106 protein-coding genes (2 of these 106 cut by a window edge) are annotated in these 115,343 nt (G+C 59.7%); 29 read left to right on the forward strand and 77 right to left on the reverse strand.

From position 1 onward, the window contains the following. The 5 genes from HB676_RS15300 to HB676_RS15320 all read left to right on the forward strand — a co-directional run. Nucleotides 1-89 carry the 3' end of a hypothetical protein gene (locus HB676_RS15300; RefSeq protein ID WP_213738663.1) on the forward strand. It extends 631 nt beyond the left edge of the window, so 89 of the gene's 720 nt are visible here — the last part of the coding sequence; its start codon lies off the left edge, out of view; the stop codon is at nucleotides 87-89. A 42-nt stretch (nucleotides 90-131) separates the two neighbouring features. Next, nucleotides 132-2,066, forward strand: a complete 1,935-nt coding sequence (locus HB676_RS15305; protein ID WP_213738664.1) for a GMC family oxidoreductase — start codon at nucleotides 132-134, stop codon at nucleotides 2,064-2,066. A gap of 84 nt (nucleotides 2,067-2,150) precedes the next feature. Continuing rightward, nucleotides 2,151-2,903: an HAD family acid phosphatase gene (locus HB676_RS15310; protein ID WP_213738665.1), complete on the forward strand. Its 753-nt coding sequence runs from the start codon at nucleotides 2,151-2,153 to the stop codon at nucleotides 2,901-2,903. A gap of 124 nt (nucleotides 2,904-3,027) precedes the next feature. Then, on the forward strand, nucleotides 3,028-3,288 hold the full coding sequence (locus HB676_RS15315) for a BrnT family toxin (RefSeq protein WP_213738666.1): 261 nt from the start codon (nucleotides 3,028-3,030) through the stop codon (nucleotides 3,286-3,288). Then, the gene (locus HB676_RS15320) at nucleotides 3,275-3,565 is read left to right on the forward strand and encodes a BrnA antitoxin family protein (protein ID WP_213738667.1); all 291 of its coding nucleotides are present in this window, start codon (nucleotides 3,275-3,277) and stop codon (nucleotides 3,563-3,565) included. The genes HB676_RS15315 and HB676_RS15320 overlap by 14 nt, the downstream gene beginning before the upstream one ends. A 27-nt stretch (nucleotides 3,566-3,592) precedes the next feature. On the opposite strand, the gene HB676_RS15325 is transcribed toward HB676_RS15320, so the two are convergent. The 5 genes from HB676_RS15325 to HB676_RS15345 are packed head-to-tail and all read right to left on the reverse strand — an operon-like array spanning nucleotide 3,593 to nucleotide 8,193. Further along, nucleotides 3,593-4,735, reverse strand: a complete 1,143-nt coding sequence (locus tag HB676_RS15325) for an ABC transporter substrate-binding protein (RefSeq protein ID WP_213738668.1) — start codon at nucleotides 4,733-4,735, stop codon at nucleotides 3,593-3,595. A 28-nt stretch (nucleotides 4,736-4,763) separates the two neighbouring features. Further along, nucleotides 4,764-5,516: an ABC transporter ATP-binding protein gene (locus HB676_RS15330; RefSeq protein ID WP_213738669.1), complete on the reverse strand. Its 753-nt coding sequence runs from the start codon at nucleotides 5,514-5,516 to the stop codon at nucleotides 4,764-4,766. Next, nucleotides 5,503-6,324 (reverse strand): ABC transporter ATP-binding protein, encoded by an 822-nt coding sequence (locus HB676_RS15335; RefSeq protein WP_249780262.1) that lies wholly within the window; start codon nucleotides 6,322-6,324, stop codon nucleotides 5,503-5,505. Before HB676_RS15335 ends, HB676_RS15330 begins: the two co-directional genes overlap by 14 nt. A gap of 2 nt (nucleotides 6,325-6,326) precedes the next feature. Next, a complete protein-coding gene (locus HB676_RS15340; RefSeq protein ID WP_213738670.1) occupies nucleotides 6,327-7,304 on the reverse strand; it encodes a branched-chain amino acid ABC transporter permease in 978 nt (325 codons plus the stop codon). A 4-nt stretch (nucleotides 7,305-7,308) separates the two neighbouring features. Continuing rightward, the gene (locus HB676_RS15345) at nucleotides 7,309-8,193 is read right to left on the reverse strand and encodes a branched-chain amino acid ABC transporter permease (RefSeq protein ID WP_213738671.1); all 885 of its coding nucleotides are present in this window, start codon (nucleotides 8,191-8,193) and stop codon (nucleotides 7,309-7,311) included. 314 nt (nucleotides 8,194-8,507) lie between these two features. Between HB676_RS15345 and HB676_RS15350 the strand changes: the two genes are divergently transcribed. Continuing rightward, on the forward strand, nucleotides 8,508-9,848 hold the full coding sequence (locus tag HB676_RS15350) for an NtaA/DmoA family FMN-dependent monooxygenase (protein WP_213738672.1): 1,341 nt from the start codon (nucleotides 8,508-8,510) through the stop codon (nucleotides 9,846-9,848). A 30-nt stretch (nucleotides 9,849-9,878) separates the two neighbouring features. Here HB676_RS15350 and HB676_RS15355 read toward each other — a convergent pair whose 3' ends face one another. Together HB676_RS15355 and HB676_RS15360 are read right to left on the reverse strand one after the other, a co-directional pair. Next, complete coding sequence (locus HB676_RS15355) at nucleotides 9,879-10,373, reverse strand: flavin reductase (RefSeq protein ID WP_213738673.1); 495 nt, start codon at nucleotides 10,371-10,373, stop codon at nucleotides 9,879-9,881. Further along, nucleotides 10,370-10,864, reverse strand: a complete 495-nt coding sequence (locus HB676_RS15360; protein WP_213738674.1) for a flavin reductase family protein — start codon at nucleotides 10,862-10,864, stop codon at nucleotides 10,370-10,372. The genes HB676_RS15355 and HB676_RS15360 overlap by 4 nt, the downstream gene beginning before the upstream one ends. Nucleotides 10,865-11,088: 224 nt before the next feature. On the opposite strand from HB676_RS15360, the gene HB676_RS15365 reads away from it, so the two are divergent. From HB676_RS15365 to HB676_RS15375, 3 genes are all read left to right on the forward strand, one after another. Beyond that, nucleotides 11,089-12,168, forward strand: coding sequence for a LacI family DNA-binding transcriptional regulator (locus tag HB676_RS15365; protein ID WP_213738675.1), 1,080 nt, complete (start codon nucleotides 11,089-11,091; stop codon nucleotides 12,166-12,168). A 274-nt stretch (nucleotides 12,169-12,442) separates the two neighbouring features. Next, nucleotides 12,443-13,069 carry a glutathione S-transferase gene (locus HB676_RS15370; RefSeq protein WP_213738676.1) on the forward strand — a complete coding sequence of 209 codons (627 nt, stop codon included), beginning with the start codon at nucleotides 12,443-12,445 and terminating at the stop codon, nucleotides 13,067-13,069. Nucleotides 13,070-13,131: 62 nt separating this feature from the next. Further along, nucleotides 13,132-15,183, forward strand: coding sequence for a pyridoxamine 5'-phosphate oxidase family protein (locus HB676_RS15375; protein WP_213738677.1), 2,052 nt, complete (start codon nucleotides 13,132-13,134; stop codon nucleotides 15,181-15,183). 13 nt (nucleotides 15,184-15,196) lie between these two features. Here the strand turns inward: HB676_RS15375 and HB676_RS15380 are convergent, their stop codons facing one another. Further along, nucleotides 15,197-17,536: a Tex-like N-terminal domain-containing protein gene (locus HB676_RS15380; RefSeq protein WP_213738678.1), complete on the reverse strand. Its 2,340-nt coding sequence runs from the start codon at nucleotides 17,534-17,536 to the stop codon at nucleotides 15,197-15,199. A gap of 228 nt (nucleotides 17,537-17,764) precedes the next feature. On the opposite strand from HB676_RS15380, the gene HB676_RS15385 reads away from it, so the two are divergent. Then, nucleotides 17,765-19,021 carry an Hsp70 family protein gene (locus HB676_RS15385; protein WP_213738679.1) on the forward strand — a complete coding sequence of 419 codons (1,257 nt, stop codon included), beginning with the start codon at nucleotides 17,765-17,767 and terminating at the stop codon, nucleotides 19,019-19,021. Between the two features lie 68 nt (nucleotides 19,022-19,089). On the opposite strand, the gene HB676_RS15390 is transcribed toward HB676_RS15385, so the two are convergent. Next, a complete protein-coding gene (locus tag HB676_RS15390) occupies nucleotides 19,090-20,325 on the reverse strand; it encodes an ABC transporter substrate-binding protein (RefSeq protein WP_213738680.1) in 1,236 nt (411 codons plus the stop codon). Between the two features lie 209 nt (nucleotides 20,326-20,534). On the opposite strand from HB676_RS15390, the gene HB676_RS15395 reads away from it, so the two are divergent. Continuing rightward, nucleotides 20,535-21,575, forward strand: coding sequence for a helix-turn-helix domain-containing protein (locus tag HB676_RS15395; protein WP_213738681.1), 1,041 nt, complete (start codon nucleotides 20,535-20,537; stop codon nucleotides 21,573-21,575). A gap of 15 nt (nucleotides 21,576-21,590) precedes the next feature. Here HB676_RS15395 and HB676_RS15400 read toward each other — a convergent pair whose 3' ends face one another. From HB676_RS15400 to HB676_RS15465, 14 genes are all read right to left on the reverse strand, one after another. After that, complete coding sequence (locus tag HB676_RS15400; RefSeq protein WP_213738682.1) at nucleotides 21,591-23,144, reverse strand: class I adenylate-forming enzyme family protein; 1,554 nt, start codon at nucleotides 23,142-23,144, stop codon at nucleotides 21,591-21,593. A gap of 18 nt (nucleotides 23,145-23,162) precedes the next feature. After that, nucleotides 23,163-23,912 (reverse strand): SDR family oxidoreductase, encoded by a 750-nt coding sequence (locus HB676_RS15405; protein ID WP_213738683.1) that lies wholly within the window; start codon nucleotides 23,910-23,912, stop codon nucleotides 23,163-23,165. Then, complete coding sequence (locus HB676_RS15410) at nucleotides 23,909-26,251, reverse strand: xanthine dehydrogenase family protein molybdopterin-binding subunit (RefSeq protein ID WP_249780263.1); 2,343 nt, start codon at nucleotides 26,249-26,251, stop codon at nucleotides 23,909-23,911. Before HB676_RS15410 ends, HB676_RS15405 begins: the two co-directional genes overlap by 4 nt. Nucleotides 26,252-26,300: 49 nt before the next feature. Beyond that, nucleotides 26,301-27,062 (reverse strand): N-acyl homoserine lactonase family protein, encoded by a 762-nt coding sequence (locus HB676_RS15415; RefSeq protein ID WP_213738685.1) that lies wholly within the window; start codon nucleotides 27,060-27,062, stop codon nucleotides 26,301-26,303. After that, nucleotides 27,059-27,538: a (2Fe-2S)-binding protein gene (locus tag HB676_RS15420; RefSeq protein ID WP_213738686.1), complete on the reverse strand. Its 480-nt coding sequence runs from the start codon at nucleotides 27,536-27,538 to the stop codon at nucleotides 27,059-27,061. Before HB676_RS15420 ends, HB676_RS15415 begins: the two co-directional genes overlap by 4 nt. Continuing rightward, the gene (locus HB676_RS15425) at nucleotides 27,535-28,410 is read right to left on the reverse strand and encodes a xanthine dehydrogenase family protein subunit M (RefSeq protein ID WP_213738687.1); all 876 of its coding nucleotides are present in this window, start codon (nucleotides 28,408-28,410) and stop codon (nucleotides 27,535-27,537) included. The genes HB676_RS15420 and HB676_RS15425 overlap by 4 nt, the downstream gene beginning before the upstream one ends. 55 nt (nucleotides 28,411-28,465) lie before the next feature. Further along, on the reverse strand, nucleotides 28,466-29,239 hold the full coding sequence (locus HB676_RS15430) for an enoyl-CoA hydratase-related protein (RefSeq protein ID WP_213738688.1): 774 nt from the start codon (nucleotides 29,237-29,239) through the stop codon (nucleotides 28,466-28,468). Between the two features lie 388 nt (nucleotides 29,240-29,627). Further along, complete coding sequence (locus HB676_RS15435) at nucleotides 29,628-30,875, reverse strand: hypothetical protein (protein WP_213738689.1); 1,248 nt, start codon at nucleotides 30,873-30,875, stop codon at nucleotides 29,628-29,630. 146 nt (nucleotides 30,876-31,021) lie between these two features. Next, a complete protein-coding gene (locus HB676_RS15440) occupies nucleotides 31,022-31,762 on the reverse strand; it encodes an ABC transporter ATP-binding protein (RefSeq protein WP_249780264.1) in 741 nt (246 codons plus the stop codon). After that, nucleotides 31,752-32,489: an ABC transporter ATP-binding protein gene (locus HB676_RS15445; protein WP_213738691.1), complete on the reverse strand. Its 738-nt coding sequence runs from the start codon at nucleotides 32,487-32,489 to the stop codon at nucleotides 31,752-31,754. The genes HB676_RS15440 and HB676_RS15445 overlap by 11 nt, the downstream gene beginning before the upstream one ends. Next, on the reverse strand, nucleotides 32,486-33,472 hold the full coding sequence (locus tag HB676_RS15450) for a branched-chain amino acid ABC transporter permease (protein WP_213738692.1): 987 nt from the start codon (nucleotides 33,470-33,472) through the stop codon (nucleotides 32,486-32,488). Before HB676_RS15450 ends, HB676_RS15445 begins: the two co-directional genes overlap by 4 nt. Beyond that, a complete protein-coding gene (locus HB676_RS15455; protein WP_213738693.1) occupies nucleotides 33,469-34,320 on the reverse strand; it encodes a branched-chain amino acid ABC transporter permease in 852 nt (283 codons plus the stop codon). The genes HB676_RS15450 and HB676_RS15455 overlap by 4 nt, the downstream gene beginning before the upstream one ends. Nucleotides 34,321-34,330: 10 nt before the next feature. Continuing rightward, nucleotides 34,331-35,527 carry an ABC transporter substrate-binding protein gene (locus tag HB676_RS15460; RefSeq protein WP_213738694.1) on the reverse strand — a complete coding sequence of 399 codons (1,197 nt, stop codon included), beginning with the start codon at nucleotides 35,525-35,527 and terminating at the stop codon, nucleotides 34,331-34,333. A 104-nt stretch (nucleotides 35,528-35,631) separates the two neighbouring features. Then, the gene (locus HB676_RS15465; RefSeq protein ID WP_213738695.1) at nucleotides 35,632-36,855 is read right to left on the reverse strand and encodes an FAD binding domain-containing protein; all 1,224 of its coding nucleotides are present in this window, start codon (nucleotides 36,853-36,855) and stop codon (nucleotides 35,632-35,634) included. A 286-nt stretch (nucleotides 36,856-37,141) separates the two neighbouring features. On the opposite strand from HB676_RS15465, the gene HB676_RS15470 reads away from it, so the two are divergent. Continuing rightward, nucleotides 37,142-37,867 (forward strand): TetR/AcrR family transcriptional regulator, encoded by a 726-nt coding sequence (locus tag HB676_RS15470; RefSeq protein ID WP_213738696.1) that lies wholly within the window; start codon nucleotides 37,142-37,144, stop codon nucleotides 37,865-37,867. A 3-nt stretch (nucleotides 37,868-37,870) separates the two neighbouring features. Beyond that, a complete protein-coding gene (locus HB676_RS15475; protein WP_346347343.1) occupies nucleotides 37,871-38,665 on the forward strand; it encodes a TetR/AcrR family transcriptional regulator in 795 nt (264 codons plus the stop codon). A gap of 68 nt (nucleotides 38,666-38,733) precedes the next feature. Here HB676_RS15475 and HB676_RS15480 read toward each other — a convergent pair whose 3' ends face one another. The 5 genes from HB676_RS15480 to HB676_RS15500 are packed head-to-tail and all read right to left on the reverse strand — an operon-like array spanning nucleotide 38,734 to nucleotide 44,035. Next, nucleotides 38,734-39,669, reverse strand: coding sequence for a substrate-binding domain-containing protein (locus tag HB676_RS15480; RefSeq protein ID WP_213738697.1), 936 nt, complete (start codon nucleotides 39,667-39,669; stop codon nucleotides 38,734-38,736). A gap of 28 nt (nucleotides 39,670-39,697) precedes the next feature. Further along, nucleotides 39,698-40,648, reverse strand: coding sequence for an ABC transporter permease (locus HB676_RS15485; protein ID WP_213738698.1), 951 nt, complete (start codon nucleotides 40,646-40,648; stop codon nucleotides 39,698-39,700). Next, entirely contained in the window at nucleotides 40,648-42,141 is a 1,494-nt protein-coding gene (locus tag HB676_RS15490) for a sugar ABC transporter ATP-binding protein (protein WP_213738699.1), read from the reverse strand. The genes HB676_RS15485 and HB676_RS15490 overlap by 1 nt, the downstream gene beginning before the upstream one ends. Continuing rightward, a complete protein-coding gene (locus tag HB676_RS15495; RefSeq protein ID WP_213738700.1) occupies nucleotides 42,102-42,941 on the reverse strand; it encodes an alpha/beta hydrolase in 840 nt (279 codons plus the stop codon). The genes HB676_RS15490 and HB676_RS15495 overlap by 40 nt, the downstream gene beginning before the upstream one ends. Nucleotides 42,942-42,955: 14 nt before the next feature. Beyond that, nucleotides 42,956-44,035 carry a hypothetical protein gene (locus tag HB676_RS15500; protein WP_213738701.1) on the reverse strand — a complete coding sequence of 360 codons (1,080 nt, stop codon included), beginning with the start codon at nucleotides 44,033-44,035 and terminating at the stop codon, nucleotides 42,956-42,958. A gap of 97 nt (nucleotides 44,036-44,132) precedes the next feature. Here HB676_RS15500 and HB676_RS15505 point away from each other — a divergent pair, with 97 nt between their 5' ends. Then, nucleotides 44,133-44,726, forward strand: a complete 594-nt coding sequence (locus HB676_RS15505; RefSeq protein WP_213738702.1) for a TetR/AcrR family transcriptional regulator — start codon at nucleotides 44,133-44,135, stop codon at nucleotides 44,724-44,726. Between the two features lie 27 nt (nucleotides 44,727-44,753). Here the strand turns inward: HB676_RS15505 and HB676_RS15510 are convergent, their stop codons facing one another. The 4 genes from HB676_RS15510 to HB676_RS15525 form a co-directional block, all read right to left on the reverse strand. Continuing rightward, nucleotides 44,754-45,476 carry a hypothetical protein gene (locus tag HB676_RS15510; RefSeq protein WP_213738703.1) on the reverse strand — a complete coding sequence of 241 codons (723 nt, stop codon included), beginning with the start codon at nucleotides 45,474-45,476 and terminating at the stop codon, nucleotides 44,754-44,756. 111 nt (nucleotides 45,477-45,587) lie between these two features. Further along, the gene (locus HB676_RS15515) at nucleotides 45,588-47,738 is read right to left on the reverse strand and encodes an alkaline phosphatase family protein (protein WP_213738704.1); all 2,151 of its coding nucleotides are present in this window, start codon (nucleotides 47,736-47,738) and stop codon (nucleotides 45,588-45,590) included. 596 nt (nucleotides 47,739-48,334) lie between these two features. Further along, a complete protein-coding gene (locus HB676_RS15520) occupies nucleotides 48,335-49,711 on the reverse strand; it encodes a cytochrome c peroxidase (protein WP_213738705.1) in 1,377 nt (458 codons plus the stop codon). Further along, entirely contained in the window at nucleotides 49,708-50,487 is a 780-nt protein-coding gene (locus HB676_RS15525; protein ID WP_213738706.1) for an EfeM/EfeO family lipoprotein, read from the reverse strand. Before HB676_RS15525 ends, HB676_RS15520 begins: the two co-directional genes overlap by 4 nt. Before the next feature lie 317 nt (nucleotides 50,488-50,804). Here HB676_RS15525 and HB676_RS15530 point away from each other — a divergent pair, with 317 nt between their 5' ends. Next, nucleotides 50,805-51,296, forward strand: coding sequence for an A24 family peptidase (locus HB676_RS15530; RefSeq protein ID WP_213738707.1), 492 nt, complete (start codon nucleotides 50,805-50,807; stop codon nucleotides 51,294-51,296). A 9-nt stretch (nucleotides 51,297-51,305) separates the two neighbouring features. Here the strand turns inward: HB676_RS15530 and HB676_RS15535 are convergent, their stop codons facing one another. The 10 genes from HB676_RS15535 to HB676_RS15580 are packed head-to-tail and all read right to left on the reverse strand — an operon-like array spanning nucleotide 51,306 to nucleotide 59,540. After that, nucleotides 51,306-51,941, reverse strand: a complete 636-nt coding sequence (locus HB676_RS15535; RefSeq protein WP_213738708.1) for a hypothetical protein — start codon at nucleotides 51,939-51,941, stop codon at nucleotides 51,306-51,308. Then, complete coding sequence (gene gspM, locus HB676_RS15540; protein ID WP_346347345.1) at nucleotides 51,938-52,501, reverse strand: type II secretion system protein GspM; 564 nt, start codon at nucleotides 52,499-52,501, stop codon at nucleotides 51,938-51,940. Before gspM ends, HB676_RS15535 begins: the two co-directional genes overlap by 4 nt. Continuing rightward, nucleotides 52,498-53,592: a PilN domain-containing protein gene (locus tag HB676_RS15545; protein ID WP_213738709.1), complete on the reverse strand. Its 1,095-nt coding sequence runs from the start codon at nucleotides 53,590-53,592 to the stop codon at nucleotides 52,498-52,500. Before HB676_RS15545 ends, gspM begins: the two co-directional genes overlap by 4 nt. Continuing rightward, nucleotides 53,592-54,509: a type II secretion system protein GspK gene (locus HB676_RS15550; RefSeq protein ID WP_213738710.1), complete on the reverse strand. Its 918-nt coding sequence runs from the start codon at nucleotides 54,507-54,509 to the stop codon at nucleotides 53,592-53,594. The genes HB676_RS15545 and HB676_RS15550 overlap by 1 nt, the downstream gene beginning before the upstream one ends. Continuing rightward, on the reverse strand, nucleotides 54,506-55,261 hold the full coding sequence (locus HB676_RS15555; RefSeq protein ID WP_249780265.1) for a prepilin-type N-terminal cleavage/methylation domain-containing protein: 756 nt from the start codon (nucleotides 55,259-55,261) through the stop codon (nucleotides 54,506-54,508). Before HB676_RS15555 ends, HB676_RS15550 begins: the two co-directional genes overlap by 4 nt. Further along, entirely contained in the window at nucleotides 55,258-55,659 is a 402-nt protein-coding gene (locus HB676_RS15560) for a prepilin-type N-terminal cleavage/methylation domain-containing protein (RefSeq protein ID WP_213738711.1), read from the reverse strand. The genes HB676_RS15555 and HB676_RS15560 overlap by 4 nt, the downstream gene beginning before the upstream one ends. Further along, entirely contained in the window at nucleotides 55,643-56,107 is a 465-nt protein-coding gene (locus HB676_RS15565) for a prepilin-type N-terminal cleavage/methylation domain-containing protein (protein ID WP_213738712.1), read from the reverse strand. Before HB676_RS15565 ends, HB676_RS15560 begins: the two co-directional genes overlap by 17 nt. Beyond that, complete coding sequence (gene gspG / locus HB676_RS15570) at nucleotides 56,100-56,609, reverse strand: type II secretion system major pseudopilin GspG (RefSeq protein ID WP_213738713.1); 510 nt, start codon at nucleotides 56,607-56,609, stop codon at nucleotides 56,100-56,102. Before gspG ends, HB676_RS15565 begins: the two co-directional genes overlap by 8 nt. A gap of 35 nt (nucleotides 56,610-56,644) precedes the next feature. Next, entirely contained in the window at nucleotides 56,645-57,856 is a 1,212-nt protein-coding gene (locus tag HB676_RS15575; RefSeq protein ID WP_213738714.1) for a type II secretion system F family protein, read from the reverse strand. A 4-nt stretch (nucleotides 57,857-57,860) separates the two neighbouring features. Beyond that, nucleotides 57,861-59,540, reverse strand: a complete 1,680-nt coding sequence (locus HB676_RS15580; protein ID WP_213738715.1) for a GspE/PulE family protein — start codon at nucleotides 59,538-59,540, stop codon at nucleotides 57,861-57,863. A 392-nt stretch (nucleotides 59,541-59,932) separates the two neighbouring features. Here HB676_RS15580 and gspD point away from each other — a divergent pair, with 392 nt between their 5' ends. Beyond that, nucleotides 59,933-62,248 carry a type II secretion system secretin GspD gene (gene gspD / locus HB676_RS15585; protein ID WP_249780280.1) on the forward strand — a complete coding sequence of 772 codons (2,316 nt, stop codon included), beginning with the start codon at nucleotides 59,933-59,935 and terminating at the stop codon, nucleotides 62,246-62,248. 85 nt (nucleotides 62,249-62,333) lie between these two features. Further along, a complete protein-coding gene (locus HB676_RS15590; RefSeq protein ID WP_346347346.1) occupies nucleotides 62,334-62,861 on the forward strand; it encodes a tetratricopeptide repeat protein in 528 nt (175 codons plus the stop codon). Nucleotides 62,862-63,039: 178 nt separating this feature from the next. Here the strand turns inward: HB676_RS15590 and HB676_RS15595 are convergent, their stop codons facing one another. The 8 genes from HB676_RS15595 to HB676_RS15630 form a co-directional block, all read right to left on the reverse strand. After that, the gene (locus tag HB676_RS15595; RefSeq protein WP_213738716.1) at nucleotides 63,040-64,365 is read right to left on the reverse strand and encodes a cytochrome c peroxidase; all 1,326 of its coding nucleotides are present in this window, start codon (nucleotides 64,363-64,365) and stop codon (nucleotides 63,040-63,042) included. 10 nt (nucleotides 64,366-64,375) lie between these two features. After that, the gene (locus HB676_RS15600) at nucleotides 64,376-66,106 is read right to left on the reverse strand and encodes an alkaline phosphatase family protein (protein ID WP_213738717.1); all 1,731 of its coding nucleotides are present in this window, start codon (nucleotides 66,104-66,106) and stop codon (nucleotides 64,376-64,378) included. Nucleotides 66,107-66,754: 648 nt separating this feature from the next. Then, nucleotides 66,755-67,711: a dihydrodipicolinate synthase family protein gene (locus HB676_RS15605; protein ID WP_213738718.1), complete on the reverse strand. Its 957-nt coding sequence runs from the start codon at nucleotides 67,709-67,711 to the stop codon at nucleotides 66,755-66,757. Between the two features lie 61 nt (nucleotides 67,712-67,772). Further along, nucleotides 67,773-69,131 carry an amidohydrolase family protein gene (locus tag HB676_RS15610; protein WP_213738719.1) on the reverse strand — a complete coding sequence of 453 codons (1,359 nt, stop codon included), beginning with the start codon at nucleotides 69,129-69,131 and terminating at the stop codon, nucleotides 67,773-67,775. Continuing rightward, the gene (locus HB676_RS15615) at nucleotides 69,128-70,003 is read right to left on the reverse strand and encodes a creatininase family protein (RefSeq protein WP_213738720.1); all 876 of its coding nucleotides are present in this window, start codon (nucleotides 70,001-70,003) and stop codon (nucleotides 69,128-69,130) included. The genes HB676_RS15610 and HB676_RS15615 overlap by 4 nt, the downstream gene beginning before the upstream one ends. Before the next feature lie 17 nt (nucleotides 70,004-70,020). Beyond that, nucleotides 70,021-70,983, reverse strand: coding sequence for a PDR/VanB family oxidoreductase (locus HB676_RS15620; RefSeq protein ID WP_213738721.1), 963 nt, complete (start codon nucleotides 70,981-70,983; stop codon nucleotides 70,021-70,023). Between the two features lie 48 nt (nucleotides 70,984-71,031). After that, nucleotides 71,032-72,357, reverse strand: coding sequence for a Rieske 2Fe-2S domain-containing protein (locus HB676_RS15625; RefSeq protein WP_213738722.1), 1,326 nt, complete (start codon nucleotides 72,355-72,357; stop codon nucleotides 71,032-71,034). A 315-nt stretch (nucleotides 72,358-72,672) separates the two neighbouring features. Continuing rightward, nucleotides 72,673-73,668 (reverse strand): ABC transporter substrate-binding protein, encoded by a 996-nt coding sequence (locus tag HB676_RS15630; protein WP_213738723.1) that lies wholly within the window; start codon nucleotides 73,666-73,668, stop codon nucleotides 72,673-72,675. A 157-nt stretch (nucleotides 73,669-73,825) separates the two neighbouring features. Between HB676_RS15630 and HB676_RS15635 the strand changes: the two genes are divergently transcribed. Next, entirely contained in the window at nucleotides 73,826-74,563 is a 738-nt protein-coding gene (locus HB676_RS15635; protein ID WP_213738724.1) for a GntR family transcriptional regulator, read from the forward strand. A 56-nt stretch (nucleotides 74,564-74,619) separates the two neighbouring features. Here HB676_RS15635 and HB676_RS15640 read toward each other — a convergent pair whose 3' ends face one another. From HB676_RS15640 to HB676_RS15675, 8 genes are all read right to left on the reverse strand, one after another. Further along, nucleotides 74,620-75,360 carry an ABC transporter permease gene (locus tag HB676_RS15640; protein ID WP_213738725.1) on the reverse strand — a complete coding sequence of 247 codons (741 nt, stop codon included), beginning with the start codon at nucleotides 75,358-75,360 and terminating at the stop codon, nucleotides 74,620-74,622. A gap of 68 nt (nucleotides 75,361-75,428) precedes the next feature. Further along, the gene (locus HB676_RS15645; protein WP_213738726.1) at nucleotides 75,429-76,232 is read right to left on the reverse strand and encodes an ATP-binding cassette domain-containing protein; all 804 of its coding nucleotides are present in this window, start codon (nucleotides 76,230-76,232) and stop codon (nucleotides 75,429-75,431) included. Between the two features lie 230 nt (nucleotides 76,233-76,462). Further along, nucleotides 76,463-77,446: a 2-oxoglutarate and iron-dependent oxygenase domain-containing protein gene (locus HB676_RS15650; RefSeq protein WP_213738727.1), complete on the reverse strand. Its 984-nt coding sequence runs from the start codon at nucleotides 77,444-77,446 to the stop codon at nucleotides 76,463-76,465. Nucleotides 77,447-77,713: 267 nt separating this feature from the next. Further along, nucleotides 77,714-78,721 (reverse strand): ABC transporter permease, encoded by a 1,008-nt coding sequence (locus HB676_RS15655; RefSeq protein WP_213738728.1) that lies wholly within the window; start codon nucleotides 78,719-78,721, stop codon nucleotides 77,714-77,716. Nucleotides 78,722-78,728: 7 nt separating this feature from the next. Next, nucleotides 78,729-79,637, reverse strand: coding sequence for an ABC transporter permease (locus tag HB676_RS15660; RefSeq protein ID WP_346347356.1), 909 nt, complete (start codon nucleotides 79,635-79,637; stop codon nucleotides 78,729-78,731). 50 nt (nucleotides 79,638-79,687) lie between these two features. Beyond that, a complete protein-coding gene (locus HB676_RS15665; protein WP_213738729.1) occupies nucleotides 79,688-81,247 on the reverse strand; it encodes a sugar ABC transporter ATP-binding protein in 1,560 nt (519 codons plus the stop codon). A gap of 111 nt (nucleotides 81,248-81,358) precedes the next feature. After that, nucleotides 81,359-82,585, reverse strand: a complete 1,227-nt coding sequence (locus HB676_RS15670; protein WP_213738730.1) for an ABC transporter substrate-binding protein — start codon at nucleotides 82,583-82,585, stop codon at nucleotides 81,359-81,361. Next, nucleotides 82,578-83,807 carry an acyl-CoA dehydrogenase family protein gene (locus tag HB676_RS15675; protein WP_213738731.1) on the reverse strand — a complete coding sequence of 410 codons (1,230 nt, stop codon included), beginning with the start codon at nucleotides 83,805-83,807 and terminating at the stop codon, nucleotides 82,578-82,580. Before HB676_RS15675 ends, HB676_RS15670 begins: the two co-directional genes overlap by 8 nt. Before the next feature lie 138 nt (nucleotides 83,808-83,945). On the opposite strand from HB676_RS15675, the gene HB676_RS15680 reads away from it, so the two are divergent. Both HB676_RS15680 and HB676_RS15685 read left to right on the forward strand, forming a co-directional pair. Further along, complete coding sequence (locus tag HB676_RS15680; protein WP_213738732.1) at nucleotides 83,946-84,560, forward strand: TetR/AcrR family transcriptional regulator; 615 nt, start codon at nucleotides 83,946-83,948, stop codon at nucleotides 84,558-84,560. Nucleotides 84,561-84,588: 28 nt separating this feature from the next. After that, complete coding sequence (locus HB676_RS15685; protein WP_213738733.1) at nucleotides 84,589-85,797, forward strand: acyl-CoA dehydrogenase family protein; 1,209 nt, start codon at nucleotides 84,589-84,591, stop codon at nucleotides 85,795-85,797. 1 nt (nucleotide 85,798) lies between these two features. Here HB676_RS15685 and HB676_RS15690 read toward each other — a convergent pair whose 3' ends face one another. The 12 genes from HB676_RS15690 to HB676_RS15745 all read right to left on the reverse strand — a co-directional run bounded on the left by HB676_RS15690 (nucleotide 85,799) and on the right by HB676_RS15745 (nucleotide 99,709). Then, complete coding sequence (locus tag HB676_RS15690; protein ID WP_213738734.1) at nucleotides 85,799-86,221, reverse strand: nuclear transport factor 2 family protein; 423 nt, start codon at nucleotides 86,219-86,221, stop codon at nucleotides 85,799-85,801. 71 nt (nucleotides 86,222-86,292) lie between these two features. Next, the gene (locus tag HB676_RS15695) at nucleotides 86,293-87,966 is read right to left on the reverse strand and encodes an asparaginase domain-containing protein (RefSeq protein ID WP_213738735.1); all 1,674 of its coding nucleotides are present in this window, start codon (nucleotides 87,964-87,966) and stop codon (nucleotides 86,293-86,295) included. A 157-nt stretch (nucleotides 87,967-88,123) separates the two neighbouring features. Continuing rightward, the gene (locus tag HB676_RS15700; RefSeq protein WP_213738736.1) at nucleotides 88,124-89,890 is read right to left on the reverse strand and encodes a CocE/NonD family hydrolase; all 1,767 of its coding nucleotides are present in this window, start codon (nucleotides 89,888-89,890) and stop codon (nucleotides 88,124-88,126) included. A gap of 65 nt (nucleotides 89,891-89,955) precedes the next feature. After that, the gene (locus HB676_RS15705; RefSeq protein WP_213738737.1) at nucleotides 89,956-90,660 is read right to left on the reverse strand and encodes an ABC transporter permease; all 705 of its coding nucleotides are present in this window, start codon (nucleotides 90,658-90,660) and stop codon (nucleotides 89,956-89,958) included. Between the two features lie 121 nt (nucleotides 90,661-90,781). After that, nucleotides 90,782-91,588: an ABC transporter ATP-binding protein gene (locus HB676_RS15710; RefSeq protein ID WP_213738738.1), complete on the reverse strand. Its 807-nt coding sequence runs from the start codon at nucleotides 91,586-91,588 to the stop codon at nucleotides 90,782-90,784. Nucleotides 91,589-91,751: 163 nt separating this feature from the next. Then, complete coding sequence (locus HB676_RS15715) at nucleotides 91,752-92,774, reverse strand: ABC transporter substrate-binding protein (protein WP_213738739.1); 1,023 nt, start codon at nucleotides 92,772-92,774, stop codon at nucleotides 91,752-91,754. A 202-nt stretch (nucleotides 92,775-92,976) separates the two neighbouring features. Further along, nucleotides 92,977-94,110, reverse strand: a complete 1,134-nt coding sequence (locus HB676_RS15720) for an NAD(P)/FAD-dependent oxidoreductase (RefSeq protein WP_213738740.1) — start codon at nucleotides 94,108-94,110, stop codon at nucleotides 92,977-92,979. A gap of 76 nt (nucleotides 94,111-94,186) precedes the next feature. Further along, on the reverse strand, nucleotides 94,187-95,020 hold the full coding sequence (locus HB676_RS15725; protein ID WP_213738741.1) for an alpha/beta hydrolase: 834 nt from the start codon (nucleotides 95,018-95,020) through the stop codon (nucleotides 94,187-94,189). A gap of 72 nt (nucleotides 95,021-95,092) precedes the next feature. Further along, the gene (locus HB676_RS15730; protein ID WP_213738742.1) at nucleotides 95,093-96,037 is read right to left on the reverse strand and encodes an ABC transporter permease; all 945 of its coding nucleotides are present in this window, start codon (nucleotides 96,035-96,037) and stop codon (nucleotides 95,093-95,095) included. Further along, complete coding sequence (locus HB676_RS15735) at nucleotides 96,034-97,083, reverse strand: ABC transporter permease (protein ID WP_213738743.1); 1,050 nt, start codon at nucleotides 97,081-97,083, stop codon at nucleotides 96,034-96,036. The genes HB676_RS15730 and HB676_RS15735 overlap by 4 nt, the downstream gene beginning before the upstream one ends. Further along, nucleotides 97,080-98,624 carry an ABC transporter ATP-binding protein gene (locus HB676_RS15740; RefSeq protein WP_213738921.1) on the reverse strand — a complete coding sequence of 515 codons (1,545 nt, stop codon included), beginning with the start codon at nucleotides 98,622-98,624 and terminating at the stop codon, nucleotides 97,080-97,082. The genes HB676_RS15735 and HB676_RS15740 overlap by 4 nt, the downstream gene beginning before the upstream one ends. A gap of 95 nt (nucleotides 98,625-98,719) precedes the next feature. Beyond that, complete coding sequence (locus HB676_RS15745; RefSeq protein WP_213738922.1) at nucleotides 98,720-99,709, reverse strand: BMP family ABC transporter substrate-binding protein; 990 nt, start codon at nucleotides 99,707-99,709, stop codon at nucleotides 98,720-98,722. Between the two features lie 374 nt (nucleotides 99,710-100,083). On the opposite strand from HB676_RS15745, the gene HB676_RS15750 reads away from it, so the two are divergent. From HB676_RS15750 to HB676_RS15775, 6 genes are all read left to right on the forward strand, one after another. Further along, nucleotides 100,084-101,427, forward strand: coding sequence for an NtaA/DmoA family FMN-dependent monooxygenase (locus HB676_RS15750; RefSeq protein ID WP_213738744.1), 1,344 nt, complete (start codon nucleotides 100,084-100,086; stop codon nucleotides 101,425-101,427). A 393-nt stretch (nucleotides 101,428-101,820) separates the two neighbouring features. After that, complete coding sequence (locus tag HB676_RS15755) at nucleotides 101,821-103,008, forward strand: amino acid ABC transporter substrate-binding protein (RefSeq protein ID WP_213738745.1); 1,188 nt, start codon at nucleotides 101,821-101,823, stop codon at nucleotides 103,006-103,008. 46 nt (nucleotides 103,009-103,054) lie between these two features. Then, a complete protein-coding gene (locus tag HB676_RS15760) occupies nucleotides 103,055-103,939 on the forward strand; it encodes a branched-chain amino acid ABC transporter permease (protein WP_213738746.1) in 885 nt (294 codons plus the stop codon). Between the two features lie 11 nt (nucleotides 103,940-103,950). Beyond that, a complete protein-coding gene (locus tag HB676_RS15765; protein WP_213738747.1) occupies nucleotides 103,951-104,850 on the forward strand; it encodes a branched-chain amino acid ABC transporter permease in 900 nt (299 codons plus the stop codon). Then, entirely contained in the window at nucleotides 104,847-105,581 is a 735-nt protein-coding gene (locus HB676_RS15770; protein WP_213738748.1) for an ABC transporter ATP-binding protein, read from the forward strand. Before HB676_RS15765 ends, HB676_RS15770 begins: the two co-directional genes overlap by 4 nt. Continuing rightward, a complete protein-coding gene (locus HB676_RS15775; RefSeq protein WP_213738749.1) occupies nucleotides 105,574-106,287 on the forward strand; it encodes an ABC transporter ATP-binding protein in 714 nt (237 codons plus the stop codon). Before HB676_RS15770 ends, HB676_RS15775 begins: the two co-directional genes overlap by 8 nt. A gap of 17 nt (nucleotides 106,288-106,304) precedes the next feature. Here HB676_RS15775 and HB676_RS15780 read toward each other — a convergent pair whose 3' ends face one another. After that, nucleotides 106,305-106,970: an isochorismatase family cysteine hydrolase gene (locus HB676_RS15780; protein ID WP_213738750.1), complete on the reverse strand. Its 666-nt coding sequence runs from the start codon at nucleotides 106,968-106,970 to the stop codon at nucleotides 106,305-106,307. A gap of 283 nt (nucleotides 106,971-107,253) precedes the next feature. Between HB676_RS15780 and HB676_RS15785 the strand changes: the two genes are divergently transcribed. Genes HB676_RS15785 through HB676_RS15795 form a run of 3 tightly spaced genes read left to right on the forward strand, consistent with a single transcriptional unit; the run spans nucleotide 107,254 to nucleotide 110,478 of the window. After that, a complete protein-coding gene (locus HB676_RS15785; RefSeq protein ID WP_213738751.1) occupies nucleotides 107,254-108,486 on the forward strand; it encodes an FAD-dependent monooxygenase in 1,233 nt (410 codons plus the stop codon). A 36-nt stretch (nucleotides 108,487-108,522) separates the two neighbouring features. Further along, nucleotides 108,523-109,320: an alpha/beta hydrolase gene (locus HB676_RS15790; RefSeq protein ID WP_213738752.1), complete on the forward strand. Its 798-nt coding sequence runs from the start codon at nucleotides 108,523-108,525 to the stop codon at nucleotides 109,318-109,320. A 24-nt stretch (nucleotides 109,321-109,344) separates the two neighbouring features. Then, nucleotides 109,345-110,478, forward strand: coding sequence for an NAD(P)/FAD-dependent oxidoreductase (locus tag HB676_RS15795; RefSeq protein WP_213738753.1), 1,134 nt, complete (start codon nucleotides 109,345-109,347; stop codon nucleotides 110,476-110,478). A 42-nt stretch (nucleotides 110,479-110,520) separates the two neighbouring features. Here the strand turns inward: HB676_RS15795 and HB676_RS15800 are convergent, their stop codons facing one another. The 6 genes from HB676_RS15800 to HB676_RS15825 form a co-directional block, all read right to left on the reverse strand. Beyond that, nucleotides 110,521-111,411 carry an amidohydrolase family protein gene (locus HB676_RS15800; RefSeq protein WP_213738754.1) on the reverse strand — a complete coding sequence of 297 codons (891 nt, stop codon included), beginning with the start codon at nucleotides 111,409-111,411 and terminating at the stop codon, nucleotides 110,521-110,523. Nucleotides 111,412-111,426: 15 nt separating this feature from the next. Next, entirely contained in the window at nucleotides 111,427-112,326 is a 900-nt protein-coding gene (locus HB676_RS15805) for an NAD(P)-dependent oxidoreductase (protein WP_346347347.1), read from the reverse strand. A gap of 61 nt (nucleotides 112,327-112,387) precedes the next feature. Further along, nucleotides 112,388-113,086 carry an ABC transporter ATP-binding protein gene (locus HB676_RS15810; RefSeq protein WP_213738756.1) on the reverse strand — a complete coding sequence of 233 codons (699 nt, stop codon included), beginning with the start codon at nucleotides 113,084-113,086 and terminating at the stop codon, nucleotides 112,388-112,390. Then, on the reverse strand, nucleotides 113,079-113,795 hold the full coding sequence (locus HB676_RS15815; RefSeq protein WP_213738757.1) for an ATP-binding cassette domain-containing protein: 717 nt from the start codon (nucleotides 113,793-113,795) through the stop codon (nucleotides 113,079-113,081). The genes HB676_RS15810 and HB676_RS15815 overlap by 8 nt, the downstream gene beginning before the upstream one ends. Next, the gene (locus HB676_RS15820; RefSeq protein ID WP_213738758.1) at nucleotides 113,792-114,799 is read right to left on the reverse strand and encodes a branched-chain amino acid ABC transporter permease; all 1,008 of its coding nucleotides are present in this window, start codon (nucleotides 114,797-114,799) and stop codon (nucleotides 113,792-113,794) included. Before HB676_RS15820 ends, HB676_RS15815 begins: the two co-directional genes overlap by 4 nt. Further along, on the reverse strand, nucleotides 114,796-115,343 hold the 3' portion of the coding sequence (locus HB676_RS15825) for a branched-chain amino acid ABC transporter permease (protein ID WP_213738759.1). 334 nt of this gene lie beyond the right edge of the window; only the last 548 of its 882 coding nucleotides appear in the window; its start codon lies off the right edge, out of view; it ends in the stop codon at nucleotides 114,796-114,798. Before HB676_RS15825 ends, HB676_RS15820 begins: the two co-directional genes overlap by 4 nt.

Raw genomic sequence — 115,343 nt, forward strand, 5'->3', positions numbered from 1 at the left:
AGTTCGGCTACTGGTCCCGCGAACCGGACGATCCGAACGATCCGGCTGACCGGTCGAATGTCGGCGTCATCACGCAAACGATTCCCTGAGGAGCCCGTCAATTTAGGAGCCAGTCATTTTAGGAGCTAGTCATGGCCGAGTGCATCACATGCGATGTCGCAATCGTCGGGTCCGGTTTTGCCGGCGCGATCATCGCCAATGAATTGAGCCAGAAGGGTATCAGTGTCGTTATCCTGGAAGCCGGGGCCGGCGTTCCGCCGAATATCAACGACTACATGAAGACCTTCTACAACGCTTCCGCCAAGGTGCCGGAGAGTCCGTTTCCTCCCAAGTTGAAGCAGAACGACACCGACAAGGACCTGATTGATCCCTTACACGTGGCGGCCGGCAGACCGACGGTGCTCAGCCTCGGCGCGGACACCTGGCAAAAGCCCGAACAAAGCTATCTCGTTCAGAAAGGGCCGAAGCCTTTCACCAGCACCTATGAGCGCGTTGCCGGCGGCACGTCTCATTGGCTCGGCACTTCGCTGCGGTTCGTGCCGTCGGATTTCACGATGAAATCGAGCTACGGCAAGAACCAGCCGAACTTTCCGCTCCCGGATTGGCCGAAAGCCATCACCTCGCAATCCCTGAGTCCGATTTACGCCCGGGCCGAAGCCGAGCTCGGTGTTTCGGCCGACGTAAAGGAGCAGAGCTTTCTCGGGATCGATTTTCCCAAGGGCTACAGTTACCCGATGCCGAAGATTCCGCCTTCGCTGCTCGATCAGCGAATCGGCGACGCGCTGGCGCAATTGAACGAGAACGAGACAAAGTTCCTCGAAATGGGAAAGCCGGTCACCGAGGTCAAGGTGAGAAGCCTGCCGGCGGCGCGCAATTCGCAGCCGTACCGAAATCGCCGCGCCTGCGCCGGCAATACCAACTGCATTCCGATCTGTCCGATCCAGGCCAAATATGACCCGACCATCACGCTGAACGAAGCCACCAACCGGGGCGCGCGGCTGATCGATCACGCGGTCGCCAGCGAGATCGTCGTCACGAACGATCGCATCAGCGAAATCAAATTTATCACCTATCAGGACGAAGCCGGACCCAAAACCGGCGAAAGCTGCGTCAAGGCCAGGATCTTTGTCATCGCCGCCAATGCAATCGAAACGCCGCGGCTGTTGCTGATGTCGAAGAACAACGGCCGCACTGCCAGGGGGGTCGCCAACAGCAGCGACATGGTCGGCCGCAATCTGATGGATCATCCTTATTACGTGGCCTGGGCGCTGCTGCCGCCGAATGCCAAGCCGGTGTTCCCCTATCGCGGCCCGCTGATCACCTCGGGCATCGGCGACCTCTGCGACGGCCCGTTCCGCGCCAAGCGTGCGGCCTTCCGGGTCGATATCGGCAATGAGGGCTGGAATTATGTGATCGCGGGCGGCGCGAACGGCGCCGACCCACACGTCACGACGGTGGATTTCGTCAACGGCATGAACTCGAGCGGCCTCAATGTGCAGGATTTCAGCCAGATCAGGAGCAACAGCGCATTGCTCGGCCCGGATCTAGCCCACAAACTGAATGACCTGATCACCCGCCAGCTTCGAATCGGATTCCTGGTCGAGCAGACGCCCGATCCCAACAACCGGGTGACGCTATCGGCGAAATTCACCGATGCGCTGGGACTGCTGCGTCCGGAGATTTCCTACGATATTTCCGACTATACCAAGCAGGGCATCGTCGCCGCATTCAAGATGAAGAATTTGATCTTCAACAAATTGGGCGCAAAGGATTTTACCGTGCGGGCCGCGGGCGATCCCACCGGATTCGACGAAGTGATCGACGGCAAGCCGGTCCAACTCGCCTATGGCGGCGCCGGCCACATCATGGGCACCTACCGGATGGGCGACAATCCCAGGACGTCGGTGGTCGATTCGTTCCAGCGCACGCACGATCACAACAATCTGTATCTGGTCGGCAGCGGCACATTTCCAACCGGCGGCACAGCCAATCCGACGCTGACGCTCTCGGCGCTGGCGATGCGGACCGCCGACAGCATCGCCGTCGACCTCAAGTCGCACGGCTAGGGGCGTTCGTACGGCGATCATGTTCCGACGGCAAGTCGACGAATTGTATCAACGCCTCCCACGGCATCACGGGCGGAGAAGGATATGACGCGCACTGACTGGTTCCGAAAACCGCTGATCGCCACCTGCGCCGTCGCCGCGCTGTTGCTGGGGCCGGGTCCCGCCGGTGCCGGCGGCACCTGCCCGGTGCCGGCGGCTGATCACCTTCCCGCCGTCCCGCCGGGGCCGCTCAATATCGGCACCATCAAGCCTCTGCTGCTCGATTATCACGCGAAGTTTTATAATGACGATGTCGCGGCGGTGTTCGATTCAGCGCAGAAATTCATGGAACAGAACGCGGCCCAGTCGAAGCGGCCTGTGATTGTGCTCGATATCGACGAGACGTCGCTGACCAACTGGCCGAATCTGGCGGCCGACGATTTTGGTTTCGTCGCGGGCGGCACCTGCGACGTGCTGCCGGCGGGCCCGTGCGGCTTCAATCAATGGATTTTCAAGTCGAGCGCCGAAGCGATCGGGCCGGCCTTGAAACTGTTCAAGGCGGCGAAGCTCATCGGCGTCGGGGTGATCTTCATCACCGGCCGCCCCGACAGCCAGCGCGACGCGACCGTCATCAATCTCGAGCATGCCGGGTTTGACGGATGGACCGAGCTTCGAACGCGGCCCGACCGGGACACCCGGACCGTGCAGGCGTACAAGATGGACGAGCGCATCGCGGTCGAGAGAGAGCCGGAGGGCTACACCATCCTCGCCAACATCGGCGACCAGATCAGCGACATCGACGGCGGCCACGGCGGCTGCACCTTCAAGGTGCCCAACCCGTTTTATTTCATTCCGTGAGATGGCGGCAGCGGCCCGGTGTTTCAATTCGTTCACGCACCGGGCGAGCCGTTAGCGCAACGGCAGCGCATTTTGTAACTACAGTTTACTTGACTATTTCGTAAATCGTAGCTACAAATAAATTATGAAGATCGTATGGGATGAGCCCAAGCGCCTCGCCAACCTCATAAAGCATGGCTTGGACTTCGCCGATCTCAACGAAACGTTCTTCGACAATGCCCTGGTGATTCCGTCCCATAACGCCAGCAAGCGTTGGGTAGCTGTCGGCATCAATATCCGCGGCGTTATCGTTGTCGTATTTGCCCGGCTCGGACGTGAGGGTGTGAGCGTCATCAGCATGCGGCCCGCAAGCCGGAATGAAAGGAAGCTCTATGCCGAACGCTAAAAAAACTGGCTACAGCAAAAAGAATTTGCGCGATGTCAGTGACAATCCGGAACTGACGAAAGCGGATTTTGCTCGTGCGAAGCCGTTCGCGGAAGTTTTTCCCGATCTCGCCGCCTCGATTCGAAAGGGACGCGGTCCGAATAAATCTCCGACAAAAAAGCTGGTGTCGTTGCGACTTAGCCCTGAGGTGATTGAACACTTCAAATCGACAGGGGCCGGCTGGCAGTCGCGGATCGATGAGACCTTGCGTAAGGCTGTCAAACGCAAGGCCTCTTGATCGGAAACGCGACGGAAGTCGAATCCTTCAGTTCTGCACCGGTATATTGCGCGCGTTGGTTTCCTTGCCGTCCACGATCTTGACCACATGCGTGGTCAAGAGCGGATCGCCCTTCTCGTCGAACCTGAAGGGACCGCGGGTACTCTCGAAGCTGATCTTGGCGAGTGCATCGCGCACCGCCGCACGATCGGACTTGCCGGCGGCTTCGACCGCCATGATCGCCATGGTGATGGAATCATAGGCTTCGGCCGCATAGGCGTCCGGCACCCTGCCATAGGCTTTCTGGAATTTGGCGATGAAGGCCTTGGCCGCCGGGATATCGGCCGCTGTCGCCACACTGAAATGCGTGGTGAAGTAAATGCCATCGGTCGCGGCGCCGCCGAGTTCGACGAATTTCGGCGTGGCGATGCCGTCCGAACCGAACCGGATCAGGTTCAATCCGCTCTGGGCGTATTGCTTGGCGACCAGAGCAGCTTCGGTGTAGCGCGACCATTCCACCATCGCCTGCGCCGGGCTCGCCTTGATGCGGCCGAGCTGCGCGGTGAAATCGATATCGCCACGGGTGTAGCGCTCCTCGGCGACGATATCGAAGTTATATTTTGAGCCCGCCAGCTTGAAAGCCTCGAAGCCGCCGCGGCCGAAATCGTCATTGACGTAGAGGAAGGCGAATTTGGTTACCTTGGGAAATTTCTCGTGGATGAAGTCCACGAGGTCGGCGACCAGTTTGGTGTCAGGCACCGGCGAGCGGAACACCCATTTATTGCCCTGCGTCGTGATGCGCTGCGCGGTGCCGGCGACCACGATCTGCGGCGTCTCGGACTGGCGGCTCACCTGCGAAGACGCGAGACTAGCGGGGCTGGAGATGCTGCCCACATTGATCAGCACTTCATCGCGCGAAATCAGCCGTTTGATCACATTGACGGCCTCCTCGGGCTTGCCATTATCATCGGCGAACACCGGCTCGATCTTCTCGCCGCGAATGCCGCCGGCAGCGTTCTTTTCCGCAACCGCGAGATTGACCGAATCTTTTTCGGCGGAGCCCATCGCGGCGGCGTCGCCGCTCATGGGACCGAACACGCCGATCTTGATCGTGTCGGCGGCTGCGATCTGAACCGAAGCCGCGATCATCAGGGCGGCGACACAGACGCCGCTCAAAGTTCGAAAGCGCATTTTCATCTCCTTTTGGTTCGGGACCTGTTCACGTATTCGCGGCTTGAGCAGGATCGCCATCGGCGAACTCCCACTCCTGTTCACCCAGATAACTCGCCCACACCTTGGGGTTCTCAAGCAGGCGATCGCTGGAATCGGAAAGCACGATCGAGCCGGTTTCGATGACATAGCCGCGCGTCGCCAGCGACAGCGCCAGTTCGGCATTCTGTTCGACCAGCAGGATGGTAACGCCGCTTTCGCGGAAATAGTCGATCGCATTGGCGATTTCCTCGACCACGATCGGCGCGAGGCCGAGCGAAGGCTCGTCCAGCATCAACAGCACCGGCTGCGCCATCATCGCGCGCCCGAATGCCAGCATCTGCTGTTCGCCGCCGCTGAGCGATCCCGCCAATTGCCGCCGGCGCTCGTACAGCCGCGGAAACAGCTCGAACACGCGTTCGCGCGTCGCCTTTTCCTTGCCATGCGCGCGCGGCGAAAACGCCCCGACCGTCAGATTCTGCTGCACCGAGAGGCGCGGAAACACCCGGCGACCTTCCGGCACATGCACGATCCCACGTGCCACGATCTGTTCCGGTGAAAGGTTCGTGATGACCTCGCCCTGAAACTCGATGGTGCCGGCGGTCGGGCGTATCAGCCCCGAAATCGTGCGCAGCGCCGTCGATTTGCCCGCGCCATTGGAGCCGATCAGCGCCACCACCTCGCCGGCTTCAAGCGAGATATCGACCTTGCGCAAGGCCGTCACCGCGCCGTAACCGGCGCTGACATTGCTAAGGCGAAGCATGGGCGGCTTCCGGTTGCGAGCTTTGAGTGGGTTTGGCGCGGCGCTTGAGACGGCCGCCGAGATAGGCCTTGATCACTTCCGGATGCGCGCGAATTTCGGCGGGACTGCCGTTGGCCAGGCGCCTTCCGTAATTCAGCACCGTGATGCAGTCGCAGGACGGCATCACGACATCCATGTGGTGCTCGACCAGCAGGACCGTCACGCCAGAAGCGCGGATCATCCTGATCAGGTCGACCATTCGCTGGCTCTCGGCGCCATTGAGGCCGGCGGCGGGCTCATCGAGCAGCAGCAGCTTCGGCCGCGCGACGATGGCGCGCGCGATCTCGACCAGGCGTTGCGATCCATAAGGCAGCGCACCGGCCTGCATGTCAGCCAGATGCGCGAGGCCGACAAAGTCGAGCGCCTCGCGGGCGCGCTCGGTAATCGCGGTTTCCTCCGCCTGCTGCTGCGGCGAACGCAGCAGTGCGTGCCAGATCTCGCAATGGGTCTGCCCGTGCATCCCGACCATGATGTTTTCGAGCACGGTCATCTCGCGGAACAGCCTCAGGTTCTGGAAGGTCCGCCGAATGCCAAAGCGCGCACGACGATCGACCGGCCAGCGCGTGATGTCACTGCCATCGAACTGAATTTTCCCGGCGCTGGAGGCGAGATGGCCCGAGATCAGATTGAGCATCGTGGTCTTGCCGGCGCCATTGGGGCCGATCAATCCGTGCACCGAGCCCGCCGCCACCTCCATGCCGACATCGCCGACGGCAACCAAGCCGCCGAAGCGCCGTGACAACCCGCTGATGTCCAACAGGGTGCTCAATTCTACAGCCTCGCGGTCCAGGGTTTCTGCAAAAGCCAGCGCTGCCCGTGCTGCGCGATATATTTGACGAGATCGACGAGAATGCCGCTCAGGCCCTTGCTGCCAGCACCCGCGAATACGATGACCATCACGCCGAACAGCAGCAGCCGGAATTCGCCGGAGGCGCGCAGCAGTTCCGGGATCAACACCACGATCGCTGCGCCCAGCGCCGCCCCGGGCAGGCTGCGGATGCCGCCGATCACCACCATGATCAGGATGTCGATCGATTTCTGAAAGTCGAAATCGTTCGGATTAAGATAGCGCGAATGAAACGCGTAAAGACCGCCGGCAATGCCGGACGCAATGGCCGCGACCAGGAAGCATTTGCTCTTGTAGACGGCAATATTGATGCCGCTGGCGCGCGCCGCTTCCTCGTCCTGTGAAATCGCGGTCAGCGCCCGGCCGAAGCGCGAATGGGCGATCCGGTCGAAGGCCAGGAACACCGCCGCCGCGGTGATCAGGCAGATATAATACAGCGCTTTTTCACCGCCCAGCGAAAATCCAAACAGCGTCGGCGCCGGAATGTCGATCATCCCGATGCTGCCGCCGGTCAGCCAGTCCTCGTTGAGCATCACGAGGTGAACGATGATCGCAAATCCCAACGTCGCCACCGCGAGGCTCGAGCCCTTCAGGCGCACGATCGGAATCAGCAGCAGGCTGGACAGGCCCGCCAGCAATCCGCCGGCCACGATCGCCAGCACGAACGGGACATGAAAGGAGATCGCAAGCGACGCGGCCGTGTAGGCGCCGATGCCGTAAAACGCGCCCTGCCCCAGCGACACGATGCCCGCCATGCCCACCAGCAATTGCTGGGAGAAAGCAAGAATGACGCCGATCAGCGCCAGGCTGAAAATATGCACCCAATAGGCATTCGACTGCAGCAGCGGAACCGCGGCGAGGAGTAACGCGACGCCTAATCTGGCTATCAGCGATGAACGCATGGGGTCACACTTCTCGGCCGCCGCGGGTCAGAAGCCCCGTCGGCATGAAAAGCAGGATCGCGATCAGCACCACCATGCCGACCGCGTCCTTGTAGGCGGTCGAAATCAGTGTGCCCGAGAACGTTTCGATCAGTCCGAATATCAGCCCGCCGATCATCGCGCCGGCGATGCTGCCGAGGCCGCCCAGCGTCGCCGCGACGAACGCCTTGATGCCGGTCAGGAAGCCCATGTTGAACGAAGCAAAGAACAGCGAGCCGAGCAGCACACCCGCGGCGCCAGCCATCATGCCCGAAATTGCAAACGTATAGGTTGTCGTGCGGTCGACGCTGATGCCCATCAGTTGCGCAACATCCGGGTCCTGTGCCGCCGCCTGCATCGCGATGCCAAGCCGGGTGAACCGAAAGAACAGGATCAGCACGCCCATGATCAACCCGCTTAGGAGCACGATCCAGATCAGTTGCGGCGACACGGTGAAGCCGGCGAACTTCACGCCGCCGGATGCGAACAGCGTCGGATAGCGCAACGGTTCGGAACCCCAGACCAGGCGCGCGACGTTCTGCAGCACGATCGAGACGCCAAGCGTCGCGATCATGATGTTGATCGCCGAGACCCGGCGCAGGCGCAGCGTGCGGTAAACCACGACCTCGACCAGCATCGAAACCAGTCCGCCGCCGAGAACACCCGCCAGCAGCACCAGCCAGAACGGCATGCCCTGCAGCCAGAAGGAACTGAGGCCGGCCATCGAGCCGATCATCAGCATTTCGCCTTGCGCGAAGTGGAGGATGTCGGTGGCGCGGATAATCATCGAGATGCCCAGCGCAATCAGGCTGTAGATGCACCCGATCGCGAGGCCGCCGAGCGTGGTCTGAACGAGTTGATCGATTGTCATCGCGCGCCTTCTCTTCACAAGAGCTAACGCTGTGCCGCACAAAGCAGCAAGATCAAATTGCATGCGAATGCAAGGGCAATAGGCCTATGTTTTGTGCAGCTTATATCAGGCTTTTCGCCGTATCATTTCGCCCACGCCGTAAAATTTTTCCGGCATGCTTGCATACGTATGCAGATATGCCAATGTTTTGAGACGCTTCCAAATGCGCCAGGGAATTCGAAGCCATTTTGGAGAACCGACGCCGCGCGCTTGGCATCAAGCGTGCAAGGAAGCCCAATCGATCCCGTACGAATGTTACCGCCCGGAGTGAACGCATGAAAAAAAGAATTCAACTGGCTTTCGACATGTCCTGGACCACGGTGGAAACCCAGTGGCGGCTCCCCGGCTCCTGGGTCGATCAGCATCACCCCAATATCGGCCTGTTCGAGGAAGCCGCTCGCCAAGCCGAACGCGGCGGTCTCGACATGATCTTCTTCGGCGACAGTACGGGAATCCCGAGCACCTGGAAGGATTCGATCGAGGATGCCGTCAGTTACGGCGTCGCCTGGCCCCGCTTCGAGATGAGCCCCTGGATCACCGCGATGTCGCGGGTCACCAGCCATCTCGGCTTCGGTCTCACCTATGCCTCGACCTTCATGCATCCGTTCTATACCGCCCGGCTGCTCAACTCGCTCGATCACATCACCAACGGCCGCATCGCCTTCAATGTCATCACCTCGCAGCGCCGCGCCGATTTCGCCAATTACGGTTATGACGAGCTGGTCGACCATAATGAGCGCTATGAACGCCTCGAGGAGTTCATCGACGTCTGCCGCCGGCTCTGGGACAGCGTGGCCCCGGATGCCTTCATCTGGGATCGCAAGACCGGCATGGTCGCCGATCCCACCAAGGTGAAGGCGATCAATCACGTCGGCAAGTTCTTCAAGGTCGCGGGTCCACTCAGCGTGATCCCCTCGCCGCAGGTGCATCCGGTGATTCTGCAGGCCGGCGGTTCGCCGCGCGGCACCCGCGCCGCCGCCCATGTCGCCGATCACGTATTTGGTTTGACCAAGACGGTTCCGCTGATGGCGCAGCAGCGCAGCGATCTCGACAAGGCGCTGGTCGCGGAAGGCCGGGACCCGGAGAAGGTCGGAATTCTCTGGTCGAGCCGGGCTGTCGTCGGCGAAACCAAAGCCGAGGCCGACGCGCTTCGCGAAAGCATGATCGCCGATGTTCCGGTCGAAGCGGTCGGTGCCTGGCTATCCCATAATACCGGCTACGATATGTCGCTGCTTCCTCCGAAATTTTCCCTGAGAGAGCTGCAGGAACGCATCGTCGCCGCGAACGCCTCCCCGGTCGGCTTCGTCAGCCTGCTGGCCAAACAGCACGGCGAGACCGCGGAGATCACCCGCGAAGAGTTCTTCCGCCATGGCCTCAGCGCTGCGACCGGCCACAACATCACCTTCGCGGGAACCGCCACTCAACTGGCCGATCAGATGGAGGAAATGTTCGAAGCCACCGGCAGCCGCGGCGGGTTCATGCTGTCGGTTTCACAATCCGCGCCCCGCGCGATCATGCTCAATATCATCGATCAGCTGGTGCCGGAATTGAAGCGCCGCGGACGGTACCGCAAATCCTACGAAGGCAAGACGTTGCGCGAGAATCTGTCTGCCTGATTCTTCAACGGGCGTTGGCCGGCTCGCCTCTCAGGCCACGCTGGAGGCGAGCACGCCATATTGGCCGTCGATATACAAGAGCGCATCGACATCCGACTGCCACAGCCTGACATCGCGAACCGCGCCGATGAAGATAGTATGCGAATGCACCGGGATCACCTGCGTGATTTCGCAATCGAAGCTCGCCAGCGTGGCCGACAGTGCCGGCGCGCCGGTGAACAGCGGCTGCCAGGGAGTTTCCTCGAAACGCCGATCACGCGATTCGGACGAGCTGAACCGCCGCGCCAGTTCGACATCCCCGGAACTCAGGAGATTGACGCAGAAGATGCCGGTGCGGCTGATGGCGTCATGACAGCTTGAGTTGAGATTGACGCAAACCAGCAGCGAAGGCTCCGGCTCGACGCAGACCGAGCAGACCGATGTGGCGACCAGGCCCTGCGGAATGGACTGCTCGATCGTGGTGATGATCGATACGCCGGCCGCCAGCCGCCGCATCCCGCGTTTGAACAGAGCGCCATCGATCACGGCAGAAATCCGCCGCGAAAATGCACCAATGGCGTGGCCTGCGGATCGCCCGATGTCGCGACGACCCGTCCCAGAATGATGACCACGTTGTAGCGCTCGATGGTCTCGACCAGTTCGCAATCGATCGCGCCGATCGCATCCGCAAGAACAGGCGCGCCTGTCGCCAGCTTGATCCACGATGCCGTCGAGAAACGGTCCGCGCCCTTCAGGTCCGATTTGCCGCCGAAGATCTCCGCCAGCGCCTTTTGCCCTGACGGCAGATAATTGATGGCAAAATGCCGGGCCTCGAGGATAATCGCCAGCGCCGAGGTGCGCTTGTCGACCGATACCAGCATGGTCGGCGGATCAGCGCATAGATGCGTGGCCGACAGGCCCAACAAGCCGGCCGGGCCGCTCTCCGAGCGCGCCGTGACGATGGTGCTGCCGGTCGCGCGCTGGCTAATCGCCTGCCAGAACTGCTTGCCATCGATCGTTCCAGGCTCGTCAGGCATGATCATTTCACCCTTTTTCGACAGCGCTTTTCAGCAACCATCAACCTTGCGCCGAACTTGGGACGGCGACGGCCGCCAGACAAGACTAAATTGCATGCGTATGCAGACCATCCTGCAAAAGGTTTAGGCAGTGCATCGCGTCGCTATGGCTCTATAATGGAGGTAGCATCTCCTGTATTTTCTACCTTTTGCCTGCCGGGCACCTTCCCAGAGACCAGCACACGATGGCGAGACGATCGATTACCAAGGCCGCAGTAACGAAGGCCGGAACCCACGTCACCGCCGAGGATGTCGCGCGGACATTGGGGGTTTCCCAATCGACGATTTCACGCGCTTTCTCGATGACCGCCAGCATTTCGGACGAGATGAAGCTGAAAGTCATCAAGGCCGCTAACAAGCTCGGCTATCAGCCGAACGTCATCGCGCGCAGCCTGATCACGCGGCGCACCAACATGGTCGCGATCGTGATGGCCAATCTGGTGGACCCGTTCTATCCGGTGGTGCTGGACGAACTGGTGCAGCAGGTTCAGTCGCGCGGTTTTCAGACGCTGCTGTTCGTGCCGTCGCCCGGCCAGGATGTCGACGATATCATGCCGAACCTGCTGCAGTACCAGGTCGACGCGATCGTGCTGACGTCCGCGACGATTTCATCCGCGATGGCCCGCATCTGCGCGGCGCGCGACACGCCGGTGGTGTCGTTCAACCGCTATGTGCCGGGACTGCAGATCCACGCGGTATCGAGCGACAACATTGCCGGCGCGCGCCAGGTCGCGGATTTTCTCGTCGCCACAGGCCATGAGCGCCCGGCCTTTATCTCGGGCGAGCGCGACGCCACCACCAACCGCGATCGGCGCAACGGCTTCGTGTCTCGTCTGAAGCAACTCAAGATGAATTCCTGCATACAGGAAGAAGGCGGCGACTTCAGCTATGAAGCCGGCTATGCCGCGACCAAGCGGCTGCTGCGCCGCGCCGGGCACCCGGATGCACTGTTCTTTGCCTGCGATGTGATGGCCATCGGCGGCATCGACGCCGCGCGCGAACTCGGCATAAGCGTGCCAGAGGACATATCGATTGTCGGCTATGACGATGTGCCGATGGCCGCGCTGCCGAGCTACAGCCTGACCACGATCCGCCAACCGATCCGCGAGATGGCGAAGGCCGCAGTCGATGTGCTCGATCTGGCGGAGCCGCGCGGCATGAAATCCGGGCCCACCACCCGCATGATCCCGGGATCCCTGATCACGCGCTCATCGACGATGAATCGGCGTGCGCCTGTGCGCGTCGGAAAGGCGTCGCGGCGGTGAAGGCGGTGATCGCTGCGAGCGATCAGCCGCGACAAGACTGCTCATTATGCTCACCGTCATTCCGGGATGGTCCGAAGGACCAGACCCGGAATCTCGAGATTCTCCGATGTGCAATTGCACATCGTAGCTCGATGCTTCGCATCACCCCGGAATGACGGTTGCTTGGGTTACAGCGCATAATTCCAAATAATGAAATAGTATCTTTCAACAAGAGCCATTTAAACTTACAACCGCAACAATATACTCGCAGCGTAATTCAACGCTGTGAGGAAAAATGACGCAAGTTCAGCAACTTAAATTATACGGATCGCCGCTTTCGGGCCATTGCCACCGGGTTGAGCTCCTGCTGCGGATGCTCGACATCCCCTATGAGTTCATCGCGCTGTCGCCGGAACAGCGGGCGTCGGAAGCGTTCCTGAAACTGAATCCGCTGCGGCAAATCCCGGTGCTCGAGGACGACGATGTCATTGTCGCCGACAGCGTCGCGATCATGGTGTACCTGATCAGGAAATATGCACCCGGATCGTCGTGGTTTCCGGACGATGCGGTGACCGCCTCGCAAATCCAGCGCTGGTTATCGATCGCGGCCGGCGAACTAGCCAGCGGACCGAACTCGGCGCGATTGATGGCGGTGTTCGGCCGCCCCGGTCATCCCGACACGATCGGTCAGACCTCAAAGCGTCTGCTCGACTTCATGGACGCGCATCTTAAAGGCCGGACCTATCTTGTCGGTGACGGACCGACGATCGCGGATCTCGCTTGTTACGCCTATGTGGCGCACGCGCCCGAGGGCGGTATCGACCTTGCGCCGTATCCGTCGGTGCGCACGTGGCTAGGAAATGTCGAGGCGCTTCCGCACTTCAAGCCGATGCCGGCCTCGAAACCCAGAATAGCTGCCTGAGAGAACTGCATGCATCCGGGCGAACGGCATCCGTCGTTCGCCTGCGATGCGGAGACGACGTGATGTTACAAGCCAGCAAGTCACCGTGGCATAGCGGCGAACTCACGATCCAGCGCAGTCTTGGCGTCGCGGACCGGATGGATACGCTCGGCCGAAACAACCTGCGCAATTTCCTGCTCGACCAGCACCGCGAATTCTATCCGCTGCTGCCGTTTATCGCGCTGGGTACGGTCGATCCCGCCGGCGACGCATGGGCAACGTTGCGCGCCGGCCGGCCGGGTTTCCTCAGCTCGCCCGATACCAAGACGTTATCGTTTGATCTCGGCCGCGATGTGAACGATCCCGCAGATATCGGCATGAACGACGGCGACTCCATCGGCGCGCTGGGCATCGACCTCTCGACGCGGCGACGCAACCGGCTGAACGGCATGGTCCGGCGTAACGGCGCCACGGGATTTTCGATCGAGGTGGTCCAGAGCTTTGGCAATTGCCCGCGATATATTCACAATCGCAATCCCGAATTCACGCGCGACACCGACGTGCCGGCGAACTCGCCGCCTCAAATATCGTCGTCGCTGGACGCGCATGCCCGCGCGATGATCGCGCAGGCCGACACTTTTTTCGTCGCCTCCTATGTCGACGCCGAGGACGGCACGCGGCAGGTCGACGTCTCCCATCGCGGCGGCAGGCCGGGATTTGTGCGGATCGACGAAGACAACACGCTCACGATTCCGGATTTCAACGGCAATCTGTTTTTCAACACGCTCGGGAATTTCCTGGTCAATCCCCGGGCGGGACTCGTGTTTGTCGATTTCGCGACCGGCGACGAACTGCAGCTCACCGGCGACGCCAAAGTCATTCTCGATTCGCCCGAGATCGCGGCGTTTCACGGCGCGGAACGGCTGTGGCAGTTCAAGCCGCGGCGGGTGATTTTCCGCCCGGAAGCGCTGCCGCTGCGCTGGTCGGAAGGCACGGGTGCCTCGCCGCATTCGCTGATGACGGGCGATTGGAGCGCGGCGCAACAGCGCCTGCAAGCGGAGACATTATCGAAAAATTGGCGGACCTTTCGCGTCGCCGATATCAAGGACGAGACGCCAGCGATCCGCTCCCTCGAATTCGAGCCGGCCGACGGCGTGGGCATCATGCGTCACCAGGCCGGCCAGCATATTCCGATCCGTGTGAGGCCCGTGAGCGGCGATGCGCCGCTGATAAGGACGTACACCCTCTCGATGGCGCCCTCGCAAAATAAATACCGCATCAGCGTCAAGCGGGACGGTGCGGTATCGAATCACCTGCATCAACTGAAGATCGGGGACACCGTCGAGGTGCGCGCCCCCGCCGGCGCCTTCACGATCGACGCGAAACAAGATCGCCCCGCGGTCCTGCTCGCGGCGGGTGTCGGCATCACGCCCATGCTGGCGATGCTGCGCCACGTTGTGGATGAGAACGCTCGCACACGGCACATCCGGAAAATCTGGCTGTTTCAATCGGCTCGTCAGTCCAGCGAATTGGCCTTCCGCGAGGAGATCGCTGACATCATCGGCGCATCCAACGGGCATGCCAGATATCAGAGCGTGCTCAGCGATCCCAACGCGGTCGCTGGCAAAGACGCCGATCACGTCGGACGCATCGACGTCGCGCTTTTGAAACGCGTGCTGCCGTTCGACGACTATGATTTCTATCTGTGTGGCCCGCCGTCGTTTACGCAAGGCATCTATGACGGCTTGCGCCAATTGGGCACCGCCGACGCGCGCATCCATGCCGAAGCCTTCGGACCGAGTTCGCTGCGGCGAAGCACGGACAGAGTGCGCCCGGCTTCCGGCAACATCCCCGCGACGGAGCCGACCCGCGTTATTTTCGCCGAGTCCGGCAAGGAGACCCGCTGGCACCCCGGCACCGGCACGCTGCTGGAACTGGCGGAAGAGCGCGGACTATCGCCCGCTTACGGATGCCGCAGCGGCAACTGCGGAAGTTGCGCGGTGAAAATCCTCAAAGGCGCCGTCGCCTATCCGTCTGAGCCGTCGTTTCCCGTGTCCGAAGACGAAGCACTGCTGTGCTGCGCGGTCCCCGGCCAAACAGCGGGAGAGGACTCCGCGCTGCATCTGGCAGTCTAAACCAAGCCGCCGATCAGGTGCGGCTTTTGCCGCTCCCGTTTTTCTCGGCGGCGCGGCGCAAGGCGTCGGCGAGCGCACCGCCGCCGGAAGCCTCCTGCGGCTTGCGTGGCGCCGACGAGGTCATCGACGCACGGGAGATATCGCGTGGCGCCCCCTGAGCCCGGGATTCCTTGGGCCCAGTTGCGTCATCGAGACGGAGCGTCAGCGCGATGCGCTTGCGCGCGACCTCGACCTCCAGCACCTTCACCTTGACGATGTCGCCTGATTTCACGACCTCGCGCGGATCCTTGATGAAAGTCTTCGACATCGCCGAGATGTGCACCAGCCCGTCCTGATGCACGCCGATATCCACGAAAGCGCCGAACGCCGCGACATTGGTGACCGTGCCTTCGAGGATCATGCCGGGCTTGAGATCCTTCAGCGTCTCGACGCCTTCCATGAACACCGCGGCCTTGAAGGCCGGACGCGGATCGCGACCGGGCTTTTCCAGCTCGCGCAAGATGTCCGTCACTGTCGGCAGACCGAATGTGTCGTCGACGAACGCCTGCGGCTTCAACTGGCGTACGATCTCGGCATTGCCGATCAGCGCCTTGATGTCGCTCTTGGTCGCCGCGAGAATCCTTCTCACCACCGGATAGGCTTCCGGATGCACGCCGGAAGCATCGAGCGGATCGGCGCCGTCATTGATGCGCAGAAATCCCGCGCATTGCTCAAACGCCTTCGGCCCCAGCCGCGGCACTTCCTTCAATTCTTTTCGCGACTTGAACGGGCCGTTGGCGTCGCGATGCTGCACGATGCTTTGCGCCAATCCCGTTCCGATGCCCGATACCCGCGCCAATAGCGGCGCGGAAGCGGTGTTGGCATCGACCCCGACCGCGTTGACGCAGTCTTCGACCACGGCATCGAGCGAACGCGCCAGTTTGGTTTCGCCGAGATCGTGCTGATACTGGCCGACGCCGATCGCCTTCGGGTCGATCTTCACCAGTTCGGCCAGCGGATCCTGCAGACGCCGCGCGATCGACACCGCGCCGCGCAGGGTTACGTCAAGCTCCGGCAATTCTTCCGATGCAAAGGCCGAGGCCGAATAGACCGACGCGCCGGCTTCAGACACGACGATCTTGGACATTTTCAGGTCCGGCAACAGCTTCACCAGATCCATCGCGAGCTTGTCGGTTTCGCGCGACGCCGTGCCGTTGCCGATCGCGATCAGATCGACGCGATGCTTCACAGCAAGTTTTCCCAGCGTCGCCAGCGCTTCGTCCCAACGCTTCGCCGGTTCATGCGGATAGATCGTGTCGGTCGCGACCACCCGGCCGGTGGCGTCGATGACAGCCACCTTGACGCCGGAGCGAAATCCGGGATCGAGCCCCATGGTCACGCGCGCGCCGGCTGGCGCCGCCAGCAGCAGGTCGCGCAAATTCGATGCGAACACCCGCACCGCTTCGGTTTCGGCCAGGGTCCACAACCGCATGCGCAAATCGATATTGAGATGCACCATGATCTTGGTACGCCAGGCCCAGCGCGCGGTCTCCACCAGCCAGCGATCGCCAGGACGGCCCTGATCGGAAATCGCAAAGCGATACATGATCTTCAATTCGTAGGAATTGGAAACGTTGGCCACCGCCGGTTGCGCGTCAGGCTGCATTTGCAGGTCGAGAATTTCTTCCTTCTCGCCGCGGAACATCGCCAGAATCCGATGCGACGGCAGCTTGTGCAGCGGCTCGCTGAACTCGAAATAGTCCTTGAACTTTTCGCCTTCGGTTTTCTTGCCCTTGCGTACGGTGGATGCCATCAGTCCGTTCGACCACATCTGCTCGCGCAGCGTGCCGATCAGGTCGGCATCCTCGGCAAAACGCTCCACCAGGATCGCTCGCGCCCCCTCAAGCGCGGCGGCCACATCAGCCACCTGCTTTTCGGCATCGACGAAACCCGCTGCCACGACCTGCGGATCGTTTTGCGGCTGCGTCAGCAACATCTCCGACAACGGTTCGAGACCGGCCTCCTTGGCGATCTCCGCCTTGGTGCGGCGCTTCGGCTTGAACGGCAGATAGATGTCTTCCAGGCGTCCCTTGCTGTCGGCGGCGAGAATAGTTGCCTCCAGCGCGGCATCGAGCTTGCCCTGTTCGCGTACCGAATTGAGAATCGCGACGCGGCGCTCTTCAAGCTCGCGCAGATAATTCAGGCGCTCCTCCAGCGTGCGCAATTGCGCGTCGTCGAGCGCGCCGGTGACTTCCTTGCGGTATCGTGCAACGAACGGAACCGTCGCGCCGCCGTCCAGCAGCGCCACTGTCGCCTCGACCTGCTGTTCGCGAACGCCGAGCTCTTCCGCAATCCGTTGATTGATACTTGCCACGCCAAATCCTTCCGAAACCGTCGCGGCGAGTGGGAGGCTCACCGCAGGGACGCCGCTTATGGAACATCCCGCCTTGATTCATCAACCCATCGTATCAAACAAATTGTCCTGTGGATGGGTTGCAATTGTGCACGAAGCGATCCAGCCGGCCGTTCACGCGATTGCGCGAAGATAAAGGTGGATCGATGGCACATTAATGTGTAGACGGACGCTCCTCTTGGAGCATTCATGTCAATCTGTGGCCTTGATTTCGGAACGTCGAACACGACGCTCGGCACCATCGAAGGCCATGCGCCGGTTTTGGCCACGCTGGAAACCGGCGAAACCACGATTCCGAGTGCCATTTTCTACGAAGTGGATGGCGCCGTCCTGATCGGCCGCAGGGCGATTGAGGCCTATGTCGAGGGCGCGCCCGGCCGCCTGATGCGCAGCCTCAAATCGGTGCTCGGCACCTCGCTGATTGAGGAGACCACCCGGCTCGGGCGCGAACGCACCAGTTTTCGCGACGTGATTGCCTATTATCTCGGCGCGGTGAAGCGGCGCGCCGAGCAGGCCACCGGCCGCGAACTGCGCGATGTCGTGCATGGCCGCCCGGTGCATTTCGTCGACAACGCGCCGGATGCCGACCGCAAGGCGGAACAAACCTTGCAGCAGATCGCGCGCGAGATCGGCTTCGATGACGTGACTTTCCAGTTCGAGCCGATCGCGGCGGCGCTGGATTATGAGCGGCAGATATCGAGCGAAGAAGTTGCCTTGATCGCCGACATCGGCGGCGGCACCTCGGATTTTTCGATCGTGCGTCTCGGGCCGCAGCGCCACAACAAGGCAGATCGCGCGGCGGACATCCTGGCCAATGACGGCGTGCGCATCGGCGGAACTGACTTTGACCGCCAGCTCAGCCTCGGCGTCGTGATGCCGCTGTTTGGATTTGGCAGCGCGATGAAGCGCGAAGGGCTCGATGTGCCCTCGAGCTATTTCCACGATCTCGCGACCTGGTCGAACATCAACCGAATGTATGAGCCGCGCGTAATCGCCGACATCCGCCAGGTCCGGCATCAGGCCAGCGAGCCTGATCTGCTGGACCGGCTGGTGCGCATCGTCGACGAACAGCGCGGCCATACGCTGGCGATGGAAGTTGAGGACGCCAAGATTGCGCTCGCCGACAAGCGCCACGCGGAAATCCCGCTGGAATGGGTCGCGCCGGGTCTGCACGCCGCGATCGCCCGCCCCGATCTCGTCAGCCACACCACACAATTGGCCGAGCGCATCGCGGCCCGCATTAAAATCTGCCTCGCGCAGGCGCAATTGTCCGCCGATGACATCGACGCGGTGTTCCTGACCGGCGGCTCGGTGCGGCTCGCCCATGTCCGCAAGGCGATCACCAAGGCGGTGCCGTCAGCGCGCATCGTCGACGGCGACACATTTGGCGCGGTCGGCAAGGGCCTTACCCTTGAGGCGCTGCGGCGTTATGGGCCGAGGGACTGAGCGCGGTCCTAACGCCGCGGCCCGAATGAATGAAGCCGGAATAGCCCAGTACTCGCAATGCGAACTCGTCAGCCCTTCTTGACCAGTGGGCAAGAGCTGTCCTTCAGAGGACGAAACGCCTCTTCGCCGGGGATCACGGCACGCAGCTTGTAGTAATCCCATTCGCCCTTCGATTCGGAGGGCTTCTTGACTTCGTACACGTACATGTCGTGCACCATGCGGCCGTCTTCCCGGATGCGACCATTCTTCGCGAAGAAATCGTTGATCGGCAGTTCGCGCATCTTGGCCATTACCGCCTTTGCGTCATCCGTGCCCGCGGCTTCGATCGCTTTCAGATAATGCATTGTCGACGAATAATCTCCCGCGTCGCCCATATGCGGCGGGCGCTTCATCCGCTCGAAGAAGCGCTTTGAGAACGCCCGCGTTTCATCGTCGCGATCCCAGTAGAAGGCGTTGGTGAGGACCAGGCCCTGCGCGGCGTCCAGGCCAAGACTCTTGATGTCGGTGATCCAGACCAGAAGACCCGCCAGTGTTTGCCCGCTTTTCTGGATGCCGAACTCCTGCGCCGCCTTGACGGCGTTGACGAACACTGTACCGGAGCCGGCCAGTCCGACGACCTTGGCCTTGGAGGCCTGCGCCTGCAGCAGGAAGGACGATTGATCCGAGGTTTCGACCGGGTAGCGCGAAGAACCCAACACCTCGCCGCCGAGCGATTTGATAACAGCCGACGTATCGGCTTCGAGTGCATGGCCGAACGCATAATCCGCCGTGAGGAAATACCAGCTCGTCCCGCCAGACTTCATCATCGCGGTGCCGGTGCCTTTCGCCAGCGAGTAAGTGTCGTAGGCGTAGTGAACGCTGTTCGGCGTACACGCGTCGCCGGTCAACCGGGAAGCCCCCGATCCGTTGATGATCGCGATCCGGTCTTTTTCCTTGGCCAACTGGGTGACGCTCAGGGCGATCGACGAATTGATCAGGTTCGCAATCATGTCGACGTTTTCGACATCGAACCATTTGCGCGCGATGCCGGATGCGATATCGGGCTTGTTCTGATGATCGGCGACGACGAGTTCGATCGGCTTGCCGAGGACTTTTCCGCCAAAATCCTCGATCGCCATGCGGACCGCGGTGACCGAACCTTCGCCGGATTCATGGGAGAACTGACCGGACATATCGGTCAAAACCCCGATCTTGACCACGCCGGCGGATATGCCATCGGCCAAAGCAGCTCCCGGGACATCTATCGATGCGACTGCCGCCAGGGCAGCAAGCGAAATAGCGAACGCGGTTCGACTGATGGTCATGATGGCGTACCTCCTCACCCTGGGCACTTCGAAGGGCGGATTTTCCGATCCTTATTATTACATGCATAACTAGACTGAATTTTTTTTATATGTCAATCCGGCTCGTGTAGAATGGTCGCGTTGGGCTTTTATGCCGCGGGGAGCAACTGCATGACCACGACATCGCGCTTTGGCGTAACCCGCGATCCCATGAATCGGATGCATGCCTGATGGCGCGTTCGGCGACAGCCAAACTGGCGACGCAAATGACGGCGCCCGCCGCTCAGGCGCGAACCAAGCGGGCAAGTCCGGTCCGGTCCGAGCGCAACTGCTCGGTCGCGCGCACGCTCGACATCGTATCCGATGCCTGGGCATTTCTCATCATTCGCGAAGCCTTCTTCGGGACCCGAACCTTCGAAACATTCCGTGCCGCCCTCGACATTCCACGCGCCACGCTGACCGACCGGCTGCGGAAGCTGACGCGTCTGCAGATTTTTCGCCAGGTCGCGGCCGAGACCGGACAACGCAAGGAATACCGGCTCACCAGAATGGGCTTTGATCTCTACCCGAGTTTCATCGCGCTGATGCAATTCGGTGATCGCTGGCTTTATGACGGCAAACAGCCGCCGCTTGTGCTGGTCCACGGCACTTGCGGCTGCGAAAGCCATCCCATCGTCGCCTGCTCGGAATGTGCAGCCGAAATCGACGTCCACGCGGTGCAATATCGCGACGGCCCCGGCGCCGGCCGCAAACCTGCGCAGGCCGGCCGAAATACACGGCGCGCATCCGACGGCAGCCGCTTCATGCAGGGACGGCCGAGTTCTGTCTCGCGGGCGCTCCAGATCATCGGCGACAAATGGAGTTTCATGGTCGTTCGCGAGGGATTCTTCGGCAATCGCCGCTACGACCGCATCCAGTCGGAACTGGGCATCGCGCCGAACATCCTGACCGACCGGTTGTCGCGTCTCGTCGCCCAGGGCGTCTTGATCCGGCGTCTTTATCAGGAGGCGCCGGAACGTTATGAGTACCTGCTGACGAGCATGGGCCGGGCGCTCTACGGGCCGTTTATCACGATGCTGGCCTGGGGCGATCGCTGGCTCGCAAAGGGCAAACCGCCGCTGCTGCTGCGCCACACCACCTGCGGACATGACTTTCAGGCCGCGGTGATCTGCAACGAATGCCACAAACCCATCATCGCCGCGGATATGCGCTACAAGCTCAGTTACGATCCCAGGGAATTCGGAGCGCTAGGCCCGAGATCGATCGCGTGACCGGCAATTGATGGGTTACCGGGTGGTTTGATTTTTCGACAAGCCCTCCACGAGCTTGAAGCGCATGATCTTGCCTGATCCTGTCCGCGGAATTTCCGAGACGACGTGAGTAGCCTCCGGAAGTTTATAGGACGACAGACTTTTCCGGCAATGCGCCAGCAGCGATTCAAGATCGATCTCGCCTTGTTCGGCGACGACAAACAGATATGGCACTTCGCCCAACGTCGCATGCGGCACACCGACCACCGCGCAATCGACGATTTCGGGATGAAGGATCACGACTTCCTCGATTTCCGCCGGCGCGATATTCTGCCCACCCCGGATGATCAGTTCCTTGATGCGGCCAGTGATCGTGAGAAAACCATTTGGATCTGATTTCGCGAGATCGCCGGTGTGATACCAGCCCTTCCGCAGCGCCGCCGCGGTTTCCGCCGGCTTGTTGTGATAGCCCTGCATCAGATTGGGACCCCGAACGATCAATTCTCCTTCCGATCCGATCGGAAGATCTTCCAGCGTCGTGGGATCCACGATGCGCACCGCAAGCCCCGGCACAGGAAGGCCGCACGATCCCATCACGCGCGTGCCGCTCATCCAGTTCATCGTGACCATCGTCGATGTCTCGGTAATGCCGTAGCCATCGAGCAGCATGATGCCAAACTGTTCTTCAAACGATTTGTTGAGGGCCGCCGGCATAATGGCGCCGGCGGAAATGCATAACCGGATATTCCCGAGCCGGGTCACGCCGGCTTCCCGCGCACGCTGCACCAGATAGTGAAACATGGTCGGGACACCGGGAAACACCGAGTATTTTCCGGTTTGCATCAAATCCAGAACCTGCTGTGGCGAAAATTTTTCCAGGATGTGCTCGCTGGCGCCCGCCGCCAGCACACCCAACACCGACAAATTAAGGGCGTAGGAATGAAACAGCGGCAGTGGCGACAGGACGACATCGTTTTCACTGAGATCGCAGATCGGCGCCCAGCAAGAAGCGACGATCCATAACATCCCGCGGATCGACAGCAACACGCCCTTGGCGCGGCCTGTGGTGCCCGACGTATAAATGATGAACGACGAACGATCGATATCGGTGGGGTCGAGAGCGGTCCCGGTATTGCCTTGCGTCAGTTGGTCGAGGCTCAGGCCAGCTTGTTCAGCGCTGGCCCCGGCGAACACCATTAATGCCGAGTTCCCCGCGCCTTGCACCAGTTTTTCGATCAGTTCCTTGCGCGCCGGCGTCGTTATCACCGTGCGGCAATCGGCATCCACCAACCGATACGCGATCTCCGCTTCGGCGGCGTCGTAATTGATGGGCACGAGAACCGCGCCGGCACGCAAGCCGGCGAAGCAAGCTTCGATCCAATCGACCCCATTGGGGAGAAAAATAGCGATCCGGTCGCCATCCCGAACGCCCTTCTCGGCAAAGCCGGCGGCCATCCGGGCCGTACGGCTCGCAAGTTGGGAATAAGTCACCGATCTCGTAGCATCCCAATAGGCAACCTTGTCAGGCCGTTCCTTTCGGTGCCGCTCGAGCAAATCCGATACTGACGCTATCAACCCGGTATGTAACATGGCTTCCTCTCCGGCCGCTCAGACCATGCTGAATCCACCGCTGATGCTGATCACCTGGCCGGTAATCCAGCTTCCTGCATCTGACGCCAGCAGCGCGACCATCGGAGCCACGTCCGACGCCTGGCCGAGACGGCGAAGCGGATAGGCGCGCACCAGCTTCTCGTGGTTGGCATCGAGCCAGCTTCGGTCATGGGCGGATTCAATCAGCCCCAGCGCGATCGAGTTGGCCGTGGTGCCGGTGCGGCCCATTTCCCGGGCGAGCGACTTCATCAGCGCGATGGTTCCGGCGCGTGCGGCTGCGCCTATCGCCAATCCGGATTCGCCGATGCGGGAAGAGTCTCCCATGATTGAAATGATCCGGCCTTTACCGGAGGCTTCGAGCAAAGGCGCGGCCGCATGGCAGCAATGGATTGCGCCATACAGACACGTGTCGATCTGCCTGCGCCATTCCTCCGGCGTGGTTTCGACGAAGCGCTTGCGCAGCACGAGGCCGGCATTGTTGACGAGAATGTCGAGCCCGCCGAATTCCGATTTGACTGCCGCCACCATGCTTTTGACGGATTCAAAATCAGCGATATCGGCTTTGAAAGCCTTGGCCTTGCCACCGGCCTTCACGATCTGGGCAACAACCGCTTCCGCCTCATCCCTGGACGAATGATAATTCACCCCGACCGCGGCGCCTGCCTCGGCAAGCGCCAGCGAAATCCCGGCGCCGACATCCCGGCCACCGCCGGTCACAAGGGCCACGCGGCCCGCAAGCGTACTCATGGTTGGCTTCCTTTCACGTTCGTGCGCGCGTTCTCCAGGAGATTGAAGAGGCGCTGAGGGGTCATTGGTAGAGTGGATACATCGATGCCGAGCGGCGACAGCGCATCGGAGATCGCATTGGCAATCGCCGCGGGCGCGCCGATCGTGCCGCCCTCGCCCATCCCGCGAAAGCCACCGGCCACCGCCGATTCGCTTTCGATGTGGAGCACCTCGATGTCGGGAATTTCGACAGCCGACGGGATCACGTAATCGACGAGACTGGCGCTGACGAGCTGGCCTTCTTCATTGTAGACCATCTCCTCGTAGAGCGCGGCACCGATGCCTTGCGCGACGCCGCCATGGACCTGTCCGTCCACGATCATCGGATTGATGATGCGGCCGCAATCTTCGGCGACGATATATTTGAGTATCTTCACAAAGCAGGTGACGGGATCGACCTCGACGGCAACCAGATGTGTCGCGCCTGCGGTGGTTCCGTTGATCGGATCGTAGGTGAAGCTGCCCTCCAATTCCTCGCGCGCCTCGACCGGCAAGGTTCGCATATCGGAATAAACCGCCTTCGCAATCTGCTTGAAGGTTACCTTGCGGTCGGTTCCTGCGACGGAAGCAAAGCCACCGGACACGTCGATGTCCTCGGCGCTGGCTTCGAGCAGATGCGAGGCGACCTTTTTGATTTTCTCGCGCAAGATATACGACGCATGTTTCGCAGCGCCTCCGCCCAGCACCGCACTGCGGCTGGCATAGGTTCCGGTCGACATCGGGACCGCGTCGCTGTCGCCCTGGATGACCCGGATGTCCTCGAATTTGGCGCCGAGATCATCGGCGATGATCTGGGCCAGTGTCGTTTCCAACCCCTGCCCGTGCGAGGCGACGCCGAATGCCGCGGTGACCGCGCCGGTCGAGTCTACGCGGATCTTGGCGGTCTCCGAACCAGTATTGATCGGCATGCCCGGCGCCACCGCAATTCGTGAGCCGATCCCGGTTAGTTCGGCATAGGTCGCCAAGCCGATCCCGAAATAACGACCCTCGGCCCGCGCCGCGCGCTGCTGCTTCAGCAGACTTTCATAACCGGCAGCCTCAGCCGCCGCTTCCAGGCATTCGACGAATCCCGTCTTGTCCCAGATAATTCCCGAGGCAATGCGATAGGGAAATTCTTCCGGGCGCACCAGATTGCGCCGGCGTATCTCCAGCGGGTCGATACCAAGCGCCTTGGCGCCCATATCCATCAGGCGCTCGGCCACGAAGGTGGAAACCGGGCGGCCAACACCGCGATACGGGCCGGTCGGCGGCTTGTTGGTCGCAACCGCACGCACGGCGCCCCGGTAGGACTGGATTTTATAGGGGCCGGGAAGAAAGCTGACGACCTGGACCGGCTCAAGCCCGCATGTCCAGGGATAGATCGAATAGGCGCCGACGTCACCGATCACATCGGCTTCGAGCGCGATCGCGATTCCGTCTTTGTCGAAGCCCATCTCGGCTTCGATGATCTCGGCGAACGCCTGACTTGAACTGCTGATGTCCTCCAGCCGGTCGGCCGTCCATCGCAGCGAACGCCGCAGCTTTCGCGCGGCGACGCAGAGCAGGATTTCCTCCGGGTAAAGCGAACCTTTTGAGCCGAAGCTGCCGCCGACATCAGGCGCCACGACCCGCAGCCGGTTGCCGGGCAGATCGAGCGATTCCGACAGCGCATCCCGCACGATGCCGGGGATGTTCGATGACGTATAAAGCGTGATCGAATCCCGCCGGTTTTCGAATTCGGCCGAATAACTGCGAGGCTCGATCGCAAGCGGAGCAATCCGGGACATTTCAAATCGATCCCGGACACGAATATGCGCGCTCGCGAGATCAGCTTTTACATCGCCCTTTTTGAATTCTCTTGCAACGAGCACATTGGTCTGCGCCAATTCGTGAACCAGCGGCGCGTCCTTGGCGACGGCCAGTTCCGGATCGTTGACGGCGTCCAGCAGCTCATATTCGATCTCGATCAGCTCGAGCGCATCCTCGGCCAGATAGCGGTTGTCGGCGATAATGGCGACCACGGCTTCGCCGACATAGCGAACCTTTCCGGTGGCCAGCGCCATGATCGGCGTGGCGTAATAGCTCGGCATCCGAGAAAACGGAATGACCGGCTTGTAATCATCCGCGATATCAGCGCCGGTGAAAACCGCGACGACTCCGAGTGCCGCTTTTGCCGCCTCGGTATCGATACGCAGGATTTTCGCATGCGGATGTTCGCTGCGCCGGAACGCGACGTGAAGCGCGCGGTCGGGCCTGCGATCCGAGGTGTATTCTCCATTCCCCGTCAACAGACGCGGGTCTTCGGTCCGCTTGATGGGCATGCCCACATGACGCGGTCGCAGCAAGTCTGATACCTGGACGGCCTCGTCCTTACTCATACGTGTCTGGCCCCTTGCGCAGGCTCTGCCATTGCGCATCGTCATGGCCGCAGATGACCGTGGCGCCGGATTTTTCGATCCGGCGGATCTCCTGATAAGATTTTAGAAGTTCATCCGCATTCCAGGTGTTGCGCGGCACCGTATCGCTATCCAGGCTCTCGCGAAGACTGACTGCATCGGACGCCAGAAGAAACGAGCCGTCACGGTCGAGCTGCACCGAAGCACCGAGCGTCCCCGGCGTGTGCCCCGGCAGCGGAATCAAAACCAATCTGCCGTCGCCGAACACATCGCGCTCACCGGTAACAGCTTCCATCGGTTGCCCGTGGTCCCAGTCGGCGCGCAGAAAGCCGGCATTCTCCGCGCCCGGCGCCTTCGCGGCCTCGATCTCCCTGGCATGCGCCAGGATGGTCGCCTTTTTGAAGAACTGATTGCAGCCGCAATGATCGGGATGAAAGTGCGAATTCACCACGATATCGATGTCGTCGGGATTGACGCCGACGCAGGCGAGGCTCGACAGCAGCGTGTCTTCCGCGCGCATGACCGGGGTCATGACCTTCATCAGCGAACCCCATCGCTCTTCGCCGTGCTCGACGACGGAGGGATGACAACCCGTGTCGAACAACACATTGCCCTGCTTGTGCCGGATCAACGCGCTGCTGACCGGCGCCTCGAAGGTCTCGCTGCGATCGGCGGTCTTGACGTAAACGCTTTTCTTGAGACGCAGCCGGCCGCCCGACAAAAATTGCAATTTCATGATGCGTTTCCGTCTTGCTGATCGACGACTGCCCGGATCGCCGCAACGATGTTCTGGTAGCCGGTACAGCGGCAGAGGTTGCCGGACAGGCCCTCGCGTATTTCGGCATCGCTGGCCAAGGGATACTTTTTTAACAGGTCCATGCCCGTGATCAGCATCCCGGGCGTACAGAAGCCGCATTGCAGGCCGTGCTTCTCGCGAAACTGATGCTGCAACTCGTTCAGCGCTTCCGGCGTGCCCAAACCTTCCACGGTCGTGATCTCGGCGCCATTTGCCCGCACAGCCAATGTCAGGCAGGAGCGAACGCTGTCGCCATTCACCAGCACCGTGCAGGCGCCGCATATGCCGTGCTCGCAGCCGACATGGGTTCCGGTAAGCCCGAGCGTTTCGCGCAAGAAATCAGACAGCAGCAGCCGCGGCTCGACAATCTCCTGATATTTGCGTCCGTTGACGGTGACGGCGATATCCATTTTCATGGCTTCGCCCCAACCGCGCGCGCAAAGGCCGTGTTGAACGCCCTTTCGGCGAGCGCCCCGATCAGGTTTCGGCGGTAATCGGAAGACACGTGGATGTCGTCCGCGGGCGATACCGAGGCGCGAACGATCTGCGCGAACCGCAACGCGGTCCGGGCACCGCCCTCCGCGCCGCGCAATATCTCTTCCGCCTCTCGCAGCCGCCGCGGCGTATCGTCGACGCCCATCACCGCGACCCTGGCGTCAGAAACGGTGTTGTCCGTCAGTTCAAGCGATACCGCGATGCAGCCGAGCGCAAAGTCGCCAAAGCGGCGCGCGACCTCCTCGAAGGCCCAGCCGGTATGTGACGTCAAAACCGGAAACTCGATTTCGAAGACGATTTCTTCCGGCTCAAGGCAATTGCTTAGCGCCGATACGAAAAACTCCTCGGCGGGGATTTCCCGGCGGCCGGCAGGCCCCTCTACCTTGATCGTGGCGCCGTAGAATACCGCGAGCATCGGCAATTCCGCCGCCGGGTCCGCGTGCGACAGGCTGCCGCCGATCGTGCCTCGGTTGCGGATCGCCAGATGGGCAACATGCGGCATGGCGGCCGCCATCACCGGCAGATGAGCCGCGATCACATCGGAAAATTCAAGATCGGCGTGCCGCGTCAATGCGCCGATGACGACCGTGTTTTCCCGCAATTCGATGAATGACAGTCCGGGTATGCGCAGGAGATCGACGATCAAAGAAGGCCGCGCCATCCGGAAATTCAGCAAAGGGGTGAGAGACTGCCCTCCCGCCATGACCTTGCCGTCCCCGCCTGCTCCCACAAGCGCATCGATCGCGGATTTGAGATCGCGAGGCGCAACATAGTCGAAAGCGGCAGGCTTCAATCTATTTCTCCCGAAGCGGACTGGATCTCAGATTTTCTCTTCCAATGCACTCCATTCAAGAACCGCGAAACCGGGGCGTTCTTTTTTCCGCAAAGGCCCGCGTACCTTCCCGGAAGTCATCGCTATCGGCGGCGTGATCGATCAAATGCTGAGCGTGGGCGACATCCAGCGCGCCATCGCCGAGAGATAATCCATTCAGCATGTATTTCGCGCCAGTGATCGACAACGGCGCCTTGCCGGCGAGCGCGTCGGCAAAAGCCACCGCACTGGACAATGCATCATCGCAGATTTCATCCGCGAGGCCCATCGTTTGTGAACGCACGGCATCATAGCGCTCCGCCGAATAGAGAATCCGCTTGGCGTTCGCTACCCCGACCAGGGCCAGCAGGCGCTTGACGCTCTTCACGCCATACACAATCGAGAGATTGGCGGCGGGGATTCCGAACTTTGCCGTCTGATCCGCGAAACGAAAATCGCAGGCGAGCGCGAGATGGCAACCCCCACCCAGGCAATAACCCGATACGGCCGCGATCACCGGCTTGGGCAGATTGGCTATCGCAGCCGAGCAGTCATCGACCGAAACCTCGTAGGCGGCGCTTTGTTCTTTGTCTTTTCTGACGCGATCGAATTCCGTGACGTCCGCGCCCACGCAGAAGTCTTTGCCCGAGGTCGCCAGCACGACTGCGCGGACGCTGTCATCGCCGGCCATGCGCAAAAATATGCCGGCCAGTTCGCGCCACATACCGAGCGTCATGGCATTACGGACCTGCGGCCGGTTAAGGCTCACAACCGCGACGCCATTGCGTTTGGTCACGAGAATATCTGGCATTTCCGATCCCGGCCGTTGCCCTCGTCAGGCAAAGCCCTCGTTTATGGCCACAAGACGTTCCTGCTTGCAGTTACTTGCATAAGTAGACTTATTTTTCCGGCAGCGTCAAGCCGGCGGAAGCTTCCGGCAGGAAAATGACGGCAGCGGGAAAGGCCCACCCGATCACGCAGATCGCATGTTCTGGAACGATAGCCCGCACTGCAGCAGATGGCTTGCCGCTGAATTTTGAAAAGCTTTTGGCCGGTTATTATGAAACGTGAACCGGTTCCATCTTGAATGAAACCCCGTCAGTCGCCCACTGACGCCCTTTGCAAAATTTCGCGATCCGCGCGGGCTGACACCGGTTCTCCGCCAAACGGCGGAGAAGCTTTCTCATGCATGGAGCGATCTAACCGGTTCGCTCCAGAATAAACAGCCCCGCATTATAGTCATTTGTGAAAATGAGCCCGGACTTGTCGACGAAAATATCGCACGACTGGATCACACGCGTGCGGTTCGGGCGTGTATCGATCATCCTGGTTGGAGCCGGAGGAACAAAGGCGGCAACCTCGGACGGCCTGAATGCATCCGAAATATCGAAGACGCGCACGCCGGCATTTTGATACGTCGCAAAAACAAGATCGGAACTCACGAAGCTATCGGGCCGGTTTTCATGCAAATTATGCGGTCCGAAATGGCCGCCTTTTTTGGGATAGTCGTCGTCGCTCGGCGTCGGCAGCGTCGAAATCGAGATTGGATTGGTTGGTTCCCGGATATCCATCATCCAGATGTGCTTGAGCCCGTCGGCGAGGTTGTCCAGGACAGCTTCGTCGAGCACGACCAGCAGATCGCGGTCCGGCAGCGGCAGACAATTATGCGTGCCTCCGCCGAAGGGAGGCGACCAGTTCTTATGGACGATCAATTTCGGATTGAAACGGTCGGCAACATCGATGGAAACCAGTCCGGCGTCGCGCCACGCCGCATACGCCGTATCGCCATGAATGATCGCGTGATGCAGGCCGCAGCGCCGGTTTTCCGGCCATGCGAGCGTCTCGCCGGCGGCCCTGTTCATGCCGGGTAGCCAATATCGCCCGGCTTCGACCGGCCGCGCCGGGTCACTCATATCGATCGTTATGAAAATGTAATCGGTAAATCCGTCGAGCAGCGCCGACGCGTAAGCCCAACGGCCGCCGGTGTACCAGATACGATGAATACCGCCGCCTTCGACCGGCATGAAGCCGATCTGCCGGGGATTTGCCGGATGGCTGATGTCATAGACCGTCATACCAGCGGTCCAGTCCCGGCTTTCGCTTGTCTGCGTTGCCGTGCCGACTTTCTCGCCCAGCGCCCCGGTGTAATAGGCCGTCTCGTCCTTGAACAATTCGGACGCGAACATGTTCTTGGCGTTGATGACAAGCAGCAGATCGTCGCTGGTCTGCAGATGGATGTTCCAGGTATTGGCTGGAGCCTTCACATAATTCACCGGCACTGGTTTTGCGGGATCGCGCACATCGATCACACTGAATCCGTTGGAGAACATGTGGCCGATATAGGCAAACCCTCGGTGCACCATCAGTTGAACGCCGTCGCTGCGTCCCCCCTGGTCGGAGTAACCGACCAATTTCATATTCCTGGCATAGTCTGGCTTGATATCCATCACCACTCGTTCCTCCCGATCCAGCGAGCTTGAAAAGCGCTCGTCTTGCGCGTCACCATCCGATTTACCGAAAATCGGCTGGCCAGATTCTTATCGCTTTGCGTCAGGCATATGGGTTGCCAGGAACGAGCGCCGGCAAGCCATCATCATGAAACGGCATCCTCCGCCGACACCACACCGAGGTAACGCGAGACATCGATATTCTTCTCATGAATGGATCGCGTCGTCTCGGCGATGACGACGGACCCGCTGTTGAGCACGACGATATCGTCCGCGATGTCGATCACGAGCTTGGGATTTTGCTCTACGAGAACGATCGACAAGCCCTGCGATTTCAATTTCGCGATCGTCGCGAAAACGCCCGCGACGATCTGTGGCGCAAGCCCCTCCGAGGGTTCATCCATCAAGAGAACGCGCGGGTTCGAAATCAGGGCGCGTCCGATCGCCAGCATCTGTTGCTCGCCGCCCGACAGATTTCCGGCATAATGTGAGGTGCGCTCGCGAAGTCTTGGAAACTCATCGAGCACGGTATCGAGCGTCCATTTGGGCGCCTGCCGCCCGGGCAAACGGCGGCTTGCGACAACGAGGTTTTCACGCACGGTCAGGCGCTTGAAGACCCGGCGGCCTTGCGGCACCAGTCCGATACCCTTGCGGGAGATGGCTTCCGGCCCGAGCCTGGAAATGCTCTCCCCGAACAACGCGATATCGCCGCGGCGCGGCTGCAACAATCCCACGGTCGTATTCATGCAGGTGGTTTTTCCGGCGCCGTTTCGTCCGAGCAGGCCGAGCACCCGCCCCTCGCCGACGGAAAACGATACGCCGTGGAGCGCATGACTCTCGCCGTAATAGACATCCACGCCGGAAAATCGGAGAGCGTCAGCCGGCAAGGTAGACCTCCCTGGTCTGAGGCGCGTTGACGACCTCGTCCCGCGTTCCATCGAGCACCACAGCGCCAAAATGCATCAGGGTTATTCGCTCGGCAAAGCGAAGTGCGACGTCCATGTCATGTTCGATCATCACCGTGGTCACGTCGCGGGGAATCGACAACAGGAGATCCTGGACTCCCCGCCTTTCATCGACGGAAAGTCCGGCCAGCGGCTCGTCCAGCAGGAGAACGCTGGGCTGCTGGGCCAGCGCCATCGCGATTTCAACGCGGCGGCACTCGCCATACGATGTTTCGGAAATCTTGCGATCGGCAAGATGTACCAAGCCGACGCGTTCAAGCGCTTCGTGCGCGGCATCGCTCACATCGCGGCATTGCGAAAGATTGGCGAAGGGATTCCATCGCAACGGCATCAAGCCCATCAATGCAATACTGACGTTGCGTATCAAGGTGTCCTGGGGAAACAGGGTTATGATCTGGTAGGTGCGCGCCAGTCCCATATGCGCCCGTGCCCGCCCCGGACTTCTGGTGATATCGCGTCCCATCAGGGAAATCTCGCCGGCGTCCGGCTTGATCTCTCCGGCGATGAGATTGAACAGAGTGGTCTTGCCGGCGCCGTTCGGGCCTATGATCAGGCGTCTCTCACCGGCGGCCACGTCGAGATCGACGTCGCGGGTGACGCGCAACCCGCCAAACGATTTGCAAAGACCTTTGACGCGCAGCGGATTCATGAAGCTTCACCCGACGGCGCAGGCACCGCACGAATTCGGCGCGCACCGCCAAAACCGGTCTTGAGGCGTGCGAGGCCCGGGACAATTCCTTCCGGGATGAAGATGATGATCAGGACGAAGATCAGCCCCAATACGAGACTCCAGCGCTCTACAAAGGAGCTCGCCACGTTTTTCATGAAGACAATGACCAGGGCCCCGACGAAGGGCCCGAAGATGGTCGCCGAGCCGCCGGACAGCACCATCAGCAGGATTTCGGACGAACTTTGTACGGTCAGCACCTGTGGGCTGACAAAGCCGTTGTAATAGAGAAAAAGCAGACCGGCGATTCCGCTCAGAAAGCCGGACATGACAAATGCGATATAGCGTGTCAGCCAGACATTATAACCGAGCGCCGTCATCCGCCTCGGTTCGTCGCGCGTTCCGCGTATCGCCGCCCCGAGTGGCGACAACACCAGACGCGAGGTAAACGCCAATGCCAGGATGAAGACCGCGAGCGCCAGATAATAGAACGGAGTCGGGCCTTCAATATCCAGCCCGAACGGCTGAGGCCGCGCCGGAATACTGATGCCGTTGTCGCCATTGGTCAGACTGACCCATCGATAGGCGACGCCCCACAGGATTTGCCCGATGGCCAACGTGATCATCAGAAAGCCGATCCCGGTCGAGCGCAGCGCCAGCGCACCGAAAATGGCAGAGATCAACAGAATGATTGCCAGCCCGATGACAAACGCCGTCAATTGATCGAAGCCCGACGTAATCGCGATGCCGACAGCATAGCCGCCGATCGCGAACAGCGACGCGTGGCCGAGGGAAACCAGCCCGGCGTAGCCGACCAGCAGGTTCAAGCCCATCGCGGCGATCGACCAGATCAGGATCTGGCTCGCGATATTCACGTAAAAAGTATCGCGAATCCACAATGGCAGCGTGACCAAAATCGCAATGAATGCGAAGACGGCCAATATTCTTGAATAGCCGGCCGTCATGTCAGGCGCCCGAAGAGGCCTTGTGGCCTGAACATCAAGATAACCAGCATGGGCAGGAACAGGATCACATAGGCCAGGTTCGGAAACAGAACCTGACCGAAATTGAACAGAAATCCGATGATGAAGCTGCCGACCAGCGCGCCAAGAAGGCTGTTGGTGCCTCCGAGAATGACCACGATCAACGCCAGCGGCAGCATTTCCGAATCCAGCCCCGGATAGATCGACAGATACGGGCCAGCCATCAGACCCGCGAACCCCGCGAGCGCCGCGCCAAGCGCGAAGACGACCGAGAACAAGGCAGACACTCGGATGCCGACCACGCGCGCCATCGGCGCATCATCCACGCCAGCCCGGATCATGGCTCCCAGACGCGTCCGCTCGATCATCAGCCAGAGACCAACCGCGATGATCACGGCGATGCCGACGACCGCGAGCCGGTAAAGCGGAAATTGCAACGCGAACAGGGATGCCGTGCCTTCAAGTCCCGGAGGCGTGGGCACCCGGACCGGGTCACCGGTCCAGATCATCAGCGACAAGTCCGCGATGATGAAGGACAAGCCAAGCGTCAGCAGGACCTGTTGCATAGCGTTGCCGCCCAGCGGCCGCAACAGAAGGCGCTCAACCGTGACGCCGATCGCCGCCATGATCAGCGCGGTCAATATCGCCGCGATCCAGAAATTGAGACCGAACCTGATGAGGGTGACGCCGAGATAGCCGCCGAGCATGAAGAACGAGCCATGGGTCAGGTTCGGAATACGCATCAGGCCGAAGATCAGCGAGAAGCCGGCTGACAGCAGGAACAGCAATCCTCCCAGGGTGACGCTGTTGATGGTCAGGATGAACCACATATCCCGGCCTTCAGTTTTCGAGGTTCTTGGCCGGCGGAAAATCTCTCGAATATACCGGCTGAGCCAGGAACGCTTCTTCCGGATAGGTCCAGAACTGCGACACCTCCGGATAGGTCTTCACGATCGTGTTGCTGAGTTTCCCATCCTTGCGGTCGATGCGCTTGATGAAGATATCACCGACGATGTTGCCGTATTTATCGAAATGAAAAGTGCCGCACGGTGTGTCGCGAAGGGCAATACCTCGCAGCGCCTCCATCAGCTTCTTTTTGTCGGAGACATCGCCACCCGTTGTCCGCAGCGCCGCGTCCAGGCAAAGTCCGGTCACATAGGCCCACGCCGCGTATTCTCCGGGCACGTTGTCGTAGTCCTTCAGCATTGCTGCGACGAAACGCTTGTTGCTGTCCGTCTGCAATGTCGCGGCATAGATCGAGGCGCTGTGCAGGCCTACCGCCTCATCGCCGAGACTCTTGAGCAGCGCGTCGTCGCCTGTCGTCCACCCACCGACCAGCGGTATGGTTTTCTTGACTCCCAATTCGGCATAGGCGCGCATGAATTTCACTGGATTGGAGCCCGTGAAACCCATGAAGGTCGCATCGACATTTTGTATCTGGGCGATGTAGGGCGTGTAATCCGGCGTGATCAAGGGCGGCCAGAGTTTGCGAACAACCTTTCCGCCCTCGTCCTCGAAGACACGTTGAAAACCCGCGACCTGTTCGTGACCGAATGCGAAGTCGTCGGAAATGGTCGCGACGCGGTTATGTCCGAGTTCTTTCCTGGCGAAATCGCCCATCGCATGGCTGGCCTGTCCTGAGGAGCAAACGTTGCGGATCATCCAGGGGTTCGCGTGCCTCTGCGTCAGGTCCTCCGCGCCGCCAAGATTAATGATGGGAATCTGTGCGCGGCGGATATAGTCCGAGATCGCCAGCATCTCGGTTGCGGTGATCGGGCCGATTATCAAATCCACCTTTTCGCGCTCGACAAGTTCCTGCACCTTGGAGCGCGCGCCGGCCGGCGAGCCGCCGGTATCGGCCACAACGATCTCGACCTTCCGGCCACCGATCGTCGATCCTGAATCCTTCAGGAAAGTCGCAAGACCTTGCTCTATCAGCAGCCCGCCCTGAGCCAGGGGGCCAGACTTGATCGTGAGCTGGCCGACCCTCACCGGCGCGCCTTGCGCGATAGCCGGCGACCGGACACCTGCCGCCATGATACCGGCTCCCAACGTGAAAGCTCGACGCGAAAGCATATGCGGCATGGGCTCAACCTTTCCGAAGTCACTGTTGGAGTCGGGGAAGCAAGTGTCCTGTCGTCTCAAGCGTGCAGGAAATTCGGCATCGCCAGATGACGCATCATGTGTTCGTGCACCGGCAGTTCGGGCGCCTTCGATTCTTCACGGTTGCTGCTGTTGATGGTAAGCGCGGTCCCGAGGAAGCGGCCGTGACGGACGACCTGACCGTTGATCGCGATTCTCTCCGGCTCGAAGCTTTTCAAGGCCGACACGACATCGCCGGTTCGCTCAAGCGCTTTCACCATCGCGAACGCGTCGCATGCAGCCTTGCTCACACCAAACCCGGAATGCGGACGCGACACCGAAGCGGCATCGCCGATCAGCGCAACACGGCCGAAAGCCATACGGGAAGGAATGAAATCGTAGATGGGCGTGAAGAACGGAGAGTCGATATTGTCCAGGCAATCCAGAAACTGGGGCGGCAGGATATTGCGCGCATCATCCCGCATCTCGGCGACAATTTCCTTGCGGATCAGCGGCGGCGCGATGGAGAATTCGTGGTGCCGTCCGGTTTCGTCGGTGCACATCTCCTTCAGCTTCGCGTCGTCGACAACGCGATACCAGATCCAGTTGTAGCGACGAAACCCGGGCCGCAGATCGTTATGGAGCCCCGCGATGGGATAGCCCATCACCTGCTGTTCCTTCGGAAAATAGAAGGCGAAGTATGGAAAGACCGATTCGATCGTCTGCGGGGCTAGTCGCGATTCGACAGGCGTCCCGCGCCATACGACGTAGCCCGAATAGACGGGCTGGATTTCCGGGGCGAATTGCTCGCGAACGGCAGACCTGAACCCGTCGGCGCCGACGAGCAGGTCGGCAAGCACAGTCTCGCCGTTGGACAACTGGACCCGCACGCCATCGTCAGATTGATCGGCCCGCACGAAACCGCAATCGAGGTGATAGTTTTCGCCGGGAATGCGATCGAGAAGGAGCCGGTAGATGCGGTCCCAGGACGTGTGGATCTGAGGCACCGTCATTTCGCTGATCACCGAGCCGTCGCTGCCCAAAGTGATCCGGCGATCCGCCCTGATGCCGAGATCATCGAGCCCGATGCCGATGGCGGCGAAGACTTCCAGCAGTTCCGGATGGGTCGTTATCCCTGCTCCTCGTCCGGTCAAGCTCGTCGCCGAGCGATCGTGGACGTCGACCAGCCATCCGGCCTGCCTCAAGAGAACCGCCGCAAAAAGCCCTCCTACGGAGCCACCGATCACTACGGCACGCTTTGGCTTGCCAGTTATTGTACCCATGACCGAAATCCCCACATAAGTAATCAATTGAATACTTACGGAAAGAGACGAAGCTGTCAATGAGAGGAGTGCAACTGGAGCGAATTGCTGCTAAATTACGCGCATTGACCTGGATAAAGCAGAGAGAAACCAAATTTTCGGCATATGAGCGCCAAGCGATGGTGCCGCGCGCCGACCGTGATTGGCAGCATAAATGATCAAATGATTACTTTTAGTGGCCAAGCAGGGGTCTTGCCCTTCTGCATTGCGCTCTGTACGGCCATCCCAAGCGCAAAGGGTGATCGCGATGTCCACCAAGAAGGTACCTGCCCGCACCGGCTCGACCGTGACCAGGCGAAAGCGGTCTGCCGGGTCCGGACGGCTGCTTCGCCAGGAGCGCGCCGACACCATTTCACACGCGGCTATCGAGTTCTTCGCGGAGCACGGCTTCAAGGGGCAGACCAGAGAACTCGCCGCGAGGGCCGGCGTTACCCAGGGGTTGCTGTATCGCCACTTTCCCAACAAGGACGCCATCATCGAGAAAGTCTATCACGACGTCTTCCTGTCGAACTGGAATCCGGAATGGGAAGTATGGATCGGAGATCGTGCCGTTCCGCTGCGCGATCGTCTTGTCCGCTTCTACAAGGATTACACCAAAGGCATCATGAAGCCGGAGTGGATCAGATTGTTTCTCTACTTCGGGCTCGATGGACGCGGCGACTTCGCAAAGCGCTATCTGAAAAACATGCACCAGACGATATGGTATCGTATCGTCGCTGAAGTCCGGCACCATTCAGGCCGCCCCTCGCTGGACTTCGAAGCCATCAAGGTCTCCGAAGTCGAGATGGTATGGGCGTTAATCGCGAGTATCTTCTTCATTGGCGTCCGGCATTATGTTCTCGGATTGACGGTGCCCGACGACATCGACTCAATTATAGAAGCCAAGATCCACGCGTTCCTGGAGGGAGTTCCTGCCGCGATGGCGGATTCTCCCAATCAGGAAGCCATATTCGACCTGCTTCCGGATATGTAAGCCGTGAAAAAATCTCCGACCGCAGCACTGCCATCGGCGGACACCCCCGCCTCGCCGTCCGGCGAGCATCGTCGCGCCATCACGAAAGCAGGCCCAGGGAACAACCGAACCAAGCGAGGCGCGCTCAAAGCCCGGCAGGGGAAGCGCCTGAGCCGGGAAGATCGCGAAAAAGCGATCGTCGATGCGGCAACCGCATTCTTCGCCGAAGTCGGCTTCTCCGGACAGACCCGCGAATTGGCCGCGCGTGCCGGGATCACGCAATCCTTGTTGTATCGGCATTTCCCGACCAAGGACGCGCTGATCGAACGGGTTTATCGGTCGGTCTTCCTGTCAAAATGGAATCCGGAATGGGAGGTCTGGATCAGCGATCGCGAAACACCTCTCGAGGACCGCCTGATCCGCTTCTATGTGAGCTATACCAAGACAATCATGAGCTACGAGTGGATCCGTCTCTTCCTGTATAGCGGTCTCGACGGACGCAACGAACTGAGCAAAAGATACTTGCGCTTTATGCATCAGCGCATTTGGTGGCGCATCATCGCGGAAATCCGCCACCATTCGAAGCGCCCGTCACTCGACGTCCAGCCGATCACCGTGATCGAAGTCGAGCTTGTCTGGGCCTTTATCGCGTCAATCTTTCATATCGGATTGAGACGTTTCGTTTTTGGAATCACGTTTCCCGAAGACATGGACGATATCATCGCCGATAAGGTCAGGGGCTTCCTCAACGGTGCCCCCGCGGCAATGGGCGCGACCTCGACCAAAGACGCCATATTCGAACAACTGCCGAACCTCTAGAGAGGAAGCCGCCTTCGCGTCTGGCTCTACGCCATCCCGGGGAGCGGTTGAACTCCAGGCAATGCCCCTCATTTGACCGCAGGCGGCGGCAGGAACTGGTCGACATTTTTGGCGTCGACGAGCACGTGTTTGACCGCGACGTCGCCTGTTGGCTTGTTGCCTTTCAGATATTCGACCATCGTATCGACCCCGAGCCTGCCCCATGCCACCGGATTGAGGTTGACCGTGAGCCCAACCGTACCAGCCTTGACCGCGCGCATCGCCGGCGGAATGCCGTTAAGGCCCGTCACGACCACCTGACTGCCTTTGCCGGCAGCCGCAATCGCTTGCGACGCCCCGAGCGCGATTTCATCATTCGCGCAATAGATCGCCTTTACGTCGGGATGAGCCACCAGAATATCTTCGGCCTGCTTCAACCCCATCTCGCGCGTGAGTGCGACGTCCTTTCGATAGACGACCTTGATGTCGGGGCTTGTCTTGATGACGGTATCGAACCCCTCGGCCAGATTCCGGAACGTGGCTGCGCCGGACGGACCGGCGACCATGGCAATCTCGCCCTTGCCTCCGATGCTCTGCGCAATCCACGCGGCGATCTCGCCGCCGATCTTCTTTTCATCCATGCTCACATACGCCGATTCATTGGCCGAATTCGCGTGGCGCGCGATTGAGATGACAGGGATGCCGGCCTTTCCCGCCGCGTCATAGGCCGCGCCGACCGCAACGGCGTCGATCGGCGATACCAGAATGCCGTCGACCTTTCGTGCGACCAGATCCTGAATGCCGTCGACCTGCTGTGCGACGACTTCGTTGGCCGTGACGAATACGACATTGGCGCCCAGTTCCTTGGCGCGCGCCTCGATACCTGATTTCATCGCGATGTAAAAAGGATTGACGTCCGAGGCGAGCGAAACGCCGATCGTCACGGGCTTCGGTTGCGCAAGCGCGGGAGCACTGAGCGCCGCGAACGCGGCAGCGGCCGAAATCAAAACCAAACGACGCTTCATGGACCTCTCCTGTTTTCCAAATGTTTAGCTAATTCACCTTCGCCCTGAGCTGATCGGCGGCGGCGGCAGCGACGATCACCACACCGATCGCAATTCGTTGCCAGTAGCTGTCGACGCCCATCAGGTTCAGACTGTTGGTCAGAACCGTCATGATGAGAACGCCGATCATCGTTTTGTAGAGATAGCCTTCGCCGCCATGTAGCGCCGCGCCACCAAGCACCACCGCGGCGATCGCGGTGAGTTCATAAAACTCTCCGGCGGTCGGCTGGCCCGACTGCAGCCGGGCCGCCAGCATCACGCCGGCAATACCCGCGGTGATGCCGCAAATCACATAGACCAGCAATGTCACGCGGCGCACCGGAACGCCGGAAAGAAACGCCGCCTCGCGGCTGCCGCCGGTCGCAAACACCCGCGTCCCGAACGCCGTCTTGTGCAAGACCCAGGCAAAGATGGCGAAGATGAAAATGGCCGCCAGCACCGGCCAGGGAATACCGAACAACCTCGCGGTGCCGAACCAGATAAAACCTGCCGGCAACCCGTCGTCACCGACAACCGGCGCGCCCTTGGTCATCAGCAGGGCCAATCCGCGGACGAACACCATGCTGCCTAACGTTGCGATGAACGGGCTGACATTGGCGCGCGCGATAACAAGACCATTCGCCAATCCGACCGCCGCGCCGGTTGCAATTCCGCTGACAACGCCGGCAAAAATCCCCGCGCGCAGCATCACTTCCGCCGCAACACATCCGGACAGGCCCACGATCGACCCCACCGAAAGATCAAATCCCCCACCAATGACGACGAAGGTCATGCCGACACTGATCACGGCCAGCACGGCGGCCTGCAGCAGGACGTTGGTGATGTTTGTCGAGGACAGGAAACGATCCGACATCAGCGTGGAGGCAACGCACATCGCCACCAGAACAAGCGCCGGAATCTGGTTCACGACATTGGTTCGCCAGCGGCCCAGGAATGACATCAGACCGCGGTCTCCAGCAGCGCGCGCAGAGATGCCTCGCCGTAGGTATTGTCCCGACTGACGCGGCCGACCACACGTCCCTGACGGAGCGCCACAACGCAATCGCTCAGCCCAAGAAGCTCGGGCATGTCAGACGAAGACAGGATCACGGCCCCGCCACTGCTGGCGAAGTCGGCGATGTAGCGATGGATATGGGCTTTCGCCGCGATATCGACGCCGTTGGTGGGCTCGTCCAGCAGCAACAGATCAAGACGCCCCGCGAGCCACTTTGCGAACACGACCTTCTGCTGATTGCCTCCGGACAAACCACGGACGGGCATATCGGGATTATGCGGCCTGATATCGAGCAACGTCATCAAGCGCACAACAGCGGCTGTGATTTTCTGCTCGTCCCTGCCGGATGCCGTGCAAAAAGCCGAGATGTGCGGCAGGACGATATTGTCACGGACCGACAGCGCCATCACCAGCGACAGGGCGCGCTCGCCCGGAACGAAGCCGACACCGTTTTCGATCGCAGCGGGTACATCCCGTGGATATTCCGAATTGCGCTCGCCTGGGCGGCCGCTGCGAACACCGAACAGACGCCGCAGCAATTCCGTGGCACCGCTTCCGAGCAGTCCGCCTAGTCCGATCACCTCGCCCTGCCGGCACGTCAACGCGCCGCCGGGAAGAGAGACGCTCACCCTCACATCCCCCGCAGATCGCGCACCGCCAGCCTGCAAATCGAGTTCTCGTCCGGTCATCGCGTGGATCAAGTCATTCCGCTCAAAGGGCGCTGACGACATCGCTGCAAGTCGGCCATCGCGCAGCACGGCACACTCATCGGCCAAGATGTCGACCTCTTCCAGCCGATGCGAAATATAGATGATCGTGACACCCTGGTTTCGCAGGCGGCGCAAAACCGTAAACAGCCGCTCGGTTTCGCGCCTCTCCAATGAAGCGGTCGGCTCATCCAGGATGAGAATGCGGGTCTTGTGACCAAGCGCGCGGCCGATCACGACAAGCTGACGCTCGGCGAAAGTCAGATCGCGGGCCCGCGCGTCGACATCGATATTGACGTCGAGATCCCCAAGGATGGCCCTGGCGGATTCCTTCATCGCCCTGGCATCGACGCATGGCAGAAGACCCGCAACCCGGCGCGACGGCAGATAACCCAACAACATGTTTTCCGCGACGCTCAGCGCGCCGGCAACCCGAAGCTCCTGCGGCACCAGCACGACACCCGCTGCAATCGCTTCGGGCAACGATTTGAAGTGCGCGGGTTGCCCATCCAGTTCGATCCGGCCGGCATCGGGCGGATAGATGCCGGATAATATTTTGATCAGGGTCGATTTGCCCGCGCCATTCTCTCCCAGCAAAGCCAGAATGCTGCCGCTCTTTACTTCCAGCGACACATCCGAAAGCGCGCAAGTGGCTCCAAAAAATTTGGACACATTGGCGATCCGGATGTGGGTCATCGCGCCGCCATCCAGCGCGTCGCGGCGGGAATCCATGGACCCTCGGCTTCTCCGCCAGCATAGCTTGCGGAGAAGTGGTCGCGGCCTTCCATGATCAATTCGACAACATTTCCGCCCGCCGCCTTGAGCGCCCGCGCCATCATGTCGGCTTGCGGGATCAGATGAGGAAAATCCTTTGTGCCCACCGCCAGCAGAAAAGGCGGAGGCGTTCCCTGGATCATCTTCAGCGGACTGGCCTCCTCAGTTATTTCAGCGGCCGCGGGATCTTCCATTGGACCGAGAAAGCGGGGCCGGATGCTGAGGCCCGAACCTTCACCAAACGTGTAGACGCCGGAGATCGGCAGACATCCTTTGATGACGTCGACGGGCAATCCGAGTTCAGCCTGCCAGTCCCGGCGAACGGCCATCAGCGCCGTATAATGTCCGCCCGCAGAATGGCCGCCGACGAAAATGCGATCGGGATTGCCACCGTAACTCTCGATATCGGTCCTGACGTCCGCAAGCGCCTTGCAGCAATCCGAAAAGCCGGTGGGAAACAGATGCTGGGGCGCGAGGCGATACCCCGCCGACACAAATGTTATTCCGGCGGCGCCCAGCGGCGGCGCCATGAACGACATCCATTCCTTGTAGCCGCTGGTCCAGCCGCCACCATGATAAAACACCAACACGTCGCCGGTCGGTTTCGTTGCCGGAAAGATCAGCAGGCTCTGATACGGATCGTCGCCGTATTGACGCTCGACAGCCTCAAGCGCCGGAAGGCGCCGCATCAACTCGTCATGATACGCCTGCCCGGCCGGCGACAGAGGTTCCTGGGGTGGGTAATGCTGGATGAGCATTTGATGACTGCCGGTCAACGGGACTCGCGGGCCACCACCATCTTTGGATCGACCAGCCTACCCCGTTCGATCACCACCTCATTGTCGAGAATGACGGTGCAATCGCGCATCGGCACGTCGTAATGCCCGCGCGTGTTTCGCTTGCCGCCGCCTTGCGTGTTGGGACCGGTGGAGAACAGAAAGTTGCCCGGGAAGGTGCGCGCCGCAGCACGGCTTCGTTCAGGTTCGTCGCCATTGAGCGCAATACCGTACCAGAGGGATTGCGGATTAAGACCCCAGCCTAGATGAGAAATGGCATAGGGATCGCGATCGTCCGGACCGGTCATTCCCGCGGCAAGCCATTCATCCATCAGCTTGGCGTCAAGGCCGCCCGAGATTTTGGTGATGAAACCATCACGGACTTCCATCTCGACCCTGTCGGTGACGTAGCGGCAATAGGGCAGAATCACGATGTCGCCGGGCTGAAATACCACACGGCCGTTCGCCGTCCCCTCATTCGGGAAGGTATGCACGTGTCCCGCGCCCCAATGGTCGAACCGCCCCGGGGATTCGGCGAAGCCATATTGGCTCATCACCGGGAATTCCCCGCATTTATAAGTAAAATCCGTTCCGGCATCGCTGACGACGCGGACTTCGCGCGTCTTCTCGAGCTTGAGATGAGCGTGCAGGACAGCTTCCTTCAGGCCTTCCGGCGACATCAACTGTTCAAGATCGTCCGGCGCGTCGATGATCATCAGCACGCGGGTGCCGACATCGCGAACGTCCTTCAGCCATTTGCTGAACAGCGGCACGTGAAAGATGACGATGAGATCGGCCTTCATGGCAGCCTCAAGCGTGCCCTTGCATTTTCCGATCGTGGGCACGCCGACCTTGGTCCAGGACGGCATCGAATTGACGCACATCTCGTAGATATCGGCGCCCAATTCGTCCGCCGCCGCGAAGGCGGACTGGACATATTCCCTGCGGGTGCCGAGGTCGCTGACGATGGCGATCGTCTCGCCGTTCTTGACGTTACAGCGCTGGAACTGCTTTCGAAAAAGCATCGTCAGCTTGGCGGGGTTGAGCTCCTGGCTTCTTAATGCTGCATCGTGCATTTGCCGCTCTCCACTTTGTTGCTCGCTGGCCTCAACGATATATAAGTGGCGAAGTCGGTCAATAGTAAACTTCATTCGGTATTGAAGTGAGGTCGGGGTGGTTCAGGTCAAGAAGGAAGCGGTGCGCGATTCAATTCTCGAATCCGGCCGCAAGCTGTTCAAGGCGCAGGGCTATGCCCGTGCCACGATGAATGCCATCGCACGCGAAGCCGGCGTCGCGCCGGCGACCCTGTACGTGTACTACCGATCGAAGCTCGAAGTATTTTTTGCCATTTACGATCCCTGGCTCCGGGCCAAGCTGGAGACGCTGCAACAAGAAAGTCAGCGCATCAAGCAACCGCAAAAGCGGCTGGAATTCCTCCTGATGGGGCTGTGGCGCGACGTGCCTTTTGCGGACAATTCCTTCACCAATAATTTGATGCAGGCCGTCTCCACCAAGGGCGCCGACGAGCATTACGACACCACCCTGCTGGAATGGTCAAAAGCCCAGATCGCCGCCGTCGTAGCGGATTGCCTGCCGCCGAGGCGCCGTCAGGCGCTGAACCTGGAGCGGATTACCCATCTACTGTTCATGGCGTTTGACGGGTTCTCGCTCAACGCACACTTCGCGCCGGATCGTCCGTGCGATGTGGCGATGGTCAGAATGGTGGCCGAATTGCTGATCGGTCCAACGCCGCGCAAGGCTGCCTAATTTCGGATGCCGCGATCGCAGGTAGCGTTACGGATGCGGGCGCGGCGAATCTTTCTCATTGCCGACCCAGACGTCGCTTTGCTTGATCTGCCTGATCAAGGCTTCGGGGTCGAATTTCCGGAAACCTGACGGAATCTCGAATAGTTGTGCCGATTGCGGCTCGTCGCGAAGGTTCTGTGCAGCAACAACCGTGCCGTCTTCGGTCTTGATTCGCAGCGGAAATTTGCGCGCGGAATCGATCCAGCCGAGCATTTCCTGATTGGGAGACAGGATCGCGCGGTAAGCGATCGTATTGTTCCCTTCGACCGTCTCTTCCCCGATGCGCTCGCAACGCCAATTGCCCTGATCTTTTGCATCCTGATTCACAATGCCAGCCACTTTCGCCATCGCCTCCCACTGCCGGCACGGATTATCCGGATCGACCGGCACGAAGATCCGGGTCAGACGATTCGACTGACGGGCTTCCATGAACAGCCGCGCCGCGGGCCGCACAAAAAAGGCAGCGTGCTTTGTCCCCTCGATCACAAAAAAGCCGTCGGCAAGTTCCGGCGTCTCAATTCGCACCTTGTCGCCGGACACCCTCAGCCTGCCCGCCGGCGCCGGTGCGCCATCATCCTTCAATGTCACGAGATCAGCGGAAAATTGCTGCGCCCGCGCCGGGGCGTGGCCGCAGAGCAAAAAGCCTGCAACGGCAAGCAAGCTCAACCATGACCGGTTGGACGGCAAAACAATCATTCGGTCTTCAGTCATCGTCGGAATCCGTTGGATGTAATTTCGCGATTTGGGTGGCTGGTCGACAAAGAGCGACGCCGACCGAGCCATCAGGCCCGATCGGCGTAGCCTTAGTGAGTCAGATCGCAATTACTCGGTGTAGGGCTGAGTAACCGCGTGGCTGAAGTCGAACGCGTCGAACATGTCCGCAAGCGCCGGGCTGTTGGTCGGCACATACTGATTGTTCTTCGAGTAGGTCGGGTTCGGGAGGTTATCGCGGCTGCGGTTCGTAAGCGGCTGCAGGCTCCAGTTACGCTCGATAAACTTCAGCAACGACACGTGGTCTCCGTAGTTGTGGTAGACCTTGCCGCCTGTCGAGTAGGGCGAGAGGATCAGGATCGGCATGCGCGGTCCGTCGCCGAAGAAGTCGATCGACTGGATGAAGCCCGAGTCCCAGTAACCGCCAGCTTCGTCCCAGGTCACGAACACCGCGGTTTCCGCTTTCAACTGCGGATTGGCATCGAGCGCCTGGAGGACGTTGAGGACGTAACCTTCGAACAAGTCGACCTTCGAGCTGGAAGGATGACCGTCGAGCAGACCGTCCGGCTTGCCGAACGACACCGAAGGCAAGGTGTTGTTCTGGATCGCCGTGATCAGATCAGCAGTGTCCTTGACATGCGCGGTACGAACGGCCGGGTTGGCCATGATCGAGGTCGCATATTGGAACGGATTGCAGATCTGGCAGTAGGCGATACCAACGGCGTTCGCCGGATCGGCAATCGCCGCGGCCGTCAGGTTCGGGCTGGTCGGGTTCGCCGCAACCGCGGCGTTCGAGAGTGCAACGGCCGCATTATACGAACCGCCGTAATAAGCCCACGAAATGTTCTTCGCGATCAGCTCGTCGCCGATGGTCTTGACCGGTGACGGCGGAAGGTTGCCCGCACCCGACAGTGAACCGTTCGGCAGGTAGCCGGGGTTGGTGTTGTCCAGCATGTAGTAGTGGTTGGGCTGGCAGTTCGGCTCTGCCGCGTAAGGCAGATTCTCGAGATAGCTCACGATCGGCTTGACGCCAGGCTGGTTGATATCAGCGCAGGCGCTGAAAGAGTTGTCAGCCGTGTACTGGTTGACGCTGCCCGCAACCGGATTCGGGTTAGCAATCTGGTTCGCCGGCGGCGTGGTCGGATTGCCTTTGCCGTCGCTCCAGAATCCGGCGTCGCCGGTGCCGAGCATGAAGTGGTTGGCGCCGGTGCCGCCATGGAACGATTGATGGAAGTTATCGCCCAGGGTGAAGCGGTCAGCCAGTTGCTTCAGGATCGGAGCTTCTTCCTGCTCCGCATTGTAGAAGCCCATCGAATTGGCCATGCTGAAGTTGCTCTTGGCATAGGTCGCCATCACGAAGGGGAACAGGTCGGCCAGACAGCCCGAGCTGTTGGTCTTGGTCGCGTGGGCAACGCTGCAATCCTCTTGCTGCCAATCCTGGTAGAAGCGGTGCGTGGTGTCGCCGGTGTAGTCGTCGTCGGTGAGCTGGGGACCCTGCAACGGGAACGGACCCGTCAGAGTGCCGGCTCCGGGAACGCGGGTATCGAGGCTGCCGGTCGGCAGGCCGGTGAAACCGGTGGTCAGGATGTCGAGGCTGCCGGGATCGATGTCCTTTTCGACGCTTGCTTCAGCGATCGACTTGAACGGAGCACCGGTGTCGCTCTGCGCAGACGGGGCACCATTGGTGTTCGGCTGCGGCATCGCGTTGGTCGGGCTATAGGGCGTCTTGGCGATTGCCGGCGCGCCGATGTAGTACGAAGTCTGCGCGGCGACCGAGTACTGCTGCGCCTGCGCGAAGTTCGGGCCCGGCGTGCCGTCCTCGTTGACAATGCCCTTGGACAGCAGGTTCGAGATCGTCTGGCCGGCGCCCTTCGGCTTGTACACACCGAAGGTGTGGTCGAGGCCGCGGTTTTCACCGATCAGGACGATGACGTGCTTGATCGGCGAAGCGGTTTTCACGGTTTCAGTCGGGTTCGACCCATTGCCATTGCCGTTGCCGTTACCATTGCCGTTTCCGTTTCCGTGGCCGTTGTTATCACCCCGGCCGTCTCTACCATCTCTGCCCCTGTTGAACGGGTCATTATTGTCCCGGTCATTCCTGTTATCGGCGTTGAGGAAGCGGTTGGGATGCGAACGCAAATCCCAGATGCTTCTTCCCGCGTTGCTGGCAGCGAAACCCGCGGTAGCGATGGCCATCGTCGAAACGATGCACAGCGCTGTCGTGGCCTTCCATTTTCGTCTGAAGCTGAATGTCGTTTTCATTGTCGACCCCAAAGGTTGTTTCAACGCTTCGGTAGTTAGTGGGTCAACATGACGCAGGCATATCGATGATGTGAACTCGCGCGGAAAAATCAGAACGATTCAAAATATTTTCTCTGAATGAATTTTTGAATGAATTTTTTCATCACGCAGGAACTTTTGATGAAACGAAAAATTAGTCGCGCGTCCTCTGCATCTCCGTGAAGATGCGCGATGCAAATAATATTCAAAAAATATCTTTGGCAAAGCCACCACGCGACTCGATGAAGATCGAATCTCATGGATTCGGCGGCCGCGAGATCACTGCAGCAATTATTTACGCGAGCAGAATAGTCATTCCGCTCACACTGATTCGATTCAAATCGATTCGATAAAGTTACGGCTTCAGTGCAGCACGTGCTTTGATTCACACGTACTTCGACTCACGCGAGCTTCGACTCATCGGCAGCCGCGCCGCGTGATGAATCACGCGGTCCCATGAAAATCAAATCTCAAGCAAATCGATAGCACCACGATCACGGCGGTAATTTGTTCAAGCAGGAAGTTTATTCAGCCCACATCGATCCGATAGAATTCCGGGATCCGACAGGATTCCGGCTTCAGTGAGAAACGTGCTTCGACTGCATTACTTGCCGAAGTGCCGCGTAGTGCGAATCATGCACCGCGGGATTGAACAATGACCATGGCTCCGCGCTGGCCAGCACCGCCGGAACGGCGGCTGTCATCAGCGACCGATAGTTTTTGAACTCGGTAGCCGCATCCGAAGCCCGACCGTCAGCAACCGCCATGTCGATCCGCCGAAGGGTGAGGACGAGTTCCTTGAGCGCCGCACGCGCAAGGACCCGCTGCTGCTCGCCACCTGACACGCTGGTGTTCTTCCGATCGGGATATTGTTCGGTCAGTTCGCGCAACTCGCTGCCGATCGTATCGACCGCAAGCGAAACGACTGCCTTGTCACCCGCCGGAATTGCAACGCCGAGAACCGTGGTGAAATCGTTGATTTCCTTCAGCGTTGCGCCGGCGCCGTCGTGCTCATAAGGCAGCATGCCGTCTCCCACCGCGGTGAGATAGGCGACGATATCCTGCCGATCCTGAGCGGACAGGCCGAGATCGAACACCCGGTCGAAATGCGCCACCACCTGGCCGTAAGTGTCGAAACGGCCATCGTGAAAATACGGCGCATTGAAATCGGCATTGCGCAGCGTCGGCGTCTTGAAAAGTCCGCCCGACCCGACGTCATGCTGCTGATGATCGACGAATGCGCCCGAAGGAACGTGACAGCCGGCACAGCTCAGATTCGGATCATGCGGAAATGGCTTCCTGAACAATGCCTCGCCACGACGCTCCGATTCATTGATGGTACCGACCAATCGGCCGCCCGGACCAAGACTGGGATTGGGCAGGAAGTCGATGTCCTGGATGTAAGCAACGATGGCATCCACGATATCGGGCGACGGCTCGGGTCCTGCGAATTCGTTGACGATGACGTTGTGGACGAAATCATGCAGCGACGCCATGCGGCCGTCATGGCCATAGGGCGCGAGGTAGCGCGCGCCGCGCAGGCTCGGGATCGTGACCGGATCGAGCACAAAGTTGTTGGCGTTCGGATTGAACAATGGTCCGGTGGTGTCGAAATTGCCGGGCCGCGTCGACATCTTCGGCATGAAGAACTTGGCGTTGCCCGCGCCGTTGACGTGGCAGGTACCGCAACTGACGCCGGCCTGCCGTGCTACCCCACCGAGAATCCCCGGTGAACTGAAGGCCAGATTGCCAAGATTGACCATATACGACTTGCCGCCGGCAATTTCAGACCGAAACACCTCGCGCGGCTTGCTGAGTGCGTCCTCGTTGAGCTCGGTTTTTGCAGGCAATGTGGTTTGATCGCCGTCGACCGGAAAGGCCATCGCCCGCCCGCAACCGCACCCGAGCAACAGGCCGAGCGCGACCGCCGAAATTCCTAAACGGCGGACATTCATCGCGAAGCGGGCTCCAATGTCGGGCGATGCAACCCCAGTTTGTTTGACGCATCCTGCAGCGCGACCACCAGTTCCTCACTGCTGCGTCGCAGTGCTGGAATATCGACGTGTTGCAGATCCGGCGCGGCGACGATCGCCTTGAGTTGCCCGACCCTTGCATCCACCACACCGGCGAGCTTGACGTCGGCCGTCCGAAGCGCCGCGGCGAAAATCGTGTGATAGGCGAATTCGATGCCGTTGACGTTGTTACGCATATCGTCGAGCGACGTTCCGCTGATTCGCGATTCACCGCCATCGGCCTTGCTCTCGCCGACCTCGTAAGCCAGCCGCACGGTTCCGTCCAACAAACCCTGCGGCGTCAACGGCATGTCGCGAAGTTTGCCGTGAAGACTGTCAAGGTGCTCGACCAGCGCGCCAGCATCGTTCTGCACGTCGGTGCGGCCGGCGCCAAACAGCCTGGCCTCGATGGCATGAAAGCCGCTGTCGGCATTGGGCCACGCATCGATCTGGGCATCGAGTTCGGGAACGAAGCCCGCGGTGAACACTTCCGAGCGTTCCCATCCGGCGCGCGCCGAAATCCACGCCTTCTTTGCCCCCGTCAAATCACCGGCCACGGCGCGCTCGCGCAAATCGCGCGCGCCTGCCAGCGCCTGGCCGATGCCTTCAATCATATAGGGACGATATTTCTCAGCCCCGTCGTCGAGTGGCGCGGCGGTCACCGTACCTACGCCAAATCCCAGCAGCGCAAGAAACACCACCACTCTCACGTCGATCATCGGCTTAAGACTCCCGCGCGGGCAAGCCCGCGGTCACCACAAAATCAGTGGCAGCCATCGCGTGCAATATTGTCAACTCTGTATGCGGTTTTGTGACGGGATCGTTTCACACGGCGATTTTTTTCCGAATAAAAAAATTTGTCGCGTGGAATAATCCGTTTGGAGTTGAAATTGCGCGGAACTTTGGAGTCACGCACCAAGAAAATAATCAGGAAAATAATTTCGAAAAATCTGCGTATTCCTACCACAAGACTGATATGTGATGAGCGCTCCGTTTATCTCGCATTGAATCATCCGCCCATCCTGGCAAGGTTCGCATGCTCGTCGATACCGAGGCCCTGCAACTTTTTGGATTCTTCGCCGCGCTTTTTCTACTTTGCGGAGCGATCGCACTGATCGATGCCCGTCGCGGCATCATTCCGGACGGGTTGAATTTATCGATTGCCGGTCTCGGGCTGATGAAAGTCGCCGTTGCCGGCGGTGCAGCGGCGGGCGTCGAAGCTGCGTGTGAGGGCGCAGTCATCGGTCTGATTTTCTGGCTGCTGCGGCGATTGTATTTCGCATGGCGGAAAATCCAGGGGCTTGGTCTCGGAGATGTGAAATTCCTTGCCGCTGCAACACCATGGATCGGCATTGCCGGAATTCCCACCCTGTTGCTGATCGCCACGCTGACGGCGCTCGCCGCGGCCGGCAGCCTGCAACTGGCCGGGCGAGGCATGACACGCCAGACATCTCTGCCGTTCGGACCGTTTCTGGCGATCGGCCTGCTGCTGACCTTTGTCTTGCAGCAATTCCTCAGCGCGATCTAAAAAGCCGCGTCATCGTCGCGTCGCGGCCGAACTCCCGATCGCGCTCACCGGAAGCAGACGGACCGCGCCGCTCGACTGGGCGTCGCCCGGCTGCGGCAATGCCAGCACGGCTGAGCGTTCATCCTTTTCCATGGTTACTTCGCGGCCCTGAATCGCACGCAGCTTCCAGCCCTGATAATCCTCGCCGACTTTCAGCCGCAGCGCCGTTTTGGTCGACTGGTCGAGGAAAATTCCGAAACCCTCGTCGCCGCTCGCGATGGTACCGACCAGGGAAAGCGGGGGTGGTTCGATCTCCTTTTTTCGCGGCGGTGGCTTGATCGGCGCGACTTCGGCTGCGACCGCCGGCGGTGGACGGCGGGAGGGCGAAAAAATCGGACGGTCACGCGTCCCCGACAATTGATTGAGCGGCACGCCCCATAGCGGATTGGCGCTGGGCGCCCGCGCCGGCACGGCCGGCGCCGGGACAACACGTATAGCCGTGGCAGGCTCGGCCGGAACGGAAGATATCGCGGGCGGACCGGAGGCCCGGCTGCTGTCGTTGAGGCCGGCATCCAGCGCACTGTCGGATACCGCAGTCGCTGACGCGGTTGCATCGTGAGCCAGCAACGCCAGCGACGTAAGACCGATTATGAGTCCACGCTTCATTTGGCGCCTCGCCATTGCCCGGACACCACAAGCAGGATTCGCAGCTTGCCGCTTCCGGAGCCCGATGCCGTGAGTGGAGTCTGGACCTCAAGCTGATCGACAAACAGAAAGGGCATGCCGGCCTCAAGATCGTAGAGCAGCGGCTGTAATTGGGGCTGATCGATCTCGCAGCTCGCGATCATGCTGAGGAACCCGGTGCGCGACGGCGCACCCTGCAGGTCGAGCTGGGTCGACAGCACGTTGCCGCCGAGTTTCATCACCGCTCCGGCCACACGCTGCAGCAGCGTCGCCCCCGCGATCGTGACTGTCGCACCCTCGAGATATGCCGAACCCGATGGAATCGTCACGTCACTGGACGAACCCTGGGGCGCCGCAGGCCTGCGGCCTTCGAGTTGCTCCAGCATGGCTGACGCCGACGCCACCTCGCTGCGCTGGTCGAGCACATCGGCGGTCGACGTCGCGATGATGATCAACAGCGCGGCCAGCAGACCGATGTAGATCGCCGTCGCCACGATGGGGGACGTGGTGATGACTTTTCTCGATGCAGCGTATGCGCTCACGTGCCGGATCCAAAATAGGCTGTGATATGGGCTTCGATATGGAATCGCTCGCCGGTCTCGTTCGCCGCGTGCGTGGTCGGCGCGAAGAAGGTCGCGCGGGTGAACTGCGGCGACTGCTCCATCAGGCGGATCAAGGACGGCGCATCCTGCGTCATGCCCACGACCTGGACCTTGTCCCCCTCGATCCGCAGTTCCGTCACATAGGTGGTATCCGGCAGCACGCGCGAGATGGCCTCCAGAACCATGACGCTGGACGGCGTCGTCTGCTTGCGTTTGGCCAGCAGATCCAGACCCGATCCGGCTGAATTCGGACCAAGGCGCAATGCGGCACGGCGTTGCGAAATCTGCCGCTGCAACTCGTCCTGCTCCGATTGCAGATGGCCGCCAAGATAGGTCGATATCAGCAACGAGGCTGCCGCGGCCACACCGGCGGAGAGCAAAATCGCGCGCAGCAGGCGCGGCACGCTCGCCATTGACCCGATTGAGCTGCGCCATGGCTGGTCGAGCAGTTTGATCCGGACCGGCGGGCGAGCACCCACCGAAGCCGTCGCGTAAATGGCGACGGAAGCCGCATCCAGCGCACGGACAAACTGGAGCAGCGGCTGCACCTTCAGCTTCGACGTCGCAGCGAAGATCACGTCGATCCGGTCATTCGCCGCCGCCGTGGGCGGGCTCCAGCCGAACACCGCGTCATTGGCGGTCCAGGGCGTCAGACGGTCGATCTGCGTCCGCACCATGCCGTCAAGAAAATCGCCAGCCTTGCTCGGAAAGTCGAGCAGACAAGTCATGACATGATCGGATTGCAGTTGCAGCTCGACACGGCTGCCGCGAAAGGCGCCCTGCCAGTCCGCCGGCAACGGTGGCTGAGGCCTGCCATTTTCGAGGCGAAACAACAGGTCGGAAAATGCCGGGGCATTCTTTGCCGGAACCGTCCTGGTCGAAATCATCTTCGTGCTGAACGCGCCATCGTCGCCTTCGACGAGCAAGATCCGGCGCACGCTCACCAGACGGCTTGCCACCTCGTCGATCGCGCCGGTCACGGCCGCGATCCAGTCACCGAACAGCGCTTTCAATTCGGAGATAACGGCCATCACACGCCCCCGCGCTTTCGAGCGCCGCTGCTACGGATTTCCAGGTCATCCTGCCAGGACAGCACGCGATACGGTTCCACCTTGTCGCCAAGCGCGATAACGACTTCGGATACAGCGCGGCGGCCGTTGTTGAAACGGATCGTCGCCTCTATCCGGTAGCATGTGCTTTTGGCCGTTGGCTGGTCGCTCTGCGCCGCGGAGGTGTTCGCCGTCGCGAGCGGGTCGTTCGTCAGCGCTGATGGCGCCCCCAACGTGTCGCCCGGTTTGTCGCCCCCCTTCCCGGGCAGCGCGGCAATGACCTCGGGAGCCGCAATCGTGGCATCGACGTCAGGCGATCCGTTGAACACCGTCACGAACGGCAATGCGCGCTCTACCAGTACCGGCGGCAGGCCGGCCACGAGCGCGAGTTCGTTCACATGCGTAAACAGCGACTGCCGTGGCGTATAGTTCAACCCCGCATAGAGCGCTTCTTCCACATTGGCGGTCCCGGGCGCCGGGCGGGTTCGCCATCCGACGATCCGGTCGGCGTCTTCCACAGCATTCGCCCGGCTCGCGCCGAGCCCTGCGAACAGACCGGCGAGCACTTCCTTGGGCGCGAAATTCAGATCGATCCGGGCGGCTTCGGAAGTGAAGGTGACCAGAACGTCCGCATCGTCCAACCGGAAGTGAAACGATCCGTGCGATGGCCGCGTCTTGTCGTCCGCCAGCGTCAATTGATAGGTGGTGAGCTCAAGACCGGCGGATACCAGCGCTTCGGTCTGCAACGCGACATCGTTGAGCGCCAGCGCTTGCGCCGAGGCCGACAGATACACTGCGAAAATCGCCGCCAGTGCCGACAGCGCCATGAGAATCCAGAGCACCGCGACGATCACGAAGCCCCGTTCCGAAGATGATGCTTCCGCGCGGCCCGGCATCATAGCGTTCCTCCCTGCCCTGCAACCCCGGCCCTTGTATCCGGCGGTGTATTCGGCGGTGTATTCGGCGGAACGCCCTGTTTGGTCTCGTCGTCGCAACCGCCCTCCGGCCGTACGCAGTCGCTCGGCGCCTGGACGTGAACCGGCGCTATCGTCGAAACCGACAAGACGCGTCCGGTACTCGCATCGCGGATGGTCAGCCGGATCATGGCCGGCAGCTTGCCGGTTCCGCGCCACGACGCTTTCCAGATTCGATCCGGGCCGGCATAGGCGAACGACAGCCGGAATGGCGCGCGCAGCAGCACCACGGGATCGCTGAAGTGCAGTTGCTCTGCCAGCGACGAGCCCGGCGGCAGCGGTGCAAACCGCGTTCGCGACCTTACGGTCACGAACTCACCGCGATCGCTCGTCTCACCTAGGCGCACGACATCCAGTCCGGGTCCGGCGTTCGGCCCCAGCGCGGTGCGCACGAACGTCACCGAAAGCTCCGATCCTTCAAATAATGGATGGCGGGTATCGCGATCGGGTGGAACATATTCAGCCGCGGCGAGATCGGCCCCGATCCGCTGCAGCGCGATACCGATCACCTCGCTGCGCTGAATGCGGCTGAGGCCGCGATTCCAGTTCGGCAGCCACTGCGCGGTGATGCTGGCGAGGGCCGAAAGCACCAACCCCATCAACGCCAGCGCGACGATGGTTTCGATCAGCGTGAAACCACGTTCGCCGGCGCGCTCCTGGTGCATCGCGGCGGTCATTGCGAGGCCTTCCGCATCAGGCGCACGGTGCGAACATCCGACACCGCGCCGCTGGGAGATCTGACCCGGACCCTGACCAGTTCGGGAACCCAGGGGATGTCGGCGTCCGGCACCGTCCAGTCGCCGCCCAGCGGCGTCACGTCGACCGTCCAGCGGTAGTCGTCGATCTGACCCGATAAAGAACCCGGCTGAAGATCGGCGCGCGGCGGCAGGCCGGCGGTCATCACCGTGCGCGCCGTCTGCATCAGCGCGACATGATGCTCCAGCGCCATCACGCCGCGCCCGTTGGTGGCCATCAAGGAACCGATCGCGACGATGGAAACAGCGACGATCGCAAGCGCAATCAGCACTTCGATGATCGTGAAGCCGCCATCGTGGCGATCAGTTGGCGCTGGCATCGTGGGGAACAATCTCGATCCTTCCGGTCAGCCAGTTGACGCGAATCTCGTAGCCGGTGTCGAAGCGGGTCAGCGCGATGGTGCCGCCGCAGGACGTGCCGTTGGCGAAGAAGCTGATGGTCGACAGCGCCGCCTGTTGCCGGCACGTCTGCGGCAGCAGCGCATCGAAGCGCACATCGTCGGGAATGCGGATCACATTTCGCGACGCGCCGGAACGGATCGCACGCGCTGGTGCGTCGACGACGGTGGCGACGCTGGTTTGATTGCGGACCGCCGCGTTGCGATCCGCCTTCAGCAGCGTGGCGGCCTGCAGCGCGTATGCTTGCAGGCGCGAGCGCGACGTTTCTCGTGGAATGAAGGGCAACAGCACGGCCGCCAGCAACGCGATGATGGCCAGCACGCACACCATCTCAAGCAGGGTAAAGCCGCGCTCCCGGACGTTACTCATTTTTCGCGCTGGTGTTTTCGAGCGAAATGTCGGCGGCAACCCCGCTGCCGCCTTCCTGACCGTCGGCCCCGTAGGACATGATGTCATACGGGCCGCGCTCTGCGGGCGAACGATAGACGTAGCCGTTGTTCCACGGATCCTTGGGGACGTTGCCGCCCTTCAGATACGGCCCGTTCCAGGCCGCAACGCCCGGCGTCTGCCGGACCAGCGCCGTCAGTCCTTCCGACGTGGAGGGAAAACGGCCGGCGTCGAGATAGAACAGATCGAGCGCGCTGGCGAAGCTCTGCAACTGGATCCTTGCCGCCTTGACCTTGGATTCGCTGAGATAGTTGAGAACGCGCGGACCGATCAGGCCCATGATGAGGCCGATGATGGTGATCACCACCAGCATCTCGACCAGCGTGAAGCCTTGCTGGCCGGCATCGGGCACGACCCTGTCCTGCCCGGGCCTGTCTTCTGCGCGCGCAGCGAAAATTCCACCGATGCTTTTGAGCGATATCATGACGAACCAACCTTTGATCTAGCCCAGCCTTTGATTTAACCAACGAGTTGCGTGACCGACAGCAGCGCGGTCATGATCGACACGATCAGCCCACCGACGACGGTACTGATGGCGACAATCGCGAGCGGCCCGACGATCCCGACGACGCGATCGAGGCTGCGCTGCAATTTCGCTTCATAGAATTCGGCAACCCGGCCTGACAGCGCCGGCAATTGCCCGGTTTCCTCGCCCAGTCGCAGCATGCGGACCGCCATCGGCGGCAGGCTCGTCGTCACCGACAGCGCATCGGACAGCTTGCCGCCATGACGGACCCGATCCGCCGCCGCAGCCCAGGTCTGCTGACCCCCGGTCACCGACATGATGTCAACCAGGATGCGCAACGTGGCGGTGAGGTTGACGCCGCTGCCAAGCAGGACGCCGAGATTGCGGCAGAAAAGACTGGTGCGATAGAATTGAAAGATACTTCCGATGCCGGGCACGTGCGAGACCGCGGTCATGATCGCGGGGCCGGTTCCGGGCCGGCGCAACAGCCACCAAATTCCGGCGACCGTCGCCGCGGCGGCGAGCATCATGACGGTGGCATTGGCCCGCAGAAAGTCCGACAACTTGATGAAGCTGCCGAGCGTCGTATCCGATTTCGCACCGAAATCCTGCAACACCGTCGAAAACTGCGGCAGCACGAACAGAATAAAGAACAGCATGACGCCGGCGGCGGCCACCAGCACGAAGGCCGGGTATTGCATGGCGTCCGTGAGCTTGCGGCGCATCAATTCGGATCGCACCCGCTCCGTCCCCAACATGTCGAGTACCTGGTCCAGCGTGCCGGTGACTTCGCCGACGCGCACCAGCGCACCATACATCGGAGGAAACAGTGACGGATGGCCCGCAACCGCGTCCGCCAGACTCTCGCCACCGAGCAGCGCCGCACGGAGCTTGCCGACCACCGGCCGCATCCGCCCGACGTCGGCATCATCAGCCAGCAGTTCGAGCGCGTCGTCGAGACGGGCACCCGCCTTCAACAGCAGCGCCAGATCGCGCGTGAAGGTCGTGACCTCCGCCGCGCTCGGCTGTCTGAACGAACCGAATCCGCCCGAGCCGGCATTGGTCCGCTTGTCCTCGACGGTTTCGATCGGCAACAGCCGCAAATATTCGATCCGGCGGGCGACTTCCGCCGCGGTCGGCGCCGAGAGCGTGCCGTTCACGATCTCGCCGCTTTGTGTCAATGCTCGATAGCGATAATTCGGCACGCATTCACCGCACGGTTGTGACACGTAGAATTTCGGCAGGCGAAGTGAGGCCGGCGCGGCATTTCGCGATGCCGTCGTCCAGCATCGTGGTCATTCCGGCGCGGATTGCCATTTCGTCGATCTTCAGCCCGTCGGTCTTTTCCGAGATCAGTTCGCGGATATCGCCGGTCAATTCCAGAAGTTCGAAGACGCCGAGACGCCCGCGATAGCCGGTGCCACCGCAGCGTTCACAGCCGCACGGCTCATGAATCACCTCCCCGGCGCGCAGACCAAGCGTCGCCAGCCGTGGGTCCTCATCGAGATCGGCATGGGTGAGCGCCCGGGGTGATTTGCAGCGCTCGCAGAGCTGCCGGACCAACCGTTGCGCGACCACGGCGCGCAATACCGATCGCAGCAAATAACCTTCGACACCGAGATCGAGCAGACGGGGTACTGCCGCCGCCGCGGTTTCGGTATGTAGTGTCGTCAGCACCAGATGCCCGGTCAGAGCGGCGTGGACGGCCACATGCGCGGTCTCGGAATCGCGCACCTCACCGATCATGATGACGTCGGGGTCCTGACGCACAAACGAGCGCAGCGCCGAGGCGAAGGTCAGCCCGATCGCCGGCTTGACCTGCGACTGATTGATCCCGGGGATTTCATATTCAACCGGGTCCTCGATGGTCAGGATCTTGCGGATCGGTTCATTGAGGATCGACAGGATGGTCGCCAGCGTCGTGGTCTTGCCGCTGCCGGTTGGCCCCGTGACCACGATCATGCCGTGAGGCAGCTTCATCAACCGCCGCAGCGTGGCATCATCGGATGACGAAAATCCGAGTTTTTCGACCATGAGAAGCCCGCGGTCCTTTGGCAGGATGCGGATAACGGCGGATTCCCCGTGCTGCGTCGGCATGATTGCGACGCGGATATCGACGTCGGTGCGCCCGGCCCGCAACCGCGCGGCGCCATCCTGCGGCAGGCGGCGCTCCGCGATGTTGAGGTTGGCGACGATCTTGATGCGGGAGATCACGGCCTGCGGCAACACCCCGGCCGGCGCCGCTGCCGGCCGCAGCAGGCCATCGATCCGCATGCGGACCACGAGCCCGTTGGGAAACGGCTCGATGTGGATATCGCTGGCGCGCAGCTCAACCGCTTTCTCCAGCAGGTCATTGACCGCCCGCACGACAGGCGCACCGCTAGCGAGATCCCGCAGGCTCTCGATATCGTCTTCACGCGGCTGTGACGACGAGCTTCCGGCTGGATCGATATCGTCTTCGCCGAGGCGCTGGTTCAGAACCACCGCGACGTCCTCGGAGGTCGCGATCCTGATGACGACGCCCGCTCCCAGCACGATCTGCGCTGCACGCTGCGCCGCGCCGTCGGTCGGGTCGGCGACCGCGAGCGTGGCACTGCCGTCGGCAGATCGATAGGGAAAGACCACCATCTCGCGCAGAAAACGTTGCGAAAACGAGCCCGCCAGCGACGACGCCGATATCATGTCCTGCAGCGTGACGCGCTCAAGCCCATAGAAGCGTGCGGCTTCATCCGCGAACTCGCCGGGCGACAAATTCGTGAGTTCCCAAAGCTTGACTCCGCGACGATCGGAGACAGCGGGCTCGACCGTATCGTCAAGACCGTCAACCGCCGTCAAATGTTTGCTTTGACGCAGATGTTCCACGAATTGCAAGGACACGTCGCTGGCCATTCGTCTTTCCGTTTGCGCCATTTTTTTGGAATTGGTCGGCCGACCACGGATCATCGTCCGAGCCGCACTTATTGATCCGAAGTGTGACAGCTGTACGAAGCGCATGACTTGCACACCGCTCAAATGTTCGAGCGTTGCCTGAGTTCCAGTATTCCCTGAAATTCCAGTGCGCTGTGTTCCGGAATCAACACCGCAAAACAATCAGACGCGAGCGAGCAAATTATTTCTGTCATGATCCGTCGTTAAGTAATCTCCGCTGGCTCGGATGGATCGTCACGCGGTCTTGAGCCCGAACTCATAATCGGGATGACGGGATGATGGTACGCGTCGGCAAACTTGGCCGGTACCGAACGATTGGTCACAGCACCTGCGCTATTTTTGTCTTGCTATCGATGGGTCTGCTGGTCTCGTGCAACTCGGCAACCGTCGGGTCCAATGAGGGATCCCAGCTTGACGTCATGGACAAGGTGCGCTCGCTGGATCTGATGCCGCGTCAGTCGCAGCCGGTAGATGACGGCACCGCGGCATCCGGGCGAAGCAAGAGCGGCAGCCGTCCGGCGATGTATGAAGGCACCGATGTGACCGCCGTCTCCGACGAGCGGCCGCAACCGGCAGCGAACGGCAAGAGCTTCGACCTCAATTTTGAAAACACCCCGGTTACGACTGTCGCCAAAGTGGTGCTCGGCGATATCCTCGGCGTCGGCTACACGATCGATCCGCGTGTGCAGGGAACCGTCAGCCTGGTCTCGGTACGGCCGGTCGCCAAATCAGACATCGTCTTCGTGCTGGAAAATGCCTTGCGTTTGAGCGGCGTCGTGCTGATCCGCGATACTGCGGGCTATCGCCTGACACCGCTGGTCGATGCCGTGGGCGCCGGGCATGTCGACGCAGCAGACTCCAGCCCCGAACCCGGTTTCGGCGTGTCCGTGGTGCCATTGCAGCATGTGTCGGCACAGACGCTGTTGAAGTTGATGGACAGCTTCGCCACCAAGGCGGGCACGGTTCGCGCCGACGCGACGCGAAACCTCCTGCTCATTCAGGGCACTGGCGCGGAACGTCGCACCGCCGTCGACACTGCGCTGAGCTTCGATGTCGACTGGATGCGTGGGCAATCGGTCGGCGTTTTTCCGGTTACGAGCGGACCGCCGGCCCCTATCATCGCGGAGCTGGAAAAGATCGTGGATTCCGGCGAAAATGGTCTCAGCCAGAACGTCATCAAGTTGCAGCCGATCGCCCGCCTCAACGCCATCATGGTCGTGAGCAAGCGGCCGGAAATGTTGCGCACGGCAGCAACCTGGATCAAGCGGCTCGATCAGGCCGACACCGAACGAACCAGCGTTCACGTCTACCAGGTGAAATATGGCGACGCGCGCCAGATCGCGCGGGTGCTGACCGACATGTTCATCGGCGGATCAGGCTCCAGTCTGCTGGACAGCGCCGCCGACCAGGTCGCACCGGGATCCGGCGCCTCCTCGTCTTCGAGCGGCGACCGCCTGTCGTCGAACGGCAATGCTTCATCGACGACGAACGGCTTCGGAAATCCCGGCGGAACAGCAACGGGAACAGGAACAGGGGCCGGAACCACATCGGGCTTTGGCGCGCTCGCCGGCGGTGCGAACAGAGGTTTGGGCGGCGGCGGAGGCGCAAACGGAGCCAATGCGCTTGACAGCGGCCGCGGCGCGGCCTCCGGCAACGGCCAGCCGGTATTGCAGGGCGACGTGCGGATCACGCCCGATACCGTCAACAATTCCCTGCTGATCTATGCCGATCAAGCCAATTACCGCATCATCGAGGCCACGCTTCTGCAGGTCGATAAACCGCAGATTCAGGTGGCGATCGACGCGACGATCGCCGAGGTGACGCTCACAAACGACCTGAGCTATGGCGTGCAAACCTACCTGACCAGCCGCAATGTCGGACTGAAGCCGAACACGGGCTCCATCCTCAACACCCAGGCGACGACCGCGCCAGCCACCACCACCGATCCGACGACGGGAGCCACGACCGTGGCGGGATCGTTGACCAACGCTTTCATCAACCGCGCCTTTCCCGGGTTCAACTTCCTGGTCGGCAACGGAACGCAGCCGACCGCCATTCTCGACGCGCTGCACGCCGTCACCAGCGTCAAGGTATTGTCCAATCCGTCTCTCGTGGTGATCAACAACCAGGTTGCGACGCTTCAGGTTGGCGATGTCGTGCCGGTCTCCACCGGCAGCGCGACCGTGCTGACGACCAGCAATACTGTCGTGAACACGATCGATTATCGCAATACCGGCATTATCCTGCGGGTGGCGCCGCGCATCAGCGCCAACGGCAACGTCCGCCTCGACGTGGAACAGGAAATCAGCAACGTTCCAACAAGCAGCAGCAACACCCCCAACCTGACGCCGACCGTATCGGAACGAAAGGTCAAGAGTTCGATTCTGGTCGCGAATGGCCAGACGGTGCTGTTGGCTGGATTGATCAGCGAGCAGCAGAACGGCACCCGCAACGCACTCCCGGTCTTCGACCAGATTCCCGTTCTCGGCGACGCGTTCGGACACCAGGATAACAACACGACCCGGACCGAATTGATTATCTTTATCCGGCCGCAAATCATCCACAACAGCTCCGACGCGCACATTGTCGCCGAGGAGCTCAGATCCAAGCTGCGCGGCGACATCGCGACAACCGCGACCAATCAGGCCAAGACCACCAGTGTTCACTGATCTGCGAAAACCGACCCCATCCCGCCTGGTCACGCGCGTTCGCGACGCTGTTCTCGCCAAAGCAGTGTGCCGATGCCTGTCGGCCGTGTCCATTATTGTGCTGGTCGGATCGGGTGCGGCCCCGGCCGCCCATGCCGACGCGCTGGCTCAAGGCACCGCGGCCTATTCCCGCGGCGACTACCTTCGCGCAGCCCGGGAGCTGTCACCTCTGGCTCAGCGCGGAAACGCCAAAGCACTCGGCTTGCTGGGCTTCCTGTATGAGCACGGTTTCGGCGAACCGCAGGACTATGATGTCGCCGCCGATTTCTACGCAAGGGGCGCCGTTCAGGGAAATCCGTTTGCGCAGGCCATGCTCGGATTGATGTACGACAAGGGGCACGGCGTTCCCCTGGATTTCATCCTCGCCTACAAATGGCTCAATCTCGCCGCGGCAGGCTCGCAAGGCCACGACCAGGACAATTTTGCGAGGTTGCGTGATGCCCTGGCATCGAAAATGTCGAAGGATGAAATCGCCGCAGGGCAGCGGCTCGCGATCGACTGGATTGCGATCAGCTTCGACCCAAAGCTAAAGGCCGATCGCGGTCCGTGGAAGTCGCTGCACCGTTCGGAATAGTTTTCCCGGCGCTCGACAAATAACAAAGCATTGAACGAATGGCTGCGTCTTCAAACGCAGCCATTCGGCCGTCCAAGCCTTGATCGGCGGAAAACACACGCCGACACCGCGCCACCGAGAACAGCTGCACCACGGGGCAACGGGTCGCGCCCGTTTAGCCGCCGTGGCGCCGCCGGCCTCACTTCTCCGGTTTGTATCCGTCGTTCAGGGTTTGCAGGAACGCGATGATGTCGGCTTCGTCCTGCGCAGTCATGGCCGGCGTTTCGCCGGGATGGCGGTTGAAGGGGGGATCGCTGACATCGACATTGGCGTGATACTGCGCCGGAATATCGTTGTACTTCTGGGCCTTCCCGTCGGCACCGAGCGGATAGATCTTCTCCGGATTCGTGTCGCGGAAATTGTAGAAATCCATCACCTGCTGCAGCGTCTGGAACACGCCGTTGTGGAAGAACGCATGCCGCACGGCAGTGTTGCGCAAGGTCGGCGTCTTGAACATGCCGCAAAATTGCGTCTGGTCGGCGACGTCCTTGCGGATCGGTCCGCAAACCCCGAGATCGAAATAATTGGGGTCCTTGGTGTCGGCGAGCGCCATATTCCGGGGTGCAGCCAGGGCTTCATACTGGGTGTCGGTGAACAGCGGCGGGAATCCGTCACGCGAGGGCTGCGAATTATGGCAGCCGGCGCAGTTGGCTTTTTCCTGATCGTTGAACAACCGATAGCCCCGCATTTCGCCTTCGCTGAAGCGGGCCTTGCCTTCGAGCCAGTAATCGAACTTGCTGGTGTAAGGATGGAAGCTCGGTTCCTCGACTTGATAGCGGCCGACCGCGAACGTCGCCTCCGCAACCAGCAAATTCGCGTTCTTGAAGATGTTCTCGCCGAACAAGGCCGCGAATTTCCTGGCATAAGGCGCCTGGCGCAGTTTTTCGGCAATGATCTCGACGCTGCCGCCGTCCATCTCTCGCGGGTCGAGCAGCGGACCTGACGCCTGCATCTGAAGGGTATCGGCACGGCCGTCCCAGAACAGGCCGCCCTGCGGCACGATGTTCGCAGCACTTTGCGCGGTCTGCGTCGCGGTCTTTTGGACGCGGTCTGCGGTCTGACCGACCTCGGCCATCTGCGCCAGGGTTATGGTCTCGTTTTCCCGGTCGTCAGGGCCGATGCTGAAGTCGGACTGCCGCTCGAGGTAGGTCAGCGAGGGGACGGCGCGCACACCGGGAAGCGTCAGCGCGGGGCCACCGAGCATGACCGGACCGTCGATTGAGGGGCCGTAGGCGTGGTCCGGGCTGTGACAGGACGCGCAAGCCATCTTCCCCGACGACGACAGGCTGGTGTCGAAAAATATGTCGCGGCCAAGCCTGGCCATCCCGGAAAGCGGCTCGACCGGACGGTGGATCAAATGGACCGGATTCGGATTTTCGCCGGGCAGCGTCTGCGGCTCGGCAGCGAGGACGACGCCGGCCATAAGGCCGGCGCCGAGGCAGCACAGGATTGTGCGATGTAACATCTAATCTGGCTCAATCGTTCTTGGACTTGGACTTGCTGTCCACGGTGCCGAAAGTCGGATCGAGGATCAGCGCGGTGCTGTTCGCCTTGTTGAAGTTGAACATGTCCACGATCGAACCGGTCGTGGCATCGAAGGAGCCGCCACCGATACGTTCACCGTTCAGCCAGTTGTCCTCGATGAATTGCGGGATCGAGGCCTGCGTGATCAGCACGTGGCTGATATAGTTCTTCTTGGCGTAGGGCGAGATCACCATGAACGGCTGGCGCGTACCGGGACCGCAACGTCCCGCGACAGGCAGACCATGGATACCGGCGGGTTCCGTCGCACCGGGAACGCCGCAGATGCCCGCGCCGTTCAACGCATCGGACGGCGAGAACGACGAATGCGTCGTCGGAGAGAAGCCGTGGTCGTACCAGCCATCCGAGTCGTCATAGGCGAGGACAACCGCAGTGCTGTCCCAATCAGGCTGCTGCTGCAGGAAGTTGATCAGGGTAACCAGACCGGTCTGCTCGTCGAGCGGATCGGAGTTGCCCGGATGCGCGTCCTGGAAGGCCGCCATCTTGATAAAGGACACGGCCGGATAATTGCCGGATCCAACCGCGGTGGTGAAGTCTTCCAGATCGTAGGCATGGTTGGCCGGATCGACGGTCTTCTTGCCCGGCACCGTGGTGTAACCGATCGCCTTGGTCGAGGTCGGACGGGCATGGGTCGGATTGGCGGTCGACGCAAAGTACTGGAACCAGATGTGATGCGGGACATAGTCGCCAACAGCGCCGCCGACGACCTGGCTAACAGACGATCGCGTGCAGCCGGTGGTGCCGTTGTTGTTGATGGTTTGCAGGTTGAAACCACCGACAAACGAACCCCACGGAATATTGGCGGCGTTGAGCAGATCGCCGATGTTCTTGGCTGTCGACATGCCCTGGGTGGATGGGCTCGAGCAGGTGTCGCCGGTCGGATCGATATCGCCGATCAGCGTGAAACCACCGGTGCCGTCGGCGAGCAAATTCGAGCTGCCAGTACCCTTTGTCTGAGTAAAGCCGTTGGTCTGGCCGGCGAACATGTTGATCGCGCCGGGCGTCGACGGACCGTACTGGTCACCCCAGGCATTGTCGCTCATCGCGTAGTTCTGGGCGTAGTTCCACAGAGCGGTGACCGTGTTGCCGTCGAAATAGCCCATCACCTGGCCTTTGGTGCCGAAAGCGCCGGCGCCGCCGTTGGTGCCGCTGCCGGTATTCGACGGGAACAGGTCGTTCTTCCCGCCGTCATAGGCCCTCTGCTCGGGCGTGTAGGAATGGCCCTGGTCAGCCGTGTTGGCCTGGGTGCGATCGAGGCGGAACGGGTTGGTAGCGCCCGCGCCATTGGCCGAATTCAGGTTGGGATTGTTCTCGAGCAGCGCCGGGTTCGTCAGAAGATTGTTGATGTCCCGCTGCGTGTTCTTGGCGGGCTCGAAAAGAGGTTCACCTTCGGGATTCAAGGCATTCGGATAAGTAGCGAAATAGTGATCGAACGATTCGTTCTCGTTGAAGATGACCACGAGGTGCTTGATCGGATATTTGGTCTTCAGCGTGTTCGGATTGACGGCGGCGTCCTTGTCCGCCTTGTCGTTTTTGTCGTTCTTGTCCGCCTTGTCGTTGTCGTTCTTGCCAGCGATAACCGGTCCAATCGACGTCGCAGCAACCGTAATGGCAAGCAGCGCGACCGTGGACAGCAAAGTCTTCGCCAATCTTCGGTTTCTCATTTTATTTTTTTCCCAAATCAAAAGGGGTTGCAGAGCGAGAAATCCTTAAGCAGCGTCAATGACGGACGTGTGTCGTTTTGATTTCAGTCGATTTGGATCGCAGTTTTCCGCAGCAGCGGTGCGGCACGGCTCGGGCCAATGGCAACTCCACCGCGGATCGCGGTTCGCGCCAAATCATTTGCTAAGTCACGACGCTGAAAGTTTTTTTTGGATGCGGCGCAATTCAGGCGTCGGCAAACAGTCCACACGGCATTCAAATGATTTCAGCGCGAAAATTTTTTTGCTGGCTGCGCCCGGACAACGGCTCATGTTGAAATCATGCAGCCGGGATAGCCCTTCAAAGCGGAAGCAAACCGGGGATCTACGACCAGCGCATCGTCACACAGACGAGGAGGATCGGAGACGAGGAGGATCCAAACTGTCAGGTTCCGGGGCGAGCGGGCTGCGATCGCAACTGCGTGCAACCGCGCCGGGATGTAAGTCGTCTCTTGTTATGACGTCACACCAATAGCTTGACTGTAAATTCGTGATTTGAGCCCTAATGAGTTCAATAGGTTACTTGCCAATTGTAAATCCCACGCTGGTGGCGGAGAACGGCTAATTCAGATCCGTTATCAGGGTAGTCTTTCCTATTGTCATCCGGGATGATCAGGCGATCTTTTCAAGTCGGAGCGGATTGTCGGCCAATCGTCGTTCCAGCCGTTGAATAAGTTTTTCCAGTTCATTCAGATCGTCGCGTGACAGTTTTGGGCCTGGAGAGCGGACAAAGTCGCTCTTGATGACGCCGCGGCGGTACAATATCCGCTTTCGCAATGCCAACCCGATCCCGGGCTGCGCTTCGTAGCGCAAAAGCGGCAGGTAGATATCGAAAACGTCTTCGCCGCCCGTCGGGTCACCCAAAGCAAATCGCCGTATCACCTCAACCAGCATTTCCGGATAACCAAAACCCGTCATCGCCCCGTCGGCGCCTCGCGCCAATTCCTGAGGCAGATAAAGCCCGCCATTGCCGACCAATATACTGATCCGCCTGTGTTTACCTTCCAGCGAGCCGCGCCGCAGGCTACTCAGCTTGTTGAAGCCCGGACAGTCTTCGTGCTTGAGCATCACCAATTGCGGACACGCATCGATGAGCTTGTTGATCGTATCGACCGAAATGTGAACCAGCGTTGCCAATGGAAAGTCCTGCAGGGCCATCGGGACGGAGCTTCCCAGTCCCTCGCAGATGCCGGCAAAATATCTGAATGTCTGATCCTCCGTCCGCAGCGTCGAGATCGGCGCCACCATGACCCCGGCCGCTCCCGCCTCCATCGAATCCATGGCAAACCGCAGCAATGAATCCGTGCCCGGGTTACTTACTCCGACGATGACGGGGACTTTGCCGCCAACGCGGCCAAGAAACCGCTTCGTCACTGCGCGGCTTTCTTCCTCGGATAATTTGGACGCCTCCCCCATCATGCCAAGGATGGTCATGCCGGTTACGCCGCAATCGAGATAAAAGTCGACCAAACGGTCGATGCTGTTCAGATCGACTGTCCCGTCGTCCTCAAACGGCGTCGCGGCGATGATATACACGCCCTTATCATCGGCACTTATCAACCTGGTCATCGCGGCATCCTTAAATCTCGATACGCTTCATTCGCGGGAAGGGAGCCACCCCGTCGATACGTCACGAAGGGCCATGCTGACGGGGGACGAATTGTCCGAAATCCTTTCGTCCAATGACCTCGGCGCCATTCCAGACGTGATTGCCCCGCACGAAAGTCGAGACCACTTTCGCCGTAAAGGTCTGGCCGTCAAACGGGCTCCAGTTGACGCCATCATGCGCTTTCGATGAATCGTAGACAAACCGGCCGGGTTGAAGCACCGCCAGATCGGCGTCGGAGCCGACCGCAATGGCGCCTTTTTTGGGCCAGAGACCGAAAAGCCTGGCTGGCTTTTCAGCCATGAACCGCGCCACGGCGGCGGCAGCGTCCATATCGTGCGCCTCGGCGCCCGTGAAGAAGGCGGGCATCAGCGATTCAATACCGGGAACGCCCGGGCCGGCATCGAAGATCGATCCGCCAAGCTTGTTTTGCAGCGACATGGTCGAGTGATCCGAAGAAATGCACTGCACGTTGTCGCTGCGAATCTTTTCCCACAGTGCCTCACGCGTACCCGACCTGATCGGCGGATTGACCTTGATCAGGGCGCCAAGCCTCTCACCGTCGTCGGTAGCATCGAATATCAGGTAGTGAACGCAGATCTCGCCCGTGGCTTGATGGCCGCCCTTCCGGTAGCTCTCGAGCAGTTCAAACCCGCGCGGCGTCGAAATGTGAACGATATGGGCCTGGGCTCCCGCGCCGGCCGCCAGTTCAAGAAACAGTGCCGTGGCGGCAAGCTCAGCGGCCTCGGGCCTGCTTTCCGAATGAACCTGGAGACTTTCCTGACCGGTCGCACGCATGCGCTGGGTGTGGCTGCGCACGATTTCCTGGTCTTCGTTGTGAATGCCGAGCGGAAGCCCAAGCTCCGCACAGGCCTGAAGCATTGCCAGTTGCTGATCCGCGGGAATTCGCGGGAACCGAACCGGATGACTCTCGCAGACTGATATTTTGAAAGCGCAGACCCCTGCCTTTGCCAAATTATACATCTCGGCGGTGTCTTGCTGCGGCGCGCAGGTGCCGTACAAAGCGACGTCGCAATAGGAAAGATCTTTCACCGCCTGCACCTTGGCGTGAAACAGCTCCATGGTGCTTAGTGGTATCGGATTGTCGAACGGCATTTCGATCATGGTGGTGATCCCGCCGCACACCGCCGCGCGGCTGGCTGGCTCCAGACCGGGCAGACCCAGATAACTTCCGGCATGGGTCTGTGCGTCTATCCCACCGGGCACGATCCACGACTGCCCGAAATCATGAACCTGCGACGCCTGGGGCGGCTTACCGGTCCCGATCGCACGGATCGTCTCGCCGTCGATCGCAATCCAGCCACCGGAAATGGGGCCCTCGGGCGTAATCACCGTACCGCATACGACTTTTTCGTAACTCATCGACCGATCCCCTTCGCGGGTTGGGTAGTAGGGAGAGAAATGTGTTGCGCGCCCGCGCCCATCGCGGTTCCGAGCCGGATCGGCATGGCACCGAACTTGTCGAAAAAGTCCGCCAGCCGCTCGACGATCAAATGCAAGATTTGTTCGCCGGTTTCGATCGTCGCCGCTGCGGGGTCTCCGTGATAACCGGCATCGTCGCCCTGAAAGATAGGCGGCCAGGCGGCGCGGGCTTCGCTGACCGGGTCGGAGGATTCACCGGGGACGACCCACGGCTGCAAGGTCCGCAGTTTGAGCGGTGCCGAGCGCTTGAGGATGGCCTGGTTTGCGGCTGGATCGTCCTTGCCAACCGCGAGCATCAGGCATGTTTCGAATTCGCAGGCATGCCCAAAGCGCCGCAATCCGCCCTTGAGCATATCGGGCCATTCGGTATCCGCGACCGCCCAATAGTCGACTCCGGTCGCCGGAATTCCATCGGTCACGAGTTCCGCGATCTTTGAGCGAAGCGGCGCGGAATTCCCGCCATGACCATTGACGAACACGATGCGCCGGAATCCGGTTTGGGCGAATGAAGACGCCATGTCTCCGAGCACGGCCAAGTAAGTCGAAAGCCTGAGGCTGACGGTGCCGGCGTGGCTTAAATGGTGCGGCGAAAAACCGTAGGGCAGACTGGGCGCGACCAGCACTCTTGTCTTGGCGTGGTTCGCGGCGAGCCTTGTCACCGCCGTGGACAATCGCGCGTCTGTATCGACCGGAAGATGCGAGCCGTGTTGCTCGATGGCGCCGATCGGAATGGCGACCACAGCTCCCGCGTCGCGCGCCTCGGCGATCTCGTCGCGCGTCAGGTTCTGCCAGAGATTTTCGCGATGTGTCATGTCGTCCCTTTTGAACGTTACAGATCGAGTACCAGCTTGCTGGTCTTGCTGCCCGAACAGCAGATCATCATCATCTTGTTGGCTTCGCGTTCGCGCCTGGAAAGCACCGAGTCGCGGTGATCCGGGATGCCTTCCAGCACCGGCGTCTCGCAGGTCCCGCACACGCCTTCCATGCACGACCGGCTCACTTCAACGCCTTCGGAAAGCAGGACCTCCAGAATCGTCTTGTTGACCGGGATGAGAAAGGTTCGGCGGGATTTGGCGAGAGTTACTTCAAATCCACCCGGAGCCGGCGCTTGTTCCGAAGCGAAGCGTTCGACATGAACCGTTGCCGGATCGAGTGAAGCCGTTGCCATCTCGAATGCCTTCAACAGGCCGGCAGGGCCACAGGCATAGAAATGTGCGCCGGGCGGCTGTTCGCGTACGATGGTTTCAAGATTCAGGCCGGCAGCTTGCGGCTCCTGGTCGAAGGCGATGTGGACGCGGCCGGGATGCCGGGACTGGACCTCAAGAATTTCAGCGAGAAACGCCGCCCGCTTCCTGGTTCGCGCCGTATAAAACAGCTTCCAGGAACGGTTGATCTGCTGCAGCCGCTGCAGCATCGACCAGATCGGCGTGATGCCGATTCCGCCAGCGATCAGAATCGTTTCCGCGGCACTTTCGTCAAGTTCGAAATCATTGCTTGGCGCCGTAATCTGCAACTCCTGGCCGGGCCGCAGCGTATCGCACATGAATTTGGAACCGCCACGGCTTTGCGGATCTCTGGCTACGGCGACCACGTAACGGTGAGTCTCGTGCTGGGGATTGACCAGCGAATAGCTGCGCTCCAGCCCATCCTGCATGAGAATCTCTGTATGCGCACCCGCCGTGAACGAGGGAAGAGCCGTGTCTTCGGCAGGACGCAGTTCGAACGTGAAGATATCCTCGGCTTCGTAGCGAATGCCTTGAACACGGACGTTGATGAGTCGTCGGCTGGTCATCCAGTCACCGGCCATGGAAATGGTAAAAGGCTCCCGTACGGGTTTGCCTTATTCGGCAGCCTTCATCGAATGCAGAGGTCCGACCGCTCTCGTCATGGCTTCTTCATACGCATCCAGCCAATCCGTGCCCTTCTGGACCACGATATCGCCGCCGCGGGCGTCGCGGCACAGATGCGGCTCGTCAACGATGCGCGGAAGCTTGCCGTTGTCGCGATAGTCGATCGCCGCCTTGAGCAGGGCCCGGCGCGTCAGCATCACCATCCGGTCACTGGCGGCGAGATGCTCCATGGTACGGTCGACAATGGTGCCCATGCTTTCCTGGATCGCCTGATCCTGCAGGGGAATTCCAATAATTCCGCTGTAGCTTTCACCCGAACGCTGCATGTCGCGATCCATCATGTAATCGTTGACCGCATTCGCCTTGGGACGCCAGCGGCCCATCCAGTCATTGGTGCGCGGAAGATATTCTACCGGACGGGCGAGGCCCGGCACCAACGAGCCGTCATCGTAGCGCATCGCCGTATCCTTGCCGGTTCCGCGGAACACGTCGATGTTGAAGATCATCGTGTGTTCGTCGTCGATCGGGACCCACGCGTTCGCGGACACATTGTTGGTCACGACGTCGCTTGGATAGGTCACCCAGAAAGGAAAGATAAACGACGCAAACCGATGATGCTCGTTGCCTTCGTCGGCATCGCGCTGCGCCGAATACATCGTCCCGTATTCGGTCTCCGTGACGTTGATCTCCGGAGACTTGTTGATGATCGTGTAGCTGAGTGGGTCGTTGCGATCGAGGCGGTCGACATCGATATTGCCGCCATGCAGGAACCCGGAATGCGAGGTGTCGATGTCGCCCTCCAGCGCCTGCAGCCAGTTACAATCACGTTGCGTCAACGCGATGCCGACATCCTTGGTGTCGACCATGGTGGGCTCGAGATCAGGCAATGGCGGCGGAACCTCGCGTGCGCCCATGTACACAAAAACCAGCCCGCCGCGTTCGGTGACCTTGTAGGCCTTCGCCTTGGTGCCTGCCGGGTAACGTTTCTTGTCCGGAACGTTCGGCTGATCGAGACAGTTGCCGTTAACGTCGAATTTCCATCCGTGATAGATGCACCGCAAGCCACCCTGCTCGTTGCGCCCAAAGAACAATGAAACGCAACGGTGCGGACACTGATGATCGAGGATACCTGCCCTTCCCGACGAATCCCGGAACGCGACCAGCTTTTCGCCCAACAACATCAGACGCATCGGATCGCCGTCCGACACGAGTTCGGACGAGAGGCATGCAGGGATCCAGAATTGGCGAAACAGATTACCCATCGGCGTGCCACGGCCCACGCGGGTAAGCAGTTCATTCTCCTCTGCAGAAATCATGTTCTTCCTCATCTGGTTCGAAGCTCGCGCGGCTTACGATCGCCGGGGCTTCCGCGAGATAGCGGCGCATGGGACCCGGTTCGCGGATCCCCGCTGTGTGGTACACACGTGGCATACCATCAGAATCCTGACGCCAAATCAACCTGACTTTGCATCGAGATATCTGCCCATCGGTGTCGGCTCCGAGTCGACGCCGTCGGTAGACAACAGGTCGATCCGATAGTGTGGTGCCCCTCTTGTGAGGCGCAGCTTTTTTTGCTGCGCCTCCTGACGATCACCGCAACTTCGCTGGGCAAACAACGCGTATGCGAGATTCTAGGGAGCCAGATATTCGTTGGTGTAAACCGAGGCCAGATCGACCTGCCCCTTCATATCGAAATACTTTTGAAGGAGGCTTTGGGTCTGCTCCCAATCTTCTTTGGAAGTCCATCCAAATGGCTTGCCCTCGGATTTCGCCGAATGAAGGAACGGCGGAAAACGCTTGAGCTGGACAAGCTGCAGTTTCTTGTCGATCAGCGGCCGTTCCTTGGCCATCGCCGCGATCGCGGCATCCGGATCGGCAGTGCCTTCCTTGTAGCCCTTCGCCGTCGCGGCCAGGAAGCCCTTGAGAACTTCCCCGTTGGCAGCCGCATAGGTCTTTGTGGTCACGAAGCCCACGCCAAGCAGGTTGATTCCGAAATCCGACATCAGGATCGGCTGAGCGATCGGCTTTTCGGCATCCACAGCCAGCGCATCGGTAAACGACCAGCCGGTCATGCTCTTCGCACTGCCACCGAGCAGCGCCGCCGGCGCCTGTCCGGAAGCCGTGTTCACGATCGTGACCTTGGCGGCGTCAACCTTGGCGGATTGCAGGAAGGCAGGCAGAAGCTTCGAGGCTGCGTCCGCGGCTGACGTCGCGATTGTCGTCCCTTCCAACTGCTTCGGGTCTGTAATAGGGGCGCTCTGAAGCGAAACGATCGCGTCGGGCAGCCGTTGCAGCAGGCCGCCTACGGCAACAAGACTAATGCCAGTCGACACGGATTGGATCATCCTGGCGTAATTGGCGAGCACGATGTCCGCATTGCCGCTGGCGACGGCCTGCAGCGCGGCGGTGGTCCCCTGGCCGTCGATGATCTTTAGATCAATCCCCGCATCGCGGTAATAGCCCTTTTGTTGCGCAAGAAATATTGGCCCGTGATAGCCGGTTGGCAGCCAATCGAGTTGAAGGGTGACCTTTTTCAGATCCGCGGCCTGGCTGGCGCCTGCAAAGGAAAGCGCGAGCAAGACCCCCGCAGCGCCAGCGGCAAGCTGAAACAGTTTTGATTTCGACATTTTTGGCCCCATTGATTGTATACCAGTGGTATGAAAGGGGTCTTTTATGAGTTTAGCAAGCCCCGCCTAGGCCGATAATTGTTGCAGTGATCGACGAAATCTTAGGCGATCGCGAATGGTCCCTGTGGAATACCATTGACATTCGTTTCGGCTTTTGATGATAGGCCGGTATACGTCATTAAAGTGGTGTCATGCGTGCGATGCCATAATCCCGCGCACCTACCGTGAGTTACCCGCCTTGTCGGATGAACTTTTACTGGAAGATCGACCCAGCCTGACCGACGCCGCGTATGAGCAGTTGATCGACATTCTCATTCGGGGCGAGTTGCGGCCCGGGGATGTGATCACCGAGCGTAAGATGGGCGAACGGCTGAACGCTTCGCGAACTCCGATTCGCGAGGCGTTGGGCCGCCTTGAAGCCGAAGGTCTGGTCTTCAAGCAAGCTAATCGGGGGGTGACCGTCAGCCCATTCTCCGCGGAGGCCTTTATTGAAATCCTCAATATACGTCAGTTGCTGGAGGGAGAAGCCGCCCGGCTCGCCGCAGGCAATATTCCAGCATCCAGGATCGCCGAGATCCGCGAAGCCCTGGCGGTGCTGGACGCCAAGAAGAAGCCGTCCCTGAGTGACATCTGGGAAGTCGACGACATGCTGCACGGCGCGATCGCGGATGCCGCGAACAATCATCTGATGGCATCGATGATCCGCGATCTGCGTCGCCGCACCCATGTCTTCAATGCCTATCGCAATCAGGCCAAGCCCCATTTTGCCGCCCATGAAAATGCGGCCCTGCTCGACGCGATCGAAAGCAATGACCGCGAAGGAGCCCGCGACGCGATGGTCCGGCACATCGCGCGCGTGAAAACGTCCATCATCGAAAAGCTCACCGGCATCTGACGACGGAGTTGGCCTCAGGCCATGTGGCTTCTGATTCAATCAGAACCGATAAGACTCTAGCCGTCGGCCTGGGAACGCATCGATACATGCCACGGCAGAACCTTTTTCTCTGCAAGACCGATCGCCCAAAACAGAATCATTCCCATAGCGGAAAGAAAAATGATCGCCGCGAACTGCTGATCCATACGAAAATTCGATCCGGCAACCAGAATCACGTAGCCCAAACCAGCCTGCGACCCGACAAATTCCGCAACCACCGCCCCGATTACCGACAAAACGGCCGCCAGTTTCATTCCTGCGAAAATCGAAGGAAAGGCCTGAGGCAGGCGAAACAGCCAGAATATCTGCATCTGCGTCGCCCCCGTGCAGTACGCCAGATGCAGCATCTCCGGCGATGCGCTCTTGAAGCCGACAACGGAATTTATGACGATCGGAAAAAACGACATCATGGCCACGATGGTGACCTTTGGTGTCAAACCATAGCCGAACGCAGCCAGCAGAAGCGGCGCAATCGCAGCTTTGGGAATAGTCTGCGAACCGACGATCAGCGGGTAGATCGCCCTGTCAACCACGGGCGAATGCGCAATCATTGTCGCCAGCGGAACCCCAAGCAACACGGCAATGACGAAACCGAAGATAATCTCGGTAAGCGTCACTCCGCCATTGACGACCAGAAGCGCCCAATTCTCATACAGAGACGCGACGATGTCGGTAGGTTTCGGCAGCAGATACATCGGCAGGTTTATTATTCTGGCGATCGTTTCCCACGCGACGACGAAGACCACCAGCGTGATCAACGCGTAAGGTATCCTCCATTCACCCCAGCCGCCGACCGGGGGCGCCGGCGGAGACAAATCAGCGGACGTCATGCATCACCTTCTTCGCGTAACACACCCAGCTTCATGAAGATTTCCGTGATCTCCTGGGTGTAAGCGGCAAATTGCTTGGTCTCGCGCATCGCCAGGCGACGCGGACGCGGCATGTCGATGTCGATCAAACGCTCGATCCGGCCAGGACGCGGCGACATCACGACAATACGGTCGCTCAGAAAAACGGCCTCGGTGATCGAATGGGTGATGAAGACAACCGTCATCCGGGTCTCGGACCAGATGCGCAGCAGATCCAGCTGAAGCTGGTCGCGCGTCAGCGCATCAAGCGCACCAAACGGCTCGTCCATCACCAGCAGTGGCGGCTTGTGAAGGAGAGCCCGGCAAATCGATACCCGCTGGCGCATGCCACCTGAAAGCTCGTGCGGATAGGATTTTTCAAAACCGTCGAGGCCGACCATCTTCAGCAGATGGCGTGCGCGCTCTGTCGCCGCAGTCACATCCAGCTTGCGAATTTCCGCCTGTAACAGCACGTTTTGAATTGCCGTGCGCCAATCCAGCAGAACGTCACGCTGAAAGACAATTCCGATATCCGAATTCGGCTTTTCGATCCGCCGGCCATCGACAAGGATTTCTCCGCCCGACGCCTTGGTCAAACCGGCGACCAACATCATCAGCGTACTTTTGCCACATCCGCTCGGTCCCACGATCGAAACGAACTCACCGGCACGAATATCGAGATCGATATCGCTGAGCGCGCGCACCGTATCGCTGCGCGAAGTGAAATTCTTCGAGACACGCTTGATGGACAAGAAGTGGGAATGCGACGGAACGTCGAGCACAGAACCTCCAGTTCGCTTTCCGCTTGGTACATCAGCGGTATTCCAAGCTCAAAAACTCAGCAAGCACAAAGCCTTCTCACCTCGCTGAATTTTTGAGCAGAGCATAAGAGCCGTATGAACGGGCGGCCCGGATTGTTGCCGATACTCCTTGGCAACTTGGCAACGGATTTCAGGCTCTGGCGGAGAATCCGCCGGGCCGATCGACGGCGCGTCTTGTTACTTCAAAGCGATCAGGCAACTTTCGTTTGGCTGGATCTATTGAGTTTATTCAGCCGATGCTGGCCCGAAGTTATGGGAGCATAGCGAGCCGGATTGCCAGCATTCGAACAGGCCGGCAAACATTCGATGAGAGCGTCGTAGTTGGGTTGGTGAAAAAAGGCGACGGACAGGCGGCGGGTCAGAACACCCGCAGGCGGATTGGCTACCCGATGCGCCGTGGAGACATATCGATCATTGCTCCATTGAGCCATGAGGTCTCCGATGTTGACCACAAAACTGCCGGGGACATAAGGCACGGCCTGCCAGCTTCCATCATGCCCTTTGACTTCAAGTCCGCCCGGTGAATCATCTGTCTGCAGGATCGTCAGGCAGCCATAATCCGTGTGCTCGCCTGCACGCACCGATCCTTCCGGAACTTTGCCTTCCTGCGCCGGATAGTGAGCTACCCGCAGATTTGAAATATGTTTGTCAATCTTGTCGTTGAACCAGTCTTCGGTGGTTCCGAGGGCTAACGCAAAACCCGACAACAAACGCGCAGCCAACGCCGACATCTGTTGATAATAGATTTCAAACGCTTGCTGCATTTCCGCGGGGTCTGACGGAAATCGATTCAACGCAAAATTGGCCGCGGCCACCGGATCCGACAAGTCGACGCTGCCTGGTACGGAAGGCGGTCCCATCGAGAACGCTTCATTCAGATCGGGCTTGGCATCCATTTTCCCCGCGCTGCGGGCAAGACTGACGCCCCCGAACGGAATATATCCGCGATAGCCTGGCGGCTGACGTTCAATCTGCCGCTTCTGGGCTTCGGGCAGATCGAAAAACGCGGTGGCCGTAGCGCGCACTCGCTCGGACAGATCAGGGTCGATACCGTGGCCGGTAACGCATAAAAACCCGATATCCTCGCAAGCTGAGTTGATCTTTTCAGCGACGGACTTGCGTTCAGCGATGGCTCCGCCAAGGCCTGAGACGTCGATAATGGGGACAATAGTCACTACCGTCTCCTGGATTCTTGTTGCGACCATTAGTACACCGACGGTATACCGTTCGCAAGCGCATACTCGGAGTTCAATCCAAATCGCAGAGACGACGGCTCTCTTGCATAACCGTTTCGCTTGAGGAGCTGCTCTCAACGCATGATTGATAACGGGCATACGCGTGCAGCCTTGAGGGAAATTTCCTCGATGCTTGCTGTGCGCGGCGAATTACTCCGCACATAATTTGCGCGTCGTCATTCGGGACAGATCGTGCCGAAGCGCTCGTCATATCTGATCCCGAAGACTGGGACTTCGGGTGTAGAGAGCGACTATTGGCACAATCAACAGACCGAACACAGCCTGTTGCATCGCGTAGCTGAGGCCCAGCCCTACAAGCAACGACGTCAGGATGGTGAGCACCAGTGTGCCCACAATGGTCGAGCCGTAGCCACCCCACCCGCCAAGCAACGACGTTCCGCCGATGACTACGGCCGCGACAGTGGTGAAAAGATAGGGTTCGCCCACCCCGACGAACCCGCCTCCCGAGAAGCCGAGCAACGCCATACCGGTTATCGCCGACATGGCGCCGCTGATCGCGTAAGCGATCACCCAAATGCGAAACTCCGAAATAAGAACGCGCGAGGCCGCCTGGCGATTGCCGCCGACGGCATAAAAGCTTCGACCGAATGGCGTTTTCGACATAACGGTGACGACGACAATCGCCAGCGCAATCCAGACTATGGCGATCGGCGGAATGGGCAGACCGAATGTAGTGCCGGCAACGGACGACATGCCGCGAAGCCAGCTTGGGACTGCGCCAAGAACCGTGCCCGCATAGACCGAGCCAATGCTGGTCACGATCTGAGAGCCTCCCACGATGGCCAGGCCCAATCCGAATGTAACGATCAGCGCCTGGCCTTGAAGGCGGAAACTCAGCAGGCCGTTGAGAATGCCCACGACCACCCCACCGGCCAGCACGATCAGGCAGGCTGGAAACGATGGAACACCCCAATTGAGCAAGCTGGCCAGCAAGATATTGCTCGAACCAATGACATAAGGAATCGACATATCGATGCCGCCAAGCAAGGCGCACTGCGTTTGCCCGAGCGACGCGATACCTAAAAACGCGGCCAGCAGCAGCATCGAGCGGATATTGGTGTAGGAGACAAAACCCGGCACGAGAAAACTCGCTGCCGCCGACAGCGCCAGAAGCAGCGCGATTCCGAAAACAACGTTCTGGCTGAGCAGCGTCCGCCCCGGGACGTTGCCTTTGGAGTCGTCCGGTTTGCTCATAAACTCCTCATTGGCGGCGGTTCATCAGGCTGTTCACGAGTAACGACAACACAAGGATTGCTCCTGTGGATAATTGCGTAACAAACCCGGAGACCGTGCCAAAGTTGTAGGTCGATAGCACATAGGTGATCAGATATATGTTGATCGCCCCGAGGATCGAACCAAGACCACCGCCAGTGCCGCCCGCAAGGCTTGTTCCCCCAAGCACCAAGGCCGTAATAGCGGAAAGTGTATAGGTGTTGCCTTGGGTCGGATCTCCCGAACCGATCAAGGCCGTGTAAGCCAGCGCGGCGGCCGCCGTAAAAACACCGGCAACGATATGTGCTCCAAATCGAGCCCCCGCGATATTCACGCCATTGGCGAAAGCCATACGCTCATTCGCGCCGGTAAGAACAATTTGCTGATAGAAAACGGTCCGCGAGAAGAAAATCCAGAAGCCGATCATGATGATCAGGCCGTAGAACACCGGCGACAATATCGAGATTCCGCTGCCCCAATCCAGCATCCAGTCCGGCGCAACTCCGGACGGCCGGTCGAGAACCACCAGATTGATACCGCTCAAAAAGAGGTAGCCGCTCAGAGTGACGATGATCGGGGCCACCCGGACATAGATGATGATGGCAGCAATCACAATCTGGTAGAGCACGCCCGCGGCCACGACATAGGCGATCACCATGATGGGCGAAGCGTAGTCGTTTTCAACCAGCCACTTCACCAAAGTGACGTTGATGAAACCGAGCAGCGGCCCGACCGATAGATCGACTCCTCCGCGGCCGGCCAGCACGATAGGCGTCACCGCCAGCGCAGCCAGGATGAGAGGTGCAGCCACGATAACGGCTCCCCCCATTCCATTTGCCGTAAAAAGTTGAGGACCCCGCAATGCAGCGACAAGCAGAAGAAATCCCAGGAGCGAGATCGGCGTGACCAAATACTGATTGCGCTCGAACCAGGCACGAAAAATATTTCTCACGCTCGCACGAAACCTTCTCGCATGGGATGAAAAGCTGTTTCATCTGGCTCTCCAAACATTGCCGCCAGCAGCGTGTGTTCGGAAAACAGCTCAAAAGGAACGGTCCTGAACAGAGATTTATTTCGGAACACCAGGACGCGGTCAGCGAAGTCGAAAAACTCCTCGATTTCACTCGAAAGATAGAGAACAGCACCACCCTGATCGGCAAACTTCCGAAGTTGGGCATAAAGCTCCTGCTTCGTAGCGATATCGACGCCGCGCGCCGGATCGTCGAGGACGATGATTTTCGGCTCCATCGCAAGCGCGCGGCCTATCAGGACTTTCTGCTGATTGCCGCCGCTGAGCGACGTAATCAAGTTCGACTCATGTCCCACCTTAATCGACAGCCGCCGCACCTCGCCGTCGAATGCCTGCTTCAACGGGCGCCTTTTGATCCAGCCATATTCCCCAAATCGGGATCGGTAGAGCGGCAACGAGAAGTTTTCGAAGATCGACAGGTTCGGAAATATGCCCTCACGCGCGCGGTCACCGGAAACATAGGCGACACTTTTGCCCGAGGCCCCGGACGCCACCTGAAATGCATCCCTGGCGTCGCGACCCAGCACGGATACAGTTCCGCCTGACGGCGCGCGCAGCCCCGCTGCGATCCGAAGGAAATCGCCGTGCCCCTGCCCGTCCAGTCCGGTAACGCCCACGATTTCACCGGCGCACAGCTTGAAATCGAATTGCGGCGCGCCGCGTTCGATTTCAAGTCCGGTTGCCGACAGCACGACGTCGCCGACAACTCGGTTAGCAGGGGAAGCGGCAGCCGCTTTGGCTTCCAGGATAATGCGCTTTGCCGACATCGCGCTCAGGAGCCTGGACTCGTTGATGTCTGCTCCGACGAATTCGTCAACCACCTCGCCGTCACGCAGCACCGTCGCACGGTCGGCGATTCGGACCAGTTCGGCGATCCGGTGTGTAACGATGATGATGCAGCAGCCACTTTCGCGAAGTCTTTTGATTTCGGTATGAAGCCGAGCGGATGCGTCCAGATCCAGGGCCGCCGAAGACTCGTCGAGAATCAGAACCCGGGGATTGGCCAGCAAAGCGCGCGCGATGACGATCCACTGCTGGACGCTGAGCGGAAGATTTCGAACAATCGTGTCCGGGTCAATTTCTGTCTCGGTAAACCGCTTGAGCAGGTCGCGGCACTGACGCCTGGCGACGGCGCGCGTACGCGAACGTTTCCATAAACTGTCGGTTCCTGCGAAGATGTTGTCCACGACACTCAGAGTCTCGGCAACGAGCACTTCCTGAAAGATCATCGCGACACCGAGCGCACGAGCCTCCATCGGGTCGCGCGGGCTCCGACCGAAAATCGATACGCGGCCCGAGTCGGGCAGCACGACACCGGAAATCATTTTGGCGAGTGTCGATTTTCCGCTGCCATTCTCCCCGACGATCGCATGAACTTCGCCTGGGCTGATCGTCAGGCTGCAGCCGTTAAGCGCGGTAGTTTCACCGAAACGCTTGGAGACGTTTTGAACCAGAACCTTGCCCGTGAGGTCATCCATTACGGGTCATCGCTCTTTTCCTGCTGGCACAATGAACGTCCCGCTACCCGAACGCATCTGTTCCCGGACCGCCCGCATGGATATGCGAACGGTCCGGGCAAAACGTGCCGACTACTTCTCCGGCTTCCATTTCATTGGATCGCTCGGCCGAAGGAAAACCTGATCCGCCAGAGATGAAGGAAACCAGTCCTCGGCCTTCGGCTCAAGCCAGTTCGGATCGTCGGTCTTACAATTCTCCGAGACCTGAGCCTTGTTGTCCTCGTAAGAGTATTTCATAACTTTCCGAACGATCGACTGAATTTTCGGGCCCTGTCCTTGCAATATCCGCAAGGTCACGTTCCAGCCAAAATAGATCTCTCCGCCCGGCGGCCAGATGTAGAATGCGGTATCGGCCCATTCCGGGTGCTGACGCCAATAGCACGCGGCCCCCGCCTCGCCCTGAAGGCTCATGGGTACAACCGGCCGACCCGATTGCAACATCGCCTGCAGAACTCCATTTTCGGAAGGCGACTGCAACACGATTCCATCGATCGGTTCAGGATGCGTCGCCAGGAACTTCTGAACCTCGACCTGCGCAATCTGGTCGGTCCATTTACCCTGCACCGTTCCGGCCAGCTTGACGTTCGGATATTCCGAGATCGCCTTGAGTGCTCCCTTGTCAAAGCTATCGGACGTATTCACGCCGGCGATACCGCTCACCATCAAGATGTTGCCCTTGCCGCCAATCTTTTCGATCACAGCTTTCGCAAGTTCGTAACCACCGTCGACGTAGTTCGCCATCGCGCTGACAGCCTCCGGCGCACTGACAAATCCGTCATAGGAGACGACTGGAACGCCTTTGTCATAGGCGTATTTAATCGTCTGATTGAGTGCCGTGGGATTGGAGCAACAGAGGAAAATGATGTCCACGCCTTGATCGACGAGCTGCCGCATCTGCTGAATCTGCACCGCGTCCTTGAGGTCGGACTGGGTAATCACGACGTCCTTGACCAAGCCGGCCTTCTTGGCCTCCGGCACTAAAACATTCATCAAATGGTTCATCGCCACAGCGCGCCAGGTATTCCCTGCATAGGAACTTGCGAAGCCTATCGTCCACGGTGGACCATGCTTCGGCTTGAAGTCACGCAGCATGCTGGCGCCCACAGGCACCTTGGAATCCAGGCCCTCATAGGCCTTTTGAAGATCAGGAGGCAAATCCTGCAGTCCGTCGGCAAGCGCCGCGCGTGTCCAGAAAAGTACCGCCACGAGTGCCGCAAAGATCACAAATAACCTGTTTTTCACTGGTCCCGTCCCTTTAGTTGGCGCCACGGATTTAAGCAGTTGCAATATCTCACTCATCAAGTGCTGGATTATCGATCGGGAGTCCGAGCAGCACGCGACCATAGGCTGCTGCGTTTACGTCCCAGTTTTGAGTGGTGTGCCGATTACCGATCGTGAAATCGGAAAAATAAAGCGAGAGCGGGTTGCGTTCGTAAGCAACCGCTCCCCCGCTGGCTTCGAGCACAATATTTACAGCCGATGCGTTGAGCCGCCCTGCATAAGTGGCGAGCGCGCGATATCGTGCCCGGTCTTCCGTCGTCGTCATCCTGCCGCTATCAGCCGTAGCTTGCGCATCTTCGAGGACGGCGTATATCAACGTGCGTGCGGTCGTGACCGCCGCTTGCGCTTCGGCGACCTTCACCTGCTGCGTGGTGTAGTTGGCGAGTTTTGCGCCGGACATGGTTCCCGCACGGTTGCGGGCCCCAGCAATGTAATGCTCGACGGCGGCTTCAGCGATTCCCAGTGCCGCGCTTCCGATATAGCAGCCGAAAAGCGCGTAGGCCGGCAGATGGTAGAGGGGCGCCTTGTTGACCGCGGATCCCGGACCTCGGCCATGTCCTTTCAACTGGGCCATCTGGACCGACATGTGGCTTGGCACAAACACTTCGTTGAGTGCGACGTCGTTGCTCGCCGATCCCCGGAGCCCGATCGTATGCCATGTATCGATGATTTCGGCCTTTTCCCGCGGGATCAGAAAATGACGATCATCAATCCGGCCGTCGGATTCCTCACAGTCTCCCGTGAAGATCAGCCAGTCCGCGATATTGGCGCCGCTTACGAAAGGCCACCGTCCAGAGACGATGTAGCCGCCGTCGGTCTTGCGCACCTTGCCTAAACCCGGAATGAGGATGCCGCTGACAAGAGCGTCGGGCATGCTGCCCCAAATCTCTTCCTGACCAGCCTCGGGCCACTGGGAGATCATGAAATTGTGCAACACATTCTGCGCGGATATCCACGCGGTGGACCCGCACCCGCTCCCGATCGCGCGTAACACATCGACTCCATCCTTGAGTCGCGCCTCCGCCCCGCCATATCTTTTCGGTTGAAAGATTTGCGCCACGCCAGCGCGCTTCAAGTCTTGCTTCGTCGCTTCGGGCGGGCAGCGATTTTCGTTGGTGACAGCCGACCTGCTTCGCAGCGTCGGAATAAGAGCCCGGGCGCGTTCAACGATCTCGGCACCCGAATGACACACCTTAGAAGACGAGAAGGACGCTTCAGCTAGCTTAGATTGTTCAATCATTATAATGTCTTAACTCATTTTAAGTTTATGTAATGGATATTCTAGAATGGATAATCTATAAACGCAAGCCCGCGCGAATCCCGCGATTTTCGTGTAGTGTTCGGGTCACTCGCAGCCATCAAGGATTGAGGACCTTTTTTGCCTAAACTCGGAATGGAAACTATTCGCCGGCGTCAGATCATCGACGCGGTCGTGGCGATCATTGAATCGCGCGGCTGGAACGATCTGACATTTCAGCAGGTCAGTCGCGTTTCCGGAATTTCGACCGGCGTCGTCGTTCATTATTTTGGCAATAAGCGAGAGGTGGTGCTGGACGCGGTGGCTGAAGCCGGCAACCGCCTCGATCGAACACTCAAGGATGTTCGCAAAGCGAACGCCCGAGCAGAAATTCAATTGTCGCGGTTGAATGATCTTCTATCGACGCCCGCCCAGCATGATCTTCCAGGGCCCCGATTCTGGATCACGGTGTTGGCAAACAGCGCCTTCGACGATGCCGAACTGCGCGCCGAGATGGCGCGCATGCTGGACCGCCTGGCAGAAACAGCGGCGGAAACGTTTCGCTTGGGGGTATCTCAAGGCGTGTTTCGGTTGGCGCGACCGCCGGAACAGATCGCGGAAGATTATATAACCGTCGTGCTCGGACTTTGGAGTGCGGAGGTCGCACGAGGAAAGTCCGCCGGCCGTTCGTTAGCGTTGGCGCGCTTCGGAGCAACTGAACTTGGAACTCCGAACCTGCAGGAACTATCTGCTTAATGGCACGAAAATTGCCTGAGTTTAGGCAATGACCAAAATTCACAAGCCAGATTTTTCCCGCGGCAAACCCAAGCATCAAGAATTCGATGCGATCGAACGAGCCGAGCGGATGATTCCTGCGCTCAGGCAGAATGCGCAACTGGCGCGCGAGCTCCGCCGGGTACCTGACGAAACGCGAGAGATGCTCCGGGCATCGGGACTGGCCCGCATTCTCCAGCCTCGCCGGGTCGGTGGCAGCGAGATGCCTCTCGTTTCTCTTCTCGATGTCCTGTTGCCGATCGGCGCCGGATGCGGATCAACAGCGTGGGTTCTGGCCCAGTATCTGATCCACAATTACATGATCGCGCGCTGGCCAGAGGAAGCGCAGGAAAAAATCTGGTCGCGGCCGGACGCCCTTATCAGCGGCATCCTGGTGCCATTGCACGGGAAAGCGCATCGAACCACGGATGGCTATCTGTTGTCCGGTCATTGGTCGCTTGTCAGCGGCGTCCACGAAACCGACTGGTGCATTCTTTCGGCGACAACGACCGGCGTGAAGGGACCCGGCGAAGACTGCAACTTTGTCGTGCCCACTTCCAGCATCGAAATTCTCAACACCTGGAATCCGATCGGCCTACATGGGTCCGGAAGCGATGACGTTCAGGTCCGCGATTTGTTCGTGCCGGATCACATGGTGCTGCCGGTCAAAGCCGTCAACGGCCATGATGCGCCGGGATGTGCAGTTAATCCAGGACCGATCTATCGTCTCCCCTGCTACATGATCTTTGGAACGCTACTCGCGAGCACGGTACTCGGCATGGCCGAGCAAATGTTCGAAGAGTTTCTTACCTACGCTTGCAGCCGCACGTCGGTGATGAACGCCGCGCCGGTCGGCTCGTTCGCCACCAGCCATCTCGACGTCGGCGAAATATCCGCCATATTACAGGCCTCCGAAGCCCTCTTGCGAGCCGATCTGGTGGAGATGACCGAAATTGCCGAAGCAGGCCGGACGCTGAATGACAAGCAACGCTCCAACTATCGCTGCAATGCCGCTTTTGCTGCGCGCTGTGCGTCCCGCACCGCGAGCTTGATCATCGATCTGGTCGGGGGACCCGCGGTCTCCGATGCAAACTTCATTTCGCGAACCTACCAGGACATCTTCGTCGCAACGCGACATTCGAATTTGAACTGGAATGCCAACGTCACGGATCACGGCCGGGCGCGATTCCGCATGTCGCTCAGCAACACCGCGCTTTGATTCAGGGTTTCGGCCTGACACGCGTCCAGAACTCATCGAATTTTTGGGTATCGAAGAAAGCGATGACCTTGAAAACCCTGGCATCCTTCATCTGAAGGTACCAGGTGTAGTTATTATGATAAGGAAGCCCGTCGTGTCCGATGGCATCGAGATCGAAAAGGACAATGACCATGTCGCCGTCGGCGTAGATGCCGTGCACCGTTGGAACCAGCGGCTTGGCCATTCGTGCATTGAACGGAATGCGTACCTGATCGATAAATTCCTGTTTGCTGTGGTAGGTTTTTGACAGCGGCGACGAACCAACGATCACCCATTCGACGTCGGGAATAAGCAGATCGAACGGGCTACCTTCGCCTCTTCCCCAATGGTCGAAACTTGCCTGAACGAGCTGCTTGTTGGTCTCTTGCGTGGAATTTGTTGCCATATCACATCCAGATTACGCATGTAGGAATTGACCGACGCCATGTTGATGATGACGCCATCGCGCGATATTCCCTAGTGGGTGTTGAATATCTCCTGGTACGCGGCCACCGACTTCTCGGTCGCCGCGATTTCGGCGCCCGTCGGGTTCGCCGGGTCGGAAGCCTTCGGCAGGCACCCAAATTTCATCAAGGCGGCCATCAGCAGGAGACGGGCTTTGATCGAATTAAGATTCGACCCGGAAATAAAAATCGGGTCGAGATCTGAAAATCCCTCAGGATTGCCACGGCCCACACGCACGACGGGAACGCCGCTGAAGATGGCTTGCGTAAGGATTGCCGTTCGCACATCCGACGTGAGCTTACCGTATGGATTCATTCCTTCTGCAACCACGCCGACGAGACGGCCGGTGCGAAGCTTGTGAGCCAACAGAAACTGCAGGTCTTCTTCGATCGCATGATCGTCGCCAAAGTCTTCTCCGCAGTAGGTGCCATCCTTTACAATGGCAACCGAAGGGACCGCATTTTCAAGCAACTGACCGGCCTTGTCCTTGAGGACCAAATCAAAGGTTTCCAGGCCTTGCGCGGCCAGACGAACGGCCATGACGCTCTCGGGAAGGCGCGTCATATTTACCTCTGACAGGTAGGTGTGCTTGTAAGCGGGCAGATACTGCAGCGAAACGATGTTGGCATGGGTGAACTGTCCAAGAATGCCGCCGTGGCCGCCGCTCGCAATGTAGCCCCCGGCTCGCGCATCCACCTTCGTCACTTCGCGGGCGGCAAAGATCTGCCGGTCTTGAATTGCGACAACGCCCACGCGATTCATTCCTCCCGCATCGGCCCAAATGCGAGAACGGATGTAGTTCAAGGAATCAACAATATTGATCGGGCCGTCATTGCTGATCTGGCCTTGCGGTCGCTGGGCAGAGTTGCAGACAATCGGCCGTTGCGTATCGATGAGTAAATTCATCCAATAAGATGTTTCTTCCACCGCCGAGCTGTTCTGTGTCCAGATTGCGCCGTCGTATGACCCGCTGGCCATGATCGCCTGGACGTCGTTTGTAATCTTGGCGAGCACGGGCCGTGGAGGAGACGCCCACAGATGAAAAGGCCGATAGGGAAAAAAGTTTCGTCCCCTTTCCTCCGGCAAAATGTCTCCGGCTCCGACGTCGGTTCGTTCACTTGCCGGGACACCTTTGGTGTAACCGCCTGGAGGAGCCACGCGATAGTAATCCATCTCGGCAATCGAGCTGACCAAACTGGCATGACCGTCAATGCCGATACTGAGCCTGTCGATTTCCTCGAAGCTGCGCGACCCATCCGGATAGAAAGGTTGCCGGGCAACGTTTGAAAGCGGCGAGACAGTGTCGTCCTCCCAGGCGGAGCCGTCTTTCTGACGAGCCATATAAGGGAGCGGATACAATCCGTCCTCCGGCTGCATCTCTATTTCGTAGACCGCCTTATCCGACGCATCCTTGCGCTCGCGATTGAAGACGCCGCTGGTTGAAAGATATCCGTCCGGCGGACCATACAGTTCTGCCGAATCCGCTTCCAAGGGATGGGCTGAAAACTGCTCGACATAAACCTTGGCGGGCGCAGCCAATCGCTGGGGTCGCAGCGCATCGAAGCGCTCTTCAGGCAAGGGCGGCAATTTGTGGCGTGTTCGCGCTTTCGCGGATGTCACGAGCGGCGGCGTGTTTTGAATGGTCGCCTGATCGCCGGATAGATGTGCAACGCGGATTTTGGTCATACACACGTTTCCCTTCAAGGCTGGAGAGCAACGGCAGATCCCGTCATCAGCTCCGAAGCAAGCGAAGAAAACGATCGCTCCGGATTACCCGCGGGCTGATCACCCTGGATTCCGGATCCAGGATTTCATCGGCGAGCCGAGCTTCGTGGGTGTTCTGCTAAGTCGGCATAATTGGAAGACTGACACTCGAAGGATGGGTCGCGTCATGAAACACCGTCTGGCTTGCCGGTATCCATTCAAAGGGTGCTTCCATGCCGATCGGGCCACCCGTATTTGGGTTGCGGTCGATTCCCGGAAAGTTGCTGCTTGTTACCTGGAGGCGGATGCGATGGCCGGCCTCGAAACGATGGCAGCACGCGCCGACTTCGATCGTATATTCGTAGATGCTATCGGGCTCGATCAGGCTCGGTTGATCGAATCCGTTTCTGAAGCGCGCGCGGATGACGCCCTCCTGAATGTTCAATGATCGGCCATCAGGAGACACGTCGCACAGCTTGACCACCCAATCAGTGTCGCGTGCAGAACTTGCAGCGAAAAGATGCGCTTTCACGATGCCGGCCACCCAGACCGATTGCTCCAGAGGCGGCGAACTGTAAATCAACACATCGTTCCGCACTTCGACATTCCGCTGGTCCATCGGCCCCATCGGCGCGGCCTCCGGGTAACAACAGGAATGCCCGCCAATGCTTTGTACCGGTGCCGTCGGGTTGTAGAAAAAATAATCCGCGGGTTCGATCGCACCGGGTTCTTCGAGGTTCAGAACGCCGTTGCCACTGAGCGAGTTGGCACGCCCGGCGCTGTGCAAATACCAGGTTTGCGTGGTCACTCCGGGTAACGGCCAGTGGTCCGCGTCGTGCCAGGTGTTGCTTCCGGTCACAAAAACTTTGACGCGCGGCAACGCGTCAAGGGCCTCACGTCGTCCTTTTGTCCAGGCATCGAGCCATGCGAGTTGATATTCGTCCGCCATATTGCGCGCCGCGTCGCCGAAATCCACTGCGCCGACCTGTTGGGTCCAGGGTATGTGATACCAAGGCCCGACGAGAAGCCGATGCTCGGACTGCGTTTCCGATGTGAACCGCTCATAGGCATGCATGGTCTGCGTAACGAAGCTGTCGTACCATCCGGACAGATGCAGGCAGGGCACGCCAATCTGGTTGAACCGCTCGCCAATCTCGAATTCCTGCCAGTAGGCGTCGAAGGAAGGATGCTCGAGATAGTCTTTCAGAAACGGCATCAGATCCGGTTCGACGAGAAACGGAATGTCTTTCAACGCAAGCGTTGGCGCCGCGCCGCCGCAACCTGCGGCATGGCGGATATCTTCGAGCAGGTCAGGACGGTTGGCGCGGCGAGCAGCGTCCGACGCCAGCAGCAACGCCCAATCGAGAACGGCCGCAAGACCGAAAGCACCGCCAACGTGAGTCAGCCCGTCATACATACCCTGCGGATAGAAACCGGGAATCGCCGTGACAAGCGCAGGCGGTTTCTCGGCCGCGGCGAGCAACTGATTGAGGCCGGGCAATGAGAACCCAAAACTGGCTACTTTTCCGGAGCACCAGGGTTGCTCCGCGCACCAGGCGATCGTGTCGAAGCCATCTTTCCCGTCGCCGCGCAGTGGATAGAAATCACCTTCGGAGCTACCGCGGCCTCGCGAATCCTGCACAACCACGCCATAGCCTTGGCGGGCGTACCAGGCAGGGTGAGCATAAACATAAGCCTGCGCCAGGCGCTTGTCATAGGGCTGGCGCTGCAGGAGCGCCGGAACCTTTTCGCCGGATTTCGGACGCCAGACATCGCAACTCAACACCGTCCCGTCTCGCATCTTGACCGGAACGTCCCTCTCGCACAGTACATCAGCCATAGCGCCCTCGTTCGCTTTCACCATTTCAACGATCCTGATCCTGAGTGAGTCTTCGGCGACGAACATCGGTTTCGGCGACGCATGTCCCGTGCGAATGAATTAAGTGTCGTTGAAGCTGCCATGGATAAGCATCATGCACGATGGGCCTCCCGCCACGGCGTCACAAGTCGTTCAAGCAGTGACGCGGCCAGAAAAAGCAAAATCCCCATGAAAGCGAGAACGGTGATCGCGCCAAACAACCGTGCCGTCTGAATCTGAGCGCCCGCCTGGATGATCAAATAACCGAGGCCCATTTCCGAGCCAATCCACTCGCCGATAACTCCGCCAATCACCGACAGGGTTGCAGATATTTTCAGGCCCGACATGATGAATGGAAGCGCGCTGGGAAGCGTGAGCTTCGTGAATGTCTGAAACCAGCCGCCGTTGTACGCGCGAAAAAGAGTCTTTATTTCCGGGTCCACCGACGTAAAGCCGGTGATGGTGTTAATTGTCAGCGGAAAAAAGCAGATCAGCGCTGTGGTGATCACCTTTGGCAAAATGCCGTAACCGAACCAGATGATGAATACGGGAGCGATTGCGATCACGGGGATGGTTTGCGACGCCACCAGCAATGGATAAATGGCGCGATTGATCAGGCGAACATGGGAGACCAGGAATCCCAGGATCATCGCCACGACGAAGGCGAGGAAGAATCCGAAGATCACATTTTTCAGTGTGAATTGAAAATGCTGCCAGAGCAGCCAGCGATCTTTGAGTATTTGCGCCGCGATGTCGGAAGGCTTCGGCAACACGAAGACCGGCACTTTGAAGAGAACGCAAAGCCATTCCCACAGCATGAAAAACGCCCCGAGAACGATCATCGGCGCGACGAAATCGCCGAGAATTCGGGCAAGCCTGTTATCAGAACGCTCCATTAACTACCCTTAGGACGGCATCGCGTTAGCTGAGCGGAACACATCAGCCTTGCAGCTTGGGAGAACCATACGCTTTCATGATTTCATCACGCAACGCGGTGAGCAACTGGTGCTTGATTGCGCCGAACTCCGGAGTCGTGGTGATTTCATGAGACGATCGGGGACGTGGCAGATTTACGTCGATGCTGGCCTTCAACCGCCCGGGACGCGTGGTCATGACATAGACACGGTCAGAAAGGAAAATTGCCTCGTCGATATCGTGGGTGATGAAGACAATGGTGCGGTTAAAGCGCGTCCAGATTTCCAACAACCACTCCTGCATCAGACTTTTCGTCATCGCGTCGAGCGCCCCAAAAGGTTCATCAAGCAACATCACGTCCTGATGCGACAACACGGTGCGCATGAGTGCTGCGCGTTGCCGCATACCGCCTGACAGACGCGACGGCCATGCGTTTTCGAAACCCTGGAGGCCGAAAGTCGCCATCAGATCGCGTGCTTCGCGCTGCGTGGCCGCGCGGCTGCGATTTAACAGCTCGGCACCGAGCGTCACGTTCTGCAGAACTGTGCGCCAGGGAAGCAGCAGGTCTTTTTGCAGCATGTAACCGACTTGTCCCTGCCGGCCTGCAACCGAACGGCCGTCAATCAGCACGTCGCCCACATCGGGTCTGATCAGGCCCGCAATAATGTTAAACGCTGTGCTTTTCCCACAGCCGCTGGGGCCCACGATGGAGATGAACTCACCGGGTCGCACATCGAGGCTGACGTCCTCGACCGCCGCAGTAATACTGCCTTTGTTGGCGAATGCCTTGCTTACATTTCGAAGCTGGATTTTCAGATTATCGGTGGCCATTCCAGTTCTTTCTGCGGCTAGCCGGCATAACCGCGAAAAGCAAAGTGCGCTGAGCGAGGACCGTCATGGCGGGGGTTGAGCTGCAGCGCCGCTTCAAGTCCCCCATTGCTCTGGAGGACTTCCCTTCATGAAGTACCTGTCTTCGTACCGGCCAGGGAGGGCCTCACGGCCCCATCAAAACGGGTGTCTGCGGCAACACTGCATTGGAGAAGGCTCCTGCAGCATCGATTTTCTTTTCGACAACCTTTTGCTCATAATACCAATCGGCCATCTTGGTCCACAGTTGCGCGTCCTGCCATCCCAGTCCGTTCTTGGCGGTACCTTCGTCCCGCACGATCTTGTCGATGATTGAACGTGATTGCTTGGCGAACTCTTCCGAAACCTCCGGGACATGCGCCAGCAGAATTTTGCGCGCCTCATCGGGGTGCTCCACAGTCCACTGCTCTGCTTTGAGCACGGCCGTGTTGAAGCGGCGCAGAAGATCAGGTTTGGTTTTCAGCATCTCTTCCGACGCAATAATGCAGAAATAATAACCGTCCTGCACGCCATAGTCCGTAAATTGCATGTAGTTTGGGTAGACGCCGGTGATCTGCTTGAAAGTACCCAGCTCGTACCAGGAAACGGTGTCAGTGAGGTCGGCTTTTTTGGCTGCAACAATGGTTGGACCATTGAACTGCACCGTTACGACCTGAATCTTTGACTTATCGATTCCGTTTTTAGCTACGAAATCCCAGAACATCGCGCGATTGTTCGGCATCGGGGTCAGCCCGATGATCTTGCCCTCGATGTCCTTTGGCTTCGTCAAATGGTCTTCCGGTCGGGACGAAAGACCCAGCGTGGTCTTGCGGTGGATGGCCGAAATCGAAACGATCGGCACTCCCTGCGCGCGCGCTCCGATGATGTCGCCCGCATAACTGATTCCAACCTGGTCCTGACCGCTCGCCACCAGTTTGATTGGATCTGTGGCAGCCGCCGGCGGATGCATTTCGACATCCAGGCCTTCGGCTTCAAAGAAGCCATTGTATTTCGCGACAACAAACTCAGTGTGCTGTGGGCCCGGAACCCAATTTAGCGCGAAGCTTACCTTGTCCTTTTCCGCGGCCTGCGCGCTGCTCAACGCGGCCAACGCGGAAAAACCCACCACGGCCAGTGCGCATGTCCAGCGATCCCAAACTGATTGCGTCATTCTATCCATGCCCCTTTTAAATCGCTCCCAGCGCTGCAGAATTGCGTCAGCTGCCTGCACTTAGAATATACGTTCTAGAATAGATATTCCATCAACGCAAGCCGATTTGTGCATCGCACTCCGGGACGAGCAGGATTTCTCGCATCGAGCGTGTTTGGCCACGGGTGTTATGAGGGGTTCTCAAAATGTCGGTGGCAGCGGATCACCAGGAAAACACCCGCCGCGTAGGATCGTAGCGCGCCGCTTCGAGCGCTCTCTGATCGAACATGTTTCCTTTGGAAAGCGACCGGTTCGCGGCATATTCGCCGGAAACGGCTTGGCAACGATCGGTGATCGGCCGAATGCGCTTCTCCCAGGCCGGCAAAGCATCTTGCACGTTCGCGATTTCGTCGAGCTCCATCGCGAGGCTGTAGGAATTGACCATGGCGCAGCCCGCCCCTTGTGCGATCGCCGGGCACATCGCGTGGGCGGCGTCTCCAACCAAGGCAACCTTGCCTCTCGTCCAGACGTCCAGCTTTGTCGTCTCGTACCGGTCGTAACGAGCGGCTTGCAGCTTGGCGGCCTCGATCAACACCGGTTCAAGAAACGGAAACATCTCGACCCAGCAATCAAGCTGGATCGGCACACGCGAGCCATTGGGATCGGTGGCAGGCGCCATTAAACCCAGATAGAGGTCGTTGTCGTTGCAAGGCGAATAAAGGATGCGCTGAACGCGTGGCCAGAAATTCCACATATCGATCGTGTTGTCCCACTCGCCATGACCAAGTTCCTTTTTCTTGCGGGGGACGATGAGACGGATCAATCCGTCCGTCGATATCCATCGGTCCTGTTCGAAGCCGATGGAGTCCCGGACTTTCGATCCGACCCCGTCAGCCCCGACCACAAGATCAGCCTCTCGCACTTCGCCGTTCGCCAGCGTGATTTGCCCTGAAGTTTTCGCTTGAACAACCTCGGAATTGACAAGAACCTCGACGCCCTCCGTCTTCGCTTTTCGCGCCAATGCATCGTGCAGGTGCTGACGCGTCATGATGCGCCAGGGAAGCCCGTTGAACGTTTCGCGTGACACGCTCTTGTTATGCATCCAGGTTTCGTACGCCGGCGGCGTGTGCGAGCCGGAAAGCACGTCTTCGAGGATCCCAAGTCCTTCGAGAACCCTTAAACCGTTGTGCCAAAGATAGATGCCGGCGCCGAACGCGCGCAATTCCGGACCCTTCTCGTGCAAGCTCACGGTCCAGCCGCGCTGCCTGAGCGCGATGGCCGCAGTGAGGCCAGCAAACCCCGCACCCGCGATCTCCGCATGCCGCGTCTTTCCGTTGTGCCGGTTGATGTTGGTCATTTTGATCCGGGTTCCTTCAAATAGGCAGGCCGCCACTCCGCGATGGCACGATCGTCGGTGAAACTGCCCGGCTTAATCATCCGTTCGCCGACAGGACGATTGCAGCGACCGCCTCGGGCGCCTCTTCCGGCACATAGTGATCGGTATTGTCGATCTGAATCGCCTGCATGTCAGGGCGCAATCGCTTCGTCGTCTCCCAAGCCTCTGGCGAGACAAGCTTGCTGTGCGCTCCGCGGACGAGCACAACCGGTACCGCAACCTCGGAGAATGCGACAACGAGATCCTCCCGCAAGCCCTTGGCAGTCCCGGCCATCGCGTCAGGATCGGCCAGCGGCCAATATTGGTCAGCGATCTTCCGGTAACCATGCTTCGCTCGTCGGCGCACAGCGTCCGGCGGCAGGTTGACATAGCGATTCTGCAGATAAGTCTCGATGTCGCCGACCGAATCGAACGGGCGGTTCCCGCCATTCACGCGCGACTCCAGCGTATCGAAGACATCATCCTCAATGAATGGCGTGAAATCCACCGCAACGACCGAACTGACGAGGTCAGGGCGTCGCACAGCCGCTACAACGGCGTTGCGCGCTCCGAGAGAATGGCCGACCAAAACAGCAGGCCCACAGTCCAGCGTCTCGATCAGCGATAGCGCATCGTCGGCGAATGCAGCAGCAGAGTAGTCGCCTTCGGGCTTGCCGCTGCGTCCGTGACCGCGCTGGTCCACCGCAATCGATCGAAAGGAGCCCTTGGTAAGATCAAGTATCGGATCCCAGACCGCGGCTACGGCGGTAATCCCATGCATGAAAATTGCGACCTGGCCGCTACCGGCCTCCCGTCCATTCAGGGCGATGCGCGGCGTCTCAATGAGGTGCTCCCGAATAGCTTCACTGTCTTCGTTCGTGGTCAATCGCATTAGCTGTTCCTCACCGTAACAAAGAATGCGAGCAAACGTCATGCCACCGCTCAGCTGCTGATGCTTCCACCGCTAATGTTCCCCGCGCCGGAACGGCTGCATCAAGGCTTGCGGTACCCGCGCGCGCTGCGTTGACACCACAAGTGCCGCTATCGAGAGCACATAGGGGATCATCAAAAATATCTGAGAGGGAATTGCCCCCGCAACCACCTGCTGGAGGCGAAGTTGATAGGCGTCGAATAAACCGAACAGAATGGCACCGAGCAGAGCCTTCCACGGCTTCCATGACGCAAAAACCACAAGCGCGGTACATATCCAGCCGCGGCCCTGCACCATCGTTGGAAAGAAGCTGTTAAATACCGCGATGGTGAGAAATGCTCCCCCCATTCCCATGAGGGCGCTGCCAGCGACGACAGACCATATCCTGATGCGAATTGGGTTGAGTCCCTGCGCCTCGACAGCGTGCGGATTCTCGCCTGTCATCCGAATAGCCGTGCCCAGAGGCGTGTAGACCAGAACGTAGCCGACGATCACGGTCAGAATGATGGCGACGTAGGTCGGCGCGGCCTGCACGAAGATGGCCTCTCCGAGAAACGGAATATCTGACAGTAATGGTACGCGCCACGGCTGAAAGGGTACTATGGTTGGCGGCGATGCAGCCATCGGAACGGCGAGGCGGAACGTATAGTAGGCCAGGCTCGAGGCGAACAGGGTTATACCGAGGCCCGTAACATGCTGCGACAGGCCGAGCGACACGGTGAAAACAGCATGAATCAATCCGAATAACGCACCGATGAGTGCGGCCGCGAACAGTCCGAGCCAAAGATCGCCACTACGGTAGACGGTCAGCCAGCCCACCATTGCGCCTATTGTCATGATGCCTTCGATGCCGAGATTGAGCACCCCCGAACGCTCGCACAGCAACGTACCGAGCGTGCCGAAGATCAAGGGCGTCGCAATGCGCAGCGTCGCCGCCCAAACGCTGGCCGTCGCCAGGATGCCGAGCGCGTCCATCATCTTCGAATCCGATAATTGGTAAACAACAGGGAGAGCAACATCGTCAGAAGAGACACCGATACGATGACATCGGCGATGTAACTCGGAATATTGAGGGCGCGGCTCATCCCGTTGGACCCGACAAAAACCAGCGCTACAAAAATCGCACTGGCGATGACGCCCAGAGGGTGAAGCCCTCCCAGCATGGCAACGATGATTCCGGAATAGCCCCAGCCGGGCGACATGTCGGTCGTGACATATCCTCTCACGCCAAGAACCTCGATCGTGCCGGCAAGACCCGCCAATCCGCCTGAGAGGCCGGCCACGACCAATAGCGACCGCGGCAGCGATATGCCCGCGAAGCGCGCGGCCTCGGGGTTAAGTCCGGCTGCCCGAACCTGAAGACCAAAGACCGTCCGAGCCTGTACAAACCAGACGGCCAGCGCCACGACGAATGCCAGCAGCAAACCGACATGCAGACGGCTGCGCGAGACCAAAAGCGGAAGCGTGATGCTCGAATCGACCGCAAAGGACTGTGGCCAGCCCAGCGCGTCCGGATCCCGCAACGGTCCTTCGATCATCATGGACACGAACAGGAATGTAATGAAATTCAGAAGAAGCGTGGTGACGACCTCGTCAGCGCCGGTGCGGATTCGAAGAAAAACCGGCCCGATCAGCAGGATCGCTCCCGCCGCGGCGCCGATCAGGATGACCAGGGTAATGGCGAGGGGCGCCGGGAACATGGCGACCGCTGAGTGTCCGACGGCCGCGCTCGCGAGTGCGCCGGCATAGAGTTGACCTTCAGCGCCGATATTCCAGATCCGGGCTCGAAACGCGACTGCAGCGGCGAGGCCCGTGAAAATCAAGGGAGTAGCCCGGACCAATGTCTCCGTGATCGAGAGCCGGGAGCCGAAAGCTGAAACGACAAGCAACTTGTAGGCCTTGAATGGATCTGCGCCAGCCAAGGCAATCAAGAAGCCTGCGATGATCAGCGCGCTCGCAATCGCGGCCAGGGGCGCCGCCACGACAAGGGCCATCGAAATGTCGACGCGCCGTTCGAGTCTCACTGGGCAGTCTCCCAGACACCTGCCATCATGAGGCCCAACGTCCGCGCATCGGCAGCTTCTGCGGCCAGCGGCGCTGAAAGCGAACCCTTGAAGATCACCTGAATCCGATCAGCGAGCGCGCAAACTTCATTGAGATCTTCGGAAATCAGCAGCACGGCCGTCCCGGACGCCCGCGCGGCCAGGAGTTCCGTATGAACCGACGCAATTGCGCCCTCGTCCAGGCCGCGGGTCGGCTGGTTGGCGACCAGCAATCGCAATTGGCCAGCCAGATTGCGGCCGAGGATGAGTTTTTGCATATTGCCCCCCGACAAGCGGCGGACCTGCTGATCGACGTCGCCGCCGCGAATATCGAACCGCCGGATTAATTCTGCCGCAAAAGCCCGGGCACCTTTCCGGTTAACGAGGCCAAACCGGGAAAATCTGTTCTCACCAATACGTTCGAGGACGGCGTTTTCCCAGATGGCCATTTCGCCGACGACGCCTTCGGCGTGACGATCTTCGGGGATGCGGCCGACGCCGGCGCTGGCCGTCGTCCGAGACGATTCCATCGTTGCACCGTCGAGCGTCAGGCGCCCCTGGGTTGGCGGATCAATCCCGCAAACAACATGACCGAGCGCAGCCTGTCCATTGCCGGAGACTCCAACAATACCGAGCACCTCGGCGGCGCGGACCGTGAAATTGACGTCGCGAAGCTTGACCTCGCCACGCTCGATAAATCCAAGTTGCTCAGCGGCGAGCACTACACGGCCGGGCTCGCTGCGTTGTCGGACCGGACGGTTGACGCGGCGCCCGACCATGAGTTCGGCCAACGTCGCCTGGTCCGTATCACGCGTCCGCCTCTCGGCGACGATCCGGCCGGCACGCAGAACGATGACTCGGTCGGATGCCTCCATGACCTCACCGAGTTTGTGAGAGATGAAAATGATCGAAAGACCCTTCTGCGCCATCGTCCGTAACGTGGAGAACAGACGCTCTGCTTCCGGCGCGGCCAGCACCGCCGTCGGTTCGTCCAGAATCAGAATACGTGCGTCGCGATAGAGCGCCTTTAGAATTTCAACGCGCTGCCGTTCACCCACCGAAAGGTCGCTGACATAAGCGTCGGGGTTGACCGCGAGCCCAAATTGTTCGGCCAGCGCGATCAATTTGCGCCGGCCACCGGCTCGGTCCGACGCCACGCGATTGAGCGCCTCGGTGCCCACCATGACATTTTCAAGAACGGTCAGGTTATTGGCCAGCGTGAAGTGCTGATGGACCATGCCGACGCCGGCAGCGATAGCGGCGCGCGGCCGGCCGAGCTCCATTTCCCGGCCAAAGACGGCAACTTGTCCCGCATCGGGTAAAAGGTGCCCGAACAAAATATTCATCAAAGTGGTCTTGCCGGCGCCATTCTCGCCAAGCAACGCCACCAACTCTCCCTCGTACACCTTGAAGGAAATATCATCGTTCGCGACGAGCTTTCCGAACGTTTTAGTTATCTTGTAAAGCTCGAGTACTTCGCGCTGGCGTATGTCGACGTCCGTCACGGAGATCGCAGAACTCATTTCCTTGGGATCATGTACAACCATGGCAAGCCTCAAAAGTCCTGACAGGATTCCAGGACTTCACGGCTGCTACAGCCATCGCGACTTCAACCGCCTCACGCCGGGTTTGAGGCGTCGACAGGGATCTCCAATTTCCCCGACATGATCGCAGCCTTGCGCTCTTCCATCGCGGCGACCGCTTCGGGGGTGACGAGATCCTTGGCATAGACCAGTTCGTTTCCGCCATTCTTCATCAAGGAATATGACGAATAATCCTTGTTCATGGGATTTCCGGCGCGGTAATCGGCGATGAAACCGTCGATGATCGGCCTGAACATCCAAACGGCGTTGGCAAACACGGTTTTCGGATAACGCGGCGTATAGTCCAGGTAGTTGCCAACGGACAGAACGTTGCGCGCCTGGGCGCCATCCGCGGTGCCAATTCGTTCGCCAAACAGGATGTCGGCTCCAGAATCAATCTGGGCGGTGGCGGCTTCTTTCGCTTTAGCTGGATCGAACCACGTCCTGATATAGGCGATAAGAAACTTGGCATCGGGCCGGGTCTGTTTAACGCCAAGACGAAAAGCGTTGACCGGCACGTTGACCTCGGGAATGGGGAAGCCGCCGACGGTTCCGAACACGCCGGTTTTCGACATCTTGCCGGCCATGACGCCTGCCAGATAAGCCGCCTCGTGATTAAAGGTCTGGAAGACACCGAAATTGTTAGCCTGGGGCTTGCCGCCTGATCCCATCAAAAATCCAATTTTTGGATATTCGGCGGCAACCTTACGAACGTCCCCTTCGACGGTATAAGACTCACCCCAAATGATCTGGACGCCCTGCTCCGCATATTCGCGCACAACGCGCGGATAATCCGCCGTAGCCACGCTCTCGGAGTAAACGTAGTCAATGACCCCATCTTTCGCCGCGGCGGTCAGGGCGGCATGGACACGTGAACTCCAGGCATTTTCAAGTGGGACAGCGTGTATGCCGGCCAGCTTGATCTTGTCGGCCGCGCGGACCGGGCGGCCCAGCAACGGGACAGCACTTGCAGCGGCGGCCGTCGCGATCAATCTGCGCCGCGTCAGCATGGATGATTTTTCGATTGGAGATTTCATAACGCGCCCCATTTGTTTCGCGAGGCCCCATTCGGAACCAAGATCAGCAGGAACTTATTTGGCTGAGATTAGACCTACGACGCAGGCCAACAAGTTCAAACAACCGGCATGAAATGCACGCGGGATGAGCGAAGACCGGTCTTTTCGCCCACTTTTGCATACGTAAGCACATCTGGTGGGCAAGTGCGTGAGGCGTGGAGCATCGCGTCGGGAAAGCGTGCATGAGCGAGCCGCGTTAAAATCGTTCAGCTCCTGCGGCAATGATGTTGGTGGTGTTAATCCAATCACAGGCAGCAGACTCGCAGGTCGATGGCCCGCTTTTTGCTAGAAATCCGGCGTTATACAAACCTGGGAGATACGCCTTGAAGCGGAAGATGCATCTGGCTTTCGATTTTTCGTGGCATGAAGCCGACGCGCAATGGCGAAATCCCGAATCCTGGGTGGGCGCGCATTTTCCAGCTCCGGGAGTTTTCGAGGACCTTGCCCGTCTGTCCGAAGCGGGCGGCATCGACATGATTTTCTTCGGCGATGGCACCGGCATTCCCAACAACTTCAAGGGCGGCATGGAGGAAGCCATTCGTTATGGCATCGGCTGGCCGCGGTTCGATATGAGCCCGTGGATCACCCTGATGTCGCGCGTCACAAGTCATATCGGGTTTGGGCTGACCTATGCGTCGACATTCATGCATCCCTTCTACACCGCGAGGCTTCTCAACTCGCTCGATCACGTTACCAACGGCAGAATGGCTTTCAATGTCATCACGTCGCTGCGGATGTCCGATTTTGCGAATTACGGTTTTGACGAGTTGCCGGATCACGGCGCCCGTTATGACCGGCTCGAGGAATTCATCGATGTCTGCAGGGCACTGTGGACCAGTGTCGAGCCAGACGCGTTCGTCTGGAATCGAAAGACCGGAATCGTCGCCGATCCAGCGAAAGTACGTGCGATCAATCATGTCGGAAAATATTTCAAGGTCAAAGGACCACTGAGCGTGATTCCCTCGCCGCAGCGTCAGCCTGTCATCCTCCAGGCGGGCGGCTCGCCGCGCGGCACCCGCGCCGCGGCGCATGTCGCCGATCACGTCTTCGGTATGGCCAGGGCTATTCCATCGATGGCAAAGCAACGTAATGACCTCGATTCTGCCCTTGTCGCCGAAGGCCGTGACCCGCAGAAGGTCGGGATTTTCTGGTCTACCAGCGTGATCGTGGCCGAAACCGAACAGGAAGCACTCGCGCTCAAGGAAAACATGCTTGCGGACTTGCCGGAAGATGCAGTCGGTGTCTGGCTGTCGCATAATACCGGCTTCGACATGGGGACTTTGCCGCCGCGCTTCACGCTGGCCGAAGTCCAGGAGCGCATCGTCGCGGCAAATGCTTCGCCTGTGGGTTACATCCATATTCTCGCGCAGGAGATCGGAGATCGTACCGAGATCACGCGTGAAGAATTTTTCCACCACGGCGTGCGAGCGGCGACCGGTTACAACACGACGGTTGCAAGCAGTGCCGCGAAAGTCGCCGATCAGTTGGAGGAAATGTTCGAGGCAACCGGTTCTCGAGGCGGCTTCATGATCCCGATCTCGCAGGCGGGGCACCGGACACCCGTCATCAATATCATCGACCATCTGGTCCCTGAACTACAGCGGCGAGGTCGATTCCGGACGGTCTATGAAGGCCGCACCTTGCGCGAAAATTTAGCCGACGAGTGAGGTGTCTCACGCACGCCTCGGTAGGGCCATTAAAGAACACACGTCAAATTACCAAGCGGATATCGCCACCCTGTCGTTCATTGCATCCCGCTGGATTAGCCGCATTCTTCGTGAACGCCAGGCGCGGTCCAGCAAAAAATCCGGATTTTTGCTCGAATTGGATTCGACGTGCTGCTCAAAAAAACTGCAGGATGGGCGTCAGGCGACCTTGATAAGTAGGAAACTTCAAGCCTAAACTATTTAGGCCTAAAAGACTTCGCTGACTATTCTTTGTACTGAGGATGGTTCTCCACGTCCGGCGCCCCCAAACTTTGGCGCACCGAACTTCGGCGGACCGCGGGTGACACACGTCCCACGACCATCATGGTTCGGGCGTTCAAGGGGGATCGTTGCATGAGTTTCAGGAACTTTGCCTTAAAGGCAGTTTTGGCAGCCGCTGCACTGAGCGTCGCACTGCCATCCTACGCCGCTGATCCCGTCAAGATCGGCGTCGGAATCGCAAAGACCGGCCCGTTCGCGCCGGCCGCAATCCCCACTTTGAATGCGTATCAAATGTGGGCGGACGATTTAAACGCCAAGGGCGGGATGGATGTCGCCGGTACCAAGCGCCCGATTCAGTTGGTCGTATATGACGATCAATCGGACTTTACCAAGGAAGCCGCGATCTATGAGAAGCTGATCACCGACGACAAGGTTGATCTGCTGCTCTCGCCTTATGCCACGCCGTTCCATTTTGCGATCGTCGGTGTTCTCGAGCGATACAAGTTTCCGATGGTCGGCAGTACGGCAGCTTCGGTTCAGCTCCGAACGATCAAGCCGGGCAATATCTGGTTTCCGACCTCGGCGATCCCGGACAAAATGGGACCCGAACTCGTCAGCCTGATGAAGAAACAGGGCGTGAAGACGGTTTCGATTTCAACATTGCAGTCGCCCTTCGCCCAGGAAATGGAAAAGTATGTCAAGGCCGCGCTGACGGATTCCGGCATCAAGCTGCTATCCTCTCAGCAATACGCCATGGACGTGAAGGATATGACCTCCATCGTCAGCGCCATTAAAAAAGAGCAGCCCGATGCGGTGCTGTCGCTTTCCTTTCCCGCCGACTCGATCCTCTTCATGAAGGCCGCGCGGGAACAGGGATTAACCGCGCCGTTCCAGTTCGTACTGGTAGGTCCCACCGCCGACTTCTTCGGCAAGATATTCGGCAAGAACCTCGACGGCGTCATGACGATGGGACATTGGTCGCCGTATCAAACCAAATGGCCAAAGGGAATGCCGTTCTTCGAGGCCTATTCGAAGAAATTCAACCAGGCGCCAGACTATCTGGACGTGGCGCTGGCCTATATGTCCTGCGAAATCACCGAAGCCGCCGTGGCAAAGGTGGGCCTGGACAAGGAAAAACTGCGCAAGGAGATTTCCTCCACGACGTTCGATACGATCGACGGTCCTGTGAAGTTCACAGGGGTGGAAAATTCCACCACTCCGACGATGTTCCTCCAGATTCAGGACGGCAAGCCGCAGATCGTCTGGCCGCCCAAGGAAGAGACGGCCCCGTTCCAGAAGAAGGGACCCTGGGTAAACTGAACGAGCGTAGTTGAGGCGACATCCTATCACCTAACCTGGCGGCCCGATGGATCAAATCGCCTCGACTCAACTCCTGCTTTCGGCCCTGATACTGGCTTCGATTTACGCACTCGTCGCTCTGGGCTTGAATCTGATCTACGGCACCATGCGCCTCCTCAATGTGGCGCATGGTGACCTCATGATGCTTGGCGGATACTTTTCTTACTGGGTGTTTCAGCTCGTTGGAATCGGACCGTTATGGTCCATGTTCGGGGCCGTTCTACTGACGGCCATCCTTGGCGCAGCGTGTTACCTGAGCATCGTGCGTTATGTAATCGGAAACCGCGAACTCGCCGCCAGGCTCGAAGCCAATTCTCTGCTGATCTTCTTCGGATTCGCGATCATCATCCAGAACGGTCTGTCCATGGCCTTCACCTCGGATCCTCGAAGCTACGGCTATCTCAACAGTATTCTGGCAGTGGGCGACGCACGGGTCGAATTGAACCGGCTGGCGGTTCTGGGCCTCGGTACGGTCGCCAGCGCCGGCTGCGTGCTGTTCTTCCAGTTCAGCCGCTTCGGTCTGGCGACCCGAGCCCTGATTCAGCAGCGCGACGCCGCCTCGCTGGTTGGCATCAACGCCGACCGCATCCAGCTTCTGGTATTTTGTGTCGGCTTCGGAATGGCCGGCCTTGCAGGGTCGCTGGTCAGCATGACCGAGACGGTAACGCCATTCGGCGGATTTCCTTATACGATTTCCGCCTTCGTGGTCATCATCCTCGGAGGGCTCGGCAATCTCGGCGGCGGAATTCTCGGCGCTGTTTTACTGGCCATCATCGAAATTTATGGGGTTGCCTTGACGTCCGCTGCGTATCGCTCGATCCTGCTGTACGGTGTTTTCATCACTGTACTGCTCATTCGCCCGCAGGGCCTGCTTGGGCGTAGTGCGCGATGAAAGAGCGCGCCTTGACCATTGTCTCCATCATTGCAGCTCTCGCGTTGTTTGTCGGCGCACCGCAAATTGTGAACGCCTACTGGCTTGGCGTCGCACTTCAGCTTCTCAGCGGCATCGCGCTGACCCAGAGCTGGGTCGCATTCTCCGGCCTGACAGGTTACGTGTCCCTGGGCCATGCAGTGTTTTACGGTGCCGGCGCCTACGTGATGGCGCTGCTGTGGCAGTCCGCAGCGCTGTGGGAGATATTAGTCGCGTCCGGATTCACGGCTGCAGCACTTGCGCTGCTTATCGGCTATCCCGCCTTACGCGTCCGCGGGCCTTATTTCGTGATATTGACGCTTGGCCTGTCCGAACTCTGCAAATATGTGGTTATCGCGATCGAAGCGGCCCTTGAGTCAAGCGGCCGTCTTCTGTTTGATACGCCTGATCCGGTGTTCCTTTACTACATCATGCTGTTGCTGGCCGTCCTTGCGACCCTTTTGACCTGGGGACTTGCCCGCTCACGCTGGGGCGCCGGCCTGCGCGCCATTCGCGAGGACGAAACCGCCGCATCCACTGTCGGCGTTCCCGTCACCTTCCTGAAAATCATGGCGTTCGTTCTCTCCGCGTTTATTCCAGGTGTCGTCGGCGCAGTATGGGTGCTTCGCACTACCTTTTTCGAGCCGATGCAACTGTTCAGCCCCACCACCTCATTCACGATCGTGACGATGGCTGTCATCGGCGGCAGCGACGGGGCGCCAGGGCCGATCTTTGGCGCAGCCTTCATTGTGATCCTGTCGGAACTGCTTTGGGCGCGCGCGCCCCAATTCTACCTCGTGCTTCTTGGCATTCTGCTGATCAGCTTCGTGTTGTTCATTCCGAGGGGAATTTACGGTCAACTGACGGCGCTTGCGCAACGGAGGCGCGCTTGAGTTTCCTGCGCGTCGAGAACCTCACCTGCCGGTTCGGCGGCATTGTCGCGCTGCAGGATATTTCCTTCAGCATGGAAAAGGGCGAAATCCTTGGATTGATGGGCGCGAACGGCGCCGGCAAGACCACGTTGCTGTCGCTTATTGCCGGCAACGTAGCGCCGTCCGCCGGTCATATCCTGCTCGAAGGAGAACGGATCGACGGGCGCAGCCCGCATCGGGTCAACGGCCTCGGCGTCGCCCGGACATTTCAAATCGTGCGTCCCTTCGCCGGAATGACGGTACTGGGCAACGTCATGATCGGTGCGCTTTACGGCAGAGGCCGAACCATGTCGCTGCGTCACGCCCGCACGCAGTGCCTGGAGATCCTTGACGAGGTCGGGCTTGCCGATCGGCGCGATTTGCCGGCGGCCGCTCTGACGCTGGCGGGCCGCAAGCGGCTGGAAGTTGCCCGCGCCCTCGCGACCCAGCCACGTTTGCTTCTGCTCGACGAAGTCCTCGCCGGACTGAATGCCAGCGAGGCGAACGACGCGCTCGATCTGATCCGCCGCCTTCGCGAAACGCGCATGTTGAGCATCATCATCATCGAACATGTGATGAAGGCCTTGATGCGGCTCAGTCACAGAATCCTGGTCCTGCATGACGGCAAAAAGATCATGGATGGCGAACCCGCGGAAGTAGCCAGCGACCCGCGCGTGATCGCGGCCTATCTCGGCGAACACGCTCATGTCTAATCTTCTCGAGGCAACGGATATCAACGCCGGCTACGGCGAAATGCAAATCCTGAAGCATGTGAATTTTGTCATTCGGGAAGGCGCCATTACGGCGGTGATCGGCAGCAACGGTGCGGGCAAAACCACGCTGATGCGCGCCTTGAGCGGACTGATCGCGCTGCAAAGCGGCGCGATCCATTTCGACGGCCAGATGATCGGCAAGCTCCCGGCCTATGAGCGGCTGGATATTGGCCTGGCTTTGGTACCGGAAGGCAGACTTGTATTCCCGGATTTCACCGTACACGAGACGCTCCGCGTGGGCGCGTTCGCACGTCGTGCGCATGCCGGCTGGAAGGCTCGGCGCGATCAGATGTATGCACTGTTCCCCCGCCTTCTGCAGCGGCGCTCCTCGCGCGCCGGGTCCCTGTCGGGCGGCGAACAACAGATGCTGGCGCTTGCGCGCGGCCTGATGTCCATGCCCAAGCTGCTGCTGCTCGACGAGCCCAGCCTTGGTTTGGCTCCCATGATGGCCGACGAGGTTTTCAGCCAGTTGCGGGCGATCCGCGACCAAGGCATCACCATCTGCATCGTGGAGCAAAACGTACAGGCCGCACTCGGCCTCGCCGATTACGGCTACGTGTTCGAGGACGGACAGGTCCGGATGGAAGGCCCCGCCGCGGACCTGCTCGGGCTGGGATCGATCAGGGAAAGCTATCTCGGGCTGTGATGCGACGACGCGAAAAATCAGGCAACGGCGTCAAATTGGCTGGCGGAAGCGGCCTCAATCCTCCGGATGATATCAGCGGTAGTTGTCACTTCGCCGAACTCCATGGCGATGGTCGTCAGGCTCACCCGCTGAATCTCGGCCGCGGCAATGACGCCCCATCCCATGTCGGGATAATCCATCGCCGCACAGGCGTCCGCAAGCACCACCACCTTGTATTCCCGGTGCGCCGCATCCCTCACGGTGGTCTCGCAGCAGACATTGGTAACCGTGCCGCACACGATGATGGTGTCGATGTCGTGCGATCTCAACACCGTATCCAGATCAGTGTTGTGAAATCCACTGAAGCCAAGCTTGTCGACGACAATGTCTCCGCGGATGGGCGCCAGCGCGACGATGATCTCGACACCCGGGGTGCCGCGGGCAAGCATCGCGTCGACGGTCGGATACATGTCTCGCATCCGGCCGGTATCGCTGCCGTCGCCGCGCACGATGTGCCGCAGAAAGATAACGGGCATCCCAGCCTTGCGCGCCGCTGCAGCGCAATTGGAGATCGGCTCGACAATGCCGGCCGTGTCCGGCACGTAAACCGCGCCTTGCGGGTTGCAGAACAATTCCTGCATATCGACCACGACCACCGCCGTGCGCCGCGTGACGATCGGAAAGCTCGTTGGAATTTTCCTCATCAAACGAAAACTCCTGAAAAGACAAATCTTGGCACGACGCCTTGTCACCCACACGTGACTGGTCAAAAGATATTTGCGGCGACCGAGGGTGTCAACGCCACGTCCGGATCGGCAGATTGACGCCACCTCGCCTGCCATCGTTACGCGCCGGGCCGCCCAATGAGCAATAGCGGACTGTTTCGCCGTTCGAGTCTGCGCAAGACGGATATCCCTTTAGACTTGATACTTGCGCTATTCCCAAATTAATTTAAGCTTATAATAGTTTACGAGTGGGAGAACAGATGTGCCGGTAATCATCGCGGGCGCCGGTATCGGCGGTCTTGCTCTAGCGCTCTCACTCGAGAAACTCGGCATCGAGTTCATCTTGTTCGAAGCCGCGCCAGAACTGAAGCCGCTGGGTGTTGGCATCAATATTTTGCCACACGCAACGGGTGAGCTGGCGGAATTCGGCATCCTTCCGGCGCTGGAAAAAGTCAGCGTACGGACCCGGGAACTTCGCTACATCAACAAGTTCGGTCAGCTTATTTTCAACGAACCGCGGGGCCTCTACGCGGGTCACGATCTGCCGCAACTTTCCATTCATCGCGGCAGGCTTCATGCGATCATGCTGGCCGCCGTTCGCGAACGCTGTGGCGATACTGCGATTCGTCCCGGCCATCGCTTCGAGAGCTTTGAACAATCGGAGTCGGGAGTAACTGCGCATTTTCGTTGCGTGGACGGCAGCCTTTTCACGCAGACCGGACGGGCTTTGGTCGGCGCCGACGGCATTCATTCAGCGGTGCGCGCGCAACTTCACCCCGAAGACGGGGAGATGCAATGGAACGGCATCATGATGTGGCGCGGCGTCGTCGATTGGCCGGTCTTCGATGGCGGTGACACCATGATTGTGTCCGGCGATATGAAAGAAAAGCTGCTGTATTATCCGATCCTGCCCGGCGCGTCGGACGGCACAATGCTGACCAATTGGGTGCTTTGCAGCAAAATCAGCGAAGGCGGAGCGCCGCCGCCACGGCGGGAAAGCTGGGCGCGGCACGGCGTTCTCAACGAGGTCATTCCGTTTGCCAGACAATTCAGGATTCCCGGATTAGACGTCGCCGCCATGATCACGGCGACTTCGGACTTCCTCGAATACCCGATGTGCGATCGCGAGCCATTGACCAGTTGGGGCAAAGGGCGCGTCACACTGCTCGGCGACGCTGCCCATCCGATGTTTCCGGTTGGATCGAACGGCGCGGCGCAGGCGGTGATCGACGGCAAGCGCCTCGCCCAGTATCTTTCCGGCGGCCAGGTTGACGAAGCGATCCGCGCCTACGAGGCCGAGCGGATTCCGGTTACGTCAGCGATCGTGCGCTCAAATCGTGGCGGCGGCCCCGAACGTGTCGTCGACGTCGTATCCGAGCGCGCCCCGAACGGGTTCGATCGTCTCGAAGACGTCATCACCCGCGAAGAGCTTGCCGCGATAGGCGGCAGCTACGCCAAAATGGCCGGCTTCGCGGTCAAGGAAAAATCCGCCTGAATTTATTTTCCGTCCACACAGATCGAGGATCCGAACATGGAATCTATCACCATCAACAATCATCCCATGACCTATACGGAGAGCGGAACGGAACACCCGCGCGCGCTCATCTTGCTGTCGGGCTGGGCCCAGGACGATCGTCTGTTCAAAAATCTGGCACCGCTGCTTTCGAAAGACTTTCACGTGCTGTGCCCGAATTTCAGGGGACACGATGCCGAGCAAACCTTGCATGGCGATTTTACCGAAGCCGATCTCGTCGATGACGTCGCTAAATTCATCGAAGCCAAGAAACTGGAGAAGTTCAACCTCGTCTCGACCTCTCACGGATGTTGGGTGAATATCGATTTGTGCGAGAAGTTTGGCACTGCCAAGCTCGACAAGACCGTCGTGATCGACTGGCTCATGACCCCGCATGACGGCTTTTACCAGCAGTTGAAGGAAGGCCAGGACCCCGTGAATTACCACGTCGGGCGACAGAGTTTCTTCGATGAGTGGGTGGCCGCCACCGACAATGCCGACGTCATCAATCACATCCGCACCGAGATGCCATGGTTTAAGGGGGAGATGTGGGTCAGAGCATGTCGAGAGATCGAGCGCGCCTACCGAAAATGGGGCAGCCCGCTGGATCGCATGGAGGCTCTCGCCAGCAAACCGCAAGTCCTGCACGTCTATTCACAACCGCTGTCCTCGGAATACCGGGATTTCCAGAATAATTTTGCCGCAGGTCATCCCTGGTTTCACCCGCTGCACATACCCGGCCAAACTCATTTTCCGACGCTGGAAAGCCCCGTGCCGGTGGCCAAGGCCATCCGCGATTTCTACCTCGCAAGCTGATCTCGAACGAAGGGGAGATATGCGATGCCGGCGAAATTGCGAGCGATAATCTCCGGCGCCGGATTCGGGGGACTGACAGCCGCGACCGCCCTCGCCCGGCGCGGCTGGACTGTTACCGTGTTTGAGCGCCAGCCGGAAGTTCGTGCGGCGGGTTCGGGCATCTACATATGGGAGAACGGGCTTCGAATTCTCGAAGCTATCGGGGCCAACGTGGTTCGCCCCGATACTTTCCACGGCCGCGCCATGGAGCAGCGCGATGGCCAGAATCAAGTCATCGACGCCGGTGAGTTTCCACCGGATATGCGCCTTGTCACCGTTCCGCGAAAAGATCTTCTGGAAAGCCTGAAAAACACGGCCATCGGCGCCGGTGTCGATATCCGCACGGGCGCGGAAGTTATCGGCGCGAGTGCCGCGGCGGAGCTTCACTTTGGCGGCGGTCATACCGAGACGGCCGATCTGGTCGTTGGCGCGGACGGGATCTGGTCCGCTGTACGGCGCGCGCTTGGCCTTGAGCTTTTCCACGAACAGACTGTTGAGGGAGCGCTCAGGGCCATTATTCCCGGGACGCAACAAGACCTCGGCGACAACGGCCGTGACAAATATATTGAAAACTGGAATGGCACGCGTCGCTTTTTGATCACGCCGCTAACACCGACCGAAATGTATCTCGCCTTTACCTGTCCAAAGGAAGACGATGCCGGCAAAATCAGTCCTCTCGACAAGAAGGCGTGGACCTCATCATTCCCGCACTGGTCGCACCTGATCGAAAGGGTGGAGGATATTATCCCCTGGAGTCCTTACAGCACCATCAGCGTTAAATCATGGTCCGCGGGGAGATCGGCGATTATCGGCGATGCGGCCCATGCACAGCCCCCCAATCTCGGACAAGGTGGCGGCATGGCGATGCAGATCGGCCTGGCGCTGGCCGTCGCGATGGAAGGCGTCACGGACCGGCGCGACATTCCGGACCGCTTGTCCGCATGGGAGCAACGCGAGCGCGAGCTCGTTGATCATTGCCAGAAATGGTCCCGCATGTATGGAGAGGTTTCGTTTCTGCCAGATGAGGTTCGCAAACGAGCCATCACCCACACTATGGCTGATCCCTGGGTCCGCAGTCAGATTACGAGAGCAGCACGAAGCCATCCTACCGGAACGTGAGCATTTCGATCCGGATGTGAGGCCTCTTCGGAAGAGCCGCCGTCATAGCCTGTAGAGGCGGGTCGCCGTGTCGTTTAATATCTTTCGCTGGTCGATTTCGGACAGCGGTTCGATAGCCTGTCTGAAAGTACGGTAAAGCGAGGCGTAATCGGTCCAAAGCTTTTCAACGGGAAAGTTGCTGCCATAGAGACAACGGTCGGCACCGAACATGGCCACGGTATCCGCGATAACAGGCGCGACCAGCTCGAACCGGTAGGCATGGTCGAATGTACCAAGGCCCGACAGCTTGACGTGGACGTTACTGCACTCGGCCAGCGCGCGCATGCCCGCGCGCCAACGCTCCAATCCATCTGCCGACCTGTCTTCCAGCATCCCGGCATGTTCGAGTACGAAAGTTATATTGGGAAAGTCGCGCGCCAGCTTTGCGCCATCCGCCATTTGACTTGTGAAAATCTGCAACTCGAACGGCAGACCATGCCGCCCAACTTGCGAAAGACCGCTTCGCCATTGTGGATCGTTCATGAGGTCCGGGCGGCCCGCAAAACTATATTGCGGGTTGGCGTGCCAATGGATCTGCTGCCGGATGCCGCGCGTCAAAGGCAACTCAACCAGTCGCCCCAGCAAAGTACCGACATCCGGATCCGCCAGATCGGCATGAGCGACGTTAGCATGCGGCCACCCGGTGGCGTCAGCCACGGACTGTACCCATTTCGCCTCATCGAGGCTTTGGCCGGCTGGCCAGTTGGTTTGAACGTAAATGGATCGGATGACGTTGCTGCCGGCGATGTCCGACCTGAATTCATCCATCGTGTAGTCGCGACGGATTGCCTCGTAAGGGCCGAAGATCCGCGGCACCGGCGAGCCCGATAGCCAGGCGAGATCGAGCAACCGCCATATGTGGTGATGCCCGTCGACCGTGGGGATCGCCTTCATTCCATCCTCCAGATTTCAGCTTGTTGTGCGGCCGCGGTGCTTGTTCGACCAGAACGCCGGCAGCTCCGTGCAATCCTTGCCACCCCAGCCGTCCTTGCTGGCCTGATCAAAGACGCCGAGGGTCTGTTGCGCGAGCGGCAGCGCAAAACCGAGATTCTTACCCTCGGCGACCATGGTGCGCAGATCCTTGCGGATCGAGTCGCAGTCGAAGGTTGCCGAACCCGGATCTTCCAACTGCAATGCCTTGGCTACCGCTGACCCGCGGGCCCGCAGCACATTGGGACCGCCGGATGATTCCGTGAACATCTCCACAACAAGAGAGGTGTCCAGGCCAAGATGCTGAACCAGCGCATAAGCCTCCCCAAAACTCTGCCAAAACACCGCCAGCGGCAGATTGATCGCGAGCTTCATGCTGGATCCTGCCCCGACCGGGCCAACATGGTCGACCCGACGACAAAGCTGATCAAGCACCGGCTTCGCACGCTCGAAATCCTCTTTCGTACCACCGGCAAATCCCAGCAGCTTTCCGTTCAAGGCCGGACCCACCGTGCCTCCCACCGGACATTCGAGCAGCGACGCTTGCCGATCCTGGACTTGCTTGGCCAACAACCGCTCCGTCTCGGGCTGCACGGTGCTCATTTCGACAAAGAGCTTGCCGGCGACATCGCCCGCCAACAGACCGGCAGGACCGTTGTAAACGCTCTCGATGGCTGCGGCGTCGGTCAGAATCGTGATAACGAGGTCAGCCTGTTCCGCGAGTTCCTTTGGCGAGGCGGCAACGATGGCGCCCTGCTCTCCAAGCGCCTTCGATTTCGCCACTCCACGATTCCACACGACAACATCGTGTCCGACATCGATCAATCTTTTGGCGATCGCAGCGCCCATGCGACCCAGTCCTGCAACTCCGACTTTCACGATGCGTCCTTTTCTTCTTTTCTGTCATCAATGCCTGTAAAAAACGGGCGAACAACGCAGCCTATACCAGATGGTCCAGGATTTCCGGGTCGTTCAACAGATCGGCTGCACGATTATGATGCCGCACCTTGCCTGCTGCCAGGATGTAGATGCGATCCGCAATACTGCACGTCAGCTTTGCGTTCTGTTCAAATAGCGCCACCGTCAGTCCTTGTTTGCGGAGTTCGCCCAACGCCCGGCCGATCTCGCCGATCACAATGGGGGCCAACCCGAGCGAGGGTTCGTCAAGCACGAGCAGCCGCGGATCGGACATCAGCCCCATCGACACCGCAACCATTTGCTGCTGTCCACCTGACAGCGTGCCCACCGGCTGCCATCGTCTCTCCTTGAGGACCGGAAACATCTCGTAACAACGCTCGATGTTATGGGCACATTTCGCTTTGTCTTTCAGCGGATCTCCCGCGATCACGAGGTTTTCGTCTACCGACATTCGCGAGAACAAGCCGCGCCCTTCCGGCACGATCGAAATACCAAGATTCACGCGCTTATGAGGCGGAACCATCCCGAGGTCGCGGCCGTCAAAAACGAGCCGTCCCGATTTTGGCTGCACCAGACCGCCGATCGCCTTGACCGTCGAGGATTTTCCCGCACCGTTCGGTCCGACCACGCCGACGATTTCGCCGGCACCGACGCTGATCGCCAGATGGTCCACCGCCAGAAACGGGCCGTAGCGAATAGTGAGGTCTGCAATTTCAAGCATCGGCTGTTCCAAGATAGCGGTCGATCACCCGCTGGTCAGCGAGGATATCGGTCGGCGATCCCTCCGCCAGCTTCTCGCCGGCCATCAGCACGACGACCTTGTCGGCGAGTTCACGGATCACCTTCATGGTGTGCTCGATCACAAAGACCGTGCAGCGCGACTTAAGCTCCGATAGCAGTCCTATCATGGTGCGCACTTCACTCGACGACAGGCCGCCGACCGGCTCATCGAGCATCATCAGTTTGGGTTGCTGAACCAAACGCATCAACAACTCCAACTGCCGCTGCTCCATCAGGGTCAAGCCGCCGGCGCGAGCCTCATAGCGATGGGATATCCGCAACCAATCCGCAAGCTCGTCGACGGCTTCGGCCCCCAAACGGACGCGCGCATCGACCAGGGCGGTAGCGACATTTTCCCGGACCGTGAGTTCGCCGAACACCCGCACCGCCTGATAGGTTCGGGTGAGGCCCGCCTTGGCGACCTGCGATGGATTCTTACCGGCGAGCGAGACGTGATCGAACGCGATTGAGCCGCTGCTCAGCCGGGTATGGCCGGAGATTAAATTGACGAACGTGGTCTTTCCGGACCCGTTGGGTCCGATCATGCCCAACGTCTCGCCCCGATGCTGAACGAGATCGATGTTCTTCAAGGCGACGACACCGCCGAAGCGTTTCGAGACAGCTTTGGCTTCAAGAAGGACTTCGGTCATTTCGGACTCCGGCGCGGAACGGGCGCGTCGATTTCGGCCGCCGGCAACCGTGGCGTTCGGCCAAGACTGCCTAAAAGACCGGCCGGCATCAGCACAATGACCGCAATAATCAGAGCGCCGTAGAGCACGTCCTTGATGGTGTAGTATTCCTGCAAAAAGAACGACAGCGGCGCCAGCAGCGCGGCGCCGAGCACGGGTCCCCAGATCGTCCCGCGGCCACCGAACGCAACCATCAGCCAGATGTTCATGCTGATCAGCACATCGAACGAACGTGGCGAAATGAAACCGATATAGGGCGCGTACAGCGCTCCGCCGACGCCTGCAAAAAGCGACCCGACAAAGAAGGCAATCATCTTGTAGCCGGTGACATTGATGCCGAGCATGGCGGCCAGTTCGTCATCTTCGCGGATCGCGATCAGCCGGCGGCCGAGAGTCGAACGCATGATCGCGATCAACACCATCACGCCAAGCACGGCGGCTGCAGCAAGCACCAGGTCGTAGCTGAGGCTGGACAGCGGCTCGCCCCGCAGCGATGGCAGCGGAATCTGCGAAAAACCGGTGTCGCCATTGGTGAGACCCGAGAAATAGATAAAACCAAGTGTCATCACCGTCTGGATCACAAGCGAACAGAGCGTGAAATAGAACCCCTTCAGCCGTAGCGACGGCAATCCCAGGACAGTGCCGGTAATCGAGGCTGCCAGCGCACCAACAGGCAGCGCCAGCCAAAACGACCAGCCATTCGCGGTGAGATCGACGACCGTGTAAGCGCTGATACCGGCGATGCCTGCGAACATCAGCGGCATCAGGCCGGTGTAACCGTACAGCAGGTTCATGCCGCAGGCCCACAGGATGTGGATCATCGTGACGCCCGCGACAAAAGCGAGATAGCGGTTACCGGACAATGCGATCGGCAACACGAACGCGACGATGGCGAAACCCGCCAGCAGCAGGAGATTCGCGGAGTGACCTTGGATACGGCCACCGGTCTTGAAGCTTTGTGTCATCGCGCGAACAATCCGGATGGCTTGAACAGCAGAATCAGAAGCATCGCGCCGAGATAGGAGAATGCAGCGATTGTCGGACTTGCGACCGTGCTGACCGCCGCCTGCGTGAAGCCGAATACCATGCCAACGATGAATGCGCCCAGCACAGAACCGGGACCGCCAATGATCATAATCGCGAAGGCGGTGATCGACATGGTCCAGGCGATCGTCAGATCGAAACTGTAAGCCAGCGCAAACAGAATTCCACCAGCGAAGATCACCGCATTGCCGAGCGCAAAGGAAAGGCTATAGCTTGCCTTCACGTTAACACCCCGAAGCGCCGCAGCATCGCGGTTCTGGAACACGGCCCGGATGGCCCGCCCGTAACGGTGGTAACGCAGCAACGCGAACAGAGCTGCGAGAATGGCCAGCGCGAGCACCAGCACCAGCAATCGGTTGTTGGCGACCGGAAGCGGCCCAATGAAGGTGATGCCTCCAATCAACGGCGGCAACTGAAATTGGTCACTCCATTGCCCGTAAGTGAAGGCAAAGATACCGGCAAGAA

This window comes from Bradyrhizobium sp. dw_411 (genome assembly GCF_018449695.1).
Taxonomy (GTDB): domain Bacteria; phylum Pseudomonadota; class Alphaproteobacteria; order Rhizobiales; family Xanthobacteraceae; genus Bradyrhizobium.

Excerpts from the sequence above, each read along its gene's own strand:
- HB676_RS15305 (WP_213738664.1), top strand. The coding sequence starts at position 132 with ATGGCCGAGTGCATCACATGCGATGTCGCAATCGTCGGGTCCGGTTTT.
- HB676_RS15310 (WP_213738665.1), top strand. The coding sequence starts at position 2,151 with ATGACGCGCACTGACTGGTTCCGAAAACCGCTGATCGCCACCTGCGCC.
- HB676_RS15315 (WP_213738666.1), top strand. The coding sequence starts at position 3,028 with ATGAAGATCGTATGGGATGAGCCCAAGCGCCTCGCCAACCTCATAAAG.
- HB676_RS15320 (WP_213738667.1), top strand. The coding sequence starts at position 3,275 with ATGCCGAACGCTAAAAAAACTGGCTACAGCAAAAAGAATTTGCGCGAT.
- HB676_RS15325 (WP_213738668.1), bottom strand. The coding sequence starts at position 4,735 with ATGCGCTTTCGAACTTTGAGCGGCGTCTGTGTCGCCGCCCTGATGATC.
- HB676_RS15330 (WP_213738669.1), bottom strand. The coding sequence starts at position 5,516 with ATGCTTCGCCTTAGCAATGTCAGCGCCGGTTACGGCGCGGTGACGGCC.
- HB676_RS15340 (WP_213738670.1), bottom strand. The coding sequence starts at position 7,304 with ATGCGTTCATCGCTGATAGCCAGATTAGGCGTCGCGTTACTCCTCGCC.
- HB676_RS15345 (WP_213738671.1), bottom strand. The coding sequence starts at position 8,193 with ATGACAATCGATCAACTCGTTCAGACCACGCTCGGCGGCCTCGCGATC.
- HB676_RS15350 (WP_213738672.1), top strand. The coding sequence starts at position 8,508 with ATGAAAAAAAGAATTCAACTGGCTTTCGACATGTCCTGGACCACGGTG.
- HB676_RS15360 (WP_213738674.1), bottom strand. The coding sequence starts at position 10,864 with ATGCCTGACGAGCCTGGAACGATCGATGGCAAGCAGTTCTGGCAGGCG.
- HB676_RS15365 (WP_213738675.1), top strand. The coding sequence starts at position 11,089 with ATGGCGAGACGATCGATTACCAAGGCCGCAGTAACGAAGGCCGGAACC.
- HB676_RS15370 (WP_213738676.1), top strand. The coding sequence starts at position 12,443 with ATGACGCAAGTTCAGCAACTTAAATTATACGGATCGCCGCTTTCGGGC.
- HB676_RS15375 (WP_213738677.1), top strand. The coding sequence starts at position 13,132 with ATGTTACAAGCCAGCAAGTCACCGTGGCATAGCGGCGAACTCACGATC.
- HB676_RS15385 (WP_213738679.1), top strand. The coding sequence starts at position 17,765 with ATGTCAATCTGTGGCCTTGATTTCGGAACGTCGAACACGACGCTCGGC.
- HB676_RS15390 (WP_213738680.1), bottom strand. The coding sequence starts at position 20,325 with ATGACCATCAGTCGAACCGCGTTCGCTATTTCGCTTGCTGCCCTGGCG.
- HB676_RS15395 (WP_213738681.1), top strand. The coding sequence starts at position 20,535 with ATGGCGCGTTCGGCGACAGCCAAACTGGCGACGCAAATGACGGCGCCC.
- HB676_RS15400 (WP_213738682.1), bottom strand. The coding sequence starts at position 23,144 with ATGTTACATACCGGGTTGATAGCGTCAGTATCGGATTTGCTCGAGCGG.
- HB676_RS15405 (WP_213738683.1), bottom strand. The coding sequence starts at position 23,912 with ATGAGTACGCTTGCGGGCCGCGTGGCCCTTGTGACCGGCGGTGGCCGG.
- HB676_RS15410 (WP_249780263.1), bottom strand. The coding sequence starts at position 26,251 with ATGCCCATCAAGCGGACCGAAGACCCGCGTCTGTTGACGGGGAATGGA.
- HB676_RS15415 (WP_213738685.1), bottom strand. The coding sequence starts at position 27,062 with ATGAAATTGCAATTTTTGTCGGGCGGCCGGCTGCGTCTCAAGAAAAGC.
- HB676_RS15420 (WP_213738686.1), bottom strand. The coding sequence starts at position 27,538 with ATGAAAATGGATATCGCCGTCACCGTCAACGGACGCAAATATCAGGAG.
- HB676_RS15430 (WP_213738688.1), bottom strand. The coding sequence starts at position 29,239 with ATGCCAGATATTCTCGTGACCAAACGCAATGGCGTCGCGGTTGTGAGC.
- HB676_RS15435 (WP_213738689.1), bottom strand. The coding sequence starts at position 30,875 with ATGGATATCAAGCCAGACTATGCCAGGAATATGAAATTGGTCGGTTAC.
- HB676_RS15445 (WP_213738691.1), bottom strand. The coding sequence starts at position 32,489 with ATGAATCCGCTGCGCGTCAAAGGTCTTTGCAAATCGTTTGGCGGGTTG.
- HB676_RS15450 (WP_213738692.1), bottom strand. The coding sequence starts at position 33,472 with ATGACGGCCGGCTATTCAAGAATATTGGCCGTCTTCGCATTCATTGCG.
- HB676_RS15455 (WP_213738693.1), bottom strand. The coding sequence starts at position 34,320 with ATGTGGTTCATCCTGACCATCAACAGCGTCACCCTGGGAGGATTGCTG.
- HB676_RS15460 (WP_213738694.1), bottom strand. The coding sequence starts at position 35,527 with ATGGCGGCAGGTGTCCGGTCGCCGGCTATCGCGCAAGGCGCGCCGGTG.
- HB676_RS15465 (WP_213738695.1), bottom strand. The coding sequence starts at position 36,855 with ATGGGTACAATAACTGGCAAGCCAAAGCGTGCCGTAGTGATCGGTGGC.
- HB676_RS15470 (WP_213738696.1), top strand. The coding sequence starts at position 37,142 with ATGTCCACCAAGAAGGTACCTGCCCGCACCGGCTCGACCGTGACCAGG.
- HB676_RS15480 (WP_213738697.1), bottom strand. The coding sequence starts at position 39,669 with ATGAAGCGTCGTTTGGTTTTGATTTCGGCCGCTGCCGCGTTCGCGGCG.
- HB676_RS15485 (WP_213738698.1), bottom strand. The coding sequence starts at position 40,648 with ATGTCATTCCTGGGCCGCTGGCGAACCAATGTCGTGAACCAGATTCCG.
- HB676_RS15490 (WP_213738699.1), bottom strand. The coding sequence starts at position 42,141 with ATGGATTCCCGCCGCGACGCGCTGGATGGCGGCGCGATGACCCACATC.
- HB676_RS15495 (WP_213738700.1), bottom strand. The coding sequence starts at position 42,941 with ATGCTCATCCAGCATTACCCACCCCAGGAACCTCTGTCGCCGGCCGGG.
- HB676_RS15500 (WP_213738701.1), bottom strand. The coding sequence starts at position 44,035 with ATGCACGATGCAGCATTAAGAAGCCAGGAGCTCAACCCCGCCAAGCTG.
- HB676_RS15510 (WP_213738703.1), bottom strand. The coding sequence starts at position 45,476 with ATGACTGAAGACCGAATGATTGTTTTGCCGTCCAACCGGTCATGGTTG.
- HB676_RS15515 (WP_213738704.1), bottom strand. The coding sequence starts at position 47,738 with ATGAAAACGACATTCAGCTTCAGACGAAAATGGAAGGCCACGACAGCG.
- HB676_RS15520 (WP_213738705.1), bottom strand. The coding sequence starts at position 49,711 with ATGAATGTCCGCCGTTTAGGAATTTCGGCGGTCGCGCTCGGCCTGTTG.
- HB676_RS15525 (WP_213738706.1), bottom strand. The coding sequence starts at position 50,487 with ATGATCGACGTGAGAGTGGTGGTGTTTCTTGCGCTGCTGGGATTTGGC.
- HB676_RS15530 (WP_213738707.1), top strand. The coding sequence starts at position 50,805 with ATGCTCGTCGATACCGAGGCCCTGCAACTTTTTGGATTCTTCGCCGCG.
- HB676_RS15535 (WP_213738708.1), bottom strand. The coding sequence starts at position 51,941 with ATGAAGCGTGGACTCATAATCGGTCTTACGTCGCTGGCGTTGCTGGCT.
- HB676_RS15545 (WP_213738709.1), bottom strand. The coding sequence starts at position 53,592 with ATGGCCGTTATCTCCGAATTGAAAGCGCTGTTCGGTGACTGGATCGCG.
- HB676_RS15550 (WP_213738710.1), bottom strand. The coding sequence starts at position 54,509 with ATGATGCCGGGCCGCGCGGAAGCATCATCTTCGGAACGGGGCTTCGTG.
- HB676_RS15555 (WP_249780265.1), bottom strand. The coding sequence starts at position 55,261 with ATGACCGCCGCGATGCACCAGGAGCGCGCCGGCGAACGTGGTTTCACG.
- HB676_RS15560 (WP_213738711.1), bottom strand. The coding sequence starts at position 55,659 with ATGCCAGCGCCAACTGATCGCCACGATGGCGGCTTCACGATCATCGAA.
- HB676_RS15565 (WP_213738712.1), bottom strand. The coding sequence starts at position 56,107 with ATGAGTAACGTCCGGGAGCGCGGCTTTACCCTGCTTGAGATGGTGTGC.
- gspG (WP_213738713.1), bottom strand. The coding sequence starts at position 56,609 with ATGATATCGCTCAAAAGCATCGGTGGAATTTTCGCTGCGCGCGCAGAA.
- HB676_RS15580 (WP_213738715.1), bottom strand. The coding sequence starts at position 59,540 with ATGGCCAGCGACGTGTCCTTGCAATTCGTGGAACATCTGCGTCAAAGC.
- gspD (WP_249780280.1), top strand. The coding sequence starts at position 59,933 with ATGGGTCTGCTGGTCTCGTGCAACTCGGCAACCGTCGGGTCCAATGAG.
- HB676_RS15595 (WP_213738716.1), bottom strand. The coding sequence starts at position 64,365 with ATGTTACATCGCACAATCCTGTGCTGCCTCGGCGCCGGCCTTATGGCC.
- HB676_RS15600 (WP_213738717.1), bottom strand. The coding sequence starts at position 66,106 with ATGAGAAACCGAAGATTGGCGAAGACTTTGCTGTCCACGGTCGCGCTG.
- HB676_RS15605 (WP_213738718.1), bottom strand. The coding sequence starts at position 67,711 with ATGACCAGGTTGATAAGTGCCGATGATAAGGGCGTGTATATCATCGCC.
- HB676_RS15610 (WP_213738719.1), bottom strand. The coding sequence starts at position 69,131 with ATGAGTTACGAAAAAGTCGTATGCGGTACGGTGATTACGCCCGAGGGC.
- HB676_RS15615 (WP_213738720.1), bottom strand. The coding sequence starts at position 70,003 with ATGACACATCGCGAAAATCTCTGGCAGAACCTGACGCGCGACGAGATC.
- HB676_RS15620 (WP_213738721.1), bottom strand. The coding sequence starts at position 70,983 with ATGACCAGCCGACGACTCATCAACGTCCGTGTTCAAGGCATTCGCTAC.
- HB676_RS15625 (WP_213738722.1), bottom strand. The coding sequence starts at position 72,357 with ATGATTTCTGCAGAGGAGAATGAACTGCTTACCCGCGTGGGCCGTGGC.
- HB676_RS15630 (WP_213738723.1), bottom strand. The coding sequence starts at position 73,668 with ATGTCGAAATCAAAACTGTTTCAGCTTGCCGCTGGCGCTGCGGGGGTC.
- HB676_RS15635 (WP_213738724.1), top strand. The coding sequence starts at position 73,826 with ATGATAGGCCGGTATACGTCATTAAAGTGGTGTCATGCGTGCGATGCC.
- HB676_RS15655 (WP_213738728.1), bottom strand. The coding sequence starts at position 78,721 with ATGAGCAAACCGGACGACTCCAAAGGCAACGTCCCGGGGCGGACGCTG.
- HB676_RS15665 (WP_213738729.1), bottom strand. The coding sequence starts at position 81,247 with ATGGATGACCTCACGGGCAAGGTTCTGGTTCAAAACGTCTCCAAGCGT.
- HB676_RS15670 (WP_213738730.1), bottom strand. The coding sequence starts at position 82,585 with ATGAGTGAGATATTGCAACTGCTTAAATCCGTGGCGCCAACTAAAGGG.
- HB676_RS15675 (WP_213738731.1), bottom strand. The coding sequence starts at position 83,807 with ATGATTGAACAATCTAAGCTAGCTGAAGCGTCCTTCTCGTCTTCTAAG.
- HB676_RS15685 (WP_213738733.1), top strand. The coding sequence starts at position 84,589 with ATGACCAAAATTCACAAGCCAGATTTTTCCCGCGGCAAACCCAAGCAT.
- HB676_RS15690 (WP_213738734.1), bottom strand. The coding sequence starts at position 86,221 with ATGGCAACAAATTCCACGCAAGAGACCAACAAGCAGCTCGTTCAGGCA.
- HB676_RS15695 (WP_213738735.1), bottom strand. The coding sequence starts at position 87,966 with ATGACCAAAATCCGCGTTGCACATCTATCCGGCGATCAGGCGACCATT.
- HB676_RS15700 (WP_213738736.1), bottom strand. The coding sequence starts at position 89,890 with ATGTTCGTCGCCGAAGACTCACTCAGGATCAGGATCGTTGAAATGGTG.
- HB676_RS15705 (WP_213738737.1), bottom strand. The coding sequence starts at position 90,660 with ATGCTGTGGGAATGGCTTTGCGTTCTCTTCAAAGTGCCGGTCTTCGTG.
- HB676_RS15710 (WP_213738738.1), bottom strand. The coding sequence starts at position 91,588 with ATGGCCACCGATAATCTGAAAATCCAGCTTCGAAATGTAAGCAAGGCA.
- HB676_RS15715 (WP_213738739.1), bottom strand. The coding sequence starts at position 92,774 with ATGACGCAATCAGTTTGGGATCGCTGGACATGCGCACTGGCCGTGGTG.
- HB676_RS15720 (WP_213738740.1), bottom strand. The coding sequence starts at position 94,110 with ATGACCAACATCAACCGGCACAACGGAAAGACGCGGCATGCGGAGATC.
- HB676_RS15725 (WP_213738741.1), bottom strand. The coding sequence starts at position 95,020 with ATGCGATTGACCACGAACGAAGACAGTGAAGCTATTCGGGAGCACCTC.
- HB676_RS15730 (WP_213738742.1), bottom strand. The coding sequence starts at position 96,037 with ATGATGGACGCGCTCGGCATCCTGGCGACGGCCAGCGTTTGGGCGGCG.
- HB676_RS15740 (WP_213738921.1), bottom strand. The coding sequence starts at position 98,624 with ATGAGTTCTGCGATCTCCGTGACGGACGTCGACATACGCCAGCGCGAA.
- HB676_RS15755 (WP_213738745.1), top strand. The coding sequence starts at position 101,821 with ATGAGTTTCAGGAACTTTGCCTTAAAGGCAGTTTTGGCAGCCGCTGCA.
- HB676_RS15760 (WP_213738746.1), top strand. The coding sequence starts at position 103,055 with ATGGATCAAATCGCCTCGACTCAACTCCTGCTTTCGGCCCTGATACTG.
- HB676_RS15775 (WP_213738749.1), top strand. The coding sequence starts at position 105,574 with ATGTCTAATCTTCTCGAGGCAACGGATATCAACGCCGGCTACGGCGAA.
- HB676_RS15780 (WP_213738750.1), bottom strand. The coding sequence starts at position 106,970 with ATGAGGAAAATTCCAACGAGCTTTCCGATCGTCACGCGGCGCACGGCG.
- HB676_RS15790 (WP_213738752.1), top strand. The coding sequence starts at position 108,523 with ATGGAATCTATCACCATCAACAATCATCCCATGACCTATACGGAGAGC.
- HB676_RS15795 (WP_213738753.1), top strand. The coding sequence starts at position 109,345 with ATGCCGGCGAAATTGCGAGCGATAATCTCCGGCGCCGGATTCGGGGGA.
- HB676_RS15800 (WP_213738754.1), bottom strand. The coding sequence starts at position 111,411 with ATGAAGGCGATCCCCACGGTCGACGGGCATCACCACATATGGCGGTTG.
- HB676_RS15810 (WP_213738756.1), bottom strand. The coding sequence starts at position 113,086 with ATGCTTGAAATTGCAGACCTCACTATTCGCTACGGCCCGTTTCTGGCG.
- HB676_RS15815 (WP_213738757.1), bottom strand. The coding sequence starts at position 113,795 with ATGACCGAAGTCCTTCTTGAAGCCAAAGCTGTCTCGAAACGCTTCGGC.
- HB676_RS15820 (WP_213738758.1), bottom strand. The coding sequence starts at position 114,799 with ATGACACAAAGCTTCAAGACCGGTGGCCGTATCCAAGGTCACTCCGCG.